Genomic DNA, 114,525 nt, shown 5'->3' on the forward strand with positions numbered 1-114,525 from the left:
CCGCCGCGGCTGCGGAGTTCCCGAATCTCGATGTCTCGCTGCGCGGCGCGGTATCGATCGCGCGCCGCCTGCAAGATCCGCTCGCCGAGCTCGTGAAGATCGAGCCGAAGTCGATCGGTGTCGGCCAGTACCAGCATGATGTCGATCAATATCGCTTGTCGAAGGCGCTCGATGCGGTGGTCGAAGACGCGGTGAATGCCGTCGGCGTCGATCTCAACACCGCCTCGGCTTCGCTGCTCGCGCGCGTGTCGGGCGTGGGGACTTCGCTGGCCGATGCGATCGTGTTCCATCGTGATCGCCAGGGCGCGTTCCGCTCGCGCAAGCAGTTGCTGGAAGTGAGCCGACTCGGGCCGAAAACTTTCGAGCAGTGCGCGGGCTTCTTGCGCATTCGCGACGGCGAGGAGCCGCTCGACGCTTCGGCCGTGCATCCGGAAGCCTATGAGGTGGCGCGGCGCATCGTCAGCGCCTGTGGACGCGACCTGCGCTCGCTGATGGGCGATAGCGGCGCGCTCAAGAAGCTCGATGCGAAGCAGTTCGCCGACGAGCGCTTCGGCCTGCCGACGGTGCGCGATATCCTGAGCGAGCTCGAAAAGCCGGGCCGCGATCCGCGACCGGAATTCCGCACCGCGAGCTTTGCGGACGGCATCAACGAGGTGAAGGATCTGAAGCCCGGCATGGTGCTCGAGGGCACGGTGACGAACGTCGCGGCCTTTGGGGCTTTCGTCGATATCGGTGTGCATCAGGATGGGCTCGTGCACGTCTCGCAGCTGGCCGACAAGTTCGTGAAGAATCCGCACGAGGTGGTGAAGGCGGGCGATATCGTCAAGGTGCGCGTCGTCGACGTGGACCTCAAGCGGCAGCGTATTGCGCTGAGCATGCGCAAGGATGATGGCAGTGCTTCGATGCCGCGTTCTGCTGCGGGTGGCGATGCGCCGTCGTCGCGTGATCGGCGTGGGCCGCCGCCTGGCAAGGGTAAGCAGCAGGAAGTGAAGCCGCCGAGTGCGCTGGGGGCTGCGTTGTTCGAGGCTTTGAAGAAGTAGCTTGGTGTAGCGGCTGCCTGCCTGTTGCGGCTGCTCGCTCTTGCTTGGTGGTGGCCTGAGAGCTTTTGTCCTTCCCGGACGGGGGTTACTTTCTTTGCTCGTGCAAAGAAAGCACGCCCCTGAAGTCCGCGCCCCTCGCGATGAAGCCGCGAGGGGTTCCCGGCCGAATCGACGTGCTCGGGGTCGGCTCGACGCGACGTCGTGTCGCGACGAGCCTCAAGCGGCCATCCTTGGCCGCTTGACCCGCTGCGCGCGCCGCTTCGGCCGGCGCTGCCAAGGGGATCGGGACTGGCTCGCTTCGCGTCGCTGCTTGCGAAAGCGGGGCTTCTTATGGAATTACGCGCCTCTGCCTGAAGTCGTCGAAGATGCCCTTGAACATCGCCTCGGTATCGACGTAGTCGTGGAAGCCATATCGCCGGGCCTTGCTGCCATCGGCGAAGAAGTCGTAGTCCCAGCCGAACACGAAGTCGCCGAATCCCCACGATGACAGCTCGCTCCAGCGATGCGCTGCCAGGCCATGACGCTCGCGCATCGCGTTCCAGAGCGGCTCCTTGTCGGCCATGACGCTGGCGAGCGACATCGTCAGCGGTGGCGCGACTTCGATCTCGAAATGTTTCGCGATGCGCGGCCAGAGCTGGTTCCAGCGGAACAGGTCGCCGTTGGTGATGTTGAAGGCCTGGTTGGCGCAACGCGGTTCGGTCGCGGCCCAGACGGTGGCGCGGGCGAGCAGGCCGGCGTCGGTGACTTCCATGAGCGTGTCGTAGGCGCCGGGTTTTCCGGGGAATCGCAACGGTAAACCCAGTTCCTTGCTGATCGCGGCGTAGATGCCGATCACCATCGCGAGGTTCATCGGATTGCCGAGTGCGAAGCCGCAGACCACGCTCGGGCGGATCGCGGACCAGCTCCAGCGCTTGCCGCGCTGCTGCGCTTCGAGAAAGCGTTGCTGATCGACGTTGAACTCGGGCGGCATGTGGCCTGGATCGTCTTCGCGCGCGGGCGTCTTGAACGGGCCCAGATGTGCGCCGTAGACCTTGTAGCCCTGCATGAGGCTCACGTGGCGCAGGTCGTCGGCGACACCGGCGATGGTTTGCACGACGTTGCGCAGCATCGTCATGTTGGGCTCGACGAGTTCGGCCCAGGTCGGACGATCCTGATACGCGGCGTAGAACACGTGCGTGACCTCGCGAAGATTCGCGAGCTTGCTGCGCGTGTCGTCGGCATCGAGCAGATCGACGGCGATGTGGCGCAGTCGCGCCGTATTTTCTCCGCCGCGACGCGAGAGGCCGATGATCTGCCAGTCGTCGAGCCTGCGCAGATGCTCGATCAGGTTGCGCCCGATCACGCCCTGGGCGCCGACGACGAGTGCGGTCTTGTTCATGGCTCAGGCCTCCAGCGCGGCACTGCGGCGGGTGCTCGGCTTGCCGCTGCGCAGCCCGATCCAGGCGGTTGCGAGCGCGGCGAGCGGCATCAGCGCGCCGACCCACGGAAGTGCGGTCAATCCGAGCCCATGATCGATCGTCATGCCGCCGAGCCAGGCGCCGAGCGCGTTGCCGAGGTTGAAGGCGCCGATGTTGAAGCTCGAGGCCAGGCTCTGGCCGGCGCCGGACGCTTTCTCGAGCACCCACATCTGCAGCGGCGGCACCGTGGCGAACGCGGCCGCGCCGAGCAGGCCGACGAAGATCACGGTGAGTACCTGGCTGTGCACGACGAAGCTCATCAGGCCCATGACGATGGCGAGCGCCAGCAGCGAGCCGAGCAAGGTCGGGCCCAGATGGCGATCGGCGAATTTGCCGCCGAGCAGGTTGCCGATCACCAGGCCGCCGCCGAACACCAGCAGGATCGGCGACACCGCGGCGTCCGCGAAGCCGCTGATCTGCGTGAGCAGCGGGGCGATGTAGGTGAACACCACGAATACGCCGCCGAAGCCGACCACGGTCGCGAGCAGGCCCAGCAGCACGGCCGGGCGCATGAGCGCGCGCAGGTCGCTGCGCCAGTCGCTCAACTCGGGCTTGCCTGCATCGCGCGGCACCAGTGCGGCAATCACCGCCATGGCGGCGATGCCGACGATGGCGACGGCCCAGAAGGTCGCACGCCAGCCCTGCATCTGGCCGAGCCAGGTGCCGAACGGAACGCCCAGCACGTTCGCCACGGTGAGCCCGGTGAACATGATCGCGATCGCCGAGGCGCGTTGCTGTGGGGCGACGAGCTGCGTCGCCACCACCGAGCCGACGCCGAAGAAGGTGCCGTGCGCGAACGAGGTCAGCACGCGCGCGGCGAGCAGCGTGGCGTAGTTCGGCGCCAGCGCGCAGGCGAGGTTGCCGAGCGTGAACACCGCCATCAGCGCGAGCAGCGTCGCCTTGCGCGGCCAGCGCGCGGTCCACACGGTCATCAGCGGGGCGCCGACCATCACGCCGAGCGCGTAGCCGCTGATCAGCACGCCAGCGGTCGGCAGCGACACGCCGAAGTCGGCGGAGACCTGCATGAGCAGGCCCATGATCACGAATTCGGTCACGCCGATGCCGAAGGCGCCGATCGTCAGCGCGTAGAGCGCGAGCGGCATCTTGCGAGGCACGTCGCGGCTTGGGGTTGAAGACATCGCCAGCTCCTGCGGATTTCGAGGCTCGCTACAGTGCCGAGGTCTTCGATTGGTGATAAGAATGCGCGGAGGAAGAACAATCGTGCATTGGATGCATGAATGAAGGGGCTCGCGCATGGACAATCGCACCGGGGAAATCGAGGCCTTTCTTCGCAGCGTCGATGCGGGCAGTTTCGCGGCCGCGGCCCAGCAGCTGCGGCAGACGCCGTCGGCCGTGAGCCGCTCGGTCGGCCGACTCGAAGCACGGCTCGGCGTGCGTCTGCTGCAACGAAGCACACGCGCCCTCACGCTGACACCCGAAGGCGAGGCCTACCAGCGGCGAGCGCAGGCGATCCTGCACGACCTCGACGAACTCGAAGCGAGCTTCACGGCCGATCGCGCCGAGCCACGAGGGCGTCTGCGGCTCAATATGTCGGCGCCGTTCGGCCTGCATCGCGTGCTGCCGGTGCTGCCGGAATTCCTCGAGCGTTACCCGAAAGTCACGGTCGATGTCTCGCTCAACGACGCGCTCGTCAATCTCGTGGACGAACGCACCGACATCGCGATCCGCCACGGGCCGCTGCGCGATTCGAGCCTGCGGGCGCGCAAGCTCGGCAGCAGTCGATGGATCGTCGCGGCCGCCCCCTGCTATCTCGAGCGTCGCGGCACGCCGAACAAGCCCGACGATCTCGATGCGCACAACTGCCTGAACTTCAACTTCCGGCGCTCGATCGAGGGCTGGAGCTTTCGCGTCGCCGGAGCGCTGCAGCAGCGCAGCGTGAGCGGCAACTTTCTCGGCAGCTCCGGCGAGGCCTTGCGCGTCATGGCCGTGAGCGGCGCGGGTATCGTGCGGCTCGCGCATTTTCTCGTCGGAGCCGACATCGCCGCAGGCCGGCTCGTGCCGATCCTCGGCTCCTGCCACGACGGCGACACCGAGGACATTCATGCGCTGTATCTCGGCCAGGGCAGGCCTTCGGCGCGCGTGCGCGCGATGCTCGATTTCCTTGTCGAGCGAGCTTCGGTCACGGAATGAGCTTTCGCGACATCTGTCTTTCTTATTGACAAAAAAGAGACAAATGACATCATGAAGCCATGAAGCTCAAGCGCATCGACACCTATACCGAGACCGATCTGCCCGCCGCGCAACGGGTCGCCGACGCCTCGGCCCAGGCTTACGGCACCGACCAGCACGGCTCCGCGGTTCCCGCGGGCGATGCCGGCGCCGACTGGATCGTGCGCCGCAATGCGGTCGGCTTGCGCCAGGCTTTTGCGATCGCCGAGGCCTGGGAGCTGCCGCAGGCGGCGCTCGGCACGCTGCTCGGCACGGTGCCGCGCAACCTGCAGCGCTGGCGCCAGCAGGTCGAAGCGGGCGAGGGGCTCAACCTGTCGGCCGATACGGTCGAGCGCCTGAGCTATCTGCTCGGCATCTGGAAGGCGCTCGGCATTCTGCTGCCGACCCCGGCCAACCGGCTGCTCTGGCTGCGCAACGCCAACACCGACGCACCGTTCAACGGCCAGGCGCCGCTGGCTCGCCTGCTCGCCGGGCAGGTGGCCGATCTCTACGTCGTGCGGCATTACCTCGACGGCGCCCGCAGCTAGCCTCGGCCGGAGCTTTCTCATGGATGAGCCCGACTACGGCGCCCTGCGCACGCGCCGTATCGACGAGCCGCTGCATCGCATCGTGCCGAGCCGCTTTCCGACCGCGCTGCTGTTCGATGCGGCCCGCAACGAAGACGAGCTGCTGATGCTCGCCGAACTCGAAGGGCTCACCAACGATCGGCTGCGGCAGGAGCTCGGCCAGATCCAGCTGGTGCCGAGCGGCGAGGGGCTCTACGGGCCGGGCGCGACGCCGGTGATGGCCGCGTTCTGCCACCCGGCGCCTTCGCGCTTCACCAATGGACTGTTCGGCGTCTACTACGCGGGGCTCAGCGAGCAGACCGCGATTCTCGAAACCGTCTACCACCGCGAGCGCTTCCTGCGCGCCGCCGGCATTGCGCGCGAAGTGCTCGAAATGCGCTGTTACGTGACGCATCTGCAGCAGAACATGACGCTGCTGCCGAGCACCCAGCGCGACTCGCTGCTCGATCCGGACGATTACACGGCGGCCCAGCGCTTCGGCGCGGCCCTGCGCAAGCGCGGCGCCTGGGGCGTTTTCTACAGCAGCGTGCGCGATACGCCCGACGGCCGCTGCGTCGCCGTGCTGCGACCCAGGGCACTCGCCCCGGCGCGCCAGTCCTCGCACTTTCGCTATTGCTGGGACGGCAGGCGCATCGACCGGGTCGAGAAGATCGAGAGCTACGCGATCCGCGAAGCCTGACGCTGCTGCGTCTCGGGTATAAGCTCACGCCCATGTCCGCTCGCTATGCCCCTGTCGCCAACCCCTGGCCGGCTCCACCGGCCGAGCGCGGCTGGGCACAGCTGATCCGCCAGTCCTGGTTGCGCTGCCGCAGCCAGTTCGAGCTCAAGCCCGAGATCCGGCGCGAGCCCAGCGTGCTGGGCGCCGAGGAGATTCGCCGTCGTCGTCGCGCACTCGGCAGCCTGTTCGAGATCGCGGCGCTCGAAATGCAGGCCTTGCAGCGCAGCCTCGGCGTGCCGGCCGGACTCACGCTGACCGATGCCGAAGGCGTGATCCTGTACTTCCACGGCACCGCTTCGTTCACGCGCGAAGCCCAGCGCGCCGGCATGCGCGAAGGTGCGATCTGGACCGAGGCCGAAGTGGGCACCAACGGCATCGGCACCTGCCTGGTCGCCCACGCGCCGGTGCTGATCCACCGCGAAGAACACTTCCTGCGCCAGAACGCGGCGATGGTCTGCTGCGCGGCTCCGATCCGCGACGGGCGCGGCGAAGTGGTGGCGGTGCTCAACCTCTCGTATGGCCAGGGCGACTCGGCCGCGGCCACGCTCGCGCTGGTGTCGCAGACTGCGCGCTCGATCGAAATGCACGCCCTGTTGCAGCAATCGCGCGATCGCTACGTGATCCGCCTGCACGCGCATCCGGCGCTCGTCACGAGCGGCTCGGGCGCGCTGATCCTGGCCGATGAGGAAGGTCTCGTCACCGGACTCAACCAGACTGCGCGCGACTGGCTCGGCGAAGACAGTGCCGCGGCGCTGATCGGCCAGCCCGTGGTGCAAAGCATCGGGCTCGATCTGCGCCAGCTCGGCGATTGGGCGCGCCGCTCTCCGTGGCAGCCGCAGCGGCTCGGTGTCGACGAGCTCTACGTGCTCGTGCAGCCTCCGCAGACGGCCGTGCTGCCCGGAGCGGACGTGCTCGACCAGGCCGAGCGCCAGGCGCTGCTCGACATGGTCGAATCCTGCGGCTGGAACATCACGCAGGCCGCGGCGCGCCTGAACATCGACCGCAAGACGCTGCATCGCAAGCTGCAACGGCACCGCCTGACCCGGCCGCGATAGCCCGATAGTGGCCGGTTGCCGCCGATTGACGGCGGCTGGGGCACAAACGCCCCAGGTTTTGAACCCGCCCCCCGTATTTTTTTAAGCTGGCGGCCACCCGGCGTCGTCGGTCCTCGTGCCTGCGCGTCATTCGTCGAAAAAGTCCATCAGGAGACCCCATGAAAACCCGCGCCGCCGTCGCTTTCGAAGCCAAGAAGCCGCTGGAGATCGTCGAGCTCGATCTGGAAGGCCCGAAGGCGGGCGAAGTGCTCGTCGAGATCATGGCCACCGGCATCTGCCACACCGATGCATACACGCTCGACGGCTTCGATTCCGAAGGCATCTTTCCGTCCGTGCTCGGACACGAAGGCGCGGGCATCGTGCGCGAAGTCGGCGCCGGCGTGACCAGCGTCAAGCCCGGCGATCACGTGATTCCGCTCTATACGCCCGAATGCCGCCAGTGCAAGAGTTGCACCTCGCACAAGACCAACCTGTGCACCGCGATCCGCGCCACGCAGGGCAAGGGCGTGATGCCCGACGGCACCACGCGCTTTTCGTACAAGGGCAAGCCGGTCTATCACTACATGGGCTGCTCGACGTTCAGCAACTTCACCGTGCTGCCCGAGATCGCGGTGGCGAAGATTCGCGAGGACGCGCCGTTCGACAAGGCCTGCTACATCGGCTGCGGCGTCACCACCGGCGTCGGCGCGGTGATCAACACCGCCAAGGTCACGCCGGGCTCCAACGTGATCGTGTTCGGCCTCGGCGGCATCGGCCTCAACGTGATCCAGGGCGCCCGGCTCGCGGGCGCGGACATGATCGTCGGTGTCGACATCAACGACGACAAGGAAGACTGGGGCCGCAAGTTCGGCATGACGCACTTCGTCAATCCCAAGAAAGTCCCGGGCGACATCGTGCCGTATCTCGTCGAGCTCACCGGCGGCGGCGCGGACTACACCTTCGATTGCACGGGCAACACCACGGTGATGCGCCAGGCGCTCGAAGCCTGCCATCGCGGCTGGGGCGAATCGATCGTCATCGGCGTGGCCGAGTCGGGCAAGGAGATCGCCACGCGTCCGTTCCAGCTCGTCACCGGGCGTGTCTGGAAGGGCACGGCTTTCGGTGGTGCGCGTGGCCGCACCGATGTACCGAAGATCGTCGACTGGTACATGAACGGCAAGATCCAGATCGACCCGATGATCACGCACGTGCTCAAGCTCGAGGACATCAACAAGGGCTTCGACCTGATGCACGAAGGCAAGTCCATCCGCAGCGTCGTGGTGTTCTGAGATGAGCATCGAAACTCCAACCTCAGTCGAAATTCGCGGCGAGCACGCCTGCTTCGGCGGGCGCCAGGGCTTCTACTCGCACCAGGCCAAGAGCACCGGCACGAAGATGAACTTCTCCGTGTACCTGCCGCCGCAGGCCACGCAAGGCAAGGTTCCCGCGGTGTATTACCTCGCGGGCCTGACGTGCACCGAAGAGACCTTCATGATCAAGGCCGGAGCGCAGCGGCTCGCGGCCGAAGCGGGCCTTGCGCTGGTGACCTGCGATACCAGCCCGCGCGGCCTGAACCTGCCGGGCGATTCGGATGCCTGGGATTTCGGTGTCGGTGCGGGTTTTTATCTCGATGCGACGCAGGCGCCGTGGGCCGGCCACTACTGCATGGGCAGCTACGTGAATCTGGAGCTGCCGACGCTGATCGAGGTGAACTTTCCGGTGCTCGACGACAGGCGCGGCATCTTCGGCCATTCGATGGGCGGACACGGCGCGCTGGTGACGGCGCTGCGTCATCCGCAGCGCTGGCAATCGGTCTCCGCGTTCGCGCCGATCAGCAATCCGGTTGCGGTGCCGTGGGGGCAGAAAGCGTTCGGCAACTATCTGGGCGCCGACCAGGAACGCTGGAAGGACTACGACGCCAGCGAACTCATTCGCACGCGTGCGTATCCGGGCCTGCTGCTCGTCGATCAGGGCAACGCCGATCAGTTCCTGGAACGCGAACTCAAGCCCGAGGCGCTCGAAGCGGCGGCGAAGGTCTCGGGCCAGCAGCTCTGGCTGCGCCGGCACGAGGGCTACGATCATTCGTACTGGTTCATCCAGAGCTTCATCGCCGATCACATCGCGCATCACGCCGGTTTGCTGAAGTAAGAAAGACGCAGCAAAAAGCGCCGGTTTTTTGCTCTGTCACGGAGCAACGAACCGGCGCTTCGGTTTTGGCCACTGGAACGTTGTGATCACTGCGCGGCGCTGAGCCACTTGCGATAGTCCGCAGCAAACGTGCGATCCGAGTGGTAGCCCACCTGCAAGGCCACTTCGGTCGTCGGCGTTCCGTCGGCGAGCCTGTCGTGCGCCGCGCGCATGCGGCAGTTCATGAGCACCTGCCTGGGCGATTCGCCGAACGCGCGCTGGAACTCCCGATTCAGCAGGGGCGTGGCGAGGCCGACGTGCCGGGCGATGCGCGTGGGCGTGATCGGATGCGTGAAATGGGCCTCGATGAACGCGCGCGCCTCGAGCATGCGCAGGCTGGTGCCCGATGCGCGACGCGATGCGGCCACCGAAGCGCCCGGATCACCATCGAGCCGATTCACGTCGGACGCGCGGCGGTGCCGCCACGTCGATGCGCAGGCGGAAACAGCTTGCCCGGAGATTCGTTGTCGGAGCTCCGGCGGTCGGAGCGGGTCAGGGCGGTCAGTAGCAGGGCGATCAGCAGGCAACCTGCCAGATCCATCAGTACGAACCAGAACAGATCGTTCATGGCGTCCTCTCTCGTGTTTGCCGTGATGCGGGTGGCTTGCAAGTCGAGGCTGGCCGGGCATTGTCAGTTTAAATGATAATTCTTATCATTCACAACAAGACGCAGTCCGACCGATCATTTGGTTTCTCCCCAAGGCGCCGCGCTTCGCGGCGCTGATTTTTCCGGGAGAACGTTGCAGCCTGGCGTGATCGCTCGCCGGCCCCGACCCAGGAGAACGACCATGCGTTCGATCATCCGGCGCCACCGCGTCCGCGCGCTCGCCTTGCTGGTTCCGATGCTCGCGAGCGCCTGCGGCAGCAGCGGTGCGAGCCTCTTCGAAGACACGCCGCGCGCAGCGCCCGAAGCCGATCGCCGCGCGATTCTCGCGATGCTCGGCGACTACGACGTGAGCTTCGATTTCAATGAAACCGTGGTGCTGCGGGCCGGCTATGAACGCCAGCCGGGGCGACGCACGGGCGGGCACGAGGCGGTGATGCTCGTCGAAGATCGTCACGAACGCATCTCGCTCCAGCACGTGCTCGTCTCCGACGAAGGCCACGTGACCAAGCACTGGCGGCAGGACTGGCAGTGGCAGGCGGCCCAGCGTTTCGAATTCACCGAAGACCAGACCTGGCGAATACGCGAGCTCACGCCGCAGCAGCGTCGCGGCAGCTGGACGCAATGCGTGTTCGAAGTCAGCGATGCGCCGCGTTACTGCGGCACCGGCCGCTGGGTGCACGATGCGCAAGGCATCGCGACCTGGACCTCCGACCCCACGTTCCGTCCGCTGCCGCGCCGCGAATTCACCAAGCGCAAAGACTACAACGCGATCCTCGCGATCAATCGCCACACGGTCACGCCGCTGGGCTGGACGCACGAGCAGGACAACACCAAGCTCATCCGCGACGGGCAGAAGATCAGCGGCGCAATCGTGCGCGAGTTCGGCTTCGACAATTACGCGCACGCCGCGGGCAGCGGCGACGACGTCGTGAACTTCAAGCCCGCGCACGATTACTGGGCCGCGACGAAGGCCTATTGGGCGCAGGTGCGTTCGATCTGGGACGGGTACCTCGTGAACGGCAGCGGCGTGCGCCTGAAGACCGGGCTCGACGGCATGGCCATCATCATTCCGACGTTCGAACAGGCCGAGCAGGCGCAGGCCGGCAAGATGCCCGCGCGCTCCGAAATCCAGGCGGTGTTCGATCAGTGGGCTACGCAGCCCGAAAACGAGAGCACAACGGCTGCCGAGAGCCCATAGGCAAGGACGAGCAGCTACCGATTCGGCGGCGATGGCTTCGCCGCAACATCCGTAGGAAGGGAGTGATGAAGAGAACCTTGTTGGGCGCTGCGCTGTTCGGCAGCTTGATGAAATCGACCTCGGCCTGGTCGCAGCAGGAAGCGCCCGCTGCACCGGCGCAGGCTTCGGAGGACGCCACCGAACTGCCGACCGTCTACGTGATCTCCGAAAAATCGGGACGCTCGATGATGAACACGGCGACCAGCGCCGTCGTGCTTGACTCGGACGAGCTCGAAAAAAGCGCCGGACTGAACTCGGCCAAGGATGTGCTCGCCACGATTCCGAACATCGTCTATGTCGGCACCGGCAATATCGCGCCCGCGATTCGCGGTATCGATAGCACGGGCTCTGCGCAGGGCGGCGATGCGTTCATCGCCGGCACGCGTGCTCGCCTGAACATGCAGCTCGATGGCCGGCCGATGAGCTACAACGAAGTCGTGTTCGGTGACAGCGTGTTGTGGGATACGCAGCAGATCGAAGTCCTGCGCGGTGCGCAGAGCACTTTGCAGGGGCGCAATGCGCTGGCCGGCACGATCGCGATCCGCACCAACGATCCGACGTTCACACCCGAAGGCGCGTTCCGCGTCGCGGGCGGCAACTACGATCGTCGGCGCGTGTCCGGCCTGCTGAGCGGGCCGCTCAGCGACGGCGTGGCGTATCGCCTGAGCGCGGACTGGTCGAGTGCGCAGAGCTGGGTCGAAGGTTGGCCTTCGTACGCCGAGGTGCAGGATCCGCGCAGGCTCGAATCGCTGAACCTGCGCGGCAAGCTGCTGTTCGAGCCGTCTTCGATCGCAGGTCTGCGCACGCTCGTGACGATCAGCCATGCGGACTATCGCGGGCCGCAGACCGAAAGTGTGGATCGTCCATTCGACGATCGGCGCTCGACTTATCCGTTCGAGCCGGTGTTCGAACCGAAGACGAACAGCGCCATCGTCGATACGCAATACCGGATTTCATCGAAGCTTCGCTTCGAAGGTCTGCTCACCGGCACCGATGTCGACGTCCGGCGCAAGACGGCGCCGCAATACGGCATCGCGCACATCGATGCGCGCGAGTACGTGTTCGAGCCGCGCCTGCGCTACACCGGCGAAGAGCGACAGACGGGTGTCGTCGGCGTCTACCTGTTCAAGGCGAAGCAGGAAGAGTTCATCGATATCTACAACAATCTCGACTTCGACGACGACATTCGCACCGCCGCGCTGTTCGGCGAGGGTACGCAGCCGCTCGGCGACAAGCTCGATCTGATCGTCGGTGCCCGCTACGAGCAGGAAAAGCACAAGCGCGATGGCGGCCGCGATGCGGTCGCCGATTTTCCGTACGAAGTGAAGATCGATCTCGACGAGACCTATCGGGCCTTCTTGCCCAAGCTCGGCCTCGCCTGGCATGCCGGTCCGGCAAGTACCGTCGGTGTGCAGGTGGCGCGTGGCTACAACGGTGGCGGTGTGGGTGTGGCGGTGGAATCGCCCGACGACGATCAGAACGCCATTACGCGCGTGACCAACTACCAATATGACCCCGAGTACGTCTGGACCTACGAACTCTGGCTGCGCCAGACCTTCGCCGACAAGCGCGGTCGCCTGACCGCGAACCTGTTCTATTCGGACTATCGCGACATGCAGCTGAGCTACGATCTCACGCCGAGCGATCCGTCCGACTACGCGTTCGTCGTCGAGAACGCGGACAAGGTGAAGACCTGGGGCGCGGAAGCGGGCCTGAGCTGGCTGCTGGCTCCGGGACTCGAAGCCTTTCTCAATGCCGGTGCGCTCAGGGCCGAGATCGCGCGCTATCCGGGCTCGGGCTATCAGGGCAACGAGTTGCCGAATTCGCCGTCGTTCACGGCTTCCGCCGGCGCGCGCTGGACGCAAGGGCGCTGGGACGCGAGCTTCAACGCGCGCTACAGCGAATCGTATTACTCCGACATCGCGAATCAGGTGCGTGGCGAGGTCGATCCGTACTGGGTCGCCAACGCCGAGGCGGGCGTGAAGATCGGACCTACGCGCCTCTACACGGAAGTCACCAATCTGTTCGACGCGGACGATGCGCTGTCGATCTTCCCGGGCGCGACGGTCGAGAGCGACAGCGCCAACCTGCTCGCACCGCGCCAGTTCTGGGTTGGCATCGAGGCGCGCTGGTAGAGCCCGGCGGGTCTCGCCCCGCCTTGCCGAGGGACGTGCGGACGCGCGCCGGCCGACCGTCCGCAAAACTCGCTTGACAAGCTTCTAAAGTTTTTTTGCCCCCTTCCGTTAACTCCCATAGCAGCGGCGTGGCAACGGTCTTTCAAGGGCAAGACGCCGAGGCGATCCCAGCAGGATGCACGCGCTGCGCGCACCGGGGCCAACCATCACTTCAGGAGTCAATCGTCATGCAAGTCATCAACACCAATGTGGCGTCGCTCACCGCACAGCGCAATGTCAACGCCTCGCAGAGCTCGCTCAACACCGCCATGCAGCGCCTGTCCTCGGGCCTGCGCATCAACAGCGCCAAGGACGATGCCGCCGGCCTGGCGATCAGCCAGCGCTTCACCTCGCAGATCAAGGGCCTGGACCAGGCCGCGCGCAATGCCAACGACGGCATCTCGCTCGCTCAGACGGCCGAAGGCGCGCTGGTCGAAGTGACCAACAACCTGCAGCGCATCCGTGAGCTGGCGGTGCAGTCGTCCAACGCCACCAACTCCTCCACCGACCGCGCCGCGCTGCAGACCGAAGTCGACAGCCTCAAGTCGGAAATCGATCGCGTCGCCAACACCACCGCCTTCAACGGCGTGAAGGTGCTCGACGGCAGCTTCAACGGCGGCGTGTTCCAGGTCGGCGCCAACGCCGGCGAAACCATCACCATGAACAGCATCGCCGACGCCAACCTCGCGGCGCTCGGTTCGGTCAGCACGGCGTCGACGCAATCGGCGCAGATCGGTGGCCTCGGCACCGGTGCCGCGGCGGCCGGATCGCTGACGATCAACGGCACCGACGTCGGTGCGCTGGCCGCGGTCGGCACCGCCGCCGAGCGCGCTTCGCAGGTCGTCGAGGCGATCAACAAGGTGTCGACCACCACGGGTGTCAACGCGGCCATCGACTCGGCCACCAACCGCATCGTGCTGAGCTCGGAATCGACGATCACGGTCGGCGGCACCGACGACGGCACGCTGACCGGCTTCGACGGCGCCACCGGCGTCACCGCCAACGCGACGACGCAGACCGGCCTGACCGGCCTGAGCGTGGCCTCCTACGCCGGTGCCCAGCTCGCGATCAAGCAGATCGACAGCGCGCTCGGCCAGGTCAACACCGCTCGCGCCAGCCTCGGTGCGGTGCAGAACCGCTTCGGCTCGGTGGTGGCTTCGGTGCAGACCACGTCGGAGAACCTCAACGCCTCGCGCAGCCGCATCCAGGACGCCGATTTCGCGCAGGAAACGGCGAACCTCTCGCGCGGCCAGGTGCTGCAGCAGGCCGGCATCTCGATGCTCTCGCAGGCCAACAGCTCCGCCCAGGGCGTGCTGAAGCTGCTGCAGGGCTAAAGGCTGAGGCTGCCGGCTGGCTCACCTTCTCCCTGCGGGAGAAGGTGCCCGCAGGGCGGATGAGGGATTCGCCGGTATGGCGAGGCTTGCTATCACCGAGAGTCCCTCACCCCAACCCTCTCCCGAAGGGAGAGGGAGCCAGGCAGCTTCACGGTAGATCGAAATGCCGATCACTTCCGCAACCTCCCACCCGGCCGCGACGCCCGTCGCGGCCGGGTTTCGCGCGTTGAGTCCATTGTCCGGCGTCGATGCGACGCAGAGCGTGCGCGCCGATGGCGATGAAGCGGCCCCGCGACAGAATCCCGACGCGTCCGAGCCCGCGCTGCACGGCAAGGCCGAGCGCGATGCGCTCGAACAAGCCGCCGAAGCGCTGACTGAGCATTTCCAGCTGCGCCAGGTGGCGCTGCATTTTTCCGTCGACGAGGACAGCGATCGACTCGTCGTCAAAGTGGTGGACACCCACGACGGCACGCTGATCCGCCAGATTCCGAGCGAGGAAGCGCTGCGGCTGGCGCAGGGCTTGCACAGCGAGACGCCGCCTCTGCTCGACCAGATCGTCTAGGGCGGCGTTCCGCTCTCGTCCACGATCAAACCGGAGCCCGATCATGGCCTCGACTTCCGCCGTCACCTCGTCCGGCCTCGGCTCGGGGCTCGATGTCGACGGCATCGTCACCAAGCTCGTCGCCGCCGACCGCAGCGCGGCCGACAAGCGCCTCGATACGCGCGCGACCAAGGCCCAGGTGCAGATCTCGGCGCTCGGTTCGATGCGCTCCTCGATGAGCTCGCTGCAGACCGTGCTCGCGAGTCTCAACGTTTCCGGGCTCGGCAAGCGCACGGCGACGGTATCGGACAGCTCCCTGTTCACGGCCACCGCGGGCACCACCGCGCAGGCCGGACAGACACAGATCGAAGTGCTCTCGCTGGCCAAGGCGCACAAGATCGGTTCGGCGGCGTTCGCCTCGTCGTCGACCGCGGTCGGCGCGGGAACCTTCACGATCGGCGTCGGCAGCCAGTCGTTTTCGGTCGACCTGAGCGCGACGACGACGGTCGCCGGCCTGCGCGATGCGATCAATACCGCGACCGACAACAAGGGCGTGACCGCAACGCTCGTACAGGAAGACACTGGCGTGCGCCTGGTGCTCACCGCATCGAGCACGGGAACCGCGAGCACGCTGTCGGTGACCAGCAGCGCGACGAGCTTCAGCGATCTGCAGCTCGCCAGCGACGCGCAGATCAAGGTCGACGGCTATACGCGCACGAGCAGCTACAACACGATCACCGGCGTCGTCGACGGCGTGAGCATCAACCTGCTCAAGGCGCAGGTCGGCACCACCGCGACGCTCACGGTGGCGGCCGATACCGACGCGGCCAAGGCCGGGCTCAAGAGCTTCGTCGATGCCTACAACTCGTTGCTGAGCACCTACAAAAGCCTGTCGGCCTACGATGCGAGCAGCAAGAGCGGCGGCGTGCTGATGGGCGATGCGAGCACGCGCGCGGCGATGACCAACCTGCGCTCGGCGATGACCGGCACGGTCGAATCGGGCACCTACAAAATGCTTTCTCAGATCGGCATCAGCGCCAAGCTCGACGGCTCGCTGAGCATCGACTCCACCAAGCTCGCCGAAGCGCTCGCCACCGATGGCAGCTCGGTGCAGAAGCTGTTCGCGTCGAGCGGCGGCTTGATCGAACAGCTCAACGCCACGCTCAAGGCCTACACCGCCGACGACGGCCAGATCGACGTGCGGCTCGATGTGCTCAACGATCAGCTCGACAAGATCGCGGACGAACGCACCGCGCTCGATACGCGCATGGACAAGCAGGAAGAACGCTACCGCAAGCAGTTCAGCTCGCTCGATGCGATCGTCAGCAAGTACAACAACGTCGCGAGCTATCTCGACCAGATGGACAACGAGCGCTACAAGCTCAAGTCGTGAAAACCTTCGCAAAGCCTTCAGTTTTCGCCGAATCCGCCGATGTTTGAAGCATCGACGCATCACTGAAGGAACCGGGCATGTCACCCTCGATGGCCACCGCAGCGCGCATGCGCTACTACCACCAGACCGCTTCGGCCGCCGTCGCCGAGGAAGCGAGTCCGCACCGTCTCATCAGCATGTTGTACGACGGCGTGCTCGAGCGGCTGGCGATCGCACGCTCCTCGATCGCGCGTCGCGACGTGACCGCCAAGTTGCGCGCCATCAACGGTGCGATGGCGATCGTCGAGCATCTGCGGCTGGTGCTCGATCACCAGGCCGGAGGCGAAATCTCCGCGCGCCTCGATTCGCTCTACGACTACATGCTGCGCCGCATGACGCAGGCCAACGCGAGCCACGATGCCGATGCGCTCGCGGAGGTATCGGGCCTGGTCATGACGATCAAATCCGGCTGGGACCAGATCGATCCTGCCTTGCAGGAAAACCGCTGAAAAACTCCATGCCATGAACGCCGACGGACCATTGAGCTATCGCGTCGAGGCGCCCATGCGGTGGGTCGCGGTCGACGGCGCCTTCGACGCCGCGGCGATCGACTACTGGTCCGAAGCGAACCTGCGCGTGCTCACGCAGATCGCGCAGTTCGAGGAGCGCGGCGTGCCGGTCGAGCAGCCGACGCCGCAGGATCTCGAAATCCAGCGCCTGCACGCCAAGCTCGATCTGCTGCTCGGCGCGGTTGCCGAACTCGCGCCACGCTTTCTCGATCGCCCGCCGCGCCAGCCGCTGCAGCTGTCCTGGCGCAGCCTGAGCTTTCCGGCCGATGCGCAGACACCGGCGATCGGCAGCTTCGGCCTCGTCGAAGTCCACCTGCACGCCCTCGTGCTGCAACCGCTGCGCTGGCCCGCGCGCATGGAGCAGGTGAGCGCGGGCATCGCGCAAGCCGAACTGCTGGCCGCGAACGATGCGGCGCAACAGGCGCTGGAGCGTCACGTGTTCCAGCAGCATCGAAGGGCGATCGCGGCTGCGCGGCGCAGCTGAAAACTCAGGCAGCAACGGCCGCGGTCATGTTGCCGGCGTTCGAAGCCGAAAAGCGATTCCACAGCTTCTCGTGAAAGTAGAAACCCACGGTGTTGCAGCAGGGCTCGACGAGCGCGATGAGCCCGCCGGTGACCCAGCTGCCCGTCATCAGATAGACCACGGTGAACGCCACCGTGAAGTGCATGCAGGCGAAGGTGAGTGTCTTGAGCATGGTCTGCTCCCGCGGAAATGGAGTGACCTGGATGATAGATATTCTCAACAAGTACGCCAGCAAAAGCTTTTCATCGAGCCGATAGGCTCAGGCTGTCGAGCTCGATGCGGCTGCGCTGGCTTCGGCGCAGCGGCGGCAAATGCAGGCGCGCGCCTTGGCTTCGACCGGCACGCGCGCGAGCAGCGATTCGCTAAAGGCCAGCTTCGTGCACCAGCAGGTTTCGCTGCAGGTGGAGCAGGCCATTTTGCAATCGTTGCGCTGCCCGCACAGTGGGCAGCGTGCCGGATCGACGGACGTGGCGATGCTCACGCGATCAGTGCGGATGCTCGGGCGACTGCGCTTTCTTCTCGGCCGGCTTGGGCTCGACGATGGTGTCGTAGACCATCAGCGAGCTGCCGTCGCGCAGCGCTTCGGCATAGCAGGAGGCGAACGGCTCGTCGGTCTGCTCGGCGGCTTCGGGCGGCAGCGTGCCGGCCTTGGTGAAGTCGATTTCGGTCCAGCCGCCGCGCAGCACGGCGATTTCGGCGGCGTCGAAGTCGTGATCGCTGCCAGCGTGCTGGCGGAGCAGCACGAGCATCGGGTGATGCTCGCCGACCGGAAAGCGACCGCCCCTGGCCACGCGGGCCACGGCCATGAACATGTGGATTTCGAATTGGCTGGCCTGAGTCATTTGCTGGGTTCGTCGAAGTAGGGCACCACCACGTCGGACAGCCCGGCGCGCATCGCCTGCTGCGAGGCCTCGGGCATGCCGTGGAAATCGGTGCGCCGGTAAGGGCGGTTGGAACAGTTTCGATCGTATTGCGTGCGCACCGCGTTGATGTCGGTGATCTGCTGGCGCAGCTGCGCGATCCTGGTGTTGAACGCGGCGAGGTCCGCGTTGTGCTGCTTTTGCCTCTCGGCCAGCGCGAGCGAGCCTTTCATGTCATCGGGTTTCAGCGCTTCGGCTTCGGCCTTGAGCTGCATCGACTTCGCGTCGTAGGCGGATTTCTGCGCGTTGGCGTCGAAGCTCTCGCTCGTGAGGCGGGCCGATTCGCTGCGCAGCGTCTGCACTTGCGTCGCGCAGCGGTTGAGCTCGTCGCGCGTGAGCGCGCCCGCATCGGCCGCGAATGCGTTGGAACCCGCCTGCACGAGCAGCGTTGCGGCGATGGCGTGGGCGAGAGATCGAATCATGGCGGGCTCCGGCGTGGCAAGTGCGGCTTCGGTCGGGTTCGCATTATGCCGTGCGCGCCGGCCGGCCCGGTCAGTCCTGCAGGATCGCCTGCGCCGCATTGCGTCCGCAGGCGCCCATCACGCCGCCGCCTGGATGCGTCGCGGCCCCGCATAGATACAACCCTGGCAACGGCGTGCGGTAGTCGCTCCAGCCGGGCACCGGGCGGAACGTGAACAGCTGATGCAGCGGCATCGCGCCTTGGAAGATGTTGCCGCCCGTGAGTCCGAAGCGCGCTTCGAGATCGGGCGGCGCGAGCACCTGCCGATGCAGGATCGAACGCTCGAAGTTCGGTGCGTAGCGCGTGATCTCGGCCACGCAGCGATCGGCGAAGCGCTCGCGCTGCTCGTCCCAAGTGGTGCCCTTGAGCGCATATGGCGCGTACTGCACGAACAGGCCGACGATGTGATGCCCGGCCGGCGCGAGCGTGGTGTCGACGCTGCTCGGAATCGTCATCTCGATCACCGGGCGCTCGGACAGCCCGCCACGCCGAGCATCTTCGTAAGCGCGCTCGATGTACTCGGGCGTCGCGCCGATGTGGATCGTGCCGCGATGCTGCGGTCCCGGCGCGGAACCTTCGTTGGGGCGCGCGATGAAATCGGGCAGTTCGGAAACCGCGAGGTTGATCTTCACGCTCGCCGAGGCGTAGTCGATGCGTTTCACCGCGGCCGCGAACGGTGCGGGTAGATCGCCGTCGGACAGCAGCTGGCCGAAGGTCACGGCGGCGGTCGCGTTCGAGACCACGCGCCGCGCTTCGATGACTTCGCCATCCGCCAGCTGCACGCCGACCGCGCGACCCTCGCGCACGAGAATGCGGGCCACCGGCGCATCGCAGCGGATCTGCGCGCCGAAGCGCTGCGCGGACGCGGCCATCGCGTTCGTCAGCGCGCCCATGCCGCCTTCGACATAACCCCAGACGCCGCGCGCGCCACCGGCCATGCCCATGACGTGATGCAGCAGCACGTAGGCGGTGCCGGGCGCCGAGGGCGGAGCGAAGGTGCCGATGATGGCGTCGGTGGCGAGCGTGCCCTTGAGTTCGTCCGACTCGAACCAGCGATCGAGGATCGGCGTCGCCGGGCCGGTCAGCACCTCGATCGCCTCGGGCAGATCTTCGCCGAGCGATTCGAAGGCCTTGAGCACCGAGCGTCCGCGCAGCAGGTTGCGCAGCTTGTGCGCCAGCCCGCGTCGCCGCCAGCTGCCCGGCATCGGCAGCAGCTCGGGCGGGGTTTTCATGAGCGTCGGTTCGAGCGTTTCGGCGATGCGCGAAAGCCAGGCTTCGTAGCGCGGATAGGCTTCGGCGTCGCGCTTCGAGAACTTCGAAATCTCGCGATGATTGAGCGCCGCATCCGGTCCCATCAGCAGCGAGCGGCCGTCCTCGAAGGGCGTGAACGAAGAAGGCGAACGCGGCAGCACTTTGTAGCCATGCTCGCGCAGGCGCAGCTCGCGTTCGACCTCGGGCAGCAGCAGGCTGATGACGTAGGACGCGGTGGAGCAGCGATAGCCGGGCGCGAGTTCTTCGGTGACCGCGGCACCGCCGACGAGGCCACGGCGTTCGAGCACCAGCACGTTCTGTCCGGCACGCGCGAGATAGGCCGCGCAGACCAGGCCATTGTGGCCGCCGCCGATGATGAGGGTGTCGAGCATGGCGCACCGTATCACGCCTGCGGGACGGATCAGCGGCCTGGCCGCGTAACCCGCCGTTCGTTCGAGGATCGATAATGCAGGGCGGGTTGCCGGCTTCGGCTCAACCCGCGGGCACTGCTGAAACGAGCGCCTGGATCAGGCCGGCGTTTCATCCGCAGTCGCCCGGGCCTTGCGTGCCGCACGCTTGCGCGGCGCTTTCTTTGCCGCGGTCCGGGCGGCCGGGGTGCCTCGCTTGTTGCGGGATCGCTTGCTCGATGCGGTCTGGGCTTTCGCCGCCCGCTCGGCGGCGGCTTCGACTTCGACAAGCACCTCGTCGTCGTCCTTGGGCACGAGCACGTCGCGCAGGCGGCGCCAGCCTGGCGTGCGCTTGATCAGGTCGAAACTGCCCTGGATGACGGCCGACGGATCGAAATTCTCGCCCGCCTGGCTGACCTTGTTGCGCAGGAAGCGTACGACGTCGTCCTGCAGGCCGGCGACGTCGGGCAGGCCGAGGATGCGGCGCAATTCCTCGGGCTTGAGGTCGATCTCGATCTTGATCTGCATGCGGGCCGTCCTGGTTTGCGATGCGGCGAGACTACGCCCAGATCAAGCCGAAATCACGAACAGCGCGATCACGCAGGCCTGCGCACCGATCCAGGCGATCGAACGCAGCGTGGCCAGGTTGGCGAGGTAGAGCACGCCATAGACGACGCGCAGTGCGAGGAAGGCCAATGCCAGCGTATCGACGCGCCCCTGATCGGCGTGCAGCAGGTGCGCGACGATGACCGCCGCCGCGAACAGCGGAAACGCCTCGAAGCTGTTGAGCTGCACGGCATTGGCGCGCTTGCGCCAGCCGTCGAGCCCGGCAAGGAAGTCGCGCGGATTGTTGTTGTCGAAGCGGCCACCGCCGAACTTGGCGGCGCCGACGAAAGGCAAATGCAGGAAACCGGCCGCCAGGATGCACCACAGGGCAATCGTCATCGTCATCTCCTCCCCCTCCATCGTCGTGTCGAGCTGGCGGCTCAGGCGGTCAGCAGGCGCTGCGCCTTGCGGTACTGATCGCCGGTGTGCCGGATGACGTCGTCAGGCAGATGCGGCCCGGGCGCCTGCTTGTTCCAGTCCAGGGTTTCGAGGTAATCGCGGACGATCTGCTTGTCGAAACTCGGCGGGCTGATGCCGGGCTGGTAGGTCTCGGCGGGCCAGAAGCGCGAGGAATCCGGCGTCAGCACCTCGTCGATCAGGTGCAGCGTGCCGGCCTCGTCGACGCCGAATTCGAACTTGGTGTCGGCGATGATGATGCCGCGCTGCAGCGCGTAGGCCGAGGCTTCGGCGTAGATGCGCAGCGTGGTGTCGCGCAGCTGGCGGGCGAGGTCGGCCCCGATGCGCTTCTCGACTTCGGCGTAATCGATGTTCTCGTCGTGGCTGCCGACCGGGGCCTTGTCGGCCGGCGTGAAGATCGGTTCGGGCAGCTTGTCGGCCATCTTCAGACCCGCCGGCAGCGGGATGCCGCAGACCGCGCCGGTGGCCTGGTAATCCTTCCAGCCCGATCCGATCAGATAGCCGCGCGCCACGCATTCGATCGGCAGCGCCCTGAGCTTCTTGACGATCACGGCACGGCCTTCGCATTGGGCGAGTTCGTGTGGCTTGAGCCAATCGACGAGGCGCATTTCGGGCGCCATCTGATTGGGCAGCAGGCTGCTGAAACGGCGCATCCAGAATTCGGTCAGCGCGGTCAGCACCGCGCCCTTGCCCGGAATCGGGTCGGGCAGGATCACGTCGAAGGCCGAGAGCCGGTCGCTCGTGACGATGAGCATGTGCGCATCGCCGACGGCGTAGATGTCGCGAACCTTGCCGCGATGCAGGCGGGGCAGGCTGTCGATGGAGGATTCGAACAGCGCGGAAGCGGGAGCGTTGGACATGCTGAAGGCGTCGGCGGGCGAAAGAAGGGGCGAATGATAGCGCGCCCCGGTCGATCGCCGGTCCAGTTTCCGTCCGCTCGCATGGCGGGTGCCGGGCCGGGCAATCCGCAATAATGAGGGATCAATCAGGGAGCCATGAAACGATGCTGACCATGCTGTTGGAGATGGGGTTGTACGGGCTCGGGGCGATCGTGCTGCTTTATCTCGTGTACACGCTGTTCTTTGCCTCGGGCTCCAACAGCGAGGGTTCCCCGGAGCAAAAGAAGCCCAAGAGCACGCGTCGTTTCGAGCGACGTGAGGGCGAGCGCGGCGATCGTCGCAAGAAGGACATCGGCCCGCCGCCCGGTACGCCCGAGCGTCGCCAGGGCAATCGCCGCTCGCGCGACTGAGCGCGCCTGAAGGCCGAGACGCCGCCGCGCCGGGCGACTCGCCTGTCCGCATTCGCTACCCTATGCGCCTTTTCCGGCGCCCTCTCCGGCGCGCCGTAGCGGGCTCACAGGCGGGGATTACGGATGACGAAGGCAGCGATGAAGGTTCTGGTGATCGGTTCGGGCGGGCGCGAGCACGCGCTGGCGTGGAAGCTCGCGCAGTCTCCGAACGTCAACGAGGTGGTGGTCGCTCCGGGCAACCCGGGCACCGCACGCGAGGCTCGCTGCCGCAACGTCAACGTCGCCGTCGAGGACATCGCCGGGCTCGTCGCGCTCGCACGCAGCGAGCAGGTGGGCCTGACCGTCGTCGGCCCCGAAGTGCCGCTCTCGCTCGGCGTGGTCGATGCATTCGAGGCCGCCGGCCTGCGCATCTTCGGGCCCAGCCGCGATGCCGCCCAGCTCGAAGCGTCGAAGGCCTTCTCGAAGGATTTCCTCGCCCGCCACAGGATTCCGACCGCGCAGTACCAGGTCTTCACCGATGTCGATGCGGCGCTCGCCTACATCGACGAGCGCGGCGCCCCGATCGTGGTCAAGGCCGACGGCCTCGCCGCGGGCAAGGGCGTGGTCGTTGCGACCACGGTCGAAGAGGCCGCTGCCGCGGTGCGCGACATGCTCGGCGGCAGCCTGCTCGGCAAGGCCGGCGCCCGCGTGGTGATCGAAGATTTTCTCGACGGTGAAGAAGCGAGCTTCATCGTCGTCGCCGGCGAATCGCAGTACGTGCCGCTCGAAACCTCGCAGGACCACAAGCGCATCTTCGATGGCGACCAGGGCCCGAACACCGGCGGCATGGGTGCGTATTCGCCGGCGCCGGTGGTGACGCAGGCCGTCTACGAGCGCGTCTGCCGCGAAGTCATCGAGCCGACGCTGGCCGGCATGCGCGCCGAAGGCCGGCCGTTCACGGGCTTTCTGTACGCGGGCCTGATGATCGACAAGCAGGAGCGCGTGAAGGTGCTCGAATTCAACACGCGCATGGGCGACCCGGAGACGCAGCCGATCATGGTTCGCCTGGAATCCGACCTGCTCGATCTGCTGCAGGCGGCACTCGATCGCAAGCTCGATCAGGTGAACGTGCGCTGGAGCGCCGAGCCGGCGATCGGCGTGGTGCTTGCAGCGGCGGGCTATCCGGGCACGGTCGAGAAGGGCGATGTCATCAACGGCCTCGGCGCCGATCTCGGCGCCGCCAAAGTCTTCCACGCCGGCACCGCCGAGCGCGATGGCCAGGTGGTGACGTCCGGCGGCCGCGTGCTGTGCGTCGTCGCCAAGGGTCGCGATATCGCGACCGCGCGTGCGACGGCGTATGCGGCGGTCGACAAGATCAGCTGGCGCGGGTTGCAGTTCCGCCGCGACATCGCGCATCGGGCGCTCGGTCGCATCTGAGTTTTCTGCGCAGTGGCGGCCATCGCCGCCACTGCGATCCATCGCCATCCGGCACCGTCCGATCACCATGACTGTGATCGATCGCAGCGTATGTGCGATCGGTGCGGATCGACATTTTTGCCATTGCGCAGCGGCGCGAGAGTCAAACCGACTTTGCACTGAACCCGCCTAGAATCCGACGCTCACGAGAAGGAGACTCGGATGAAGGGAGTTCGCTTGAAGCGTCGGTTGATGCACGCAGGCGGCGCGGGTGCCTGCGCGATCGTTCTCGGAGTGGTGCTGCTGGGCGCATCGGGGCCGGCTCGCGCACTCGATGTCAGCCTCGGCGAGATCAGCGGCACTCTCAACACCAATCTCACGGTCGGCGCGGCCTGGCGCATGGAAAGCCGTGCGGACAACCTGGTCGCCAAGAGCAACCTCGATCCGAACGTCTGCGGCATCGTCGGCGGGGTCAATTACCAGTCCTGCCAGGCCGTGTTCCGCGACCAGATCTTTCCGGCCGAGAGGCTCGTCGCCGCGCCGGGCGCCTCGGGCATGCGCGCCGACGACGGCAATCTCAACTACGACAAGGGCGACGTCACCCAGGCCGTCGCCAAGGCCACGCAAGACCTCACGCTGCATTGGGGCGATGTAGGCCTGTTCGCGCGCTGGCTGTATTTCTACGACGCCGTCAACAACAACTTCGACGAAACGCGGCCCAACATCATCACGCCCGGAAACGCCGACCGTGTGGGTTTTTCGGGAACCGGCAACGTCGCCAACCGCTACTTCGATCGCGTCTACGGCCCGGGCGGCTACGAACGCATCAAGCGCAGCGACGGCGAGACGCTGCGGCAGATCGGCACCGATTTTCAGCTCATGGACCTGAACCTGTTCGGCTCCTTCGATATCTGGGAAGGCAAGACCATCAACTGGAAAGTCGGCCGCCAGAATCTGAACTGGGGCGAGAGCACCACGCTGGTCGTCAACAGCCTCAACCAGATCAATCCGCCGAATGCCAACAACCTCTATCGCGTCGGCCAGCAGCTCGAGGAAGTGTTCCAGCCGGTCGGCATGCTGACCTTCAGCGGCGATGCCTTCGCGAACATCCAGTACGAAGTGTTCTACCAGTTCGAATGGCGTCCGCTGGAAGCGCCGGCCACCGGCAGCTACATGTCGTTCGCCGACCTCGGCACCAACAACGCCGGCGATTACGCGAACCTGAGCTTCGGCGGCTCCGCCGACGACAGCGATGCGCTCGGTCATCCGCTCAACAGCCCGCTCGCGCTGATCACGCCGACCACCACGCGCGCGCAGCGCGGCCGCGATCTGGAGCCGCGCAACGGCGGGCAGTTCGGCTTCTCGCTCAAGTACTACGCCGAGAACATCAACAGCGGCACCGAGTTCGGCTTCTACTTCATGAATTACCACTCGCGCCTGCCGTACGTGAGCTTCAATTCGGTCGACGCGAGCTGCGCGCGAGCCGGCGGCAATGCCTACGGCAAGGACGCGACCAACACGCTCGAGTTCTTCAAGTACTGCAACAACCTGCCGGCGTACAACGCGCAGTCGCTCGCGGCGGTGTTGCAGCAGGCGGGCATCATGGTGGCGAGCAACCCGGCCTCGCTCGCCGATCTCGGCACCGATCTCGGCGGCCTGCTCGCGGCGATCGTGCCCAACCCCGGCCAGCCGATGTCCGACGCGGTGCCGCTCGATACCGGCGAAGTGTTCTTCGACTATCCCGAGAACATCCAGCTCTACGGCGTGAGCTTCAACACGGCTTACGGCGACTACTCGTTCCAGGGTGAAATCGCGTACCGGCCGAACCTGCCGCTGCAGGTGGCGATCACCGATCTCGAATTCGCCGCCGCAGGCCCGTCGCTGACGCGCTGCCACGACCGCGATCTCGGCTGCGCGGGCACCACCGCGGGTCGCGGCATCGACGCCAACGGCAACCAGATCACCTATGGCAGCAGCGACTTCATTCCGGGCCCGGGCGTCGAGGGTTACAACGACACCATCAACCTGATCGTCGGCGGCGCGCCGGGTTCGGCGCGTTCGTTCCCGAGCTTCATCATTCCGTATCGCGGCGGCGCCATCGGCAACAATCCGGCCAACAGCTATATCCGCGGCTACGAGCGCTTCGACGTGCTGCAGTACAACCTCGGCCTCACGCGTGTGCTGAGCTCCACCGAAAACCCGATCGGCGCGGACCAGATCCAGATCGTCGGTGAAGTGGGCGCGACGCACGTTCCGGGCTTGCCGTCCTACGATCGCCTGCAAATCGAATCGCCCGGCGTCTACTACCACGCGAGCGCCGGTGCCGACGGCAGCGGCGCGGATGGCTCGCGCCAGGCCTGTTCGACGAACCCGACCTGCAGCATCGGTCCGGACGGCGCGCGCTTCAACCCGCATCAGGCCAATCTCGACGATCTGGTCGACAAGTTCTCGTGGGGGTATCGCCTGATCGCGATCATCAAGTACGAAAGCGTGTTGCCGGGCATCAGCATCCAGCCGTTCATTTTGTTCGGCCACGACGTCAACGGCACCGCGCCGGGACCGGCCGAGAACTTCGTCGAGGATCGCAAGCAGGCGCAGGTGGTGGTCGAAACGCGCTATCGCGACGGCCTCTCGCTCGGGCTCGGCTACGCCTGGTTCTGGGGCGGCGGCTACACCAACCTCTATCGCGATCGCGATTATTCGCAGGCGTTCCTTCGGTATCAGTTCTGATCGTTCTGCGAAACCCTCTCCCTGAGGGAGAGGAATGCAGAGCGGCTCATTCCGTCTGCGGCTCCGGCGAACTGCGCAGCACTTCGGCGATCGAGGTATTGCCGGCGATCACCTGCTGTCCGCCGGCGATGCGCAGCGGGGTCATGCCGTCGCGGAACGCAGCCGCGCGCAGGGCGCCCAGGTCGGTGTCGTTGCCGATCATCGCCTTGATGCCGGGTGACAGCGGCATGATCTCGTAGATTCCGCAGCGGCCAAGATAACCGGTTTCGCGGCATTCGAGACAGCCCGCGGGCTCGTGGATTTGCGCGGGCAACGCGAGCGGCCAGCGGCCCGTGAGCTCGCTCCACTGCGTCGCGTTCGGTGCCACCGGCTTCTTGCAATGCGGGCACAGCTGGCGCACCAGCCGCTGCGCGAGCACGCCGAGCAAGGTCGCCTTGACCAGATACGGCGCGACGCCGAGTTCGAGCAGGCGCGTGACGGCGCTCGGCGCATCGTTGGTGTGCAGCGTCGACAGCACCAGATGCCCGGTCAGCGCGGCCTGGATCGCGTTCTCGGCGGTCTCCAGATCGCGAATTTCGCCGACCATGATGATGTCCGGATCCTGTCGAAGCAGCGCGCGCACGCCGGCCGCGAAACCGAGATCGATCGCCGCGTGCACCTGCATCTGGTTGAAGCTCGGCTCGACGAGTTCGATCGGGTCTTCGATCGTGCAGACGTTGACCTCGGGCGTGGCGAGCTGGCGCAGCGTGGAATAGAGCGTCGTCGTCTTGCCCGAGCCGGTCGGGCCGGTCACCAGGATGATGCCGTGCGGCTGGCGGATCATCTGCTGCCAGCGCGGTGCATCTTCGCTGGAGAAACCGAGCTGCGAGAAATCGCGCAACAGCACTTCGGGATCGAAGATGCGCATGACGATCTTCTCGCCGAAGGCCGTCGGCAGGCTCGAGACGCGCAGCTCGATCTCCTTGCCGCCCGGCGCGCGCGTCTTGATGCGTCCGTCCTGCGGCTTGCGCTTCTCGGCCACGTCGAGCCGGCCGAGGATCTTCAGGCGGCTGGTCACCGCCGGCATCACCGACGCCGGAACCTGATAGACCTCGTGCAGCACGCCGTCGATGCGAAAGCGGATGTTGCCGCGTTCGCGCCGCGGCTCCAGGTGGATGTCGCTCGCGCGCTGTTCGAACGCGTATTGCAGCAGCCAGTCGACGATGCCGACCACGTGTTGATCGTCGGCCGTGAGCTTGCCGCTGCGCCCGAGCTCGGTGAGCTGCTCGAGGTTCTGCACGCTGCCCGGCGCGAGGCGTCCGCGCTCGTCGGCCGAAGCCTTCACCGAGCGCGCAAGCGCATAGAACTCGACGATGTAGCGATCGAGCTCGGTGGGGTTGGCGAGCACGCGCTTGATCTCGCGCTTGAGCAGCGGGGCGAGCTCGCGCTCCCATTCCTGCCAGTACGGCTCGGCAGTGGCGATGACGACCTCGGTCGCGCTGACCTTGAGCGGCAGGATGCGCGCGCGCGCCGCGTAGGCGTACGGCACCAGCTGGGTGATGCGGGCGACGTCGAGCGACAGCGGATCGATGCGCTGCCAGGGCAGGCCGCTGCGCTCGGACAGCCAGCTCATGAGCCGATCGAGCGTGAGCCGCAGCGAAGGCTCGGCAGGCAGCGTCCAGTCGCACTCGGCGATGATCTGCAGCGGATGCCGTCGCTGCGGCGGCTGCTGGCGCAGCGCCTGCGCGGCCGAAGCGTCGACGAGCCCGTCGGCGACGAGCGCGTCGAGCAGCTCGCCGAGGTCGAGGCGGTGATCGCGGGCGGAGGTGGGCGTGGCGGACTTGTTCACCGCATTACGTTAGCATCCGGCCTGAAATTTTAAGCTTCGAACGCCATGACCTCTTTCGATTCCGGATGGAAAGCCGGCCTCTGCGCGGCGCTGTCCACACTGCTGCTGACCGCCTGCGCCTCGTCGTCGCGCTGGGTGCCCGAGATGCCTGATTTTTCGAGCTGGTTTTCGGCCAAGGAAAACCAGGTCATCGTCAGCGAAGTCGACAGCGACAGCTACTGCAACGCTCCGGGTGAAGCGAGCGCTCTGACCCTGCTCGCCGATTCGGCGGCGGTGAAGGCCTGGGAGGCCACGCGCGGCGTTTCGCTGAGCGGCGATGTCGAGTTGCCGCTTGGGCCCTACGTGGTGGCCGACCTGGGTCAGCGCAACAGTGGCGGCTACGGCATCGCGGTAAGCCGCCAGGCCGGGCTCAAGGACGACATCCTGGTGCTGCGCGCGACCGTGTTCGAGCCTTCGCCGGGTGCCGCCAGCACGCAGGCGATCACGAGCCCGTGCTCGCTCGTGCGGCTGCCGCAGATGAACTTCGCTTCGCTGCGCCTGATCGACCAGAGCGGCAAGGTGCGCGCCTCGCTGCAGCAGGGCAGCCAACTTCAGTAAGGTTTCGGCGAACCCGCCGCCCGGCTGGCGCGTCGGTTCATTCACCAAGCGCCGGACCACGATCCGGTGCCGCCGCGCCAGATCGCGGCGAAAGACGTTTCGAGGGGAATCGCATGCTCCGCTTTCTGCCCGGCTTTCTACTGGGCACCATCATGTCGCTGCTGCTGGCCGTCAATACCTTGTTCTGGGCGGTGCCGGTCTACGTCGGTATTCTGTTCAAGCTGCTGACGCCCGAAGGTTCGCGCGCACGGGATCGCATCTCGCGGCTGATGGCCTGGCTCGCGCAGCAATGGGCGTTCTGCAACACCTGGTTCATCCAGCACCTGATCGGCGTCGAGCACGAGTTGCGCATCCACGCCGACGTGAAGCCCGACGGGCAGTACCTGGTCTGCTCGAATCACCAGACCTGGAACGACATCATGGTGCTCGTCAAGGCCTTCGGCCGGCGCGCGCCGTTCTTCAAGTTCTTCCTGAAGCAGGAGCTGATCTGGGTGCCGGTGCTCGGCCCGGTCTGGTGGGCGCTCGACTATCCGTTCATGAAGCGGCACACGCCTTCGCAGATCAAGAAGAACCCCGCGCTCAAGGGCTCCGATCTCGAAACCACGCGCCGCGCCTGCGCACGTTTTCGCAACCAGCCGGGCCTAGTGCTGAACTTCCTCGAAGGCACGCGCTTCACGGAAGAAAAACGCGCGCGCCAGCAATCGCCGTACCGCCATCTGCTGCGACCCAAGGCCGGCGGCTTCGCGTTCGCGCTGTCCGCGCTCGGCGAGCGCCTGAACTCGATGCTCGACGTCACCATCGTCTATCCCGATGGCGTCGAGGGCTTGTGGGGCCTGCTGTCGGGCAAGGTGCGTCGCGTCGTCGTCGAAGTGCGCCAGCTCACGGTGCCGCACGAGTTCTACACCGGCAGCTACGAGAGCGACCCGGAGTACCGCAAGCGCTTCCAGCTCTGGCTCGGGGAAATCTGGGTGCAGAAGGATCAGCTCATCGAAGCGATCAAGCAGGAATACGCGTCCAAGCGCTGAGCTTGGCGATCAGGCGCCTCGGCGCCGCGCGAGCAGCTTGCCGATCGCCACCACGAGCAGCGCTCCGGCGGCTGCCGACGCGTAATGCGCCCATTGCGGCAGCGCGCCGATTCGTGGCGCGAGGTAAGCGTCGCCGAGCCACATCTCGCCGCCGATCCAGCCGAGCAAGGCACCGCCGAGCGTGATCACGAACGGGAAGCGATCCATCAGCGCGAGCACCAGCTTGCTGCCCCAGACGATGATCGGAACGCTGATCGCGATGCCGAATGCGACCAGGCCGATGTGTCCATCGGCCGCGCCGGCGATGGCGACGACGTTGTCGATGCTCATGACCGCGTCGGCGACGATGACGGTACGAATCGCGCCGAGCAGATGCGAGCTGCCCTGGATGTCGGCGTGATCGTCGTCGCCATCGGGTGCGAGCAGCTTGATGCCGATCCAGAACAGCAGCAGCGCGCCGACGATCTTCAGAAACGGCAGCGTGAACAACTGCAGCGCGAAGAAGATCAGCAGCACGCGCAGCGCGATGGCGCCGAACATGCCCCAGAAAATGCCCTTGTTGCGCAGATCGGGCGGCAGCCTGCGGCAGGCCAGGGCGATGACCACGGCGTTGTCGCCACCGAGCAGGATGTCGATGAGGATGATCTGCGCGATGGTCAGCAGCAGTTCGGAGTCCAGGGCCAACTGAGTCAGGTGTTCCATTTTTCTTTAGTCGATGGCGCGCGCCTGACGCTGAGGCATTGAAGCATCAGTAGTCGAGCTGAACGCGAAACGTCGCGGTGGTAGTGGCGTCGAGCCGGGCCTGGGCCACGGCATCTTCGGTGCGGGCGTGGGTGATGTCCAGCGTGAAGCGGACGAAGGGATTGCGATACCAGTTGATGACGCCCGACACCGCGTCGATATCGATGTCGCGCGTGAGCGCGGCGCCGCTCGGTCCCTGCTCGCCGTGCGCATGCTGATAGCGAGCCGCGATCTCGAACGCACCGTGCGAGCCTTTCGGTCGTACGCGCACATAGCGCCCGAGCTTGTGATCGTAGGGGCGGGTGTCGTCGGTGAGGAAATAGCTCACGTAGCCGTAGTAGCCGGAGAGCTCGCCTTCTTCGATGCCGTCGTCGTAAATGCCGCGGCCGTATTCGGCCTGATACGACCAGCGGCCGCGGCTGCCGGAGGTTTCGAGCGCGAACTTGTACGCATCGACGCGACGGCCGTTGTTGATCTCGATCATCGTCACGCGGCTGTCGGTGGCGATGCGTCCGGCCGGTAGCAGGCGCAATCGTACGCCCTGCGCTTCGTGCTCGCCGGTCTCTTCGTCGAGCGCGTTGCTGTAGCCGTATCGCTCGACCGCGAAGCCGCCACCGAAGTGCAGCGACGAGCGATCGCTGTAGGCCGGGTCGAAGCCCATGCGCGTGATCGCGCCCCAGCCGTCGGTGGTCTTGCTGTCGTCGTTGTCGAGGTTGTAGACCGACGCGTGATAGAAGGTTTTGTCGGTGAATCCGGTGTACGCCATGCCCCAGCGATAGATCGGCCAGAGCATGCTCGTGAGCAGTGCGCGCTCGGTGAACGTCACCTGCAACGAGCTGTTGCGCGCATCGAGCGTCATGTACGGCAGGATGTGGCCGATGCGAAATTCGGCTTGCCCGATCTGCGTCGAAACGAAGCCGAGCATGAGCTCCGGCACGTTATCGGCGAATTCCATCTCGGTCGTGAAGTTCCAGCCGTAGGCGCTGCCGCCGACTTCGATGCGCATCTGTCGCGCCTGGATGCCGGGCACGTTTCCGGGGCCGATGTCGTCGTTGTCGTAGAGCGCGCCGTCCATCAGGATGCGGCCGCCGACATAGGCGGAAAAGATGCCGTCATCGGATTGCACCCGGATGCCGGGGTTGGTCCGCACCTCGACTGCGTGCGCGTCGAATGCAGTGACCGAGATCAAAAATGACCCGCAAAGCGCCGCGATGCTGCGAATCTTCATCTGCCTTCTCCTCCAGACGCGCGACGTCTTTCGAAAAACTGCGTCGCTGCGGGAGGTGCCTAGACTAGGTTCGGAGTCTGTCACTAAGCTGTCGTCCATCGCAGGCGCAGCGGACAGGTCCGAACGTGAGAATCTTGTTGGTGGAAGACGCAGCCGAACTCGCCGGGGCGATCGAGACCCGCCTGCGCCGCGATGGTCATGCGGTCGACTGGCAACGCGATGGCGAAGGCGCGAGCGCGGTGCTGTCGTATCAGCGCTACGACGCCATCGTGCTCGATATCGGCTTGCCCAAGCGCGACGGCTCTTCGGTGCTGACCGAGTTGCGCTCGCGTGGCGACAAGACGCCGGTGCTGATGCTGACCGCGCGCTCCGAGATCGAAGACCGGGTGCAGGCGCTCGATATCGGAGCGGACGATTACCTGCCCAAGCCTTTCGATTTTCGCGAGTTCGATGCGCGCGTGCGTGCCTTGCTGCGTCGGCGGCAGGATGTGGCGGCGGGGATCACGCGTATCGGAGCGCTGGTGTTCGATCGCGCTTCCAAGCGCGCCCTGCTCGATGGACGCAATCTGGAGTTGCCGAATCGCGAATACCGGCTGTTCGAAATCCTGATCGGCCGCATCGGCAAGGTCACGAGCAAGGAGACCATCGCCGAGCACTTGTTCGGCTTCAACGATGAGGCCGGGCCGAATGCGATCGAGCTTTACATCGCGCGTCTGCGCAAGAGGCTCGAAGGAGCGCCCTTGAGCATCGTCACCGTGCGCGGTGTGGGCTATATCGTCGAAGCTGCGGCCGATCCGGTCAACGAATAGAGCGCGCGCGTTGCATAGCCCTTCGATAAGGCGAAGCCTGCTCACGATCATCGGCGGCGTGTTCGTGATCAGCATGCTGCTCGTGTTCGCCGCAGCACGCGCTTACGGCGCGCGCGCCGCGAACCTTTCATACGATCGCCTGTTGACCGCATCGGCGCTGTCGATCGTCGAAGCGCTCACGGTGATTCAAGGCGAGCTGAGCGTCGATCTGCCGTATTCGTCACTGAGTTCCTTGTCGCAGGCGCCCGAGGATCGCGTGTTCTATCGCATCGCCGGACCGCAGGGTGATCTGGTCACCGGGCAGGGCGATCTGCCGTGGCCAAAACGCACTCCGGCCGGTGAGGCGCCGTTGTTCTTCGATGCCGAATACAGCGGCGAAACCGTACGCTTCGCCATGCTGCGCCGCTGGATCGCAGCACCGGGCCTGCGCGGCTGGGCGACCGTGCAGATCGGCCAAACCCGGCGTGCGCGCGAAGCTTTCGCGCGCGACATCGTGTTGCGCTCGGTGCTGCCGATCGCGGCGCTCACCTTGCTCGCGCTCGGCGCGGTCTGGCTCGGTGTCTATCGCGCGCTGCGGCCGTTGCGGCGCATCGAACAGGAGCTGCTATCGCGTTCACCGTCCGATCTGTCGCCGGTGTCGGCGCCGGTGCCCGTCGAAATGACGGCGATGGTGCATGCGCTCGATCGCTTCATGGGCCGGCTCTCGCTCAACATCGCCACTCTGCGCGCGTTCATCGCCGAAGCCGCGCACCAGATCCGCACGCCGCTCGCGATCCTGCGTGCGCAGGCGCAGAACGCGCTCGACGAAGACGATGTCGAGCGGCAAAGACGGGCGGTGGTCGTGGTCGAAGACCAGGCCACGCGGCTCACGCGGCTGGTCAATCAATTGCTCAGCGACGCTGCGGTGATTCACCGTGCCGATCTGCGTTGCTTCGACGAGGTGCTGCTCGCCGATGTCGTGCGCCAGGCGCTGCGCGACAGCCTTCCGCGCGCCGATGCCGATTTGCGCGTGCGCTTCGATTGCGAAGCGGAGGACGCGCAGATCCAGGGCGATGCGATGATGCTGCGCGAGGCGATCAAGAATCTCGTCGATAACGCGCTGCGCTATGGCTGCGGCGAAGCACCCGCGAACGAGCCGGACCTGGCGCTGCGGCTCTACGCGCACGGTTCGGCTTATCGCATCGAAGTGGCCGATCGAGGGCCCGGTATCGCACAAGCCGAGCGCGCAACGGTATTCGAACGCTTTTCCCGCGGCAGCACGGCGAAACCCGGCGGAGCCGGCCTGGGCCTGGCCATCGTGCGCCGCGTCGCCGAGAGCCATGGAGGAACGGTGAGCTTGCACGATCGCGAAGGCGGTGGCTTGCGCATCCGCATCGAGCTTCCACGAGGCTCGGCATGAGGCGCGCGCTGGTCATCGTCGGGCTTGCGCTGTTGCCGCAGATGGCCGCCGCAGACCCGGGCGACGTGACGCTGTTCTCGCCAGCGCAAGGCCGGCCGACGACGACGCTTTCGTTGTTCGGCGCCAACGACACGGTCGATGTCGAGCCGATCGTCGCCGATTTTCTGCAGGCCAATCCGGATCTGGCCGTGCGCTATCACGAGTTCACGACGCTGAAGCTGCGCGAGCACTACCTGCGCGGAAAGGACAGCGAAGACGGTGCCGACGTGATCATGAGTTCGGCGATGGATTTGCAGGTCCAGCTCGTCAACGACGGTTGGGCTCAAACCTATGTCTCCGAGCAGACTCGGGCCTTGCAGACATGGGCGCAGTGGCGCGACGAACTGTTCGGCTACAGCTACGAGCCTGCGGTTCTCGTCTACAACCGCAAGCTCATGGACGTGAAGAAGCTGCCACGCACGCGTTACGAATTGCTGACCCTGCTGCGCGACCCCGAGCGTCCGCTGCGTGGAAGGATCGGCACTTACGACGTGCGGCGCAGCGGTATCGGCTACCTGCTTGCGAGCCAGGATGCGCGGCTCAGCAGCATTTCAGGCGCACTGACCGCGGCGCTCGGGGACAATCAGGCGGTGCTGCTCGATCAATCACGCGCCTTGCTCGATCGAGTCGCCCGTGGCGAGATCGTGCTCGCCTACAACGTGCTCGGCGCCTATGCGCAGAAGCACATCGACGCAGGCGCGCCGATCGGCATCATGCCGCTCGCGGACTACACGCAGGTGCTCATGCGCACGGTGATGATTCCGCGCACGGCCAGGCGCGTCGGCGCCGCGCGGCGTTTCGTCGACTACCTACTGTCGCTCAAAGGCCAGCGCTTCATGGCGGGCCAATCGCCACTGCCGCCGTTGCGCATCGATACCGACAGCCGCGATACACCGGCGGGCGCCGGAGCGACCGAACGCGCGATTCCGCTCGGCCCCGGCTTGCTCGTCTATCTCGACGCGCTCAAGCGCCGGCATTTCCTGGAAACCTGGGATGCGGCCATGCAGCACGAAGGCCTGCCCGCACAACGCTGACAGGTCGATGACAGGCAGCCGTTCCTAGACTCGCTGCAGACGCCGGAAAAAGCTGGCGCAAAATCGAGAGTGGCATTGCGTGCGAATACGTAATGGTGCTCATAAAGAATGGCGCGACGACGAGGAGACAAGACATGCTGACCGCATTGGGTTTCGGCATGGTGGCGACTTTCATGTTCCTGATCATGAGCAAGCGGCTGTCGCCGCTCACGGCTCTGATCCTGATCCCGATTCTGTTCGGGCTGGCGGCGGGGTTCCAGGCCGGGCTCGGCGACATGATGCTCGACGGAATCAAGAAGCTCGCGCCCACCGGCGTGATGCTCACGTTCGCGATCCTGTACTTCGGCATCATGATCGACGCGGGCCTGTTCGATCCGATCGTCTCGCGCATCCTCGCGGTGGTGAAGGGCGACCCGCTGAAGGTCGTGATGGGTACGCTGATCCTCGCGGCGGTGGTCTCGCTCGACGGCGATGGCTCCACCACGTACATGATCACGGTGTCCGCGATGCTGCCCTTGTACAAGCGGCTCGGCATGAACGCGCTCGCGCTGACCGGTGTGACGATCCTCGCGGGCGGCATCATGAATCTGCTGCCTTGGGGCGGGCCGACCGCTCGCGTTGCGGCGACGCTGCATCTCGATGCGGGCGAATTGTTCGTGCCGATGATTCCGGCGATGGGCGTCAGCCTGGTCGCGCTCGCGGTGCTCGCGTACTTCATCGGCCTGTCAGAACGCCGCCGTATCGCACGCGTTCGCCTGCCGCAGGACAGCGCGTATGCGCAGCCTGATGCAGATGAGTCGGGTGCCGCATCGACCGCCTCCGACAAAGCGCGATTGCGCCGTCCGCAGAATCTGTGGATCAACGCCTTGCTCACGATCGCGCTGCTCGCGGCGCTGATCATCGGCCGGTTGCCGCTGCCGGTGCTGTTCATGATCGGCTTCACGCTTGCGGTGATCATCAACTATCCGCAGCTCGATCTGCAGCGCGAGCGCGTGTCGTTTCATGCACAGAATGCCTTGCCCGTGGTGGCGATGATCTTCGCGGCCGGTGTGTTCACGGGCATCCTGTCGGGCACCGGCATGGTCGAGGCGATGTCGAAGAGCTTCCTCGCCGTGCTGCCCCAGGCCTGGGGGCCTTATCTGGCGCCGATCACCGCGATCGCGAGTGTCCCGTTCACGTTCTTCATGTCCAACGACGCCTTCTACTACGGCGTGCTACCGATCGTTGCGGATGCGGCCAGAGCTTATGGCATCAGCGCCGCGGAGATCGGCCGCGCTTCGCTGGTCGGCCAGACCGTGCATCTGCTGAGTCCGCTGGTGCCATCGACATATCTGCTCGTCGGCCTGGCCGGCGTCGAGTTCGCGGACCATCAGCGTTACACGCTCAAGTGGGCGCTGGGCATCTTCGTGGTGATGCTGATCGCTTGCCTCGCGCTGGGCCTGTTTCCGTTCTTCTCGGTGGCCGCGGCGGGCTAGGGTTTGCGCTTGGGTGAAACCCACATCGTGATCACCCCGCGAAACACCGCATCGCCTGCGCGATCGACGATCTCGACATGCGCAGGCAGCTCGAAGCCCTGATCGCCGAACACCGGCTCCTTGTCGAAGCGCGCGATGCCGCGCACGTCGGTGTTGGCTTTCTTGAGGTATTCCACCGTCATGCCTTTGGGAATCCAGCGATGCGTCGTCGGTACGCTGGCCTCGGTCATGATGCCGCCGACGAGTTCGGCCAGATTGCACAGCGCGATCGCGTGCACTCCGCCGAGATGATTGGTGATGGCGCGATGTTTCTTCACGGTCGCCACGCAATGGCCGAACGCGAGTTCGACGAAGCGCGGTTTGATGCTCGCGAAGTAGGGCGCTTTCATGCAGATGGCGCGCGTGAACAGCTGCGCACCGAGCGGCAGCTTCGACAGCGTGTTCCAGCTGCGCAGGGCGATCGGGGTGTCGGTCATGGTCGTCGGTGAGAAGAGAGCTGTGCCGATTGTGACGATGCGGGCGTGAACGGTGAACGGCAATAAAGGCGCGATGCGCTGGCGCGACGGTTACCGGCCTGCGGCCTGAGTTTGAAACCTGCTCGCTGCGGCGATCAGATCGCCCAGAAGCTCCGGTAATTCGGCCGAAAGTGCAGGCAGATGCGCGCGCCATCCGGCGCTGGCGTCGCGCATCGGCTGTGCTCGCTTGAGCCGATGCGCGATGCGCCGCAGCGCCAGGTCGATGCCCGCGGGTTCCGCGTAACTTTGCAGCAGGGCTGTGAAGCCCGGCCTGTCCGGTTTGCGTGGGCCTTCGAACCAGTCGCTGGCATCGGCCACTGCGATCGCGCATCGCTCGCAGAAATGCGTGAAATCGTCTGCTGAATAGCGCGCCCACTCGATTGCGAGCGCGTGATCGCTCAGCACGTCGAGGATCACCGGCGCATAGCGCCGCGGCCCCGCGATGAAGCGTCCGACGGCCGCGAGTCGCAGCGGATGATGGTCGGTCAGCGCATCGATGCGCCGGTGCAGGCGGATCGAATCGGCGATCGGCTGCGGAAAGCGGGCGAGGTCGGAGCCGCGCACGAAATCGCCGAGTACGGCGCCGGCCAGATCGGCACCGACGCGATCGGCGATCAGCAGGTGGACGAGGTAGTTCATGTGCTCGAACGCACGGCCCAGACGTCGCGCAGCAAGCCGGGTCCGACGCCGCGATCGAGTCCGACCACGAGCGCAGCGCAGCCGAGCGCCGACGCCACCGTCGAGACGATGAACACCAGCGTGTAGCCGCCGGCATCGCCGATCGCCGCGCCGACGAATCCGGCGACGCCTTGCACGCAGACGATCGCGCAGGCGTAGAGGCTGTAATCGGTGCCGGCGTGCCGCGCATCGCTCGCGTCCATCATCAGGGCGAACAGCGCGACCGTCGCCATGCCGCCGAGCAGGTGTTCTGCGATGCAGGCAGCCCAGATCATCGGCTCGCCGCCGATGCGCTGGGCCGCGGCTGCGTAGAGCGCCAGGCTCGCGGTCTGCGCGATGCCGAACGCGAGCAGCACCGTGCGCCGCGGCAGGCGGAACGCGAGCCAGCCGCCGAGCGCCGCGCCCGCCAGGCCACAGCTCGATCCGACGCTGCCCTTGATGATCGCGATCGCCTCCTTGCTCAAACCGTAGTCGCGCATGAACGGGCCGACCAGCGAAGCGCCCATGGTGTCGCCGAACTTGTAGGCCGCGATCAGCGCGACGAAGCCGATCACGCCGGGCTCGCGCAGGCGCAACCACCAGCCCCCCGCGAGTTCGCGTGCAGACGTGCGCGCCGCCGCCGCGTCGGCCTTGCCGAGGCGCAGCCACAGCACCGGCATCGAACTCAGCAGCAACAGCATGGACATCGACAGGAACATCGTCGCGGAGCCGAGCCTGGCGTAGACGTAGAGCAGCAAGCCGCCGCCGAACACCATGCCGATGCGATACGCGCCGACCTGTATGCCGTTGCCGAGCCCGCGCTGGCGCGAATCGAGCAGGCGCACGGCGATGCTGTCGGTGACCACGTCCTGCACCGAGGCGAACAGGCTGAAGACGAACAAGGCCGCGAACAGCATTGCGAAGCCCTGCGACAGATCCACGAGCGACAAGGCGGCGGCACCCCCTGCGGTGCACAGCTGCAAGGGCAGCAGCCAGCTGCGCGGCTTGCCGACCTGGTCGACGAACGGCCCCCACAGGAATTTCAGGGCCCACGGCAGGAACAGCAGCGAGCTCAGGCTGATCGCCTTGAGCGACATCCCGGCTTCGCGCAGCAGCACCGGCAGCGCCTGGCTGAAGAAGCCGAACGGAATGCCCTGAGCGGCGTAGAGCCCGGTCAGCAGCGCGAGCGTGTAGGCGGGCTTCGGAGTCAGCGTGAGCGCACGGCGGGTCGGTGTGCTCACGCGACGAAGGTGGTGCTCAAAGCTTTGGCGGCTGACGCGTAGGATTCGGGCCCGGCGTCGGTCCGACGCTTGGTGGCAGGACGATCGCCGATGTGCCCTTGCTCTCGTCGCCGACACGCGAAAGTCCTGCGGTGATCAGAAAGCGCATCGCATCTTCGAAGCTCATGTCGACTTCGGTGAGCAGCGAACGCGGCAGCATGATCGTGTAGCCGCCGATCTGATAGCTCATCGGCAGGTAGACGGCCACTTGATCGTGATCGTCCGCCAGACCGAACTTGGTGAGGTCTTCGACGGTGATGAAGCCGAGCATGCGAAACGGCAGGTTCGGCAGATTCACCATCACCACCTTGCCGAACGCGCTGTCGTCCTTCTTCGAGAAGAAGCCGGTCAGGTCGCGCACGGCGCTGTAGACGGTCTTGATCAGCGGCACGCGCTCGAGCTGGTCTTCGATCCACTTGATGAACTCGCGGAAGAACACCGCCTGCATGAGCAGGCCGATGATGAAGATCAGTACCAGCGACATCAGCAATCCGGCGCCCGGCCAGCTGCCGGCGTTCGGCATGAGCCAGCGCACGAAGCCGCCGAAGAAGGTATCCGCCGCCCCGATGAGCCAGAGGATCACGGCGAAGGTCACCATGATCGGCAGCACCGCGAGCAGGCCCGTGAAGAAGGTGCGCGAGAACTTGCGCCAGCTCGGGATGTTGGTTCCGGGCGTGAGCAGATTGATCTTGGACCAGTCGATCTTCATGTCGTCTCGCTCAGGCAAACGTCCATTCGTGGCGGCCCAGGCCGCGGCCCTCGAGTACCGCGCGATCGCCGGGCTTCAGCGGGGCCACGCCTTCGGGCGTGCCGGTATAGATCACGTCGCCGGGCTCCAGCGACCAGGTCTGCGACAGAATGTGAATCTGCCGCGCCACCGTGTAGAGCATCTCGCGCGTGCGGCCATGCTGGCGCAGCTCGCCGTTGACGTGCAGGGTGAATTCGAGCGCCTGCAGGTCCTGTTCGAGATACGGCTTGAAATCGCCGAGCGGAGCGGCGCCGTCGAAGGCCTTGGCGAGCTCCCACGGAGCGCCCTTGTTCTTGAGCGTGTTCTGCAGGTCGCGCGCGGTCAGGTCGAGCCCGAGCGTGATGCCGGCGACGCAGCCCATCGCGTCTTCGACCGCAATGTCGCGGCCGCCACCGGTCAGCAGCACCACGAGCTCGGCTTCGTGATGGATGGTGCCGATGTGCTTGGGCAGCACCACGGGTTCGCCGGCCTCGACGACGCAGGACGCCGGCTTCATGAAGATCACGCATTCGCCATCGGCGGCGTTGCCGAGCTCGGCAACGTGCTTGGCGTAGTTGCGGCCGATACAGAAGATGCGATTGACGTTCATGAGCGCTTCCGGGAGATCGGCCGCGAGTATAGAGCGCCGCAGATGAACGCCGCGTTCCGTCGCGGCGTCCGCAAATCGCGCTCATTCGAAGCTCATGTCCACCTGCACGCCGAACACGCGCGGCGAGCCGAAGGCGATGGCGCGGCCGGCCTCGATGCCGAAGCCGCCGACGTAGCTGGCGCGGTAGGTGGCGTAGTCGTCGTCGAGCAGGTTGCGGCCGAAGGCGACGATGGAAACGCGCGAGGTTTCATAGCCCAGGCGCAGATCGAGCAGGCCGTGCGCATCGCCGCGTTCGCGCGTGGTATTGGCCGGCGTGGTGTAGCTGGTGCCGGTGTAGGTGTAGGCGATCGAGCCGAACCAGCCGCGCAGCCAGCCGTCGACGAAGCGCGCGACGCCGCCCGCGCTGCCGGTCCATTCGGGCGCCTTGGCGAAGCGGTTGCCCGAGTAATCATTGCTGCCGGTCTCGTACCGGTCGAAGCGTGCGTGTGCGTAGCCGGCGTTGAGGTAGACGCTGCTCGCCGCGCCGAGGCGCAGGGAATTCTCGAGTTCGACGCCGTAGAGCGTGGAATCGGCCGCGTTCTGCGTGAGCAGGGCGCTGCCGTCGGCGTTGGGAACCTGCACCTGCTGGTCGGTCCATTTCGTGTAGTAGACATTGCCGCGCGTCTGCAGGCGGCGATCGAACCAGGCCGTGCGCAGGCCGGTTTCGACGGTATGCGTGTATTCCGGGTCGTATTGCACGATGTCGCCGTTCTGCGTGTCGACATCGCCGCCGCCCGCGCGATAGGCCTCGACGTAGGTCAGGAACAGGTTCACCTCAGGCGTCAGCGCATAGCGCAGGCCGATCTTGGGCAGCAGGGCGTCGTAGCTCGCCTTGATCTGGCGACCGCTGCCGGTGCCGGGCGTCAGGCCGCCGGTCTGGAACGCGAACAGCGCCGGCACGGTGATCTGCGCGAGCAGGGCGTCGAGCGGGGCCGCCTGCTCAGGCGCGACCACGAAGCCGTCGGCGCGCGTGATCTGGTAGTTGCTGTAGATCTCGGCGTGCTCGCGGTCGTAGCGCAGGCCGCCGATCAAGGTCAGGCGTTCGGTGAACTGGTAATCGAATTCGGTGAACACGGCGACGTTGTCGGCGTCGTTCTTCGAATCGAGGTCGAAGTCGACGCGCGCGGCGATCAGATCGCCGACCGCGGGCACCGGCAGCACTTCGCCGAGCTGCACGTAGAGGTCGCGGCCCTGGTTCGACGAGTCGTAGCGGAAGCGCCCCGCGTAGAGTCCGACCAGGCCGGTCAGGCCGTTCCAGTCGCGCACGTTGAGGCGCAGCTCCTGGGTCAGCGTGCGGCCGTTCTGGTCGAACTGGTAGCTGCCGTTGTCGGCCGTCGAGGTGTCGTAATCGGCGAACTCGTGGTTCCTGGAGCGGATCAGTCCGGTGGTCGAGCTCAGCTCGACGTGCTCGCCGAGCAGCTGGCGCAGCCGCAACGAGATCGGAACCGAGGTCTGGCCGGCGTCGCGCGGCACGTTGTCGGCCACCGTGCGCGAGTTGCCGTCGGCATCGTCCGGAATCCGGTTGACCGGCTGGGTCAGGCCGTCGCGATCCGACTTGCCGGCGGTCAGCAGCGCATCGAAGCCCTCGGCGAAGCTCGGGCGCCAGGCCAGCTTGCCGCGCAGCAGCAGGTCTTCGGTCCGGTTCCAGTCCGGATCGTCGAGCGTAACGTTGCGCACGAAGCCGTCGTCGGCGTGATAGTCGGCCGCGAGCCGGAACGCGAGCCCGCCGCCGATCGGCCCGCCGCCGGCAGCCGCGTACTGGCGCTCGTTGAGCTCGGCCAGGCGCATGCGCGTGACGAGGTTCCAGTCCTGCGTCGGCTCACGCGTGTTGACCACGACCGCACCGGCCAGCGCATTGCGCCCCTGGCTCGTCGACTGCGCCCCGCGCAGCACTTCCACCTGCTCGACGTCGAACAGGTCGAGCAGGTTGCCGGACTGGCCGACCTGGTCGACGGCGACGCCGTCGAGATACGTGCTGATGACCGGCTGGCCCGCGCCGAAGCCCTCGGCACCGCCCGCGCTGACCCCGCGCAGGCTGAAATCGCCCTCGTTGGTGATGCTCGCGTTGGCGGTGCGCGCGATGACCTCGGAGACGCTGTCGATGCCATAGTCGGTCGCCGCCCGGTTGTTGGTGATCGCGACCGAACTGGTGGTCTTGGCGAGCGTGCGGCCGAGCTTTTCGCCGAGCACGACCACTTCTTCGAGCTCGGCAAGATCGTCGGCCCGCCGCGGCAGCGGGGCAGGGGCTTGGTCGCCGACCGCGATCGCATCGTAGCTGGCCGCTTCGTCGCCCTGGGCGAGCGCCATCGAAATCGAAGCCGGCGCCATCGCCAGAACCGCCCAGCCCGCAGCCCAGCCACGTCCACCCAGCGCCTTGCCGCGCCGTTCGAAGTCACGCATTCGAGAAATCCCCCCGATTGAGATCAAATGATAAGGAATCTCATTTGAGTTGAGGGTGACGCACGGTTCATTGGGGCAAATACACCAGGGCGCCGCCGCCCGATGCGCCTAAAGCAACGAACCCCCGCCGGAGCGGGGGTTCGGAACAGCGGATGCCGCTTGAAGCCTTAGCTGCGTTCCCCGATGCCGAAGCTCGCGAAGCCCTTCTTCTTGAAGTTGTCGCGCGATCGAGGGTTGCGCAGCTTGATCGGCCTAGATGCGCTCCTCGATGCCGAAGCTCGCGAAGCCTTTCTTCTTGAAGTTGTCGCGGAACATGTCGCGCAGCTTGGTCGCGGTGGCGTCGTACTCGTCCTTGTTCGCCCAGGTGTTGCGCGGATTCAGGATGGCGCTGTCCACGCCCGGGCAGCTCTTGGGCATCTTGAGCTTGAGGATGGGCTGCACTTCGGTTTCGACGTTGTCGAGCTCACCGTTGAGCGCCGCGTTGAGCAGGGCGCGCGTGACCTTGAGCTTCATGCGCGCGCCGCCGGTGGTGGCGCCGCCACCACTCCAGCCCGTGTTGAGCAGGATGCAACGTGCGTTGGCCGTTTCCATCTTCTTGGCGAGCAGCTCGGCATAGACGTTCGGGCGCTGGGCCATGAACGGGCCGCCGAAGCAGGCCGAGAACGTCGGCTGCGGTTCCTTGACGCCGACTTCAGTGCCGGCGACGCGCGCCGTGAAGCCCGAGACGAAGTGGTACATCACGTCCTTGGGTTCGAGGATCGACACCGGCGGCAGCACGCCGAAGGCATCGGCGGTCAGCAGCACGATGGTCTTCGGCGCCGGGCCCTGGCCGTTCGGCATGACGTTCGGGTTGGCGTCGAGCGGGTAGCTGAAGCGCGTGTTCTCGGCGATCGAGCCGTCGAACAGGTCGAGCTCGTCGGGGTGGCACTCTTGCATCTTCTTGCCGGGCAGCGGCGGCACGTTTTCGATGATCGTGCCGGGCTTGGAAAGGGCCTGGGCGATGACCGGCTCGGCCTCCTTGTCGAGGTCGATCAGCTTGGCGTAGCAGCCGTCCTCGAGATTGCAGAGACCGTTGTCGGACCAGATGATCTCGTCGTCGCCGATCAGCTTGCGCGCGGCGTCGGCCGACAGCGTGGTCTTGCCGGTGCCCGACAGGCCGAACAGGATCGCGGCGTCGTTGTTCTTGCCGACGTTGGCCGAGCAGTGCATCGACAGGCGGCCTTCCTTGGGCAGCAGGTAGTTGCCGACCGTGAAGATGGTCTTCTTGTTGACGCCGCAGTAGTCGGCGCGGCCCGCGACGAGGCAGATCTTGTTGCGCACGTCGATGATGCAGGCGGCCTCGGCGCGGCTGCCGTCGATCTCGGGCTCGCAGACGAAGCTCGGCACGTTGAGCATGGTCCAGCGGCGCGTGTCGACGTCCTTCACGCCCTGCAGGTCCTTCGGGAACATGTTGTGGCAGAACATCGCGTGGGTCGCGTATTCGCCGACGAAGCGGTAGGGCACCGCGAAATCGGGGTCGGAGCCCATGAAGAGATCCTTGACGTACAGCGTGGCCTTCTTCTCGTTGAGGTGCGCGATCACGCGCGCCAGAAGGCCTTCGTACTTCTCGGGCTCGTAGGGATTCAGGTCGGCCTTGAACCAGATCTCGTCGGCCACTTCGGGCCATTTCACCGCGTAGGTGTCGCGCGTGCGGCGGCCGGTGCAATCGGGGTCGGTGTAATAAACCAGCGGGCCTTGGTCGCCGAGGATGGTCGGGAACGCCTTCTGGTCGTTGTTGCCGCCATCGCGCTGGGTGCGACCGCGGTCGTTGGCGATGGCTTCATGGAACAGCTCGGTCTTGCCGAGGTTGTACTTGTAGCTGACGGTCTTCAGACCGAACAGTTTCTCGAGATCGGCTTGGAAGCTCGCCTGAAACGTCATTCGTGATACCCCTGGCTGGCATATGGAAAACAGATGGATTATGGCTAAATTCATCCGCGGGCGCATGAACCTCTAGTGAAAATATCCATGCAAATTGCGCATTGCGAGTACGGCATTCGCGCATGCCGGCGACCTATACTGGGCGCTCATTTTGACGACGGCGTAAGCCGATCTGGACGGGCGGCAACATGACTTTCCCGGCATCTAAGCTTGGCCTCGGCGTGCTCGGAGCCGTTTTGAGCATGCAAGCATTGGCCCAGACCTCGGCCGCGATTCCGCCAGCCGCGTACGGAAACCGTCAGGCCGGCCAGTTCGGCGATCGCACGGCCGGGGCTTTCGGCGACATCGACCAGGGTCACTACGGTGATACCGCCACGGGCAGCTTCCGGCAGGAAAACTATTCCCGCGCCCAGGAAGGCCAGGTGCGCCCGATCACCGCCAGGCCACTGCCCGCGACGGTGTCCTCGCCGTACATCACGCTCAACAAGCCGGCCGACGAGCCGGCTGCCGACAGCAAGCCCCGGGCGCAAAAGAAAAAGTAAGCCGGGAGCCAAGTGCTTTCCAAGTCTGGGTCGGCGGCCACGCCGCGCGACCCGTCACGGTCTCAGGCGCGGCGGTAGACGACCTGTCCGGCGTGCAGCGTGAGGTTCACGCGACCCTTGAACCCGTAGCCCGCGAACGGCGTGTTGCGTCCGCGGCTGACGAATTCGCGCGGCTCGAGCGTCCACTGCGCATCGGGATCGACGAGCACCAGATTCGCCACCGCCTTCGACTTGAGCGCCGCAGCCGGGCGGCCGAGCACCTGCGACGGTCCCAGGCTCAGGCGGGTCGCCACTTCGAGCGGGCTCAGGATGCCGTCGTGGACCAGACGAAGGCTCAGCGGCAGCAGGGTTTCGAGCGCCGAAATGCCCGGCTCGGTCATCGGGAACGGATCGACCTTGGCGTCGGCCTCGTGCGGCTGATGGTCCGAGCAGATCGAGCCGATCACGCCGCGCTGGAGCGCATCGCGCAATGCGTCACGATCGTGGGTCGCGCGTAACGGCGGGATGACATGTGTCATCGCGTCGAAGCCCTCGACATCCGCGTCGGTCAGGAATAGCTGGTGGGCCGCGACGTCGGCGGTGATCGGCAGGCCGCGCGATTGCGCGGACTCGACGAGCATCGCCCCGCTGGCCGTCGACAGCCGGCAGAAGTGCACGCGCGCGCCGGTGTCTTCGACGAGCGAAATCCACAGCCGCAGGGCGGCCACTTCGGCGGCGACCGGAATCGGCGGCAGGCCCAGGCGCGTGCCGACCGGACCTTCGTGCGCGCAGCCGCCATTGGACAGCGCGGCGTCCTGCGCGAACACGTGGATGACCTGGCCGAGCCCGTGCGCATATTCGAGAGCCCGGCGGACGACCAGGGCATCGCGCAGCGGGGCGAAAGCCTGGCTGTAACCGACGCAGCCGGCGCGCTTGAGCGCGCTCATGCTGGCGAGTGCTTCGCCCTTCAGGCCCTGCGTGAGCGCCCCGAGGATTTCGATGTCGAGCCCGCCGCTTCGGGCCGCGATGCCGCGGATGCGGTCGACCATGGCCGGGGTGTCGACGACCGGCGAGGTGTCCGGCGGCAGGACCACGCAGCCGATGCCGCCGGCCTGCGCGGCGCGGGTTTCGCTCGCGAGGCTGGCCTTGTGCGTCGCGCCGGGCTCGCGGAAGCGCGCGGCGAGGTCGACAGCGGACGGCATCAGCCACAGGCCATGGCCGGAAATCGTTTCGTCGTAGCGCGTGCTCGGCAGCGAAGCGTCGTGATGGTCGATGCGGCCGTCGCGAATACCGACGCTGGCGATCGCATCGGTGCCGGCGACCGGGTCGAGCACGCGGACGTCGGTGATCAGCAGGGAGGTCATGCGCCGGCTCCGGTCGCACCGGCGGTCTCGCCGAGGATTTCCGCCATCACCGCCATGCGCACCGCGATGCCGTAGGTGACCTGGTTGAGGATCAGCGAGCGCTCGTCGTAGGCGAGGTCGCCTTCGAGCTCGACGCCGCGGTTGATCGGCCCCGGATGCATGATCACGGCGTCCGGCTTGAGCCGGGCGAGGCGCTCGCGCGTCAGGCCGAAATCGGCGTGGAATTCGGACAGCGAGGGCAGGAAGGCGCCGAGCATGCGTTCCTTCTGCAGGCGCAGCAGGATCACCACGTCGACGCCTTCGAGGCCGCGTTCGAGTTCGTGGAACACGCGCACGCCCATCGCCTCGATGCCGACCGGAACCAGCGGCGGCGGGGCGATCACGCGAATGTCGGTGCAGCCGAGCGTGCGCAGGCCGTGGATGTCCGAGCGCGCGACGCGCGAATGCAGCACGTCGCCGACGATCGCCACCGACAGTCCCGAAAAGTCCGGCCTGCCGGGCGCCTTGTGCGCGCGGATCGTGAACATGTCGAGCAGGCCCTGCGTCGGATGTGCATGGCGGCCGTCGCCGGCGTTGAGGATCGCCACGCCGGGCGCCGCGTGCTCGGCGAAGAAATGCGCTGCGCCGCTGGACTCGTGGCGGACCACGAACATGTCGGCCTGCATCGATTCCATGGTCTTGAGCGTATCGAGCAGGGTCTCGCCCTTGGAGGTCGAGCTCGCCGCGATCTGCAGGTTGATGACGTCGGCCGAGAGCCGCTTGGCGGCCACTTCGAACGTGGTGCGGGTGCGCGTGGAGGCTTCGAAGAACAGGTTGACGACGGTGCGTCCGGTCAGCAGCGGCAGCTTCTTCTCGGGGCCCGAGGTGGCCTCGGCGAGTTCGGCGGCGCGGTCGAGCAGCGACAGGATCAGCTCCCGCGACAAGCCTTCCATCGTCAGCAAATGCCGGAGCCGGCCGCGGCTGTCGAGTTGCAGGTTGGGGGTCTTCATGCTGGGGCGCGAGTCTACCAGCGGCGGCGCCGTCTCGCCCTATTGCGCGTGCCGTGAAATGTGTTCGTCACGGCTTCGCTACCATAGGCGGAAATGTCCGACGCCCACCCTTCTTTCGCCTCGTCGTCCCAGACGAGCTCCGGCAACGCCGATTTCCAGCCATTGGCGATCTACCGCCGCCTGCTCGGCTATACCATCGGCCACTGGAAGATCTTCATCGTCGCGGCGATCGGCATGGCCGCGAGCGCGGGCACCGAAGTGGCGTTCATGAGCCTCATGCGCCCGCTGCTCGACAAGACCTTCGTTTCGCCGGACCCACAGACGATCAGCTGGCTGCCGTGGGCCATCGTCGGCCTGTTCGTGCTGCGCGGCGTGGCCGGCTTCACCTCGGGCTACGGCATGTCGTGGATCGCGCGCAGCGTGGTGATGCAGCTGCGCGGCGAGCTGTTCGAGCATCTGCTCAAGATGCCCGTGCGTTTCTACGACCGCATGAGTTCGGCGCAGCTCGTGGCGCGGCTGACCTATCACGTCGAGCAGGTCGCCGAAGCCGCGAGCAATGCGCTGACCTCGGTGATCAAGGACGGCCTCACCGTGATCGGCCTGATCGGCTGGATGTTCTGGCTCAACTGGCAGCTCGCCGCCTTCTGCATGATCGTCGCGCCGATCATCGCGAGCATCGTCGGCTACGTGAGCAAGCGTTTCCGCAAGGTCTCGAAGCGCATCCAGGAAAACATGGGCCAGGTCGCGCAGGCCGCGGACGAATCCGTGAGCGGCCAGCGCATCGTCAAGATCCACAACGCGCAGGCGCACGAGCGCCGGCAGTTCGACGTCGTCAACGCGCGCGCGCGTTCGCTCGCGATGAAGATGGTCGCCACGCGTGGAGGCAGCGAGGCGACGATCCAGTTCATCGCCGCCTGGGCGGTCGCGGGCATCGTCTTCTTCGCCACGCAGCCCGAGCGGCTCGCCGAAATCACGCCCGGAACCTTCGTCTCGTTCGTCGGCGCGATGCTCGCGGTGATGAATCCGATGCGCAGCCTCGGCAACGTCAACGAGAAAGTGCAGCGCGGCATCTCGGCGGCGGGCGACGTGTTCCGCATCATGTCCGAGCCGGCCGAAACCCCCGGCGGCACGCGCCCGCTCGAACGTGCCAAGGGTGCGATCGAATTCCGCGACGTGCACTTCCGCTATTCCGAAGAGATGCCCGAGGCGCTGCGCGGCGTTTCGGTGATGATCGAGCCCGGCCAGACCGTGGCCTTCGTCGGTCGCTCGGGCTCGGGCAAATCGACGCTGCTGTCGCTGATTCCGCGCTTCTACGATGTCGACAGCGGCGAAGTGCTGCTCGATGGACACGACTTGCGCGAATACTCGCTGCACGACCTGCGCTCGCAGATCGCGCTCGTCGATCAGCAGGTGCGTTTGTTCAACGCGACGATCGCCGAGAACATCGCCTACGGGCTCGAAAAGCTGCCCGACCAGGCGCAGATAATCGAGGCGGCCAAGGCCGCGAACGCCTGGGAGTTCATCGAGAAACTGCCCGAAGGGCTCAACACGATGCTTGGCCAGAACGGCGTGAATCTGTCGGGCGGACAGCGCCAGCGCCTGGCGATCGCACGCGCGCTGCTCAAGAACGCGCCGATCCTGATTCTCGACGAGGCGACGTCCGCGCTCGACACCGAATCCGAGCGGCTGATCCAGGCCGCGCTCGAGCGGCTCGTCGTCGGCCGCACCACGCTCGTGATCGCGCATCGCCTGTCGACCGTGCAGAACGCCGATCGCATCATCGTCATGCAGGAAGGCCGTGCGGTGGAGCAGGGCGCGCATCAGGAGCTGCTCGATCGCGAAGGCATTTACGCGGCCTTGCATCGCATGCAGTTCCAGGAGCCGGCCACCACGGCCGGCTGACGCGGCCCTTCCATTGAGCGAGTTCCTGCAGCGGCTTTGGTACGAGCGAGCGCAGGCGCCGCTCGGGCTGCGTCCGCTCGCCGCGCTGTATGGGTTCATCGCGAATCGCCGGCGCGAGCGTCTGGTCGCGCAGCAGAAGACGCTGCCCTTGCCCGTGATCGTCGTCGGCAACATCAGCGTCGGCGGCACTGGCAAGACCCCGTTCTCGATCTGGCTCGTCGAACGCCTGCGCGAATGGGGTTTTTCGCCCGGCGTGATTTCTCGCGGCTACGGCGGCAAGGCGCCGCACTATCCGCTGCGCGTGCGCGCGGACAGCGATCCCGCGCACTGCGGTGACGAGCCTTTGCTGATCGCGCTGCGCACGGGCGCGCCGGTGGTCGTCGCGCCCGATCGGCTGGCCGCGGCGCGCTTGCTGATCGACAGCGGCGAGGTCGACGTGCTGATCGCCGACGATGGTCTGCAGCACTACCGCTTGCCGCGGCAGCTCGAGTTTTGCGTGATCGACGGCGCGCGCGGGCTCGGCAATCGCGCCTTGATTCCGGCCGGGCCTTTGCGCGAACCGCCCGCGCGACTCGATGAAGTCGATTTCGTCGTCGTCAACGGTGCGGGTTTCGATGAGCGGCCCGATGCTCTGCGCTTTCAGCTGCAGGCCTTGCAGACACGCTCGCTCGTCGGCGCCGCGGAGCGCCCGCTGGCGAGCTGGCACGGTGAAACCGTGCATGCGGTCGCCGGCATCGGACATCCGCAGCGCTTCTTCGCGAGCCTGCGTGCGGCGGGCTTGCAACTCATCGAACATGCCTTCGCCGATCACCATCGTTTTTTCGCACAGGACTTGCGGTTCGGCGACGCGCTGCCGGTGCTCATGACCGAGAAGGATGCGGTCAAATGCCGGGCGTTCGCCGATGAACGCGCCTGGGCCCTGCCGGTATCGGCGCAATTGTCGGCTGCGGACGAGGTGCGCGTGAGAGTATCCTGCATGGCCCTGCGAAGCGCGGCCCAGGCTGCGCCTTGCCAGACAAGGTGAACAAACTAGAGATGGATCAGTAATGGATAGGCGTCTGCTCGACATACTCGTCTGCCCGGTTTCCAAGGCGCCGCTGCAGTGGCACCCGGAGCAGCAGGAACTCTGGTGCAAGGCTTCGCGCCTCGCGTATCCGGTGCGCGACGGCATTCCGGTGATGCTCGAGGAAGAAGCCCGCGCGCTCGCGGACGAGGAAATCGAAGCATGAGCGCCGCCGATCCGAAGAAAAGCGCCGTGAAGTTCAAGGTGGTGATTCCGGCGCGCCTGGGTTCGACGCGTCTGCCCGGCAAGGTACTGCGCGACGTGCACGGCAAGCCGGTCATCGCGCATGTCTGGGAGGCCGCGCGCGTGAGCGGGGCCGAGCAGATCATCATCGCCACCGACGACGAAACCGTCGCGGCCGCCGCGCGCGGTTTTGGCGCCGAAGTGCGGCTCACCTCGGCGAGCCACAATTCAGGCACCGACCGCGCCAACGAGGTTGCGCGCACCGAAGGCTGGGACGACAGCACCATCGTCGTGAACCTGCAGGGCGACGAGCCGCTGATGCCACCGGCGCTGCTGCGCCAGGCCGCGACCCTGCTCGCCGAAGACCCGGTCGCCGATCTCGCCACGCTTGCGCATCCGCTGCATTCGGTCGACGAATGGCTCAATCCGAACGTGGTCAAGGTCGTCACCGATCGACGCGGCTACGCACTGTATTTTTCGCGCGCCCCGATTCCGTGGCGTCGCGATGGCGCGACGCGCGAAAAACCCGTGCTGCCCGAAGGGCTCGCGTTCCGCCATATCGGTCTCTATGCCTATCGTGCGAACCGGCTCGCCGAATTCAGCGGGTTGCCGCCGGCTCCGCTCGAGGACTGCGAGGCGCTCGAACAGCTGCGCGCACTGGCGCACGGCATGCGCATCAAGCTCGGCATCACCAACGATCCGCCGCCGCGCGGAGTCGACACCGAGGAAGACCTGGCCTTCGTGACGGCGGCGCTGGCTCGTCGCTGATCCTTTTGCTTGAAGCTGTGACGCAAACGAAAACGGCGCCTCGAGGGCGCCGTTTTCGTAGGTGAAGCAGAAAGTCGCTTAGGACTTCTTACGACTTCCGCTCGTCTTCGGGCTGGTCGCTTTCGAACGGATTGCTGCGCGTCTCCACCTGGATGAAGCGCGGCGCGGCCGGCTTCGGCGGCTGCGGCTCGGCCGGAGCGGTGATCGGCTGCTGCGCGGCTTCTGGTTCCAGCTGCCGTTGCGGTTCCGGCTCGGATTCCGGTTCGCTCTGCGGAGCGATTTCGGGTTCGGCGATCGTCACTTCGGTTTCCGAGACCGCGGGTTCTTCCGCAACCGGCGCGGGCGCGGCTTCGGCAGGCTCGGCCATTGTTTCGGCAGGCGGCGGCTCGACCGGGTCGGCGGCGTGAACCGTCTCGACCAGCTTCACCTGCTCGGACAACGCCGGGACAGGTTCGGCCGGAACTTCGGTTTCCGCGGCTTCGATCGGTTCGACGAGGGCGTCGATCACGGCAACCGGATCGGCGACCGGCACCTGCTCCTCGACCGCCGCGGGAGCAGCCTCTTCGAGTGTCTGCGGACGGCCGCTTTCCTCGGCGACGACCGCCGTTTCGACGGCCGCCGGTTCGGGGATCGGCTCCGGGGCCGCTGCCGAAGTCGGTGCCGCTTCCGCTTCCACTTTCACGACTGCTTGCGCTTCGGGTTCGAAGGCGACCGCGGCTTCCACGGGTGCGGGCTGCTCGTCGACCGGTTCGGCCGGCTCGAAGTCGGTGACCGGGAAGCGCGACTCGACGTTTTCGTAGCGCACGGCGTTCGGGGCAAAAGACTGGGAGGTGGCGGCGCTGGGCTGCGGCTCGCCGGCCTGCTGGCCCGACGTATTTTCCGGCTCGAAGGCGGGCAGGTCGGTCCGGCTTTCGCGAATGAGTTCGCCGACCGGCGGCTCGGCCGGAACCGGCAGCGATGCTTCGACCGGCTCCACCGCGTCGGCGATCGTCACCGTGACGGTCGTCGCGGCGCTGGCCCGCGTCAGTGCCGCTGCCAGATCGGCCGGCAGCGAATCGCGCGTGACCTCGGCTGCTTCGGCTCCATCCATGCCTTCGGCGCTCTCCGAACCATCCTGCGGACGGCGATCGCCACGATTGCGGTTACGACGACCGCGGCGGCTACGGCCGCTGCGCTCCTCGTCACCGGGCTGGCGCGGCTGGCCGCCGGGCGGCAGCTGCGGACGCGGTCCCGGGCTCTGGCCAACGGCGACTTCGGCGGCCAAGGCCTCTTCGACCGGAGCCGGGCGCTGCTGCTGAGGCTGCTGCGGGCGCGGGTTGTTGTTGCGATCGTTGCCGCGGTCCTCGCGGCGCGGCTGCTGCTGTTGCGGCTTCTGCTGCTGGGCGTTGCCGCCGGCGTTGCGGTTCGGGTTGTTGTCGCGGCGCTGGTTCTGATCGCGCTGCTGGTCGCGGTTCGAATCGCGACCGCCGTCACGGTTCTGGTCGCGGCCCTGGCGCTCGTCGCGACGGCCTTCGTTGCGCTGCTGACCGCCGCGGCGATCATCGCGGCGACCGCCCTGCTGGCGTTGGCCGCGAACCGGCTCCGCCGGCTTGGGAATTTCGACCGGCGCCGCGCCGATGCCGAACAGGCGCAGCAGCTTGGTCCAGAGGCTTTCGCCTGCGGCGCTCGGCTGCAGCACCACCGGCGCGGGAGCTGCTGGTGCCGGGGCGGGCGTGGCAGCGGCCGGAGCCGGCGACGAGGGCACGATCTGCTTGACTGCCGCCTCGGCGACGCGAGCCGGAGCACGGCCGCCCGCGGTGTCCTCGAGCGGCTTGGCGTCGAAGTTCTGCGCGAGCAGGTGGCTCGACGCCGCGTTGTTCTCCTGCTGCAGATGATCGGCGCGAACGCGCTTGATCTCGAAGTGCGGCGAATGCAGCGACGCGTTCGGGATCAGCGCAATCGAAACGCGGCAGCGGGCCTCGATCTCGCGCACCACGGCGCGTTTCTCATTGAGCAGGAAGGTGCCGACATCGACCGGCACCTGCGCGATCACGCGACCGGTGCGGTCCTTCATCGCCTCTTCCTCGATCAGGCGCAGGATCGATAGCGACAGCGACTCCACGCTGCGGATCTGGCCGCGGCCTTCGCAGCGCGGGCAGGCGATCTGCGTGTGTTCGCCGAGGCTCGGACGCAGGCGCTGGCGAGACATTTCCATGAGCCCGAAGCGCGAGATGCGGCCGAGCTGGATGCGGGCGCGGTCGATCTCGCAGGCCTTCTCCAAGCGGCGCTCCACATCTTTCTGGTTCTTGGAGCTGTTCATGTCGATGAAATCGATCACGACCAGCCCCCCCAAGTCGCGCAGGCGCAGTTGGCGCGCGATTTCGTCGGCGGCTTCCAGGTTGGTATTGAGCGCGGTGTCCTCGATGCTGCCGCCGCCGGTGGCCTTGGCCGAGTTGATGTCGATGGCGGTCAGCGCTTCGCCCATGTCGATGACGATGCTGCCGCCCGAGGGCAGGCGCACGGTGCGCTCGTGAGCGAGCTCGATCTGGCTCTCGATCTGGTAGCGCGAGAACAGCGGAACGTCGTCGGAATAGAGCTTCAGTCGCGGCAGGTTCTGCGGCATCACATGTTCCATGTGCTGCCGTGCCTGCTCGAAGATCTCGGCGTTGTCGATCACGACTTCGCCGATGTCCGGGCGCAGATAGTCGCGCAATGCGCGCAGGATGATGTTGTTTTCCTGGTAGATCAGGAAAGATCCGCTGCGTTCGGTGGAAGCCTTCTCGATCGCGGTCCAAATTTCGATCAGGTAGTTGGCGTCCCACTGCAGCTCTTCGGCGGTGCGGCCGATGCCGTTGGAGCGGACGATGACGCCCATGGTGTCCGGAATCTGCAACTGCTCGAGGGCCTGCTTGGCCTCTTCGCGATCCTCGCCCTCGGCGCGCCGAGACACGCCGCCGGCCTTCGGGTTGTTCGGCATCAGCACCAGATAGCGGCCGGCGAGGCTGATGAACGTGGTCAGGGCCGCACCCTTGTTGCCGCGTTCTTCCTTCTCGACCTGGACGATGATCTCCTGACCTTCCGACAGAAGATCGCGGATGTTGCCCGACGATTGCTTGAAATAGCTCTTGGAGACTTCCTTGAGCGGCAGGAAGCCGTGGCGCTCGGCGCCGTAATCGACGAAGCAGGCTTCGAGACTGGGTTCTACCCGAGTGATTCGGCCCTTGTAGATATTGGATTTTTTCTGCTCGCGGCTGGCGAGCTCGATGTCGAGGTCAAAAAGCTTCTGTCCGTCGACGATGGCCACGCGCAATTCCTCGCGCTGCGTGGCGTTGATCAGGATTCTTTTCATTGATGCGGTCTATGAGGGTGCGCTCGACCGCGGTACGGGTAATTTTCTGGCGCATGAGATTTCGAAGCGCTTTTCTGTGCCCGTCCCTGTGCGGGAGCGATGTTGACTAAAAGGAATCTGCGTCATCGGCTGCTTCATTGCAGCCACATGCCGCAGGCATGTAATACAAGCCCGGTAGAGCTTCAGAGAGTCACGAGATCTGATCGGATGGGTCGTGGCGCTGGTAGACTTGCGACACGCCGGCGCTACGGCCCGACCCTCAGGTCTCTCCTGGCGCAGGCGCAAGGCCGCTGCCGGGGCGAGAGACTCCGGTTACTAGAATGCACGGAGTTGTCACATTTTGCCAGCTGAGAAACCCCAGGTCCGGCACGTACGCGCCAAGGCGCAGGACGCCGGCCAGCGTATCGACAATTTCCTGCTAAAGCAGTTGCCTGGCGTCCCCAAGTCCCATGTGTACCGCCTGCTGCGGTCGGGCCAGGTGCGCATCAACGGCGGTCGGGCCAAGCCCGAACGCAAGCTGGAGGAGGGCGACGAGATTCGGATTCCGCCGGTTCGCGTTGCCGAGAAAGGCGAAGCCGTGCGCCCGCCCGACGAGGTGCTCAAGCGGCTCAAGGAGTCGATCGTCCACGAGGACGCTCATTATCTGGTGATCAACAAGCCGGCCGGCTATGCCTCGCACGGCGGCACCGGCTTGCCTTACGGCGTGATCGAGGCGATTCGCGCCTGGAACAGCTACGAGTTCATCGAACTCGCCCATCGCCTGGACCGCGACACCAGTGGCGTGCTGCTGCTGGCCAAGACGCGTCCAGCCCTGCTGCGCGCCCAGAGGGCGTTCATGCACGGCACGTCCGACAAGCGCTACTTCGCCCTGCTGTGCGGGCGCTGGAAGGGTGAGGCTCGCGATGTCGATGCCGCGCTCGTAAAGAGTCGGCTCGAGAGCGGCGAGAGTTACGTGGAGTTGGACGAAGAAGACGGAAAGCCGTCCAAAAGCCGCTTCACGCCGCAGGCGCGCTATAAGGAAGCGACGCTCTGCGAGGTCGAGATTTTCTCGGGGCGCACGCACCAGATTCGCGTGCATTCGCTTGCGCTTGGTCATCCGGTGGCCGGCGACCGCAAATACGGCGAGCGCGAAGTGCACAAGCCGCTGCGTGATCGCGGGCTCAAGCGCATGTTCCTGCATTCCCACTTCCTCGAGCTGCCGGCCGATGGCGAGTTCGCCAAGCTGATCGTTGCGGCCCCGATGCCCGACGAACTGCGTGATTTCCTCAACGGACTGCCGCAGGCGGCCCGATGAGTGCCGATCGCCGCTTCGACCTCATCATCTTCGACTGGGACGGAACCCTGGCCGACTCGGCCGCCCAGATCGTCACCGCCATGCAGGGCGCCATCGACGAGCTCCAGCTGCCATCGCGCACCGATCACGAGATTCGCGACCTGATCGGGCTCGGACTCAACGACGTGCTGACCCGGCTGTATCCGGAGCTCGATGCGGACGAGATCATGCAACTGCTGATCTCCTACCGCGATCGTTATCTGGCCAACCAGCCGCCCGAGGCGCCACTGTTCGCCGGTGCGCTCGAGGCGCTCGAAAAGCTCAACGAGCATCAGTACTTGCTCGCGGTTGCGACGGGAAAATCGAGGAAGGGAATGGTTCGCTCGTTCAAGCGTCATGAGCGTGTCGGGCAGCTCATGGCCTCTTCCCGCACGGCGGACGAAACCGCTTCCAAGCCGGATCCTCTCATGCTGCGCGAGCTGTTGGCCGAACTCGATGTGCCGGCCGAGCGTGCGCTGATGGTCGGCGATACCGAATACGACACCCAGATGGCCGCCGCGCTCGGCATGGCCGTGGTCGGGGTCGAATGCGGCGTTCACCACGGTGATCGCCTGCGTGCCGCCGGGGCCGAGGCGGTGATCGAGTACGTCGCCCAGCTGCCGCTCTGGCTAGGGCACCGCTGAGCCGGCTTCGGCGAGCAGGCGCCGGAGCGTGATCAGCGGCAGGCCGACGAGGGCCGTCGGGTCGTCGTTGCGGACCGATTCGAACAGGCTGATGCCGAGCCCCTCGACCTTGAAGCCGCCGGCGCAGTCGTGCGCGGGCTCGGCGGCGACGTAGCGCTCGGCCTCGTCACGGCTGAGCTTGCGAAACTGCACGACGGTCAGGTCGACCGCGATGAGTTCGGTTGCGCCCGAAACGAGCGCGATCGCGGTCGCGAAACCGGCTTCCCGGCCGCTCAGCGCGAGCAGCTGTTCGATATTGGCCTCGGGCGATCCGGGCTTGTGCAGAATCTGCCCGCCGCAGTAGGCGACCTGGTCGGAGCCCAGCACCCATTGGCGCGGATGCCGCTCGGCGACGGCCCTGGCCTTCAGCGAGGCGAGCCGGCGGGCCCGGGCCTCGGGTGCCTCGCCGGGCAGTTCGTCTTCGTCGACCTCGGGCGCTTCCTGCACGAACGGCACGCCGAACCGGCGCAGCAGTTCGGCTCGGTATCTGGAGGTGGAAGCCAGCACCAGCGGGCTGTCGGCACCGATCGCGACGCTGGCTTTGGAGAGGGTGTAGGGTGAGGCCATAACGGTGAGAAAAGCTTTGACTTCGTGAGGTCGGAACTCTATCATCCGCCGCCCTGGTGAAGCCCCCATGCCGATTCCGCAGTACATCAAGGCCAGCGCTGGACTGACTCGGTCAGCGCAATATGCCGGCGAAATCGACCCGGCTTCGCTGGAGCGCCTGAGCTCCGAGCTCGTGCAGCCCGGTTCCACGCTTAGCGCGGAACTGGGGCTGGAGCGGGATGCCAAAGGCAGCTGGTTGAGAGGGCGAGTCGAAGGCGGTCTGTGGTTGACCTGCCAACGCTGCCTGAACGACTTCGAGTGGCCCTTGGACGTCGATGTCGAGCTTCGGCTCGTGCAGAGCGAAGCCGAAGAGGCGCGGGTGCTGGAAGAAGCGGATCCGTTTCTGGTCGAGGACGATAAGCTGCCGCTGGTGGAGATCGTCGAGAATGAGGTGCTGCTGGCGCTGCCGATGATGCCGCGTTGCAGTGAATGTGAGGCAGCGGCCGCCGATGAGGCGGAAGCGCCTGCGAAGGACGCGGAAGCTGCATTGGAAACGGTGCAGAAAAAGCCGAATCCCTTCGCTCAATTGTTGAAGAAATAACGGACTCGAGAGTCCGCCTGAAGGAAGTCAGTCATGGCCGTCGCAAAATCAAAAAAGTCGCGTTCCTATCGTGGTCACCGTCGTTCGCACGACGCCCTGACCAAGCCCGCCCTGTCGGTCGATCCGACCTCGGGTGAGACGCACCTGCGTCACCACGTCACCGCCGACGGCTACTACCGTGGCCGCAAGGTGATCGAGAAGGCGGCACCGGAAACCACCGAGGAATAATCCTCGGCGCCGCCCGATGGCACAGCCCATCGTTCTGGCGGTCGATGCGATGAGCGGCGATCACGGTCTTTCGGTGACCGTGCCCGCCGCTTTGTCGTGTCTGGAGCGCCACAAAAAACTGCATATCGTGCTCGTGGGCGACCAGGTTCGCCTGCGCGCTTGCCTGCTCGATACGGCCTGGCAGGTCGGCAAGCGGCTCAGCATCCAGCATGCGAGCCAGGTCGTGGCGATGGACGAGCCGCCGTCCCGCGCGCTGCGACACAAGAAAGATTCGTCGATGCGCGTGGCGGTGGATCTGGTCAAGAGCGGCCAAGTCAATGCGGCGGTCTCGGCCGGCAATACCGGCGCGCTGATGGCCACCGCGCGCTTCGTGCTCAAGACGTTGCCGGGCATCGACAGGCCCGCCATCGTCTCCGCGCTGCCGGCGGTGCTGCATCCGGTGCACATGCTCGATCTCGGCGCCAATGCCGAATGCAACGCCGAACAGCTCGTGCAGTTCGCGGTCATGGGCTCGGCGCTGGTGACGGCGGTGAGAGGCATCGACAAGCCGCGCGTCGCGCTGCTCAACATCGGCGCCGAGGAGATCAAGGGCAACGACACCATCAAGGCCGCGGCGACGCGGCTGCAGGCTTCGGCGCTCAACTACGTCGGTTTCGTTGAAGGAGACGGCGTATTCCTGTCCGACGTCGATGTCGTGGTCTGCGACGGTTTCGTCGGCAACGTCGCGCTCAAGACCGGCGAGGGCATCGCCAAGCTCATCCGCCAGTTCATGCGCGAGGAGTTCGAGCGCAACGTCATCACGCGTGCGGGTGCGATGGCTTCGATGCCGGCGCTCAAGGCGCTGTCCAGGCGCATCGATCCACGCCGCTACAACGGTGCGAGCTTCGTCGGCCTGCAGGGCATCGTCATCAAGTCACACGGCGGAGCCGATGCGCTCGCCTTCGACAATGCGATCGAAATGGCGCTGCGCGAGGTCGAGAAGAACGTGCCGGCGCGCATCGCCAGGCTACTCGTCAGCGCGGGGCTCGATCAGCCGCTTTCGCCGGCCCGCTGAGGCAATTCGAACGCTCGCCCAGACGCGGCGAACGCTCTTGCGAGCTCACTTCACGAGCTGGTTCAAGTCGAAGATCGGCAGCAGAATCGCGAGCACGATCACGAGCACGATGGCGCCCATCGCGAGAATCAGCACCGGCTCGAAGATACCCATCACCGCGGCGACCAGGGTTTCGACTTCGCGCTCCTGGTTCTCCGCTGCGCGATCGAGCATTTCGTCGAGGCGGCCGGATGATTCGCCGCTCGCGATCAGGTGCACGGTGATCGGCGGGAACAGCTTGCTCTCCGACAGTGAGCGATACAGGCTCGCGCCTTCGCGCACCTTGCGGGCGGCGACTTCGATGGCGTCGCGCATCGGCAGATTGGTGACCACCTGCGTGCCGATGCGCATCGCCTCGAGTATTGGCACGCCGCTGCCGAACAGAATCCCGAGCGTGCGCGTGAAGCGGCCGGTGTTGGTCCCGCGCGTGAGCCGTCCGATCAGCGGCAGGCCGAGCTGGCGGCGATGCATCTTGCGCTTGAAGTTGTCGTTCTTCATGAGGCGGTTGAACACCAGGCCGCCGACGACGATCAGGGCGAGCAGGAACACGCCGTAGTTGCGCAAAAAATTGCTGACCGCGATAAGGCCTGTCGTCAGCGCCGGCAGGTCCGCCTTGATGTCCGCATAGACGCCGACCACCTGCGGAACGACGTAAGTCAGCAGCAGTACCACCACGCCGATCGCAACGAGCGTGAGGATCGCCGGATACACGGCCGCGAGCATGACCTTGTTGCGCATGACCTGGCGGCGCTCGACGTATTCGGCGAGCCGCTCGAGGATGTGATCGAGCTTGCCCGATTGCTCGCCGGCCTCGACGGTGGCGCGAAACAGCGGCGGAAACGCTTTCGGAAACTGATTGAGCGACAAGGCAAGCGTGCTGCCTTCGAGCACGCCGCTGCGCACACCGAGCGCGATGCGCTTCACGCGCTTGGATTCGCTCTGCTGCGACACCGCGGCGAGCGCTTCGTCGAGCGGCAGGCCCGAGCGCACGAGCGTCGCGAGCTGGCGCGTGAACAGCGACAGCTCGGTGCTGCTGATGCTGCCGCGCCGCGCCTGAAACGGCGAGGACTGCGCGATGCTGTTTTCGGCGACCTGCGCAACCGACATCGGCGTCAGCCCGCGATCGCGCAGCATCTGCCGCGCCTGGCGCGGACTGTCGCCCTCGATGAGTCCCTTTTCCTCGCGGCCTTTGGCGTTGAGTGCGCTGTATTCGTAGGCGGGCACTTGACCTACCGGGAGACGGGAGACGGGAGACGGGAGGCGGGACAAGCCGAGGCGGCGAAGTCGGAGAAACGGCGGCAGAGTACGAACACGCCGCGGTTACGTCTTCCGTCTCCCGTTCCCCGTCTCACGGCTACTCTTCCACCGTCACACGCAGCACTTCGCGCAGCGTGGTGTAACCCGCGATGACCTTGTTCCGGCCCGATTGCAGAATGCCCATGCTCATGGTGCGGGCGTAATCTTCGAGCTGCTGCTCGCTGGCGCCGTCGTGAATCATCGATTCGAGCTTGCGATCGACTTCGATGATCTCGTGAATGCCGCTGCGGCCCAAAAAGCCCATGTGCCGGCACTGCGGGCAGCCGACCGGCTTGTACAGCACCAGCGGCTGGGCGGGATCGAGGCCGAGCTGTTCCTTCTCACTCGTGCTCGCCTCGTAAGGCTGCTTGCAGTGCTTGCAGAGCGTGCGCACGAGGCGCTGGGCCATCAGGCCGACGAGCGAAGAACTGAGCTGGTACGGCTCCACCCCCATGTCGCGCAGACGCGTGACTGCGCCGACGGCGGTGTTGGTGTGCAGCGTCGACAGCACCAGGTGACCGGTCTGCGAAGCCTGCACCGCGATCTCGGCGGTTTCGAGGTCGCGGATTTCACCGATCATGACCACGTCCGGATCCTGACGCAGGATCGCGCGCAGGCCGCGCGCAAACGTCATTTCGACCTTGCTGTTGACCTGGGTCTGGCCGACGCCGTCGATGTAGTACTCGATCGGATCTTCGACGGTCATGATGTTGCGGCTGCGGTCGTTGAGCACCGACAGCGCGGAATACAGCGTCGTCGTCTTGCCCGAACCGGTCGGGCCGGTCACGAGCAGGATGCCGTAGGGGCGGAAGATGATGCGCCGGAGCATTTCGATCTGCTCGCCGGCGATGCCGATCTGCTCGAGGTCGAGCCGGTCGGCCTGCTTGTCGAGAATACGCATCACCACGCGCTCGGAATTCACGCCGGTGGGAATCGTCGACACACGCACGTCGACCTTGCGGCCGCCGAAGGCGCGGCTGATGCGGCCGTCCTGCGGCAGGCGCTTTTCGGCGATGTCGAGCTTGGCCATGACCTTGATGCGCGAGACCAGGCGCGGCGCCAGCGCACGCGGAGGCGACATGATCTCGCGCAGCACGCCGTCGACGCGGAAGCGCACGGTCAGGCGATTCTCGAAGGTCTCGACGTGGATGTCCGAGGCGTTCTCCTTGATCGCTTCGACGAGCAGGCCGTTGATGAACTTGATGACCGGCGCGTCGTCGCTCGATTCGAGCAGATCCTGGTTTTCCTGCAATGCGTGGGCGATGGCGTCGAGGTCGGCGTCTTCCTCGTCGTTGAGCCCCTGCATGAGGCTCGCGGTGGCCGCGGTCTGACCTTCGTAGGTGCGCGAGAGCAGGGCGTCGAACTCGGGCCCGGTGACGTTCTGCAGGCGCACCGGCCGGCCGACGAAGCGCCGCGTTTCCTGCAGCGCATCGAGCGTGGCGCCCGGGCGCGCGGCCACCAGCACGTGATCGACGCGGTCTTCGGTGACGATCAGGCCGTGGCGCTTGGCGAAAGCGAACGGCGGACGCCGCAACGGGGTTTCCATACGACGGACCGGCGCTTAAGGCTGCGTCGCCGGGATCGGATCGGCGGGCAGCGGCACCGGCAGCGCCGGCGCTGCGCCGGTCGGCGGGGTGGGGGCCGGCGGCGTTTCCTGGGCCGTCGGCGGCACGTAGGCGCCGTTGTTGGCGGACTGCGGGGCCGGGCCGGATGCCGGCTCGGGCGGACGCGGCTGATTGACCGTATCGAACGGCGACATGATCGGACGCTGGCCACCGATTAGCGGAATCGAGCCGGCGGAACCCATCAGCTGGGCCTCGCGCGAAATGTCGTACTTGCGGCGCGTGTAGTAATCGCCGTCGGCCTGCTTGTGCAGGATCGCCGGGCGGATGAAGACCATCAGGTTGCGCTTGGTGCGCGTGACCGAGCGGTACTTGAACAGCGAGCCGATCAGCGGAATGTCGCTGATGAACGGAACCCCCGAGCGCGAATCGTTGAGCGAATCGTCGATGAGGCCGCCGAGCACCAGGATCTGGCCGTCCTCGACCGTCACCGTGTTGTTGAGCGTGCGCTTGTTGGTCACGAGGTCGACGGCGGACGTCGCGGTGGAGGCGAGGCTCGAGATTTCGAGCTTGAGCTTGAGCTTGACCGCGCCACCGTCGTTGATCTGCGGGGTGATGCCGAGCTTCAGGCCGACGTCCTTGCGCTCCACGGTCTGGAACGGGTTGACCAGGCCGCTGCTGCTGGTGGTGCCGGTATTGCTGTACGAGCCGGTCAGGAACGGCACTTCCTGCCCCACCGAGAACTCGGCCTCCTCATTGTCGAGCGTCAGCAGCGAAGGCTGCGACAGCACGTTGGTGTTGCCGTCGCCCTTGAGCGCCCTGAGCAGCAGGGCGAAGCTGGTTCCGCCGCCGGTGGCGATCCTGCCGCCGCCGAGCGTCACGCCCTGGCCGACGACGCTGGCGATCGCTTCGGCCGTGCTGCTGGCCTGGGCCGCGCCGGCGATGGCGCTGAGCGAATTGGGATTCAGGATGCCCGCGGCCGCGATCTTGTCGCCGTTGTAGACGGCCCAGTCGACGCCGAGCTGGCTGGACTTGTCGGCCGAGACTTCGGCCACGATGCCATCGACGAGCACCTGGCGACGGCGGATGTCGAGCTGGGCGACGACATCGCGCACCATCCGCATCGCCTTGGGCGGGGCGGTGATGATCAATGCGTTGGTGTCCTTGTCGGCCAGCACCTTGACGCCGCTCGCATTGGCGCCCGCGCTGGCCGCGGTCGGAGCCGCCGCGCCGCCCTGGGCGCCATTGCGATCGCCCTGCGTCGCCTGCTGGGCATAGCCTTCGAGAATCGGCGCGAGATTTTCGGCGCTGGCGTAGCGCAGGTAGACGACCTGCGTCGCCCCGTCTTCGCCGATCTGGATGTCGAGCCGGCGGATGATGTCGAGCATCTTCTGGCGATCGGCCTTGTCGCCGCCGACGAGCACGCTGTTGGAGCGCTCGTCCGCGAGCACCACGGCCGGCTGGACGCTCGCGTCGGCCGCATTCTTGCTGCCCTGGGTCAGCGCGGTCAGCGTGCGGACCACTTCGGCCGCGCCCGCATACTTGAGCTGCACCATCTCGATCTCGCGATCGCTCGAGGTGTCGATCTGGCGGATCAGCTTCTCGAGGCGCACGACGTTGGCCGCGCGATCCGAGATGATCAGCATGTTCGACGGTGCATAGGCGGCCAGGTGGCCCCACTGCGGGACCAGCGGGCGCAGGATCGGCACGAGCTGGGCGGCCGAGACGTTCTGGATGTTGTAGACGTGGGTGACGACCTCGTCGATCGGCAGGCCGACGCCGCCCGAGTTCAGCCCGCCGCCGTCCCAGCGTGCGTTGGTTTCAGGGACGATCTTGATCGCCTCGCCGGCCGGAATCGCGGCGAAGCCCTGCACCTGCAGCACAGCCAGAAAGGTTTCATAAACACCTGCCGAGTCCATCGGGCTCGACGACACCACCGTGACCTTGCCCTTCACGCGCGGGTCGACGATGAAGTTCTTGCCCGTCACCTCGCTGACCGTCGCGATCAGCGTGCTGATGTCGGCGTCCTTGAGATTGAGGGTGACTTGCGCCCAGGCGGGCAGGGAAACGGCCAAGGCAAGCAAACCAAGGGCGGCGCGCCGGGCGAATGAGGAAGGCGTCATGTGATCGTCGGCGAAACCCGAGAACGGAGCTAAATAGATGATGAATGAGACAAGCTGAAGACTTGTACCGCTTTTTTGCCGCCTAGTGAAAGTTGACCACCACGTTCTGCTGCACGCCGCCGCGCTCGATGGTCAAGCTCAGGGTCGGCGAGTGGCTCACGTCGGCCAGCATCTGTAGTGCCTGTGCGGGATCGCTGAGCGGCGTACCGTTGAGCGAGGTTACGATATCGCCCGGGCGCAATCCGGCGTTGTTGAACAGGCTGCGGTCACGGCCCGGATAGATGCGATAACCGCGCTGTTCACCGTTGACGTTGGCCGGTTGTACGCGGATGTAGTCGGCAGCCTTGCTCGGATCCTGGAGCAGCTGCTCGCGGACCTTGGCAAGCATTTCGGTGGTCTCGTCGCTGACCGTCGAGGGGGGCGACGACGCCGGTGCCGCGTTCGCCTGAAGCGAGCTCGGAGCTTTTTCCTTGTCCAGCCGCAGGGTTTCGAGCTGGCCGTCGCGGGAGAGGATGACGCGGTCCGGGAAGATGGCTTGCAGCTTGACTCCCCCGGGCACCTTGTCGCCGACCGAGTACGGTTTTTCGTCTCCGCCGCCGTCGGCGATCAGGGCGCGGGAGCCTTTGTCCTGATCGGCCGCCAGAATGCCGAGCAGCGTCAGGTTCAGGCGGGTGTCCGGGGCCTTGTCCATGCGATCCAGGCTGGCATCTGCCGGGGCTTGGTAGTCGCCGAACAGATGGGCGCTGGCGATCAGCTGGGCATCCGGTCCTTTGGGGGCCGATGCCGCGGTTCCGCTCGCCGCCACCGGCGCGGGTTTCCATTGCGCCGATTCCGGGACCGGCACCCAGAGCCAGACGAATTGCGCCGCCAGCTTCGCGATTGTCGCGGTCAGTACGAGCAGGCCAGCCGTACGCAGCCAGTGGCCGTGCTTCTCGTAGGCACGGACAGCCGAGCCCTGAACGGATTCTGAAATGACGAGCATGGACCATCATAACCCGCTGATTGCTACAGATCACACCATGTTTCGAGAGGGTGGCCAGTGTCTGTAAACAACCGATACAAATGAGCGACGCCCCACCTTGCGTGCCGAATCGGGGGCACTCCGAGCGATTGCCCGCAGGTTGTTCCTCGGTGATCGGAACGGTGAACGGATCGCCAGTTTCTGCTGTCACAAACAGCTTAGGAAAAAGCGAAAAGGACTGGGTTCAGCACGATCGAGGGGTACTTGAATGCACCGCCGACGTATCCATTAATCGATCAGATGACCACGACCGCACGCCGCTGTAGAGCCCCCAGACTGTCCGCCCTGACGGCCCTCGTTTTTTGCAGGGGCAGCGCTACACTAGGATCATGAGCAGCAACACCAAGCGAGACGAAATTCGCGACCTCGTCGTCGAGGAATCCAAGCCGCGTCTGCAGCAGCCGCCCATGTACAAAGTGATCGTCGTCAATGATGACTTCACGCCGATGGAATTCGTGGTCCAGGTTTTGCAGCAGTTTTTTCATCATTCCCGGGAGACGGCGGTGCAGATCATGCTCCACGTTCATACCAAAGGTCGCGGTGTCGCCGGCGTATTTCCGGTCGAGATCGCGGAAACCAAAACGGCGCAGGTCAACGCCTACGCACGCAAGCATCAACACCCGCTGCTCACCGTCATGGAGAAGGCTTAATGCTCAGCGATGAACTCCAAAAAGCGTTGGATGCCGCCTTTCTCGCAGCGCGTGGCGAAGGCCACGAGTTGCTGACGGTCGAACATCTGCTGCTGGCCTTGCTGTCGGACACCAATGTTTCCGAAGTGCTGACCGGCGGTGGCGCGGACCTCGAAAAGCTCGAACAGGCGCTGCGCGACTACATTCGCCAGAACATCCACTCGAACCGCGATTCGATCGAACAGGTCGAGGTTCAGCCCACGCTGTCGTTCCAGCGCGTCCTGCAGCGTGCCATCTATCACGTACAGGCGGCGGGCAAGAAGCAGGTCACCACGCTCAACGTGCTGGTCGCGCTGTTCGCCGAAAAGGACACCCACGCGGTCTATCTGCTCAACGAGCAGGGCGTCACGCGCCTGGACGTCGTCAACTTCATCTCGCATGGCATCAGCAAGAACGGCAGCAGTCCCGCGCAGCCGCCGTCCGCGCCGGAATCGTCGCAGGATGGCGAGGACAAGGAAGACGGCAAGGCCAACGGAAAGACTGCGCTCGAGCAGTTCGCGGTCAACCTCAACGAGCGCGCCGCGCGTGGCCAGATCGATCCCTTGATCGGCCGCGAGCATGAGATCGAGCGCGTCATGCAGACGCTCTGCCGTCGGCGCAAGAACAACCCGCTGCTCGTCGGCGAAGCCGGCGTCGGCAAGACCGCGATCGCCGAGGGGCTGGCTTGGCTCGTGGTCGAAGACCGCGTGCCCGATCTGCTCAAGGGCAGCATCGTCTACAGCCTCGATCTCGGTAGCCTGATCGCCGGCACGAAGTACCGCGGCGACTTCGAAAAGCGTTTCAAGAGCGTGATGCAGGAGCTCACCACGCAGCCCGGTGCGATCGTGTTCATCGACGAGATCCACATGATCATCGGGGCCGGTGCGGCGAGTGGCGGCGTGATGGATGCTTCGAACCTGCTCAAGCCGCTGCTGTCGTCGGGCGAGCTGCGCTGCATCGGTTCGACCACGTACCAGGAATATCGCGGCATCTTCGAGAAGGATCGTGCGCTCGCGCGCCGCTTCCAGAAGATCGACGTGTCCGAGCCCACGGTCGACGACACCGTGAAGATTCTCGAAGGGCTCAAGCTGCGTTTCGAGGAGCATCACCAGGTGCAGTTCACACGCGGAGCGCTGCGCTCGGCCGTCGAACTGTCGGCGCGTCACATCACCGACCGTCATCTGCCTGACAAGGCCATCGACGTCATCGACGAGGCCGCCGCGCGCCTGCGCCTGCTGCCAGAGTCGAAGCGCCGCAAGACCGTGCAGGTCCGCGACATCGAAGAAACCATCGCCAAGATCGCGCGCATTCCTCCGAAGAGCGTGTCGTCGAACGATCGCGACAAGCTCGCCTCGCTCGAGCGCGATCTCAAGCTCACGATCTACGGCCAGGATGTGGCGATCGAGCAGCTGTCTTCGAGCATCAAGCTGTCGCGCTCAGGCCTGGGCAATCCGGACAAGCCCATCGGCAACTTCCTGCTCGCGGGTCCGACCGGCGTCGGCAAGACCGAAGTTACCAAGCAGCTCGCCTCGCTGCTCGGCATCGAGCTGATTCGCTTTGACATGTCCGAATACATGGAACGCCACACGGTCAGCCGCCTGATCGGTGCTCCCCCTGGCTATGTCGGTTTCGACCAGGGCGGCCTGCTGACCGAGGCCGTGATCAAGCATCCGCACGCGGTCGTGCTGCTCGACGAAATCGAGAAGGCGCATCCGGACGTGTTCAACCTGCTGTTGCAGGTCATGGACCACGGCAAGCTGACCGACAACAACGGTCGCCAGGCGGATTTCCGCAACGTGATTCTGATTCTCACGACCAATGCGGGCGCGGAAGAGTCCTCACGCCGTTCGATCGGCCTCGTGGAGCACAACCACACGATCGACGCCATGGAAGTGATCCGCAAGATGTTCACGCCGGAGTTCCGCAACCGTCTCGACGCGATCATTCCGTTCGCCCCCTTGGGGCCGGCCGAGATCTCGCGCGTGGTCGACAAGTTCCTCGTGCAGCTCGAAGAACAGCTCGCGAGTAAAGGCGTGCAGCTCGATGTCGACGACGACGCGCGTGCCTGGCTTGCCACGCGCGGCTACGATCCAAAGATGGGCGCTCGCCCGATGGCGCGTACGATCCAGGACAGCCTCAAGCGTCCGCTCGCCGAAGAGCTGCTGTTCGGCAAGCTCGCGCAGGGTGGCCGGGTGCATGTCGGCGTCAAGAACGACAAGATCGACTTCGAGATCGAGGCGCGCGAGAAGGCACCACAGCTCGAGCCGGTCTGAGCTATGTGACCAAGGCGAAAGCAACAAAAAAGCCCGCTAGGCGGGCTTTTTTGTTGTCCTGAGATTCACTGGCTTTTTAATCGTTTGATCTTGAGTCGATGCGCCCGAACCATCGGTGAACGGCCGGCCGATCCCTCGATCGTTATTTGTCGCGGAAGGTGATGCGTCCCTTCGTGAGGTCGTACGGCGTCAGCTGTACCGTGACCTTGTCGCCGGTCAGGATGCGGATGTAATTCTTCCGCATGCGACCTGAAATGTGAGCCGTCACCACATGACCGTTGTCGAGTTTGACGCGGAAAGTGGTATTGGGCAGGGTCTCGGCGACCGTGCCGGGCATCTCGATATGATCTTCTTTCGCCATTACCTGTTGAGCTGGGAGCTACAAATGTAGCCCGGCATTATCCGCGTTTACAGCCATTACAGCAACCGGATGTCAAGGGCTCCACGCGCGGCTCAGGTTTCGAGCGCCTGCCAGCCGCGACTGGACAGGATTTCGAGCGGTTTGAAGTTGCGCTTGTACTCCATCTTGCGGCTGCCCGGTACCCAGTAACCGAGATAGACATGATCCATTTGGGTCTGCTTGGCGTGCAAGACCTGGCGCAGCACGGCATAGGTGCCGAGGCTGCGATCGACCATGTCCGGATCGAAGAAGGTGTAAACCGCCGATAGCGCGAGTGGCGTGCGATCGACGACGGCGCAGCAGACTAGCCGGCCGTCCTGGCGGAACTCCCAGAACTCGGCCGTGCCCCAACCGCAGTCGAGAAAATTGTGAAAGCCCGGCTTGTCCTCGGGGTTCATGCCGCCACCGGCATGACGGCCGCGCAAATAGCGCTGATAGAGCTCGAATTGCTCGTCGGTCAGCTCCTGGCGAATGTTCAACTGCAGGTCCGCGTTGTTCTGAAAGCAACGACGCTGCGACCGATTCGGCATGAAGATGGCCGCTGGAATGCGTGCCGGAATGCAGGCTGCGCAGCCATTGCAGCGCGGACGGTAGACATGATCGCCGCCGCGGCGGAAGCCCTGCTGCAGCAACATTTCGTAACGTTGCGGGTTCAAGGCGAAGTCGGGATCGACGAACAGGCTGCGCGCGGTTCGCTGTGGCAGATAGCCGCAGGGGTGCTCCGTGCTCAGATACAACCGAATTCGTTCCATGGTGCCGCGTACTGTCTCGTGATGCTCGGTTTCCAACTGGAGTTTAGATTGCCAGATGCTCGCGCCCGGCGGGCGCTGGCAGGTCGAACCGCCAACGGCCGGTACGGCCGGGCAGATTCACGGCGGGGCGCAGCAGGTTCAGGAAACGCTCTCGGGAAACATCGACGGCGCCGAGTGTCTTGAGATGCTCGGAGGCAACCTGGCAATCCACGAGCCGGAAGTCCCAGGCCCGCAATTGCTCGCAGAGCCAGAACAGCGCGATCTTCGACGTATCGTTGGCTCGCGAAAACATCGATTCACCGAAGAATGCGCGCCCGAGAGCCACCCCGTAAAGACCGCCGACGAGCTCACCGCCACGCCAGACCTCCACGCTGTGTGCATAGCCGCGCCTATGCAGTTCCTCATAGGCCAAGCGCATATCGGGTCCGAGCCAGGTTCCGCGGCTGTGACGGCGCGTTCCGGCGCAGGCCGCCAGTACGCTCGTATAAGCCGTGTCGAGCGTGACGGCGTAGTCGTCGCGCCGAATGCTTTTGCGCAGCGAGCGGGAGACGTTCATCGCATCGGGCAGCAGCACCGCGCGAGGGTCCGGGCTCCACCACAGAATCGGCTCGTCGGGGTTGTACCAGGGGAAAATCCCCTGCGAGTAGGCGCGGATCAGCCGTGTCATCGACAGATCGCCACCGATGGCGAGCAGTCCGTTGGGATCGCGCATCGCCAGATGCGGCGACGGAAATGGCTGATGCGGGTCGCGCGGGTCCAACCAGTGCAAGCGGATCGGATTGTCCATGAAACTCCCCGGCGCGGAGCTCAAAGTGGGGTGAGCTGACGGTAAGGGCTATGTTGCATCAGTTCCCGCCGCCGGGCTTCCACGAGCTGACGTTCGCGCATCAGAAAGTCCTCAACGGCACTATGAAGGCGCGGATTGCGGAGCAGGTGGAAGGATCGCGTGACCACTGGTGTGAATCCGCGCGCGAGCTTGTGTTCGCCCTGCGTGCCGGCGTCGTAGCGCTGCAGGCCCTGGCGCAAGCAGAGCTCGATTCCCTGGTAGTAGCAGCACTCGAAATGCAGGCTGTGATAGTGATCGGCCGCACCCCAGTGACGTCCGTAAAGGGTATCGCCGGACTGCAGGGTCAGGGCGGCGGCGACGAGGCGGGGGCCTTCGTAGGCCAGGATTACGCGCATCGGCGTGCCCGCCGTGCCGCCGTAATCGAGCAGGAATTCAGGGGTCAGGTAGGGCGCCTGGCCGCGTTCTTCGTAGGTGTTCGCATAGAGCGCGTAAACGCTCATCCACTCGGACTCGCTGAGCGCATCGCCGGGACGGCATTCGAAGTGAATGCCGGCTTCGGCCACCCGGCGGCGTTCGCGCAGAATCTTCTTGCGCTTGTCGCCGGCGAGTCTCGAAACGAAGCCGGCGAAGTCGGTATCGCCCTGATTAAACCACTGAAACTGCAAATCGGTGCGTTGCAGCCAGCCTGAATCGGCGAAGGCGCTCGCGTCGGTATCGGCAGCGAACAAACCGTGGACCGAGGACACCCCAAGCTCATTGAGTTGTTGCTTGAGCGTATCGACGAGCACCGTCCTGACCGCAGCTGAAACGGCGCCGATGCGTGGGCCGACCGAGGGCGTGAACGGAATCGCATTGAGCAGCTTGGGGTAGTAAGGCTCACCAAGCCGGCGACTGGCGTCGGCCCAGCCGAAGTCGAAGACGAACTCGCCGTAGGAGTGCGCTTTGAGATAGAGCGGAACCGCTCCGACGAGCTGCCCCGTGTCATCCGTCGCGATCAGATGAAAGGGGCGCCAACCGGTCTCCGAGCCCACACAGCCGTAACGCTCAAGCGCGGCGAGGTAAGCGTATCGGACGAACGGAGAATAGCCTTCGAACAACGTGTCCCAGTCGTCGGCGGCGAGTGAAGACAGGGAATCGATGAAAGAAAGCCGCAGGCCGGCAACGGACGTACTCGCATCTTTCAGCAAGTCTCCGCCATCGTCTCGCGGCCTTGCTCCGGCGGGGGCAGTGGTCAGTGGAAAGTCGGGCCGACTTGCGGCCGATCACGTAGCACCCATTGCACGACAGCGTCGTGTTCGAAGCCGCTGATCTGCTCCTCGGGCTTCGCAGGGCCGGCTTCCAGCAGCCGGCCTTCGGCGTCGAAGCGAATGCTCGCCCCCGCGCTCTGGATGCGGATCTCGGTCTCGGTTTCCGCTTCGTCATCAAGCGTGAGCTGCAGATAGCGCACACAGGCGTCGGCGAATTCCGGCATCGGGCTCGCACCGCCTGCGACACGAGCGGCCAGCTCGGCAGAGAATTCACGAATCCGGCCATCGCCGGTCAGAACGAAGTGCCGCACATGGCTCGTCATGTCCGCCCTCCTGTTGAGAAATTCGATCCAGTAATGATCGCGTATGGATGGTCGCGCTGGCGACCTGTCTCCTATCTGAAGGTTGTGCAGTCCTTTTCAAGCCCGTTATCCGGTGCCTCCAGCCCTTCTGCGGCCCGCCATTGCAACCCGGTGCAGCCCGGATGAGCGGCGGAACTCGCTTGCTATACTCAACCCGTGCTCCACTCTTCTCTTACCGCGATCCGCCAGCCCGTTTTCGCGGAACGACGGATCGATGCTTCAAGTGCTCAAAAGCAAATCCCAGGCCACTGACCAGTACGCTGAAGCCGGCTGGCTGGAACGCCTGCCGCGCGAGGCCGCTCTGCTGGTCTGCGTCGGACTGACGCTGTTTCTGCTCGCCGCGCTGATCAGCTATCACGCCGATGATGCGGGCTGGTCATCGTCGGGCACCGGGGAGCCGGCGCGCAATCTGATCGGCGGCGTCGGCGCCTGGATCGCCGATGTCTTGCTGAGCCTGGTCGGTTACGTGGCGTTCTTCCTGCCGTGGGCGGTATTCGTGCTCGGCATTCGCATTTATCGCGGTGAGACCGATGCTCCGGCGATGCCCTGGCCGGTACGCGCCTTCGCCTGGCTCGCGCTGCTGCCGAGCTTCGCCGCCATCTGCTCCATGCACATCGGCGTGTTCGGGTCGTTTCCGCCGCAAGGAGCTGGCGGCATTGTCGGCCACGCGCTGAGCGGCTGGCTGGTCGGCTTGCTGAACACGGTCGGCGCGAGCCTGTTGCTGCTGACCGCCACGCTCGCGACCTTGCCGCTTGCACTGATGTTTTCGTGGGTTCGCGTGCTCGATGCCGTCGGCGCGATGGCGATGCGCCTGTGGACCTCGTCGCGCGGTCGCTTCGAACAGGGCGGCGGTGGCATCGAGGACACAGACGAAGCGGAGGACGAGCAGCCGACCATCGAGGCGCTGACGCCGCAAGCCGAAACCTCCTGGCTGCGCCGTCGCAAGATTCCCTTGCTCGATCGCTCGTCCGACATCATCGCCGAAGACAACCAGCTCGATCTTCCGGGCGTGGAAGGCGATGTCGAGCCGGCGCCGGTCGCTCCGCGTCGCCGCGAACCGCGGGTCAGCGCCAGTCCGCTGCTCAGCGAATACGGAGTCGAGCCGGCTGTCGAGCCGGGCCTCGGCTTGTCCGTCCCGCCGCCGGCGATGCTCGCCGAACTCGATTCGCCGGCCGAAGCGCCAAGGCCGCCGAAACCGACGCGCAAGCCTGCGAAAATGGAAGCGCCGGTGGTTCCGCCGTTCGACGGCGACCCGATTCCGCCGCTGACGCTGCTCGATCCGCCCAAGCCTTCGGGCAAGCGCTACACGCCCGAAGAACTTGACCGTCTGTCGCGTGACGTCGAGAAGCATCTGGCCGATTTCGGCATCAAGGTGCAGGCCGTCAACGCGATGCAGGGGCCGGTGATCACGCGCTTCGAGCTACAGCCGGCGCCGGGCGTGAAGGGTGCGCAAATCACCAATCTGTCGAACGATCTCGCGCGCTCGCTTTCGGTGTCGCGCGTGCGCGTGATCGAGGTCATCGAAGGCAAGCCCTTCGTCGGCCTCGAGATTCCGAACCAGAAGCGCGAGATGGTGTATCTGCGCGAAATTCTCGATTCGAGCAGCTACAACAATTCGACCTCGCCGCTGACGATGGCGCTCGGCAAGGACATCGCGGGCAACCCGATGTCGGTCGACATGGCGAAGATGCCGCACTTGCTCGTCGCCGGCACCACGGGCGCGGGCAAATCGGTCGCGATCAACGTGATGATCCTGTCGATGCTCTACAAGGCCACGCCCGAGCAGGTGCGCTTCATCTTCGTCGATCCGAAGATGCTCGAGCTCTCGGTCTACGCCGACATTCCGCACCTGCTGACGCCGGTGGTTACCGACATGAAGGACGCGGCCAACGCGCTGCGCTGGTCGGTGGCCGAAATGGAGCGTCGCTACCGGCTCATGACCGCGATGGGCGTGCGCAACCTCGCGGGTCTCAATCGCAAGGTCGAAGAGGCCGAAGCGGCCGGCGAGCCGATTCCAGACCCCACCAAGGCCACGCCCGAGCTGTTCGACGAAGTCGGTGGCGAGCCGGTGTACCTCAAGACGCTGCCGCACATCGTCATCGTCATCGACGAGCTCGCCGACATGATGATGGTGGTCGGCAAGAAGGTCGAAGAGCTGATCGCGCGCATCGCGCAGAAGGCGCGTGCGGCCGGCATTCACTTGATCGTGGCGACGCAGCGGCCGAGCGTCGACGTCATCACCGGCCTGATCAAGGCCAACATTCCGTCGCGCGTCGCGTTTCAGGTGGCTTCGCGCATCGACAGCCGCACGATTCTCGACACGCAGGGCGCCGAAACCCTGCTCGGTCACGGCGACATGCTGTACCGGCCGATCGGCGCTTCGAACGTGGCGCGCGTGCACGGCGCCTTCGTCGACGATCACGAAGTGCACAAGGTCGTCGCCTATCTCAAGCAGACCGGCGAGCCGAACTACATCGAAGACATTCTCGCCGACGAAGTCGTCGAGAAGCCGGTCAGCGACGGCGGCGACGATGTCGAGACCGACCCGCTCTACGACCAGGCCGTCGCGCTGGTGATCGAGACGCGCAAGGCCAGCGTCTCGTGGGTGCAGCGCCGGCTCAAGATCGGCTACAACCGGGCGGCACGCATGGTCGAGCAGATGGAGGCGTCCGGGCTCGTCGGGCCGAGTGGCCCAGGCGGCAATCGCGAAATTCTCGCGCCCGGTGGGCGGGATTAAATGCTGGCGCGGCGGTCTGAAGCTACGGTTTCCCAACTTTTGCGATCTTCCATGCTCAAACGACTCCAGCTTTGTTCAGCCATCATCTTCGGATTGCTCGCGAGCCAGCCGGCTTGGCCGGCCGGCGGCGCCGACGAGCTCAAGCGCTTCGTCAACGACACCCGTACGGTCAGCGCGAAATTCACGCAGATCCAGACCAACGAGCGCGGCGAAAAGCTGGCGAGCAGTTCGGGCGAGATGATTCTTTCGCGCCCCGGGCGTTTCCGCTGGAGCTATACGCAGCCGTACGATCAGCTGATGGTCTGCGACGGGGCGAAGATCTGGCTCTACGATCCGGACCTGTCGCAGGTCACCGTGCGCCCGGCCGCCGAAGCGCTCAGCGGAACGCCGGCTGCGCTGCTCGCGCAGAAGTCCACGCTGACGGATCAGTTTTCGATCGAGGAACTCGGCCAGCGGCAGGGCAGCGAAGGCGTTCGCCTGCGCCCGCTGAACGCCGACGGTGACTTCGAGGCGATCGAGCTCTGGCTGAGCCGAGGAGCGCCCGATCGCATGGTCTTCCTCGACCGCATCGGCAACCGCACCGAAGTGGCCTTCAGCCAGATTCAGGTCAACGGCAAGATCGACGAGACCCAGCTGCGCTTCAAGCCGCCCAAGGGCGTCGAAGTGGTCGAGTCGGGCGGCGGACCGCAGCGGACCACGGAATGACGGCTCGCGGCTCCGGCGGCTCAGCAGCTGGCGGGCGACGCGATCGCGAGGCGCCGAGTTCGGTGCCGCTGGCCGAGCGCATGCGGCCGCGCAATCTCGACGAGGTGGCCGGGCAGGGGCATCTGCTCGGTGCCGGAGCCCCGCTGCGAACGCTGCTCGAAGCCGGTCGCCCGCCGTCGATGGTGTTCTGGGGGCCGCCCGGCGTCGGCAAGACGACCATCGCCCGGCTCGTCGCCCAGCACGTCGAAGCGCGCTTTTTGACGCTTTCGGCCGTGCTCGCGGGCGTGAAGGAAATCCGCGAGGCGACGCAGGAAGCCAAGCAGGCGCTCGAGGGCCTGCACCCGCAGCGCACGGTGTTGTTCGTCGATGAAATCCATCGGTTCAACAAGGGCCAGCAGGACGCGCTGTTGCCGTTCGTCGAGGACGGAACCGTGGTGCTGATCGGCGCAACCACCGAGAACCCTTCGTTCGAGCTCAATTCGGCACTGCTGTCGCGGCTGCGCGTGTTCGTGCTGCGCGCCCTCGACGAAGAGGCGATTCTGCTGCTGCTGCGCCGGGCGCTCGTCGATCCCGAACGCGGGCTCGGCGAGCCGGCCGACGCATTGCCCGAAAGCTGGCTGCAGCGCATGGCCGAGGCCGCCGACGGCGACGCGCGCCGCTCGCTGATCCTGCTCGAAACCGCGGTCGAACTCTGGCGCGCCGAGAACCGCGCCGGCACGCCCAAAAAAGCAGACGACGCTTTGCTCGAACGTCTGCTCGGGCGCGGCTTTCGCCGCTTCGACAAGCAGGGCGAGAACTTCTACGACCAGATCTCGGCCCTGCACAAATCGGTGCGCGGCAGCGATCCGGATGCGGCGCTGTACTGGTTCGCACGCATGCTCGACGGCGGCGTCGATCCGGGCTACGTGGCCCGGCGGCTCGTGCGCATGGCGGTCGAGGACATCGGCCTGGCCGATCCGCGCGCCCAGCAGCTCTGCCTCGACGGCTGGGACACTTTCGAGCGCCTCGGCAGCCCCGAAGGCGAGCTCGCGCTGGCCCAGGCCGTGGTCTACTTGGCCGTCGCGCCCAAGAGCAACGCGGTCTACACGGCCTACAACACGGTGCGCGCGCTGGTCGAGCGCACCGGCACGCTCGAAGTGCCGATGCACATCCGCAACGCCCCGACCAAGCTCATGAAGGATCTCGGCTACAACCAGGGCTATCGCTACGATCACGACGAGGACGGCGCGGTCGCGGTCGGCCAGCAGTTCCTGCCGGACGCGCTCGTCGGCAGCGAGTTCTACGCGCCGACCTCGCGCGGGCTCGAGGCCAAGATCGGCGACAAGCTCGCCCAGTTGCGCGCGGCCAAGCGTGGGGCCGGCAAGTGAATTCGGGTGCTTTCGGCGTGTGGTTCGCCGTAATGTTCGCCGGGGCGCTCGGAACTGGCGCGCGCTTTGGCGTGAACCAGCTGCTGCGCGGCAGCCTGGGCCTGTTTCCGGCCGCGACGCTGGCGGTCAACGTCGTCGGTGGCCTGGCGATGGGCGCGATCGCCGGCTGGGTGCAGACGCGCCAGGAATTCTCTGAAACCCTGCGCCTGGCGCTCGCCACCGGCTTTCTCGGCGGCTTCACGACCTTCTCGGCCTTCTCGCTCGAAACCCTGACGCTCTGGCGCGACGGGCAGGGGATGCTCGCGCTGCTCAACATCGGCGCCAACGTGCTGCTGAGCATCGGCGCCTGCGCGCTCGGCTACTGGTTCGGGCGGGCGCTATAGGCTTTTGGCGCGGTTGGACGAGCCCCAGCGCTTATACTGCGCGCCCGTTTTTCGACTGGACCGTTCCCATGCTGGACCCCAAGCGCCTACGCGCCAATCCGGAAGCGATCGCTCAGCAGCTCGCTCGCCGCGGCTATGTCTTCGACCTGACGCGCTTCAACGAACTCGAGTCTTCGCGCAAGCAGCTGCAGAGTGAAACCGAGAAGCTGCAGGCGGAGCGCAACGCGGGGTCCAAGCGCATCGGCCAAGCCAAGGCCAAGGGCGAGGATGCGGCCCCGATCCTGGCCGACATGGAACTGATCAAGGACAAGCTCGCGGGCAACGAGCAGAAGCTTGCCGCGCTGCAGGCCGAATTCGAAGATTTTCTGCTGCGCGTGCCGAACATTCCGCAGGAATCGGTGCCCGAAGGCCGCGACGAGAACGACAACGTCGAAGTGCGTCGCTGGGGCACGCTGCGCCCCGCCGAAGGCGCCAAGGACCACGCCGATCTCGGCGAGGCACTTGGCCTGATGGATTTCGCCGCCGCCGCGAAATTGACCGGCGCGCGCTTCACCGTGCTCAAGGGTCAGCTTGCCCGCCTGCATCGTGCACTCACGCAGTTCATGCTCGACGTGCACACGCAGGAGCATGGCTACGAGGAGCTCTACGTTCCGTACATCGTCAATTCGGCGAGCCTGCGCGGAACCGGGCAGCTGCCGAAGTTCGGCGACGACTTGTTCACGCTGAGCGCGGGTGACGAAGGCAGCCTCGGCTGGTCGCTGATCCCGACCGCCGAAGTGCCGGTCACCAATCTGCTGCGCGATGAGATCCAGAGCGCCGAATCACTGCCACGCAAATGGGTCGCGCATACGCCGTGCTTCCGCGCCGAAGCCGGTGCGGCCGGCCGAGATACCAAGGGCATGATCCGTCAGCATCAGTTCGAGAAGGTCGAACTCGTGCACGCGGTGACGCCGGAGCGTTCGAACGAGGCGCTCGAAGAGCTGACCGGTCACGCGGAGAAGATTCTGCAGAAGCTTGGCCTGCCCTATCGCGTCGTCGTGCTCTGCACGGGCGACATGGGCGCCAACGCGGCCAAGACCTATGACATCGAAGTCTGGCTACCGTCGCAGAATCGCTATCGCGAGATCAGCTCCTGCTCGAACTTCGAGGACTTCCAGGCCCGCCGCATGCTCGCGCGCTATCGCACAGCCGCAGGCAAGAACGAACTCTTGCACACGCTCAACGGCTCAGGGCTGGCGGTCGGCCGAACCCTGGTCGCGATTCTCGAAAACTATCAGCAGGCCGACGGCAGCATTTCGGTTCCAGAGGCGTTGAAACCGTACATGGGATCGATTACCGCAATCCGCTAGGTTATCAATCGCCGACAAAGAAACGGCCCCAAAAAGGGGCCGTTTCTTTATGTAAGCGGAGAGTTTCAGCTCCCGCGTTCGCGCTCGGAGCTTTCGGAGTTGGCGCCGGAGAAGACTTCCACGACCAGCCCAACGGGCCCCGTCAGCGTGCTGCCATTGATAAACGCAACACCAGGGTTGTTGCTCGGGCTGGCACCAGCAAGAGCGCCGCCGGCACCCGTGTCAATGGTGGCGCCGGCACTGCCGGAAGCACCGCTACCACCGCTCTGAGCCGCGGCGACCGAAATTCCTGACAGCATCAGCGACATGACAGCCGCAACTTTAAGCGTGCCTGACTTCATCATTGCAATGCTCCGTGCAGATCAATCTGCGCTTACTTGAAGGAATAACCGATGCCGACGCTGCCACCGAACTCGACATCCTGACCATACTTCTCGGTCAGATTGATGGCGCCGAGGGTGATGGTCAACGGCAGATACTTGGGCAGCGGAGCGATCGACACGGCAGCGTTCGCGAAGCGTCCGCTGTACTCGCCGATGACCGACAGCCACTGGGTGAAGTAGAACGAGCCCGAACCGAAGACGCCGATGCCATTCTTGTCGGGAGAGTTGAAGACGTTGTCGCCGGCGCCGAGATTCAGGATCGCCACGTGGTTCCCGAGGCGGAAGGCCTTGGTCACCGCGGTGTAGACGCTCGAGCTGTTCGCATTCTTGAAGCCCGAGCTGCCCCATTCCTGAGCGCCCACGACGCCGATGGCGAAAGCGGCATTGCCCGGGAGGTTGGTATGCAGCTTGGCCGCGAACGAGCCGGAGTCACCGAAGGAGTCGTCGCTGTTGTCGCCGGTCAGCGAGGAAAACACCGCGCCGAGTTCCAGGCCGGCGTACTCGCTCGCATCGCCGAGACCGATCACGACGCCCGCGGCACCATCCGAATCGCCGCCGCCCGGAAGGTTGTCCAGCGTCTGCGCGTAAACGCCGGCGCCAACAGCGCCCCAGCTGGCGCCGAAACCGACCGGCGCCTGGAACGAAGCAGCTGCGAGTCCCAACGTCGGGCGGGCAGCAACAGTGGCTGGCGCGGCCGTCTGCTGGGCCGAGGCCTGGGTGGCTGCGAAGAGGCAGGCCATTCCAAGCGTGGCCAAAATCGTTTTCTGCATGCTGACTCCCTATTGCTATTAACTTTTATGAAAATCGACTACGCCCTATTGCAGCGATTATGCCGATCGGTTCTCGGGATTCGCAAGCGGACGCGAGCGAATTCGTGCACTGCAACAATATAGCCTGATAATACTTGCGGAAATTTCCCAGGCAAAGTGCCCGCCTCGGGCGAATTTGGACAGCTTGTTCCCCAGGTTACCGCGCCGCGGCCGTGCGCCGGCGAGCTCCGAGGACGCCCGGAAGATGGTCGGCCGCCGGCTGATAAGCCTGGCTGAAATCATGCAGGGCGGCGATGCATTCGGCGGCGTCCTGGTCTGCGCGAAGCTCGAAGGAATTGAAGCCGCAGCGTTGCAGGCTCTGCATCTGGTCGCGCACCACGGCGTTGCCGACCGCACGCAGCTCGCCCTTGAACCCCAGGCGATCGCGCAGCAGGCGAGCCTGGCTATAGGCCCGGCCATCGGCGAACGCGGGGAAGCTCAGCGCGATCATGGCGAGATGTTGCAACTGGGGCCATTGATGGATCACGTCCAGCGTATTGGGCAACTGCACGCCGAAGCGGGCCGCCTCGGAGGCTGGCGCGGACAGTTCCGCGCTCCAGCGATCCCAGCCGACCAGCACCTTGCCCGACAAGGGTATGGCGGCGTCATCGGCCAGGCGAACGAAGTCGTCTTCGGTGATTGCCCCTTCTCGAACGAGCGTCATGCGGATTCCGCCTCGCTGGCGTAGATGCGCGTCTTGAACGGGGCCATGCCGACGCGGCGATAGCAGGCGAGAAAGCTCTCGTCCTCGCTGTTGCGCAGCTCGAGGTAGATTTCGATGATCTTCTGGATCGCGTCGGCGATTTCGTCGCGTGCGAACGACGGGCCGGTGCGGTCGCCGAGGCTGGCGTCATTCTCGGCCGAGCCGCCGAGCGTGACCTGATACCACTCTTCGCCTTTCTTATCGACGCCCAGGATGCCGATATGGCCGACGCTGTGATGGCCGCAGCCGTTCATGCAACCCGACATCTTGACCTTGATCGGACCGACGTCGTGCTGGTCGTCGAGGTTCTCGAAGCGATCGAAGATTTCCTGAGCGACGCCGATCGAACCGGCATTCGCGAGTGAGCAGAAATCGAGGCCCGGGCAGCAGATGAGGTCGGTCAGCAGGCCGATGTTCGGCGTCGCCAGGCCGAGTTCCTTCAGGCGTTGCCAGACGACATAGAGATCGGCCTGCTTGACGTCGGCGAGCACCAGGTTCTGGTCGTGCGTCGCGCGGATTTCGCCGAACGAGTGGCGATCGGCCAGCTCGGCGACGGCGTCCATCTGCGTCGAGGTGATGTCGCCCGGCGCGACGCCCGAAGCCTTCAGCGAGACGAAGACAATGTGATAGCCCGGCACGCGATGCTCGACCAGATTGCGCTTGGCCCAGGCGGCGAAGGCGCTGTCCTTGGCGAGCTGCTCGGCGTAGGTCTTGTCGTCGGCCGCGCTGGCTTCGTATTCGAACTCGTCGAAGCGCGACTTCATGAACTCGATGTCGCCCGGCGCGAGCTTGAGATCGCCGTCCTTGATCTGTTCCCACTCCGCTTCGACCATCTGGCGGAACTTGTCGGCGCCGGTTTCCTTGACCAGGATCTTGATGCGCGCCTTGTACATGTTGTCGCGGCGACCGAGGCGGTTGTAGACGCGCAGCACCGCTTCGAAATACGACAGCAGATCGAGCTCCGGCAGGAACTCGCGCATCTTCACGCCGATGATCGGGGTGCGGCCCAGGCCGCCGCCGACGTAGACCGTATAGCCGAGTTCGCCGGCTTCGTTGCGGACGATCTGCACGCCGATGTCGTGCACGCGAATGGCGGCGCGGTCGCTCGTGGTCGCCGCGAAGGCGATCTTGAACTTGCGCGGGAGCCAGTTGAATTCGGGGTGGAAGGTCGCCCACTGGCGGGTGATTTCGCAGTACGGGCGAGGGTCGACGAGCTCGTCCTTGGCGACGCCGGCGAGGTGATCGCTGGTGATGTTGCGGATGCAGTTGCCGGAGGTCTGGATGGCGTGCATCTGCACCGAGGCCAGGTCGGCGAGGATGTCGGGAACGCGGGCCAGTTCGGGCCAGTTGAACTGCAGGTTCTGCCGCGTGGTGAAGTGGCCGTAGTCCTTGTCGTAGGTGCGCGCGATGTGCGCGAGCATGCGCAGCTGGGCGCTCGACAGCAGGCCGTAGGGCACGGCGATGCGCAGCATCGGGGCGAAGCGCTGTACATAAAGGCCGTTGCGCAGGCGAAGGGCGCGGAACTCTTCGTCCGGCAGTTCGCCGCTCAGGAAACGGCGCGTCTGATCCCGAAACTGGACGACGCGCTCGTCCACCAGGGATTGATCGTATTGGTCGTAGCGGTACATCGGGTTTCCAAGCTGCTGGTCGCGACAAGGGATGCAAGGCCAGCAGCGAGCCTGCGTCCCCTACAGGGGAGGCGGATTATAGGCCAAGACCTGGATCGACTCGGTTGGCTCGTCCGTTCATGTCAATCCGTCAAAGCGTATGCATTTCGTCGATCAGAGCGCGCGTCTTGGCCGCGCGCTCTTCGTGATCCGGAATTGAGGCCACCGAATCCACCAGCTCGCGCGTCAGATGCGGGGCGAAGGTCTGCATGAATTCGTACATGAATCCGCGCAGGAACAGGCCGCGGCGGAAGCCGATATGGGTGGTGCTCTGCTCGAACAGATGGTCGGCCTTCAGGCAAACCAGGTCGGCGTCGGTTTTTTCGTCGTAAGCCATGTCCGCGATGATGCCGACGCCGAGGCCCAGGCGGACATAGGTTTTGATGACGTCCGCATCGACCGCGGTCAGTACCACGTCCGGGCGCAGGCCGCTCGCGGCAAAGGCCTGGTCGAGCTTCGATCGACCCGTGAAGCCGAACGTATAAGTAATGATCGGGAACTCGGCCAGCTCCTTGAGCGTGAGCCGCGAGACCTGGGCGAGCGGATGATCGGGCTTGATCAGCACGCAGCGGTTCCAGTGGTAGCAGGGCAACATGACCAGCTGCTCGAAGTGTTCGAGCGCCTCGGTGGCAATGGCGAAATCGGCTTGGCCCTCGGCCGCCATCTTGGCGATCTGCGGCGGCGAGCCCTGGTGCAGGTGAAGCGAAACGCGCGGAAAACGGCCCTTGAAGCGCTGGATGACGGGCGGCAGCGCGTAGCGCGCCTGCGTGTGTGTGGTCGCGATCGACAGATCGCCGCGGTCGGTGTCGCGGAACTCCTCGGCGATATTGCGAATGTTCTCGACCTCGTTGAGCAGGCGGTCGGTGTATTCGAGGATGCGCTTGCCGGCCGGCGTGACTTCGGACAGGTGCTTGCCGTTGCGAACGAAGATGTCGACGCCGAGCTCTTCCTCGAGCATGCGGATCTGCTTGCTGACGCCGGGCTGCGAGGTATAGAGCGCATCGGCGGCGGCGGTGACATTGAGGCCGCGGCGGGAGACCTCGTGGATGTAGCTCAGTTGTCGGAGTTTCACGGCATCGTCCACATATTTGAGTCTGTAGAACTCGTTGCATATTCCACAACAAGGCGGTCAACACTGTGCCATATTCTTTTTTTCTTTAAAAGAACACTTGGTTATTCCGTTATGCCGGTTTGTTATTCAAATTTGGAATAAGCATAGATGTTAGTGGTTTTCTTCAAGATAAAAGGCTGTCCAGTTGTTAATGTGCGCGGCTCTTTCTCCTACGTCACACGACATGGATTTCGCATTTGCCTGGGCTGGCCTGGCGGTCGGCATCGCGGTGGGCGCCACGGGCGTTGGCGGAGGATCGCTGATGACCCCGATCCTCATCTTGTTCTATGGCATCTCGCCCACCGTGGCGGTGGGCACCGACCTGCTCTACGCCTCGATCAGCAAGGCTTTCGGCGTCGGCCTGCACGTTCGCAACCGCTCGCTCGACTGGAAGCTCGTCGGCTGGCTGTCGATCGGCAGTGTGCCCGCGGCACTGCTGACTCTGGGGTTCCTGCATTTGCAGCCGCAGGGCAAGGAGCTGGACCAGATGATCAAGCTGGTGCTGGCCGTCGCCATCCTGGTTACCGCGTTATTCACCCTGCTGCAGGAGCCTCTGCTCAGGCTGATCGAGCGCAGCGGGCGTCGACCCATGGCCCTGCCGGATCGGTGGCAGCGACCACTGACGGTGATTTGCGGCGTCGCCATCGGGGCGCTGGTGACCATCTCGTCGGTCGGGGCAGGGGTCATCGGCATGATGATGCTGCTCCTCATCTATCCGAAGCATCCGCCCATTCGCCTCGTCGGCAGCGATCTGGCTCACGCCGTCATCATCACGGCGATCGCCGGCCTGGGGCATGCCGGACTCGGGGCGATCAATTGGCCGATGCTGGCGGCCCTGCTGGTGGGGGCGATTCCGGGAATCTGGATCGGCACCCGCATCGGTTTTCGCCTTAACGAGGCTGTCTTAAAGAAGCTGATTGCCGCCCTGCTGATCCTCGTCGGCAGTATGATGCTTTATAAGCTTCTGTTTTGATTTGATTTTTATTGCCGCTTCAGGCTGAAATATTTCTGTCATCAAAGATTCATACGCTGTGCACGAGCCAATCCCACCATGGCGACGCTCCATAGCCACCTTTGAGGCAGTACATGAACATTAAATCGTTTGCAGTGAGCTTCGGCGCCGTCGCCGGCCTGATGACGGGCGCGGCATTCGCCAAGCTCGATCCCAGCCTTCCCGACTACAAGCCGGCTGCGGGCGTGTCGGGCAACTTCAGCAGCGTGGGCTCCGACACGCTCAACAACGTGATGACCCTGTGGGCGGAAGAGTTCAAGAAGCTCTACCCGAGCGTCAACATCCAGATTCAGGGCGCCGGTTCGGCCACGGCGCCGCCGGCGCTGACCGAGGGCACGGCCAACTTCGGTCCGATGTCGCGCCTCATGAAGGAGCAGGAAATCCAGGCATTCGAGCAGAAGTACGGTTACAAGCCGACCGCGGTCGGCGTTGCCATCGATGCGCTCGCCGTGTTCGTCAACAAGGACAATCCGATCAAGGGCCTGAGCCTGTCGCAGGTCGACGCGGTGTTTTCGGCCACGCGCAAATGCGGTGCCGAGAAGGATGTAACGCGCTGGGGTGATCTGGGCCTGACCGGTGCCTGGGCGACCAGGCCGATCCAGCTCTACGGCCGCAACTCGGTCTCGGGCACCTACGGCTACTTCAAGGAACACGCGCTCTGCAAGGGCGATTTCAAGACCAACGTCAATGAGCAGCCGGGCAGCGCCTCGGTGGTGCAGTCGGTCTCGACCGGTCTGAATGCCATCGGTTATTCGGGCATCGGCTACAAGACCTCGGGTGTCAAGGCGGTTCCGATTGCTTCCAAGGATGGTGGCGAGCTCGAAGAAGCCACCGAAAAGAACGCCATCAGCGGCAAGTATCCGCTGGCTCGCGTGCTCTATGTCTACGTCAACAAGGCGCCGAACAAGCCGCTGTCTCCGCTGGAGCTCGAGTTCTTCAGGATGGTGCTGTCCAAGTCGGGCCAGGCCACGGTCGAGAAGGACGGCTATATCGCGCTCCCGGCCAAGCTTGCGGAGAAGGAACTGGCCAAGCTCAAATAAGCTCGGTCGGCGCGCGCGCAAGAGCGTTCGTCGAGTCGACGGCAAGGCTTCCGCAGTCGTTTCGCAGCCCCCGCTTTTCGCGGGATGCCCATTGAAGACCGTGGCGATCAGGCCGCCGGTCCACGCCGTTTCGGGGCGGCGCCGGCAGGCTCCGGCGTCGCCTCGGCCTTGCACCCGTTCCCTCAAGCAGTTGCGGGAGAGTATCGTGAAGACACCCAGTGTGAAGAAGCTCGTCCCCGTTCCGGTCCTGGCGCTGTTGTGGGGTGCAGGCGTCGGTGCCGCGCAAGCGGCCACTCTCGATACCAAAGGCGGGTTCAAGGTCAAAAGCGATGACGGCGAGTTCGAGGCCAGCCTCGGCGGGCGCATCCAGTTCGATCTCTACGAGCTCAACGAGGACGAAAACGCCATCGCCACCGCCCCGGATGGTCGCTCCGCGGCCTTCGGCAGCGGCACCGGCGCCAACGACGAGCGCAGTTCCACTTATTTCCGCCGTCTCTACTTGACGCTCAAGGGCAAGGCCTACGGCTGGAGCTACAAGTTCGAGCCCGATTTCGCTGGCAACAGCACCAACAACGGCGTCGCCACCGGCAGCAGCAACAGCAGCCGCGACATCGCGTTCCAGGACATCTACATCAGCCACGCGCTCGGATCGGGTGACGTCTTCATTGGCCAGATGAAGCCCTTCCGCGGCATGGAAGAGCTGACCAGCTCCAACGACATCACCCTGATGGAGCGCCCGTTCGCCTCGGCCGCGGGCACTTACGGCGGCGGTTCGAGCCGTGAGTTCCAGGAGGGCATCTTCTACAAGGCGGATATCCGCGATTTCCTCGTCGGCGCGAGCTTCTTCGATCTGCGGCGCGACAATACGCGCCCGACCGAAGGCATCGGCTACAACGGCCGCGTCGTCTATGCCCCGCTGCATGCCGACGGCAAGGTGCTGCACTTGGGGCTGTCGTACAGCGACGAAAATCCTCAGACCAACGGCAACGACGGTTCGGATGACAACATCGGCAGCGCCGCGGCGTACGCAGGCCGTCGCGGTCCGACGGTCGTCCTCGGCACCACCAAAGATGGCGATCACGCACGCACCCTCGGCGTCGAGGTCGCAAGCGAGTTCGGGGCGGCAGAAGTGCAGGCCGAATACATGCTGCAGACCGTCGGCCAGGGAGATGGCGCGCGCGATCAGGACATCCCGGCCTGGTATGTGCAGGCCAGCTACTTCCTGACCGGCGAAAGTCGTCCATACAAGAAGGGCGAGGGTGTATTCGGCCAGCCCAAGCCGGCCAGCAGTTCGCACGGAGCGGTCGAACTTGCGCTGCGCTACGACCACGCCGAAAACAAAGACTCGAACGCGGGCTGCGACGTCGCCATCCCCGCGAGCACGGGCGCCAATCCTCTGCCCGCCACTACGGTCGCGGCCACGCACTGCGAGGCGAGTCTGATCACAGCCGGGGTCAACTGGTACGTCAACCCGGCGGTGCGCTTCATGTTCGACTATCTCAAGGGCGAGAACGACCGCGGTTTTGCCAAGGACAAGCCGCAGGCCTTCACCGCGCGGGCGCAGTTCGCGTTCTGATCGATGCCGCACGACTTTTTCCCGCAGTATTTTTCGCGTAGAAAGCGCAGCCTTACGCTGCGCTTTGTTTCTGCGCCCGCCCGTCATTCGTTGATCGATCCATGAGCGAAGCTCCCACGTCCGACCCCGTCGACCGCGTTCCCCGTTCCATCGTGGCCGGTCGCAGCGGCTATCAGCCGCGTTACCTGAAGGACTTGGCGGCCAAGCTCGTCGTGCTGGTCGGCGGCATCGGCGTGATCGTGGCGCTGCTGCTGATCTTCGTTTACCTGGTCTCGGAAGTGGCGCCGCTGTTCGCGGGCGCGCACTTCAAGGCGCGCCAGTCGTTTCCGGTGCCCGGCGATGCGAGCCCGACGCTGTTCGTCGCCGCCGAAGAGCAGGGCGAGGTCGGCCTGCGCGTGTCGGCCTCGGGCGAGCTGAGCTTTTTCGATCTCCACAACGGCCAGCCGCGCGACACCCAGCACCTGCCGATCGGCGATCGCCAAGTGGGTGAGGTGATCGAGGTCGCCCCCGAAAAAGCTTCGCTCGCGGCGGGGTTGTCGGACGGCTCGGTGCTGTTGTTCACGCCCGAATACAAGGTCAGCTATCCCGACGACCAGCGCCTGATCACGCCGGGCGTGGTCTATCCGAAAGGAGAGGCACCGGTTGCCTTCATGGATCGCGCGCCCATGCACCTCGCCGTGCGTGAGAGCGACGATGCGATGATGATCGCCGGCTCCGATCCGGACGGCAGCATTTCGCTGAAGTCGTTCGAGGTCACCACGGACCTGATGGGCGACAGCAGCGTCACCGAATCGCCGCTGCAGCGCTTCGTTCCGCCGCTCAAGCCCGACATCCTGCTGCTCGATCCGGGCATGCGCTGGCTTTACGCGATCGACAAGGACAGCGGCAGGATCGCGTTCTATCGCGTCGGCGGCGACAAGCCGGCCGAGCTCGTCGAAGTGGTCGACTCGAAGGGCCCGGTCGTCGGGGCGCACTACCTGGCGGGTGGCATTTCGATCGTCGTCGCGCATGCCGACGGCCGCATTTCGCAGTGGTTCCCGGCGCGTCGCACCGAGGGCGCGAACGCCGGCAAGACCTATCTGGCGCACGTGCGCGATTTTTCGCTAGCGGACGGCGCCAAGGCCACGTCGATCGGTGCCGAGCCGCGTCGTCGCGGCTTCGCGGTCGGCGACGACCAGGGCCATGTCTCGGTGTTCTACGCGACCTCGGGCCGGCTGATCCACGAGCAGAAGATGCTCGATTCGGCGGTGCGCTCGCTCGCGTTCAACCCGCGTGCGCAATTGCTCATGGCGCTCGGCGACGACGGCAAGATCGTCGCCTACGACGTCGACAACGAGCATCCCGAAGTCTCGGTCAGCGCGCTCTGGAACAAGGTCTGGTACGAGAGCTACGATGCGCCGCTGTGGCTCTGGCAGTCGTCGTCGGCGAGCGCCGACTTCGAGGCCAAGTTCAGCATGACGCCGCTCGCGCTCGGCACGCTCAAGGGCGCGTTCTACGCGATGATCTTCGCGATGCCGCTGGCGATCCTCGGCGCCATCTTCACGGCCAATTTCATGTCGCCCGAACTGCGCCAGGTGGTCAAGCCGGCGGTCGAAGTGCTCGCCGCGCTGCCGTCGGTGATTCTCGGTTTCCTGGCCGGCCTGTGGCTCGCGCCGTTCGTCGAAGACAACCTGCCCGGCATGTTCCTGGCGTTGCTGTTGCTGCCCACGTCGATTCCGATCTTCGGCTATCTGTGGCTGCGCATGCCGCGCTCGCTGCGCCTGCGCGTTCCGCAGGGCTGGGAAGCCGCGCTGCTGATTCCGGTGATCGTGCTGATCGTCTGGCTCTGCTTCGTGCTCGCCAAGCCGGTCGAAGCGCTCGCCTTCGGCGGCAACATGCAGGCTTTCATGGATCACACGCTCGGCATCGGCTACGACCAGCGCAACGCGCTCGTCGTCGGCATCGCGATGGGCGTGGCGGTGGTTCCGGTGATCTTCTCGATCGCCGAAGACGCGATCTTCTCGGTGCCCAAGCATTTGTCGCTCGGTTCGCTCGCGCTCGGCGCGACGCCCTGGCAGACGCTGGTCGGCGTGGTGCTGCCGACCGCAAGCCCGGGCATTTTCTCCGCCGTGATGATCGGCATGGGCCGCGCGGTCGGCGAAACCATGATCGTGCTGATGGCCACCGGCAACACCGCGGTGACCAACTTCAGCCTGTTCTCGGGCATGCGCACGCTCGCCGCGAACGTGGCGGTCGAGATGCCCGAATCCGAAGTCGGCAGCACGCACTTCCGCCTGCTGTTCCTGTCGGGCCTGGTGCTGTTCGTCTTCACCTTCCTGTTCAATACCGTAGCGGAGCTGGTGCGCGCGCGCCTGCGTCGCAAATACAGCAGCCTGTAGTTCGCACATGGCCAATATCGCAGACGAAATCGCAGCCGCGATGCCCAAGACCCTGGTCGCGCAGGACACGCGCGGCGTGGGCGCCTACGTGCGCTCGGGTGCGCCCTACGTGTGGGTGACGGCGGCCGCCATCGCCTTCGCGTTCATCATCACTTTGTCGCTGCTGATCCTGACGGCGACGCGCGGCCTGCCGCATTTCTGGCCGGCCGATCTCGTGCAGGGCCGTTATCAGGCGACCGGCGAAGAAGCGGTTCCGCTGCTCGTCGAAATCCGCAGCACCGAGGAAGTGACGAGCGAGCGCCTGAAAGGCGCGGGCATGCAGATCACCGACGACAAGCCCCTGCACGAGCGCCTGCTCGTCAAAGTGGCGAATCGCGATGTCTACGGCGCCGACTTCCGCTATCTGCTGTCGGACTGGTTCGTCGAACGCAGCACGCCCGAGAGCGCCGGCGTGTTCGAGCGCGTGGAGTGGGGCAATTTCCACGGGTTTCTCGAAGGCGTCGAAGAAAACGGTACGCGTGTCGCCGATGCCTCGAAGGCCTGGGACGCCTTCGATGAGCGCCTGGATCGCGCCGACGATTTGCGCGGGCAGATTCGCGACATCGAAAAAGGCGAGATCAGCAGCATCAACTACGCGCTCGAGCAGCTGCGCCTCGACGAGCGACGGCTGCAGCTCAAGGGCCGCACGCGCGAAAACGCCGCCGCCGATTACGCCGAGATCGATGACCAGCGCAAGCACGAGCAGGCGAGCTACGAAAAGCTGCGCGTCGAGCTCGACAAGCTCAAGCAGGAGCTCGCGCGCGATACGCTGGTCATCAAGACCGTCGACGGCAACGAGGTCAAACTGCCGCTCGCCAAGGTGCTCGATGGCTATCGCCCGAACGACATGGGCGTGTTCGCCAAGACGATCTTCTTCTTCCGCAAGCTCGGCGAGTTCGTCAGCGAAGACCCGCGTGAGGCGAACACTGAAGGCGGCATTTTTCCGGCGATTTTCGGCACCGTGATGATGGTCATCATCATGTCGATCGTGGTGATGCCGTTCGGCGTGCTCGCCGCGCTGTATCTGCGCGAATACGCCAAGCAGGGCTTCGTCACGCAGGCGATCCGCATCGCGGTCAACAATCTCGCGGGCGTGCCGTCGATCGTCTATGGCATGTTCGGCCTGGGCTTCTTCGTCTACTTCGTCGGAGCTGCCATCGACCGCGCGTTCTACGCCGAATCGCTGCCGGCGCCGACCTTCGGCACGCCGGGCATTCTGTGGTCCTCGCTGACGCTTGCGTTGCTGACGCTGCCCGTCGTCATCGTCGCCACCGAAGAAGGCCTCGCGCGCATTCCGCGCTCGGTGCGCGAAGCCTCTCTCGCTCTCGGTGCGACCAAGGCCGAAACGCTCTGGCGCGTGGTGTTGCCGATGGCGTCGCCGGCGATGATGACCGGCCTGATTCTCGCGATCGCGCGCGCGGCCGGCGAAGTGGCCCCGCTGATGCTCGTCGGCGTGGTCAAGCTCGCGCCTTCGCTGCCGCTCGACGGCGATACGCCCTTCGTGCATCTGGAACGCAAGTTCATGCACCTGGGCTTCCATATCTACGACGTCGGCTTCCAGTCGCCGAACGTCGAGGCGGCGCGGCCGCTGGTGTACGCCACGGCATTCCTGCTCGTGCTGGTGATCCTGGCGCTCAACCTTTCCGCCATCAGCATCCGCAACAGGCTACGTGAGCGGTACAAGGCGCTCGAAGCCTAGACTTCGACAAGCCGCCCTGTGACCGTTTAAAAAGGATTCACTTTGGACAACAAACCCATGACCGGCGTGCAAGACAAGACGCGTTTGACTCACGGCATCGACATGTCGTCGCTGGACCGCATTCCCATGGCCAGCCGCATCGAGAACGAGTCGATCGCGCTCGAGGTGGACAATCTCGATCTCTACTACGGTGCCAAGCACGCGCTGCACGGCATCAACATGAAGATCGCGCGCAACAAGGTCACGGCCTTCATCGGCCCGTCCGGTTGCGGCAAGTCGACGCTGCTGCGCTGCTTCAACCGCATGAACGATCTCGTCGATGGCTGCCGCGTCGAAGGCTCGCTGACGCTCGACGGCAAGAACATCTACGATCGCGATGTCGATATCGCCATGCTGCGCCGTCGCGTCGGCATGGTGTTCCAGAAGCCGAATCCGTTCCCGAAATCGATCTACGAGAACGTGGCCTACGGCCTGCGTCTCGCCGGCATCAACAAGAAGCGCGTGATCGACGAGACCGTCGAATGGGCGCTCAAGGGCGCCGCGCTCTGGGACGAAGTCAAGGATCGCCTCGACGATTCCGCGCTCGGGCTGTCGGGCGGCCAGCAGCAGCGACTCGTGATCGCGCGCGCGATCGCGATTCACCCGGACGTGATCCTGCTCGACGAGCCCTGCTCGGCGCTCGATCCGATCTCGACGCTGAAGGTCGAGGAGCTCATCAACGAGCTCAAGCACAAGTACACGATCGTCATCGTCACCCACAACATGCAGCAGGCCGCGCGCGTTTCCGACTACACGGCTTTCATGTACGTGGGCGATCTGATCGAATTCGGCAACACCGACCAGCTGTTCACCAAGCCGAGCAAGAAGCAGACCGAGGATTACATCACCGGCCGGTATGGGTGAGCCGGCAATAGACGGATTGCCATTGGGCCCTCCCGGCGAACGCCCGGCCAGGGATGGCCGGGCAGGGTTATCCGATAGGCACCGAAGTTGCGCCATGGATGGCGAGAGCTAATCGATCAAACAGGACTCACCATGACCACCCCCGGCTACAAGTCCCACATTTCCAGCCAGTTCAACGCCGAGCTCGAAGACGTGCGCCAGCGCGTGCTGGCGATGGGCGGGCTCGTCGAGCAGCAGATCATCGACGCCACGAGGGCGCTGTTCGACCTCGACGCGGAGCTCGCCGAATCGGTGTTCCGGGCCGACGACAAGGTCGACCAGCTCGAGGTCTACATCGACGACGAGTGCTCGCGCATCCTCGCGCGCCGCCAGCCCACGGCCAGCGACCTGCGCCTGGTGCACGCGGTCATCAAGACGATCACCGACCTGGAGCGCATCGGCGACGAGTCGCACAAGATCGCCAAGATGGCGCATGAGCTCTCCACGCAGGAGCGCATGTACGAAAACATGGTCGAGACGCAGCATCTGGCGCGCCAGGTTTCGAGCATGGTGCGCAACGCGCTCGACGCTTTCGCCCGGATGGACGCCGATGCGGCGCTCTCGGTGGTGCGCGAGGACGCGGTCATCGATCGCGAATACGAGGCCCTGCTGCGCCAGTGCATCACCTACATGATGGAGGAGCCGCGCACGATCGGCCGGGTGATCGACCTGATCTGGGCGGTCCGCGCGCTCGAGCGCATCGGCGACCACGCCAAGAACATCGCCGAGTACGTGATCTACTTCGTCAAGGGCAAGGACGTCCGACACGTTTCGATCGAACAGATGGAGAAGGAAGTCCGCGGTAACTAAAAAATCAGCCAACCGCCCAATTTCAGCGGCGTTCAGCTGCCGTCCGGTTATTTTGCCGGGCCAAGCCGGTATGATGGGGTCGCTCCATGGCGCCTCCCACTAGAAAAAAATCGCCCCTCGTTCCGCGGCAGGTCTGGCTCGGCCTGCTGGCGATGCTGCTTATCGCGGGCAGTGTCGGGCTGGTGGTGTTTTCATTCACCATCGTCAAGCTCGACAAGGACATCCGTACGCGTTTCGCCGGTGTGCGCTGGGCCCTGCCGGCCCAGGTCTACGCGGCTCCACTGGAGCTCTACGCGGGGCAACGCATCACCGGTGGGGCGTTGCGGCACGAGCTCGAGCGCCTTGGCTACCGCTCGACCGAGAACCTCGACGGGCCCGGCACCTTCTCGCTGAGCAAGACCGCGGCCGACATCTATATCCGGGCCTTTCACTTCTGGGACGGCCCGCGCCCCGAGAGCCGCATCAGCGTGAAACTGTCCGAGGAAGGCGTCTCCGACGTGCTCGACCTCGACACCAAGGCGCCGCGCGACATCGTGCGCATGGACCCGATGCTGATCGGCAGCATCTATCCGCAGCAGGGCGAGGACCGCGTGCTCGTCAAGCTCGACGAGGTGCCCAAGCTGCTGCGCTCGGGCCTGCTGGCGGTCGAGGACAAGAGCTTCTACGACCATTTCGGCATCAGCATCAAGGGCGTGTTGCGCGCCATGTTCGTCAACCTGCGCGCCGGCCACACGGTGCAGGGCGCGAGCACGATCACCCAGCAGCTCGTGCGCAACTTCTTCCTGACGCTCGAACGCAGCTGGACGCGCAAGATCAACGAAGTGCTGATGTCCGTTCTGCTGGAACGGCATTATCCGAAGGACGAGATCCTCGAGGCCTACATCAACGAGATCTATCTCGGCCAGGACGGCAACCGGGCGATCCACGGCTTCGGCCTCGCCAGCTACTTCTATTTCAACAAGCCGCTCGGCGAGCTGCGCGACCATGAGATCGCCTTGCTCGTCGGCGTGGTCAAGGGCGCTTCGTACTACAACCCGCGGCGCAACGCCAAGCGCGCCAAGGAGCGCCGCGATCTGGTGCTGCACGTGTTTCGCGACGAAGGGCTCATTAGCGATGCCGAGATGGAATCGGCGATCGCGCGGCCGCTGAGTCTGGCCGGCAGCGGCAAGGGCGGGGTCGAGCGCTATCCGGCTTTCGTCGACCTGGTCAAGCGCCAGCTGCGTGGCCAGTACGCCGAATCCGACCTGACCGACGAAGGCCTGCGCATCTTCACGACGCTGGAGCCGCGCGCGCAGGAAGAGCTCGAACGCAGCATCGGCCAGGGTCTGGCGACGCTCGAAAAGTCCAAGAAGCTGCCCGCCGGAACACTCGAATCGGCCGGCGTGGTGACGAGCGTCGACGGCGGCGACGTGCTCGCGGTCGTCGGCGGTCGCGATACACGCTACGCCGGTTTCAACCGCGCGCTCGATTCGCGGCGCTCGATCGGCTCGCTCGTGAAGCCCTTCGTGTATCTGACGGCCCTCGAGCAGGGCGACCGCTTCAACCTGCATACCTATCTCGAGGACGAGCCGATCTCGCTGCGCCTGCCGACCAAGCAGATCTGGGCCCCGAACAACTACGATCGCAAGCTGCATGGCCCGCAGCCGCTCTACATCGCGCTGGCCCAGTCCTACAACCTGCCGACCGTGCGCCTGGGCCTCGAAGTCGGCGAGAAGAACGTGCTGCAGACGCTCAAGCAGGCCGGCTACACGGGCAATACCGGGCTGGTGCCGTCGATGTTCCTCGGTGCGGTGGACATCGCCCCGATCGAGGTCGCGCAGATGTACGGCACGCTCGCGGCCAACGGCTTCCAGAGCCCGCTGTCCTCGATCCGGGAGGTCACGACCAAAGAGGGCGAGCCGCTCAACCGCTATCCGATCCGGGTCAAGCAGACGCTGTCCGAAGGCCCGGTTTATCTCATCAACTGGGCGATGACCCAGGTCATGCGAATCGGCACCGGCCGCTCGGCCTACAGCAAGATTCCGGGCGACATCGTGCTGGCCGGCAAGACCGGCACCACCGACGATCTGCGCGATTCGTGGTTCGCCGGCTTCGCGGGCGACCGCGTCGGCGTGATCTGGATCGGCCGCGACGACTACAAGCCCATGGGGCTTTCGGGCGCCACCGGTGCGCTGCCGATCTGGACCGACCTCTTCAGCAATCTGAACGTGCGCTCGCTGGACCTGATCCCGCCGCCGGACGTCGAGGAGCAATGGGTCGACACGGTCACCGGCCTCAAGGCCGACGAGGGTTGCCAGAGCCGCCTGATGCTGCCCTACTTGCGGGGTTACGCTCCGGCCAGCTGGGCGCCCTGCGCACGGTCCGCCGAATCCCAGCCCCTGCAATGGTTGCGCGAGATTTTCGAATGAGGATGCAAGGCTTCTACTGTTTTACCGGCCACAAGCTCGCCTCGCTGGGCCTGCTCATATTGGCAGGCTGCGCGAGCAGCACCGGCCAACGCACCGGCTACCCGGCAGGCGGCAGCCAACCCCAGCCGCCGGTCGGCACGGTCTATCCGGCGCCGCAGCAGCCGGCCCCGGCCGCCCCGCAGCAGCCCCGGCAGCCGGTCCCGATCTTGCCGGGTGACCAGACGGCGACGATTCCGCCGCAGAAGACCCCGCCGAACTATCCCAAGAGCGCGGCCGACATCAGCGGCGGCGCCGTGGTGTCGCTCATGAAGCAGGCCAGTCAGGCGCGCGCCGCCGGCCAGTACGATCAGGCCAGCGGGGCGCTCGAACGCGCCGTACGCATCGAGCCGCGCAACTACTTCGTCTGGTCGGCCCTGGCCCGCAACTACCTCGACAAAAAGCTCTACGACAACGCCGAGAGCATCGCGCTGAAGTCCAACAGCCTCGCGCGCGGCAACGTCTACGTTGAACTCGAGAACTGGAAGATCATCACCGAGGCGCGCCAGGCCCAGGGCGATGCCATCGGCGCCCTGCAGGCGCAAGGCCGACTCGACGAGATTCAGCGCAACCTGATCGGCAGCTAGTGGACGAGGTCGATGACTGGTTCGGCGACGAAGGCGTACTCGCGCGCGGCCTGCCGGGTTTCGTTTCGCGCGGCCCGCAGCGCGAAATGGCGCGAGCGGTCGCCGGCGTCATCGACAACGCCGAAACCCTGATCGTCGAAGCCGGCACCGGCACCGGCAAAACCTACGCCTACCTGGTTCCGGCGCTCGTCGCCGGACGTCGCGTGGTGGTGTCCACCGGCACCAAGAACCTGCAGGACCAGCTCTACCGTCGCGATCTTCCGCGCTTGCTCTCCGCGCTCAAGATTCCGGCGCGCACCGCGTTGCTCAAGGGGCGCTCGAACTACTTCTGCATCCAGCGCACGACGCGCGCGATGCAGACGCCCGGCTGGCGCTACGACGACCGCCTGAATCGCCTGCGCGCCTGGGCCAAGACCACCGATTCGGGCGAGCTGTCCGAATTCGGCGACTTGCCCGAGGACGATCCGCTGCATGCGCGCGTGAGCTCGACGGCCGACAACTGCCTGGGCGCCAAATGCCCGGATTTCGCCGAGTGCTTCGTCGTCAAGGCGCGTCGCGCGGCACTGGCGGCCGACCTCGTCGTCGTCAATCACCACTTGCTGTTCGCCGATTTTCTGCTCAAGGACGAGGGCTTCGGCGAGATTTTGCCGGGCTCGGACGCCGTGGTCGTCGACGAGGCGCATCAGCTGCCCGAACTCGCGACCCAATTCTTCGGCGTACGCGTGTCGACGCGCCAACTGCGCGACCTCGCCACCGATGCCCAGAACGAGGCGGACGAGTGGGGCGACCTGCCGGATCTGGTCTCCGCGAGCGAAGCGCTGGCCGACGCCGTGCAGTCGCTCGAAGCGGCTTTCGCCATGATCAACGGCCGGCTCAAGCTCGAGGATTTCGTCGCCAGGCCGATGGTGCCCAAGCTCATCGAAACCACCGAGGAGCGGCTGTTCGAGTTTCGCCAGACCGTGCGCGCCTACGAGGAGCGCTCGCCGGCGCTGTCGGGCGTGTTCGAGCGCGCCGCGGCCGCCTACGAGCGCTGGTCCCTGCTGACCGCGCCCGAGGTGCTCGAAGGCCGCGTGCGCTGGATCGAGGCGCGCGGTCGCGGCGGCAGCTTCCACCAGACCCCGATCGAGGTCGCCGAAAGCTTCGAGAAGCTGCGTCTGACCCATGCCGGCGCGTGGATCTTCACGTCGGCGACCTTGTCGGCGGCCGGCGATTTCGGCCACTTCCAGCGCCAGCTCGGCCTGGAGCGCGCGCAGACGCTCGCGCTCGACAGCCCGTTCGACTACGCCGAGCAGGCGCGGCTGCACCTGCCCAGCGACCTGCCCGAGCCGAACGCGCCCGATTACACCGCGCGCTTCATCGAGGCCGTGGTGCCGATCATCGAGGCCGCGCGCGGCGGCGCCTTCGTGCTCTGCACCAGCCACCGGGCGCTCAAGCAGGTCGCGCAGACGCTGCGGGCCAAGCTCACGCAGAACCTCTACGTGCAGGGCGAGGACGATCGCGCCCGCCTGCTCGAACGCTTCACGAAAGACGGCGACGGCGTGCTGGTCGGCACCGCGAGCTTCTGGGAAGGCGTCGACGTCAAGGGCAGGGCGCTGCGGCTCGTGCTGATCGACCGGCTGCCGTTCGCGGCCCCGGGCGACCCGGTGTTCGAGGCGCGCCTGGCCGCGATCCGCAAGGCCGGCGGCAATCCGTTCTTCGATTACCAGCTGCCCGATGCCGTGATGATGCTGCGCCAGGGTGCCGGCCGGCTGATCCGCGATTCCGGCGATCGCGGCCTGCTCGTGATCGGCGACCCGCGCCTGCGCGGCAAGCCCTACGGCCGCAAGGTGCTCGAAGCGCTGCCGCCGATGCCGCGCGTGAACCGTGACGAGGCCCTGGATTGGGCGGCGACGCTTTAAGCTGCTCCCCGATTTGCTGTTTTCCCGATTTCTCCGACTCCATGCGCCTGCTCGCCGTCGACACCGCCACCGAAGCCTGCTCCGTCGCCCTCTGGCTGGACGGCGAAGCGGTTGAGCGCTACGAAGTCGCCGGGCGCACGCATACCGAACGCCTGCTTCCGCTCGTGCAGCAGCTGCTCGCCGAAACCGGGGTCAGGCCGGCCCAGCTCGACGGCCTTGTCGCCGGCATCGGCCCGGGCAGCTTCGCGGGCGTGCGCATCGCGGTCGGCTTCGTCAAAGGTCTGGCGCTCGCGCTCGACCGGCCGGTCGTCGGCGTCAGTTCGCTCGCCATGCTCGCCCAGGGCGCAATCGAGGCCGGAGCCGAGCGCGTGATGGCCTGCATCGATGCCCGCATGAGCGAGGTTTACTGGGGCGCCTATGAGCGCGGGCCGGGCGGACTGGCACGAGCGCTGTTGCCGGATCGGGTCATGCCGCCAGGCGCCATCGAGGCCGATCTGGTGGCCGGGGTGGTCTGGGTCGCGGCCGGAACCGGCTGGGGCACTTACGAAGCTTTGTTGAAGCAGAGACTGAAGATCGAGCCGAGCTTCATCGACGGCCAGGCGCTGCCGCACGCAGCCGCAGCGCTCCGGCTCGCGCTGCCCGCCTTCGCGAGCGGCCAGGCTCTCAGCGGCGACGAACTCGCTCCAGCCTACCTGCGCGATCGCGTCGCCCTGACGCTGGTCGAGCAGCAGGCCGCGCGCGCGGCCAAGGCTGACGGTGCCGGTTCTGAGCCAGCGAATCCGGCGAATATCTGACCATTTCAGGCCAATCGCATTTTTCGGCACCTGAGCTGCGGAATTCGGCGATAATGGTCACTGGTCCGCGCCGGCCCTCCGCGACGGCAAGCCGTGAACCCCGCCAGGCCCGGAAGGGAGCAACGGTAGCGGTGCACCGGGCGCCGGAGTCAGCTGGCGCGGACCTTCTTCTCACCTTCCGGATCGGCTCCCGGTCCGGTTCATGCAGTCGGGGCACGCAAGGTGCACGGTTGTCGTGGTGTTTGATTTTGCTTGGTTGTGGAATTTAGTTTGATTAATCGTCACATTGAGCGGTTCAGCAGGCTGTACTTGGAAGCGCCGGCTTCGGCCACATTTTCAGTCTCGCCCCGTCGTCATAAGGCAGTGCCATGATGGAAGTCTTCGAGCAGCGGCTGCTGTTGAGCTGGCTCAGCAATTTCTCGGTCCGCGTCGACCGCTATCGCTGGGCCCAGGACGGCTACACGCGCTTCGTGCTCGACGAGGCCGAGCATCTCGAAGTCGATCTCGGCGACGAAAACCGCACGATCACCAACGACATCATCGTCGAGGCCCTGCGCTCGGCCGTGGCCGTGCGCGAATCGGCCGAACCGTCGGTGCTGGAGCTGAACCTGCGCGCGGTCGGCGAGCTGCTGCAGCTCTCCGAGCAGGAGCACGTGCTCATGGGCGCCCTGGTGCGCGCCAAGGTCTCGCCGCTGTTCGAGGACTTGTTCGAGACTCTGGAGCTCGACGAGATCCGCGCCGGCGATTCGACCGTCATGGGCGTGCTCGCGACCCTGCTCGGGCTCACGCGCGGCGAACTGCTCGACGCCATGTCGCCGCGCGGCCGGCTGCTCGGGTCGGGCCTGTTCACCATCGATTACCGCTCCGACTGCCAGCCGCTGCCGGCGCTGACGCGCTTTTTGCAGGCCCAGGCCGAGCCGCTGTCCGACGTGCGCGCCGCGCTGCTCGGCGATCCGCTGCTGCACAGCCTCGAGTGGGAGGACTACGAGCACCTGCGCGAAGACCGCGACCTGGCCGGCAACATCCTGTCGCGTGCGGCCAGCCTGCAGGAGCACGGTATCCATATCCTGCTGTACGGCGCGCCGGGAACCGGCAAGACCGAGTTCTGCAAGACGCTCGCGGCCAAGCTGGGCCTGAAGCTCTACGGCGTCGGCATGGCCGACGAGCGCGGGCAGGAGCCTTCGCGCGACGAGCGCGTGGGCTCGTTCCGGCTGTCGCAGAAGCTGCTCGAAAACCAGACCGATGCCCTGCTGCTGTTCGACGAGGCCGAAGACCTGCTGCGCGCCGAAGGCCACGACGAGTTCCTCGCCGAGCGCCCGGGCGGCTACGGCTCGCGCGTGTTCATGCACAAGCTGTTCGAGGAATCGCGTGTGCCGACGCTGTGGACGGTCAACGATCCGTCCGCGCTCGGACCGAGCGTGCTGCGCCGCATGACCTTCGCGATCGAAATGAAGGTGCCGCCGGCGCGCGTGCGCGAGCGCGTCTGGGCGCGCCTGCTCGAGCGCGAGCATGTCGACATTCCGCGCGACGAAATTCGCCGCCTGGCCGAGGACTTCGACACCGCGCCCGCGATCGCCGCCGGCGCGGTTCGTTCGGCGCGCCTGACCGGCGGCGGCTCGCGCGAGATTCGTCGCGCGGTGACCTCGATCGCCAAGGTCATGCGCGGCGCCGAGGCGCCGCCGCGGCCGAACAACGCGGTCGCCTACGAGCCGCAGCTGATCAACGCCGATCTCGATCTGGCGAATCTCGCGACGCGCCTGTCCGGGCTCGATACGCGTGCGTTCTCGCTGTGCCTCTACGGCCCGCCGGGTACCGGCAAGAGCGCCTACGTGCGCTGGCTCGCGCGCGAGATGGGCCTGGAGGTGATCCAGAAGCGCGCCTCCGACCTGCTCAGCAAATGGGTCGGCGAGAACGAGCGCAATATCGCCGCCGCGTTCGCCGAGGCGCGCGATGCTGGCGCGTTCCTGGTGTTCGACGAGGCCGATTCGCTGCTCGGTGACCGCCGCCATGCGAGCCAGGGCTGGGAGATCAGCCAGGTCAACGAAATGCTGACCTGGATGGAAAGCCACGAGCTGCCGTTCGCCTGCATCACCAATCTCATGAGCCATCTCGACGAGGCCGCGCTGCGCCGCTTCTCGTTCAAGGTGAAGTTCGATTTCCTCAAGCCCGCCCAGCGCGAGCTCGCGTTCCGTCATTACTTCGATATCGAGGCGCCGGCCGGCGTGCGCGAGATCGATTCGCTGACGCCCGGCGACTACGCGGTGGTGCGCAATCGTGCGAAGCTGCTCGGGGAACTCGGCAACGGCGCCGAACTCAAGAAAATGCTTGAGGCGGAAGTGGCCGTGAAGCCGCATGCGCGCAAGCAGATCGGCTTCCATTCACCACTGTATCCACCACTGAGTTCGTAGACATGCGTCTTGCCGCGTCTTTGCCGGGCCTGTTGTTCGCTTGCGTCAGCTTCGTTTCGACCGCTGCGGTCGTGCCCCAGGAGGCGATCGGAAAATGGGTCGAGAAGGGCGATGCCGGCTCCATCGGCTGGGAGTTCGCTGCCGAGCAAATCATCATTTCCCCGGCGGATGCGGCCGGCGCTCCACAAGGCGAGGCGAGCAAGCTCGACGTGCTCTACCAGGCGCACAACGGCGGCTGGATCATCGTGCTGCGCTCGCCCGAAAGCGGGGCCCCGATCGGTGAAGGTGCGATGCAGCTTGTCAAGGACGGGTCGCTGCTCGTGATGCTGCCCGGCATCGGAGAACACCAGCTGCAGCGCGCCGGCGCGGCCGCCAAGCCCAAGGCCAAGCAGTAGCCTTCGCCCCGCGCGAGCAGGCTGGCCTCGTCCGGCGGCATCGCCGACAATCGCGCTCCGGTCGGCGCCGCCGGCTTCACGTTTCGACGAATTCACATGAGCTATCTCGCACTCGCCCGTAAATGGCGCCCGCGCGTCTTCGCCGACGTGATGGGGCAGGGGCATGTGGTCAAGGCGCTGTCGCACGCGCTCGATGGCGACAAGCTGCATCCGGCCATTCTGCTCACCGGTACGCGTGGGGTCGGCAAGACCACGCTCGCGCGGATCATCGCCAAGGGCCTCAATTGCGAGACCGGCGTGTCCTCGCAGCCTTGCGGCACTTGCAGCGCCTGCAAGGAAGTCGATGGCGGCCGCTTCGTCGACCTGCTCGAAATCGACGCCGCGAGCAACACCGGCGTCGACAACGTGCGCGAGCTGATCGACAACAGCCAGTATTCGCCGGCGCGCGGACGCTACAAGGTCTACCTGATCGACGAAGTCCACATGCTGTCGAAGAGCGCGTTCAACGCGCTGCTGAAGACACTCGAAGAGCCGCCGTCGCACGTCAAATTCATCCTCGCGACCACCGATCCGCAAAAGCTGCCGATCACGGTGCTGTCGCGCTGCCTGCAGTTCAACCTGAAGCGCCTGCCGGTGGTGGTGATCCGCGACCAGCTCGCCAAGGTGCTCGACAACGAAGGCGTCGGCTACGAGCTCGCGGCCGCGACCGAGATCGCGCGCTCGGCCGATGGCTCGATGCGCGATGGCCTGTCGCTACTCGATCAGGCGATCGCGTTCGCGGGCGGCGAAGCGCTCAAGCGCGAGCCGGTGGCCGAGATGCTCGGCACGGGTTCGCGGCAGATGCTCGTCGAGCTGCTGCAGGCGCTCGCCAAGAGCGACGGCGCGCTGATGCTCGCCGCGCTCAGGAAGCTCGAATCGCAATCGCCCGATTACGCCTCGCTGCTCAACGACGTCGCCGCGAGCCTGCAGCGCATCGCCGTGCTGCAGTTGCTGCCCGATGCGCGCGATGACGACGACGATGCGGACATCGTCGCGCTCGCCGCTGAAATGACCGTCGAGGACGTGCAGCTCTGGTATCAGATCGCGGTCAACGGTCGTCGCGATCTGCCGTGGGCACCCGATCCGCGCCTGGGTTTCGAAATGAGCCTGCTGCGCATGCTCGCGTTCAAGCCCGACGAGGCCGGCGGCACGGCACCGAAGGCGCCTCCGGCGGGTGGGGCGAGGCCGACGCCGTCCGTGGCCGGCGGGTCGCGCCCGCAGACGGCGAGCGCCGGTGCATCGGGCGCCATGGCCGAAGCCGCTCCGACCTCGGCCGCCGAGCCGCCCACCGGTTCCGCCTCGACGCCTGCTGCATCGGCGACATCGGATCTGTCCGCCTTGCCCTGGGCCGAACTGCACGAGCAGCTCGGACTCGAGGGCGCCGCGCGCCAGCTCGCGCGCCAGTGCGCCTGGGTGTCACGCGAAGACAATCGCGTGCTGCTGTACCTGTCGCCCGACGCGGCGTTTCTGCTCGTCGAGGCGCGTCGCGCCGCGCTCGAGGCGGCGCTGTCGCGTGCCTACGGCGAGCGCATCGAACTGCGCATCCAGCTGCGCATGGCCGACGAGCCGGCGCCCGAGTCGTCGGCGGGCATCAGCCCGGCCGAGCTCGATGCGCGGCGCGCGGTCGAGAAGGTCAAGGCTGCGCAGGTTTCGATCGAAACCGATCCGGTGGTGCGCGCGTTTCGCGAACAGTTCGGGGCCAGCGTGCGCCCGGGCTCGATCCAGCCGCTCGATTCCTGAGAGCCATCCGGCTTTCGTCACCCAATCTTTTGAATCTTTGAGGAGTTACCCATGAAAGGTCCGCTAGGCCAGCTCATGCGCCAGGCGCAGCAGGTGCAGGACAACATCAAGCGCGCTCAGGACGAAGTCGCCAAGCTCGAAGCCACCGGCGAATCCGGCGCCGGCATGGTCCGCGTCACGCTCGACGGCAAGCACCAGGCGCGCAAGGTCGAAATCGCCCCGGCCGCGCTGCAGGAAGACAAGGAATTCCTCGAAGACCTGATCGCCGCGGCGATCAACGACGCCTCGCAGAAGATCGATGCGATCAGCAAGGACAAGATGGCGGCCGCCACGGGCGGCATGCAGCTGCCGCCGGGGCTGAATCTGGGGCTGTAGGATTTTGTTCCCCTCTCCCGCGTGCGGCGGGGTGTAGCTTAGCCTGGTAGAGCGCTACGTTCGGGACGTAGAGGCCGGAGGTTCGAATCCTCTCACCCCGACCAGGGTGGTCCGAAGGACCGGGAGAGGGGAAGCTCGCAAAGTGCGCGCGCTTTCCAGACGAACCCTCTCTCCCCGCCTTCGGCGGGACTCTCTCCCGCGAGCGGGAGAGAGGAACGGCGTAGCGCTCAACGAATGCCGGAACCTCGCAGCCCGAATCCACCATGACCTCTGACGGCAAATGGTCGTTCTTCCCGCTTTTCTTCCGCGTCGCCGACCGGCGCGTGCTCGTGGTGGGCGGAGGCGAGGTCGCGGCGCGCAAGGTCCGGCTGCTGGCGCGCTCGCGGGCGCGCATCGAGATCGTCGCGCGTGAGCTCAACGAGGAACTGCTCGCACTGAGCGAGGCGCAGGCGGTTCGTCATCTGGGCACCGAATTCGAAGCGTCCCGTCTCGACAGCTGCGCGCTGGTGATCGCGGCGACCGACGACCCCGAGCTCAACCGCCGCATCGCCGCCGAGGCCGATGCGCGCGGTATCCCGGTCAACGCCGTCGACGATCCTCAGGCCAGCAGCTTCGTCACGCCGTCGATCGTCGATCGTTGGCCGGTGGTCATCGCCATCGGCACCGAAGGCCTGGCGCCGGTACTCGGCCGCCGCCTGCGCGAGAAACTCGAAACCCTGCTGCCGGCCGCCTACGGCCGGCTCGCGCAGTTCATGGGCGAGCGGCGCGAGCGTGTGCAGCAGGCGCTCGCGCAGCCGCAAAGGCGCGGACTCTGGGAGCGCTTCCTCGATTCGCCGGGCGCCGAAGCGGTGCTGTCCGGTGCCGCCGAAGCGGCTGCCGACGCCGAACTGCAGAAGCTCCTCGACGGCGAACCGGTGCGCGGAGAGGTCTACCTGGTCGGCGCCGGCCCGGGCGATCCGGATCTGCTGACGTTTCGTGCGCTGCGACTCATGCAGCAGTGCGACGTGGTGCTCTACGACGCCCTGCTGCCCAGTTCCATCCTCGATCTCGTGCGCCGCGACGCCGAGCGCATCTATGTCGGCAAGCGGCGCGCGCGCCACACGCTGCCGCAGGAGCAGATCAACAGCGAGCTCGTGCGGCTGGCGCTCGAGGGCAAACGGGTACTGCGGCTCAAGGGCGGCGATCCGTTCGTATTCGGACGCGGCGGCGAGGAGATTCAGGAGCTCGCGGCGGCCGGCATTCCGTTCCAGGTGGTACCGGGCATCACCGCGGCCAACGGCTGCGCGGCCTACGCGGGCATTCCGCTCACCCACCGCGATCACGCGCAGGCCTGCATTTTCGTGACCGGCCACCAGCGCGCCGACGGCAAGCTGGCCTTGCACTGGGACGCGCTCGCGCGTCCAGGGCAAACCGTCGTCATCTACATGGGGCTCAATTCGCTGCCCGAGCTTTGCCAGGCGCTCATCGAACATGGCCTGCCGACCGACTGGCCGGCGGCCGTGGTCGAGCAGGGTACCTCGGTGAACCAGCGCGTCATCGCGGCCACGCTCGGCACGCTCGCCGCCGAGGTGCAGGCGGCACAGGTGCGGGGGCCGGCGCTGACCATCGTCGGCAGCGTGGTCAGCCTGCGCGATCAGCTGCGCTGGTTCGATAAAGCCTAGGCCCGCGGCCGCGCTCGCCCGCGCGGCGGCGGGCGCGTAGTGGCCCGCGACAGGTGTCACGCAAAGCGACGCCTGTAACAGAACTGTCATCGATATTTCATCAATTCGAAATCAGGTCTGAGTAACTTGCGGCCCGAATTCCCGTCTTCGCTCGCGCGAAAGAGGGAAATCGCGCCGCCAGAGCTGCAAAGAGCCCATCGAGGCTCGGTTCGGCGCCTTAACAGAGCTGTCATATCCGACCGAGTTTTGTGACCGAATGAAGAAAACGCCTCTCGCCGCCGCCCTTCTGCTGAGCAGCCTGTCGCCGATCGAGGTGAACGCAGAAAATCTCGATCTCTACGTCGACAAGAACACGCGGCAGATCTACTCCGAGCCGGGGCCGGATCGCGTCAAACTCGGTACCTTCAAGCAGGTCGAGGACAAGGTGCAGCTGCCTCCGCCTCCGCCCGCTCCGGCGCCGGCCACGGTGGCCTCACCGCAGCCGAAGACGCCGAGCGACAAGAAGTGGTTCGAAAAGCTCTCGCTGCGCGGCTACACGCAGATTCGTCTCGACGAGCCGCTGTCAGGCGATTCGCAGGAGCTGCGCGCTCCGGGCGACCGCTTCATCGGCGACAACCAGAGCCTCGGCATCCGCCGCGCGCGCGTGGTGCTCAGCGGCGATGTTTCCGACCATGTGTCGATCTACCTCCAGCCCGATTTCGCGAGCACGCCGAGCGGATCGAGCACCGGCAACTTCGCGCAGCTGCGCGACATCTACGCCGACCTGTACTTCGACAAGGATCGCGAATATCGCGTGCGCGTCGGCCAGTCGAAAGTGCCGTACGGCTGGGAAAACATGCAGTCGAGCCAGAACCGCCTGACGCTCGATCGCGCCGATGCGCTGAACTCCGCGGTGCGCGACGAGCGCGACCTCGGCGCGTTCTTCTATTACACGCCCAAGGCGGTCGGCGAGCGTTATCGCCACCTGATCCGCGATGGTCTCAAGGGCTCGGGCGACTACGGCATGTTCGGCCTGGGCGTCTACAACGGCCAGGGCGCCAACCGCGCCGAAGGCAACGACAGCTTCCACACCGTGGCGCATGCCACCTATCCGTTCGAGTTCGCCAACGGCCAGATCGTGGAACTGGGTGTCGACGCCTACACGGGCTATTTCAAGATCGGCACCGGCTCGATCACGGTCGACGGCAGCAGCTTCACGCCGGCCACCGATGCGCGCCAGCACGGTTTCAAGGACCAGCGCGTGGCCGCGCACTTCATCGTCTATCCGCAGCCTTTCGGCTTGCAGGGCGAGTGGACGGTCGGCCGCGGACCGGAACTCGACATCGACGCGCAGGAAGTTCGCGTGCGCTCGCTGAGCGGCGGCTACCTGCAGGCGATGTACAAGCTCGACACCAAGGAGCACGGCGTCTTCTTCCCGTACATCAAGGGCCAGACCTACGACGGCGCCTCCAAGTTCGACACCAACGCGCCGAAGATGAAGGTGGACGAAGTGGAAGCCGGCATCGAATGGCAGATTCGTCCGGAGCTCGAGCTCGTCGCCGCCTACGCGCACATGGAGCGCACCAATGTCGGCAGCGCGCCGTACAACGTCGTCGATGGCGATCTGCTGCGGTTCCAGCTGCAGATCAATTACTGATCAGGCCGATGTAAGCCCTCTCCCTCCGGGAGAGCGGTAGGGGTGAGGGATTCGCAGTCACAGCCCGGCCTGATTTGCGCCGGAGACTCCCTCACCCGGCGCTACGCGCCACCCTCTCCCAGGGAGAAGGCAAACTCAGGCTTGCCGAACCTTGCTTTCATCCAGATCGCGAGCGCGCAGGCGCTTCTGGATCGCGCGCAGGATGCCGGCGTCGTCGAGCCCGCACTGGGCCAGCAATTCCTCGCGCGTGCCGTGCTCGATGAAATGATCGGGCAGGCCGAGGTTGAGCACCTGCACCTTGTGGTGCTGGGCGACGAGCACCTCGTTGACCGCGCTGCCGGCGCCGCCCATGCGGGCGTTGTCCTCGATCGTCACGAGCAGGTCGCTCTCGTTGGCGAGTTCGAGCACGAGTTCGGCGTCGATCGGTTTGACGAAGCGCATGTCGGCGACCGTCGCATCGAGAATGTCGGCGACGCGCAGCGCGTTCTCGACCATGCAGCCGAAGGCGAGCAGGGCGACGCGCGGAAGCCGGCGGCCCTTGGCCTCGCGCACGAGGCAGCCCTTGCCGATCGCGAGCGGCTTGGGCTCGGCCTCTTTCGGCAAGCCCTTGCCGTTGCCGCGCGGATAGCGCACCGCGCTCGGCCCGGTGTGGGCGATGCCGGTCGCGAGCATGCGGCGGCACTCGTTCTCGTCGCTCGGCGCCATGATCACGAGGTTCGGAATGCAGCGCAGGTACGACAGATCGAAGGCGCCGTGATGCGTCGCGCCGTCGGCGCCGACCAGACCACCGCGATCGATCGCGAACACCACCGGCAGGTTCTGGATCGCGACGTCGTGGACCAGCTGGTCGTAGCCGCGCTGCAGGAAGGTCGAATAGATCGCGCAGACCGGCTTCAGGCCTTCGCAGGCCAGGCCCGCCGAAAAGGTCACCGCATGCTGCTCGGCGATGCCGACGTCGAAATAACGATCCGGAAAGCGCTTGGCGAAGTCGACCAGGCCCGAGCCTTCACGCATCGCCGGCGTGATCGCGACGATGCGCTCGTCGCGCGCCGCGGTTTCGCACAGCCAGTCGCCGAACACCTGCGTGTAGCTCGGCGCACCGGCCGGCTTCTTGGCCGGGAACGCGCCGGTGACCGGATCGAATTGAGTGACGCCGTGATACTTGATCGGATCGGCCTCGGCGGGCGTAAAGCCCTTGCCCTTGACCGTGATGACGTGCAGCAGCTGCGGGCCGCGCGCGTCCTTGAGCTTTTCGAGCGCTGAGGTCAGCGCATCGAGGTCGTGGCCGTCGATCGGCCCGGTGTAGTGGAAGCCGAAGGTGCGGAACAGCGCACCCGGATTGTCGAGATGGGTTTCGACGCGGTCCTCGCCGTCCTGCGGCAGGCGCACGAGATGCGGAGCGACCAGGCCGAGCTTCTGCACGAGGCGCGCGGAATGATCGCGCAGGCCGCCGACGTTCTCGGAGATCGACATGTCGTTGTCGTTGTAGATCACGAGCATGTCGAGACCGGCGTGGCCGGCGTGGTTGAGTGCCTCGAAGGCCATGCCGCCGGTCATGCCGCCGTCGCCGATCACCGCCACCGCGCGGCGCTTCTCGCCGCGCACGCGCGCGCCGGCGGCCATGCCGGCGGCGGCCGAGATCGCGGTGCTGCTGTGGCCGACGCCGAAGGCGTCGTAATCGCTCTCGGCGCGGTGGTTGAACGGCGCCAGGCCGCCGAGCTTGCGGATGGTTTCGAGCCGGGCGCGACGGCCGGTGACGATCTTGTGCGGATACGACTGATGGCCCACGTCCCAGACGACACGGTCGTGCGGGGTATCGAGCACGCGGTGCAGCGCCAGCGTGAGCTCGACGGTGCCGAGGTTGGCGGCGAAGTGGCCGCCGATGCGGCCGAGGGTTTCGATCAGGAAGCGGCGCAGTTCCACGGCCAGATGCGGCAGCTCGGCGGCGGGCAGCCTGCGCAGGTCGGCAGGGGTGTTGACCCCGCCCAAGAGCGAATATCCCGGGATGTCAGTCATGCTGGAAAGTGGAATAAGGTGTTGAAAGCATTATGGTGGAAGATCAACGGCTACTCATGTCGCCAGGGCCTGGGCTCGCTGGCCGACGCGTCATTGCCCCTTGCTTGCATGAGGTCCGCCGCATTTCAGTGCTTGCGGCCCTGGATGTGGTCCGCGAGCCAGACCAGAGGCTCCGCCCGATCGCCAAACACCGCCAGGGCGGTCCGCGCTTCGTCGAACAGCTGGGCTGCGCGGCGCTTGGCTGGATCGAGCCCCATCAGTGAAGGATAGGTTGATTTGTGCGCCGCAACATCCTTGCCGGCGGTCTTGCCGAGATCGGCCGAACTGCCCTCGATGTCGAGCACGTCGTCCTGGATCTGGTAGGCCAGGCCGATCAGCCGGCCATAGCGTTCGAGCGCATTGAACCAGCCGGCGTCCGCGAACGCCGAGGCCTGCGTGACGAGCATCAGGCTCGCCAGGATCAGCGCCCCGGTCTTGTGCATGTGCAGGCATTCGAGCTCGGCGAGCGTCAGCGAGCGCTGCTCGGATTCGAGGTCGACGGCCTGGCCGCCGACCATGCCGCACGATCCGGAGGCGCGCGCGAGTGTCGAGATCATCTGCAGGCGCTGGGCCGCGACGAGGTGCTGGCCTTCGCGCGCGAGCACCGCGAACGCGAGCGCCTGCAGGCCGTCGCCGACGAGGATCGCGGTGGCCTCGTCGTATTGCTTGTGCGTGGTCGGGCGGCCGCGGCGCAGATCGTCGTCGTCCATCGACGGCAGGTCGTCGTGCACGAGCGAATAGGCGTGGATCAGTTCGAGCGCGCAGGCCGGGGCGTCGAGCGCCTCGGGGTCGAGCGCGAGCACTTCGCCGGCCGCGTAGACGAGCAGGGCGCGCAGGCGTTTGCCGCCCTGCGTCGAATAGCGCATGGCCTCGTGCAGCCGCGCCGGATAGGTGCCGGGCGCCGGGATGCAACGGTCGAGCGCCGCTTCCACGCGCTGCCGATAGGCCTCCACGCGGGAGCCGAAAGAAGTGATGTTCAAGGCGTTTCTGAACTCAGCCGGCGCTGTCGTCGGAGGCGAGCAGGTTGCGCACCTTGAGCTCGGCGGTTTCGAGCGACTGGCGGCACTGGCGGGTCAGTGCGACACCGCGCTCGAACAGGCGCAGCGATTCTTCGAGCTTCAGATCGCCGCGCTCCATCTGGCCGACGATGGTTTCGAGTTCGCCAAGCGCGTCTTCGAAGCGCGAGACCTCGTCGGTCGCCGCAGCCGCGGCCACGGCCGGTTCCGGCTGAGCGCTGGGTTCTTCGTTGAAGAGCCCTGATTTATCGGTATTTTTCGGCATCGCGAGCGAGGTGCTGGCGTCGGGAAGCGCCCAGTCTAGCGTGGTTGCGGAGGCTGGGTTCATCGGCTACCGTCGCGGCCAACGAGCCGGCGGCCTCTGCCGCCCGGCCCTCTCGCATTCGACCTCCCAAGCATCAATGGCCGCTCCTTCCAATACGTCCAATTCGACCTACGGCGCCGCACAGATCGAGGTGCTGTCCGGCCTGGACCCGGTGCGCAAGCGCCCCGGCATGTACACCGACACCCAGCGCCCGAATCATCTCGCGCAGGAAGTCATCGACAACTCGGTCGACGAGGCGCTGGCCGGCCACGCCAGCCGCATCGATGTCGTGCTCTATGAGGACGGCTCGCTGTCGGTGTCCGACGACGGTCGCGGCATGCCCGTGGACATGCATCCTGAGCACAAGGTCTCGGGTGTCGAGCTGATTCTGACCAAGCTGCATTCGGGCGCCAAGTTCAGCAACAAGATGTACCAGTTCTCGGGCGGTCTGCACGGCGTCGGCGTCTCGGTGGTCAATGCGCTGTCGACCAAGCTCGAAGTACGCGTCAAGCGCGGCGGCACCGAGTACCAGATCGACTTCGCCAACGGCGACAAGTCCGCCGAGCTGCGACCGATCGGCAGCGTGCCGAAGTCGCATTCGGGCACCACGGTCCGTTTCTGGCCCGATGCCAAGTATTTCGACGTCGCCAAGTTCGCCATTCCGCGCCTGCGGCAGGTGCTGCGCGCCAAGGCCGTGCTGTGCCCGAACCTGCGCGTCTCGCTCGACGACCAGATCAACAAGGAGCAGCAGGTCTGGCAGTACGAGAACGGCCTGACCGATTACCTCAAGGATTCGCTCGCCGAAGCCGAGACGCTGCCGTCCGAGCCGTTCGTGGGCCACTTCAAGGGCGAGCGCGAAGAGGCCGACTGGGCCGTGCTCTGGCTGACCAGCGGTGGCGAGCCGGTGTCCGAGGCCTACGTCAACCTGATTCCGACCGCCCAGGGTGGCACCCACGTCAACGGTCTGCGCACCGGGCTGACCGAGGCGATCCGCGAGTTCTGCGAGTTCCGCAACCTGCTGCCGCGCGGGCTCAAGCTCACGCCAGACGATGCCTGGGCCGGTTGCAGCTACGTGCTGTCCGTGAAGATGCAAGACCCGCAGTTCGCCGGCCAGACCAAGGAGCGCCTGTCCTCGCGCGAGACCGCGGCCTTCGTGTCCGGCGTGGTGCACGACAGTTTCAGCCTGTGGCTCAACCAGCATCCGAACGAGGGCGAGCAGATTGCCCAGCTCGTCATCGCCAACGCGACGGCGCGGATGAAGCAGTCCAAGCAGGTGGTCCGCAAGAAGATCACCAGCGGCCCGGCGCTGCCCGGCAAGCTCGCCGATTGCGTGTCGACCGACCTGCGCCAGACCGAGCTGTTCCTCGTCGAAGGCGATTCGGCCGGCGGCTCGGCCAAGCAGGCGCGCGACCGCGATACGCAGGCGATCATGCCGCTGCGCGGCAAGATCCTGAACACCTGGGAAGTCGATCACGGCGAGGCGCTCGGCAGCCAGGAAATTCACGACATCAGCGTCGCCATCGGCGTCGATCCGGGCTCGCCCGATATCAGCGGGCTGCGCTACGGCAAGGTCTGCGTGCTGGCCGACGCCGACTCCGACGGCCTGCACATCGCCACGCTGCTGTGCGCGCTGTTCCTGAAGCATTACCGGCCGCTGGTCGAAGCCGGGCACATCTACATCGCGATGCCGCCGCTGTTCCGCATCGATGCGGGCAAGCAGGTGTTCTACGCGCTCGACGAGCCCGAGAAGAACGGCATCCTCGATCGCCTGAAGGCCGAGAACAATCGCGCCAAGGTCTCGGTGACGCGCTTCAAAGGCCTGGGCGAAATGAACCCGCTGCAGCTGCGGGAAACCACCATGGCCAAGGACACGCGTCGGCTCGTGCAACTCTCGCTCGATGAAACGCCGGCCGAAACCGTGGTCGACATGCTGCTGGCCAAGAAGCGCGCGGGCGACCGCAAGGACTGGCTCGAGCGCGAGGGCAACCGGGCCGAGGTCTGATTGGCCTGGGCAAGCATGCTCGCTATCATGCGCATGACTATGCGCATTGGTGATCCACATGGGACGTAACGACCGCCTCGCTGCCAGCCGGAAAGCGACCAACGTCAGCCTGGATTCCGAGCTGCTGCGTGACGCCCGCGAGCTGGACGTCAATGTTTCCCGCGCCTGCGAGCAGGGCCTGGCCGAGGAAGTGCGCAAGCGCAAATGGGCCAAGTGGCAGGAAGACAACAAGGAATCGATCGAGGCCTACAACCAGTTCGTCGAAAAGCACGGGCTCATGAGCGAATACTTCCACGATTTCGGCAACGGCCTGCGCAAGTGGGAGGACGATGGCGCAGTTTGATCTCTACGCCAATCCGGTTCCTGCTGCGAGGCGTCTTCGTCCTTACCTGTTGGAAATCCAGTCGGACCTGCTGACCGGCATGCAGACCACCGTGGTGGTGCCGCTGCTGGTGCTCGGAGCGGAGCGGTCGCGGTTCGAGCGGCTGACGCCGGAGCTCCAGATCGGAAACGAGCGCCTGCGCTTGTGGCTACCTGACATTCTGAGCGTTCATCGGCGCGCACTCGGGCGCCCTATCGTCAATCTTTCGAGCGAGCGCGACCGCATCATCGCGGCGCTCGACCATCTCATTTCCGGATTCTGATGAACCCCATCGACCCCAACGAAACCGAACGCCTGCCGCTGCGGCTTTTCGCCGAGAAGGCCTATCTCGACTACTCGATGTACGTGGTGCTCGACCGCGCGCTGCCGCACGTGGCCGACGGCCTCAAGCCGGTGCAGCGCCGCATCATCTACTCGATGTCCGAACTCGGCATCAACGCCACCGCCAAGCACCGCAAGTCGGCGCTGACCGTCGGCGATGTAATCGGCAAATACCATCCGCACGGCGACTCGGCCTGCTACGAAGCCATGGTCACCATGGCGCAGCCGTTCAACTATCGCTATCCGCTCGTCGACGGACAGGGCAACTGGGGCAGCGCGGACGATCCCAAGAGCTTCGCCGCGTATCGCTACACCGAATCGCGCCTCACGCCGTACGCCAACGCGCTGCTGTCGGAACTCGACATGGGCACGGTGGACTGGACGCCGAACTTCGACGGCATGCGCGACGAGCCGCGCCTGCTGCCCGCGCGGCTGCCGAACATTCTCGTCAACGGCACCATGGGCATCGCGGTGGGCATGGCGACGGACATTCCGCCGCACAACATCCGCGAACTCGCACGCGCCTGCATCCACCTGCTCAAGCATCCGAACGCGCAGATCGAATCGCTCATGGAGCACGTGCCGGGGCCGGATTATCCGACCGGCTGCGAAATCGTTTCCGAGCCGCACGATCTGCTGAAGATCTACAGCACCGGTGTGGGCCAGGTGCGGGCACGTGCGCGCTGGGAGAAGGAAGACGAAGGCGTGATCGTCATCACGCACCTGCCGCATCAGGTGTCGGGTTCGAAGATCCAGGAGCAGATCGCCGAGCAGATGCGCGCCAAGAAGCTGCCGATCGTCGAAGACGTGCGCGACGAATCCGATCACGAGAATCCCACGCGCATCGTCATCGTGCCGCGCAGCAATCGCGTCGATGCCGAAGCGCTGATGGCGCATCTGTTCGCCACCACCGATCTCGAACGCAGCCATCGCGTCAATCTCAACATGATCGGCCTCGATGGCCGTCCGCGCGTGAAGAACCTGCGCGACATCCTGGGCGAGTGGCTGAGCTTCCGCTTCAACACGGTGACGCGGCGTTTGAATCACCGCCTGCAGAAGGTCAACGATCGCCTGCACCTGTTGGAAGGCCTGCTGATCGCCTTCCTGAATCTCGACGAAGTGATTCGCATCATCCGCTTCGAGGACGAGCCGCGCGCCAAGCTCATGCGCACGTTCGCGCTGTCCGAAGTGCAGACCGATTACATCCTCGACACGCGCCTGCGCCAGTTGCAGCGCCTCGAGGAGATGAAGATCAAGGGCGAGCAGGCCGAACTCGAAGCCGAGAAGAAGGGCCTCGAAGAACTGCTCGGCGACGACGACAAGCTCAAGCAGCTCATCGCCAAGGAGATCAAGGAAGACGCCAAGACCTACGGCGACGA

At 65.7% G+C, this 114,525-nt stretch carries 104 protein-coding genes, 1 tRNA gene and 1 other RNA gene (2 of these 106 running past the window's edge); 63 read left to right on the plus strand and 43 right to left on the minus strand.

Annotated elements, in window-relative coordinates:
- A protein-coding gene (locus WQQ_RS14900) for a Tex family protein (RefSeq protein WP_007186044.1) crosses the window boundary here: on the plus strand, positions 1-1,040 show its final stretch. 1,291 nt of this gene lie to the left of the window's left edge; the window shows 1,040 of its 2,331 coding nt (coding positions 1,292-2,331); its start codon lies off the left edge, out of view; it ends in the stop codon at positions 1,038-1,040.
- Positions 1,041-1,368: 328 nt separating this feature from the next.
- Here the strand turns inward: WQQ_RS14900 and WQQ_RS24390 are convergent, their stop codons facing one another.
- The gene (locus WQQ_RS24390) at positions 1,369-2,418 is read right to left on the minus strand and encodes an SDR family oxidoreductase (RefSeq protein WP_007186045.1); all 1,050 of its coding nucleotides are present in this window, start codon (positions 2,416-2,418) and stop codon (positions 1,369-1,371) included.
- Positions 2,419-2,421: 3 nt separating this feature from the next.
- Positions 2,422-3,600 (minus strand): MFS transporter, encoded by a 1,179-nt coding sequence (locus WQQ_RS24395; RefSeq protein ID WP_040454199.1) that lies wholly within the window; start codon positions 3,598-3,600, stop codon positions 2,422-2,424.
- A 151-nt stretch (positions 3,601-3,751) separates the two neighbouring features.
- On the opposite strand from WQQ_RS24395, the gene WQQ_RS14915 reads away from it, so the two are divergent.
- From WQQ_RS14915 to fghA, 6 genes are all read left to right on the plus strand, one after another.
- Positions 3,752-4,648: a LysR family transcriptional regulator gene (locus tag WQQ_RS14915; protein WP_007186047.1), complete on the plus strand. Its 897-nt coding sequence runs from the start codon at positions 3,752-3,754 to the stop codon at positions 4,646-4,648.
- A gap of 59 nt (positions 4,649-4,707) precedes the next feature.
- Positions 4,708-5,214, plus strand: coding sequence for an antitoxin Xre-like helix-turn-helix domain-containing protein (locus WQQ_RS14920; protein ID WP_007186048.1), 507 nt, complete (start codon positions 4,708-4,710; stop codon positions 5,212-5,214).
- A gap of 19 nt (positions 5,215-5,233) precedes the next feature.
- Entirely contained in the window at positions 5,234-5,932 is a 699-nt protein-coding gene (locus WQQ_RS14925; protein ID WP_007186049.1) for an RES family NAD+ phosphorylase, read from the plus strand.
- Positions 5,933-5,964: 32 nt separating this feature from the next.
- A complete protein-coding gene (locus tag WQQ_RS14930; protein ID WP_007186050.1) occupies positions 5,965-7,026 on the plus strand; it encodes a helix-turn-helix domain-containing protein in 1,062 nt (353 codons plus the stop codon).
- A gap of 158 nt (positions 7,027-7,184) precedes the next feature.
- On the plus strand, positions 7,185-8,294 hold the full coding sequence (locus WQQ_RS14935) for an S-(hydroxymethyl)glutathione dehydrogenase/class III alcohol dehydrogenase (RefSeq protein WP_007186051.1): 1,110 nt from the start codon (positions 7,185-7,187) through the stop codon (positions 8,292-8,294).
- Between the two features lie 7 nt (positions 8,295-8,301).
- Positions 8,302-9,153: an S-formylglutathione hydrolase gene (gene fghA, locus WQQ_RS14940; protein WP_040454591.1), complete on the plus strand. Its 852-nt coding sequence runs from the start codon at positions 8,302-8,304 to the stop codon at positions 9,151-9,153.
- Positions 9,154-9,239: 86 nt separating this feature from the next.
- Here fghA and WQQ_RS24400 read toward each other — a convergent pair whose 3' ends face one another.
- Positions 9,240-9,593, minus strand: a complete 354-nt coding sequence (locus tag WQQ_RS24400) for a helix-turn-helix transcriptional regulator (RefSeq protein ID WP_007186053.1) — start codon at positions 9,591-9,593, stop codon at positions 9,240-9,242.
- Positions 9,590-9,760, minus strand: a complete 171-nt coding sequence (locus WQQ_RS24405) for a hypothetical protein (protein ID WP_007186054.1) — start codon at positions 9,758-9,760, stop codon at positions 9,590-9,592. Before WQQ_RS24405 ends, WQQ_RS24400 begins: the two co-directional genes overlap by 4 nt.
- Before the next feature lie 220 nt (positions 9,761-9,980).
- Here WQQ_RS24405 and WQQ_RS14950 point away from each other — a divergent pair, with 220 nt between their 5' ends.
- The 7 genes from WQQ_RS14950 to WQQ_RS14980 all read left to right on the plus strand — a co-directional run bounded on the left by WQQ_RS14950 (position 9,981) and on the right by WQQ_RS14980 (position 17,510).
- Positions 9,981-10,997 carry a DUF6607 family protein gene (locus tag WQQ_RS14950; protein ID WP_007186055.1) on the plus strand — a complete coding sequence of 339 codons (1,017 nt, stop codon included), beginning with the start codon at positions 9,981-9,983 and terminating at the stop codon, positions 10,995-10,997.
- Between the two features lie 65 nt (positions 10,998-11,062).
- On the plus strand, positions 11,063-13,171 hold the full coding sequence (locus WQQ_RS14955) for a TonB-dependent receptor (protein WP_007186057.1): 2,109 nt from the start codon (positions 11,063-11,065) through the stop codon (positions 13,169-13,171).
- A 227-nt stretch (positions 13,172-13,398) separates the two neighbouring features.
- Positions 13,399-14,544 carry a flagellin gene (locus WQQ_RS14960; RefSeq protein ID WP_007186058.1) on the plus strand — a complete coding sequence of 382 codons (1,146 nt, stop codon included), beginning with the start codon at positions 13,399-13,401 and terminating at the stop codon, positions 14,542-14,544.
- Positions 14,545-14,707: 163 nt separating this feature from the next.
- Positions 14,708-15,106, plus strand: a complete 399-nt coding sequence (locus WQQ_RS14965; protein ID WP_083844582.1) for a flagellar protein FlaG — start codon at positions 14,708-14,710, stop codon at positions 15,104-15,106.
- Between the two features lie 43 nt (positions 15,107-15,149).
- The gene (gene fliD, locus WQQ_RS14970; RefSeq protein WP_007186060.1) at positions 15,150-16,478 is read left to right on the plus strand and encodes a flagellar filament capping protein FliD; all 1,329 of its coding nucleotides are present in this window, start codon (positions 15,150-15,152) and stop codon (positions 16,476-16,478) included.
- A 77-nt stretch (positions 16,479-16,555) separates the two neighbouring features.
- Positions 16,556-16,966, plus strand: coding sequence for a flagellar export chaperone FliS (fliS, locus tag WQQ_RS14975; protein WP_007186061.1), 411 nt, complete (start codon positions 16,556-16,558; stop codon positions 16,964-16,966).
- Positions 16,967-16,979: 13 nt separating this feature from the next.
- Positions 16,980-17,510 (plus strand): PilZ domain-containing protein, encoded by a 531-nt coding sequence (locus WQQ_RS14980; RefSeq protein ID WP_007186062.1) that lies wholly within the window; start codon positions 16,980-16,982, stop codon positions 17,508-17,510.
- Positions 17,511-17,514: 4 nt separating this feature from the next.
- Here the strand turns inward: WQQ_RS14980 and WQQ_RS14985 are convergent, their stop codons facing one another.
- From WQQ_RS14985 to WQQ_RS15020, 8 genes are all read right to left on the minus strand, one after another.
- Positions 17,515-17,721: a DUF2061 domain-containing protein gene (locus tag WQQ_RS14985; protein WP_007186063.1), complete on the minus strand. Its 207-nt coding sequence runs from the start codon at positions 17,719-17,721 to the stop codon at positions 17,515-17,517.
- A gap of 87 nt (positions 17,722-17,808) precedes the next feature.
- A complete protein-coding gene (locus WQQ_RS14990) occupies positions 17,809-18,030 on the minus strand; it encodes a cysteine-rich CWC family protein (RefSeq protein ID WP_272942420.1) in 222 nt (73 codons plus the stop codon).
- 4 nt (positions 18,031-18,034) lie between these two features.
- Positions 18,035-18,391: a hypothetical protein gene (locus WQQ_RS14995; RefSeq protein WP_007186064.1), complete on the minus strand. Its 357-nt coding sequence runs from the start codon at positions 18,389-18,391 to the stop codon at positions 18,035-18,037.
- Positions 18,388-18,891, minus strand: coding sequence for a hypothetical protein (locus tag WQQ_RS15000; protein WP_007186065.1), 504 nt, complete (start codon positions 18,889-18,891; stop codon positions 18,388-18,390). Before WQQ_RS15000 ends, WQQ_RS14995 begins: the two co-directional genes overlap by 4 nt.
- A 70-nt stretch (positions 18,892-18,961) precedes the next feature.
- Complete coding sequence (locus WQQ_RS15005) at positions 18,962-20,572, minus strand: phytoene desaturase family protein (protein WP_007186066.1); 1,611 nt, start codon at positions 20,570-20,572, stop codon at positions 18,962-18,964.
- A 135-nt stretch (positions 20,573-20,707) separates the two neighbouring features.
- A complete protein-coding gene (locus WQQ_RS15010; protein ID WP_007186067.1) occupies positions 20,708-21,115 on the minus strand; it encodes a hypothetical protein in 408 nt (135 codons plus the stop codon).
- A 42-nt stretch (positions 21,116-21,157) separates the two neighbouring features.
- The gene (locus WQQ_RS15015; RefSeq protein ID WP_007186068.1) at positions 21,158-21,532 is read right to left on the minus strand and encodes an MAPEG family protein; all 375 of its coding nucleotides are present in this window, start codon (positions 21,530-21,532) and stop codon (positions 21,158-21,160) included.
- A 41-nt stretch (positions 21,533-21,573) separates the two neighbouring features.
- Positions 21,574-22,470 (minus strand): phosphoribosylaminoimidazolesuccinocarboxamide synthase, encoded by an 897-nt coding sequence (locus tag WQQ_RS15020; protein ID WP_007186069.1) that lies wholly within the window; start codon positions 22,468-22,470, stop codon positions 21,574-21,576.
- A 143-nt stretch (positions 22,471-22,613) separates the two neighbouring features.
- Here WQQ_RS15020 and WQQ_RS15025 point away from each other — a divergent pair, with 143 nt between their 5' ends.
- The 3 genes from WQQ_RS15025 (at position 22,614) to WQQ_RS15035 (ending at position 26,984) form a co-directional block, all read left to right on the plus strand.
- Positions 22,614-22,859: a hypothetical protein gene (locus tag WQQ_RS15025; RefSeq protein WP_007186070.1), complete on the plus strand. Its 246-nt coding sequence runs from the start codon at positions 22,614-22,616 to the stop codon at positions 22,857-22,859.
- 138 nt (positions 22,860-22,997) lie between these two features.
- The gene (purD, locus tag WQQ_RS15030; RefSeq protein WP_040454598.1) at positions 22,998-24,275 is read left to right on the plus strand and encodes a phosphoribosylamine--glycine ligase; all 1,278 of its coding nucleotides are present in this window, start codon (positions 22,998-23,000) and stop codon (positions 24,273-24,275) included.
- Between the two features lie 216 nt (positions 24,276-24,491).
- A complete protein-coding gene (locus WQQ_RS15035; RefSeq protein WP_237715066.1) occupies positions 24,492-26,984 on the plus strand; it encodes a DUF1302 domain-containing protein in 2,493 nt (830 codons plus the stop codon).
- A 46-nt stretch (positions 26,985-27,030) separates the two neighbouring features.
- Here WQQ_RS15035 and tfpB read toward each other — a convergent pair whose 3' ends face one another.
- Positions 27,031-28,812, minus strand: a complete 1,782-nt coding sequence (gene tfpB / locus WQQ_RS15040; protein WP_007186074.1) for a type IV pilus assembly ATPase TfpB — start codon at positions 28,810-28,812, stop codon at positions 27,031-27,033.
- Between the two features lie 45 nt (positions 28,813-28,857).
- On the opposite strand from tfpB, the gene WQQ_RS15045 reads away from it, so the two are divergent.
- Positions 28,858-29,409 carry a protease complex subunit PrcB family protein gene (locus WQQ_RS15045; protein ID WP_007186075.1) on the plus strand — a complete coding sequence of 184 codons (552 nt, stop codon included), beginning with the start codon at positions 28,858-28,860 and terminating at the stop codon, positions 29,407-29,409.
- 113 nt (positions 29,410-29,522) lie between these two features.
- The gene (gene yihG / locus WQQ_RS15050; protein ID WP_007186076.1) at positions 29,523-30,434 is read left to right on the plus strand and encodes a 1-acylglycerol-3-phosphate O-acyltransferase, YihG family; all 912 of its coding nucleotides are present in this window, start codon (positions 29,523-29,525) and stop codon (positions 30,432-30,434) included.
- A gap of 9 nt (positions 30,435-30,443) precedes the next feature.
- Here yihG and WQQ_RS15055 read toward each other — a convergent pair whose 3' ends face one another.
- Positions 30,444-31,136 (minus strand): TerC family protein, encoded by a 693-nt coding sequence (locus WQQ_RS15055; RefSeq protein ID WP_040454599.1) that lies wholly within the window; start codon positions 31,134-31,136, stop codon positions 30,444-30,446.
- Positions 31,137-31,182: 46 nt separating this feature from the next.
- Positions 31,183-32,403: an OprO/OprP family phosphate-selective porin gene (locus WQQ_RS15060; protein ID WP_007186078.1), complete on the minus strand. Its 1,221-nt coding sequence runs from the start codon at positions 32,401-32,403 to the stop codon at positions 31,183-31,185.
- 125 nt (positions 32,404-32,528) lie between these two features.
- Between WQQ_RS15060 and WQQ_RS15065 the strand changes: the two genes are divergently transcribed.
- From WQQ_RS15065 to WQQ_RS15080, 4 genes are all read left to right on the plus strand, one after another.
- Entirely contained in the window at positions 32,529-33,212 is a 684-nt protein-coding gene (locus WQQ_RS15065) for a response regulator (RefSeq protein ID WP_040454202.1), read from the plus strand.
- A gap of 73 nt (positions 33,213-33,285) precedes the next feature.
- The gene (locus tag WQQ_RS15070) at positions 33,286-34,611 is read left to right on the plus strand and encodes a sensor histidine kinase N-terminal domain-containing protein (RefSeq protein ID WP_083844611.1); all 1,326 of its coding nucleotides are present in this window, start codon (positions 33,286-33,288) and stop codon (positions 34,609-34,611) included.
- Entirely contained in the window at positions 34,608-35,684 is a 1,077-nt protein-coding gene (locus WQQ_RS15075) for an ABC transporter substrate-binding protein (RefSeq protein WP_007186081.1), read from the plus strand. The genes WQQ_RS15070 and WQQ_RS15075 overlap by 4 nt, the downstream gene beginning before the upstream one ends.
- Before the next feature lie 134 nt (positions 35,685-35,818).
- Complete coding sequence (locus WQQ_RS15080; RefSeq protein ID WP_007186082.1) at positions 35,819-37,159, plus strand: CitMHS family transporter; 1,341 nt, start codon at positions 35,819-35,821, stop codon at positions 37,157-37,159.
- Here WQQ_RS15080 and WQQ_RS15085 read toward each other — a convergent pair.
- From WQQ_RS15085 to WQQ_RS15115, 7 genes are all read right to left on the minus strand, one after another.
- Positions 37,156-37,635, minus strand: coding sequence for a hotdog fold domain-containing protein (locus tag WQQ_RS15085; RefSeq protein WP_007186083.1), 480 nt, complete (start codon positions 37,633-37,635; stop codon positions 37,156-37,158). The two genes, WQQ_RS15080 and WQQ_RS15085, sit on opposite strands and share 4 nt — an antisense overlap.
- 90 nt (positions 37,636-37,725) lie before the next feature.
- On the minus strand, positions 37,726-38,313 hold the full coding sequence (locus WQQ_RS23145; RefSeq protein ID WP_007186084.1) for an acyl carrier protein phosphodiesterase: 588 nt from the start codon (positions 38,311-38,313) through the stop codon (positions 37,726-37,728).
- The gene (locus WQQ_RS15095; protein ID WP_007186085.1) at positions 38,310-39,572 is read right to left on the minus strand and encodes an MFS transporter; all 1,263 of its coding nucleotides are present in this window, start codon (positions 39,570-39,572) and stop codon (positions 38,310-38,312) included. Before WQQ_RS15095 ends, WQQ_RS23145 begins: the two co-directional genes overlap by 4 nt.
- Before the next feature lie 16 nt (positions 39,573-39,588).
- Positions 39,589-40,320, minus strand: coding sequence for a DUF502 domain-containing protein (locus WQQ_RS15100; protein ID WP_007186086.1), 732 nt, complete (start codon positions 40,318-40,320; stop codon positions 39,589-39,591).
- Between the two features lie 10 nt (positions 40,321-40,330).
- Positions 40,331-40,948 carry a fumarylacetoacetate hydrolase family protein gene (locus WQQ_RS15105; protein ID WP_007186087.1) on the minus strand — a complete coding sequence of 206 codons (618 nt, stop codon included), beginning with the start codon at positions 40,946-40,948 and terminating at the stop codon, positions 40,331-40,333.
- Positions 40,949-41,029: 81 nt separating this feature from the next.
- Positions 41,030-43,387, minus strand: a complete 2,358-nt coding sequence (locus WQQ_RS15110; protein ID WP_007186088.1) for a TonB-dependent receptor — start codon at positions 43,385-43,387, stop codon at positions 41,030-41,032.
- 252 nt (positions 43,388-43,639) lie between these two features.
- Positions 43,640-45,307 carry a phosphoenolpyruvate carboxykinase (ATP) gene (locus WQQ_RS15115; RefSeq protein WP_007186089.1) on the minus strand — a complete coding sequence of 556 codons (1,668 nt, stop codon included), beginning with the start codon at positions 45,305-45,307 and terminating at the stop codon, positions 43,640-43,642.
- A 242-nt stretch (positions 45,308-45,549) separates the two neighbouring features.
- On the opposite strand from WQQ_RS15115, the gene WQQ_RS15120 reads away from it, so the two are divergent.
- Positions 45,550-45,849: a hypothetical protein gene (locus tag WQQ_RS15120; protein ID WP_157534704.1), complete on the plus strand. Its 300-nt coding sequence runs from the start codon at positions 45,550-45,552 to the stop codon at positions 45,847-45,849.
- Between the two features lie 62 nt (positions 45,850-45,911).
- On the opposite strand, the gene WQQ_RS15125 is transcribed toward WQQ_RS15120, so the two are convergent.
- Together WQQ_RS15125 and WQQ_RS15130 are read right to left on the minus strand one after the other, a co-directional pair.
- Complete coding sequence (locus tag WQQ_RS15125; RefSeq protein WP_007186091.1) at positions 45,912-47,192, minus strand: dihydroorotase; 1,281 nt, start codon at positions 47,190-47,192, stop codon at positions 45,912-45,914.
- Positions 47,189-48,181 carry an aspartate carbamoyltransferase catalytic subunit gene (locus tag WQQ_RS15130; RefSeq protein WP_007186092.1) on the minus strand — a complete coding sequence of 331 codons (993 nt, stop codon included), beginning with the start codon at positions 48,179-48,181 and terminating at the stop codon, positions 47,189-47,191. The genes WQQ_RS15125 and WQQ_RS15130 overlap by 4 nt, the downstream gene beginning before the upstream one ends.
- Before the next feature lie 93 nt (positions 48,182-48,274).
- Between WQQ_RS15130 and msbA the strand changes: the two genes are divergently transcribed.
- From msbA to kdsB, 4 genes are read left to right on the plus strand one after another with little or no spacing between them, the layout of a single operon-like run.
- Positions 48,275-50,083 carry a lipid A export permease/ATP-binding protein MsbA gene (gene msbA / locus WQQ_RS15135; RefSeq protein ID WP_157534705.1) on the plus strand — a complete coding sequence of 603 codons (1,809 nt, stop codon included), beginning with the start codon at positions 48,275-48,277 and terminating at the stop codon, positions 50,081-50,083.
- A 13-nt stretch (positions 50,084-50,096) separates the two neighbouring features.
- Positions 50,097-51,107: a tetraacyldisaccharide 4'-kinase gene (gene lpxK / locus WQQ_RS15140; RefSeq protein ID WP_007186095.1), complete on the plus strand. Its 1,011-nt coding sequence runs from the start codon at positions 50,097-50,099 to the stop codon at positions 51,105-51,107.
- 22 nt (positions 51,108-51,129) lie between these two features.
- Positions 51,130-51,312 carry a Trm112 family protein gene (locus WQQ_RS15145; protein ID WP_007186096.1) on the plus strand — a complete coding sequence of 61 codons (183 nt, stop codon included), beginning with the start codon at positions 51,130-51,132 and terminating at the stop codon, positions 51,310-51,312.
- Entirely contained in the window at positions 51,309-52,097 is a 789-nt protein-coding gene (kdsB, locus tag WQQ_RS15150) for a 3-deoxy-manno-octulosonate cytidylyltransferase (protein WP_007186097.1), read from the plus strand. The genes WQQ_RS15145 and kdsB overlap by 4 nt, the downstream gene beginning before the upstream one ends.
- A gap of 88 nt (positions 52,098-52,185) precedes the next feature.
- Here kdsB and WQQ_RS15155 read toward each other — a convergent pair whose 3' ends face one another.
- Positions 52,186-55,425, minus strand: coding sequence for an Rne/Rng family ribonuclease (locus tag WQQ_RS15155; protein ID WP_007186098.1), 3,240 nt, complete (start codon positions 55,423-55,425; stop codon positions 52,186-52,188).
- Positions 55,426-55,765: 340 nt separating this feature from the next.
- On the opposite strand from WQQ_RS15155, the gene WQQ_RS15160 reads away from it, so the two are divergent.
- Complete coding sequence (locus WQQ_RS15160; protein ID WP_007186099.1) at positions 55,766-56,719, plus strand: RluA family pseudouridine synthase; 954 nt, start codon at positions 55,766-55,768, stop codon at positions 56,717-56,719.
- Entirely contained in the window at positions 56,716-57,381 is a 666-nt protein-coding gene (locus WQQ_RS15165) for an HAD family hydrolase (protein WP_007186100.1), read from the plus strand. Before WQQ_RS15160 ends, WQQ_RS15165 begins: the two co-directional genes overlap by 4 nt.
- On the opposite strand, the gene WQQ_RS15170 is transcribed toward WQQ_RS15165, so the two are convergent.
- Entirely contained in the window at positions 57,367-57,987 is a 621-nt protein-coding gene (locus WQQ_RS15170) for a Maf family protein (protein WP_007186101.1), read from the minus strand. The two genes, WQQ_RS15165 and WQQ_RS15170, sit on opposite strands and share 15 nt — an antisense overlap.
- Positions 57,988-58,054: 67 nt before the next feature.
- Here WQQ_RS15170 and WQQ_RS15175 point away from each other — a divergent pair, with 67 nt between their 5' ends.
- The 3 genes from WQQ_RS15175 to plsX are packed head-to-tail and all read left to right on the plus strand — an operon-like array spanning position 58,055 to position 59,849.
- On the plus strand, positions 58,055-58,567 hold the full coding sequence (locus WQQ_RS15175; protein WP_007186102.1) for a YceD family protein: 513 nt from the start codon (positions 58,055-58,057) through the stop codon (positions 58,565-58,567).
- 33 nt (positions 58,568-58,600) lie between these two features.
- A complete protein-coding gene (rpmF, locus tag WQQ_RS15180) occupies positions 58,601-58,795 on the plus strand; it encodes a 50S ribosomal protein L32 (protein WP_007186103.1) in 195 nt (64 codons plus the stop codon).
- Positions 58,796-58,811: 16 nt separating this feature from the next.
- The gene (gene plsX / locus WQQ_RS15185) at positions 58,812-59,849 is read left to right on the plus strand and encodes a phosphate acyltransferase PlsX (RefSeq protein WP_007186104.1); all 1,038 of its coding nucleotides are present in this window, start codon (positions 58,812-58,814) and stop codon (positions 59,847-59,849) included.
- 45 nt (positions 59,850-59,894) lie between these two features.
- Here plsX and gspF read toward each other — a convergent pair whose 3' ends face one another.
- The 4 genes from gspF to gspC form a co-directional block, all read right to left on the minus strand.
- On the minus strand, positions 59,895-61,112 hold the full coding sequence (gene gspF, locus WQQ_RS15190; protein WP_007186105.1) for a type II secretion system inner membrane protein GspF: 1,218 nt from the start codon (positions 61,110-61,112) through the stop codon (positions 59,895-59,897).
- A 130-nt stretch (positions 61,113-61,242) separates the two neighbouring features.
- Positions 61,243-62,730, minus strand: a complete 1,488-nt coding sequence (gene gspE / locus WQQ_RS15195) for a type II secretion system ATPase GspE (RefSeq protein ID WP_007186106.1) — start codon at positions 62,728-62,730, stop codon at positions 61,243-61,245.
- Positions 62,731-62,745: 15 nt separating this feature from the next.
- Entirely contained in the window at positions 62,746-64,869 is a 2,124-nt protein-coding gene (gene gspD / locus WQQ_RS15200) for a type II secretion system secretin GspD (RefSeq protein WP_007186107.1), read from the minus strand.
- 82 nt (positions 64,870-64,951) lie between these two features.
- Complete coding sequence (gene gspC / locus WQQ_RS15205) at positions 64,952-65,851, minus strand: type II secretion system protein GspC (protein ID WP_007186108.1); 900 nt, start codon at positions 65,849-65,851, stop codon at positions 64,952-64,954.
- A 368-nt stretch (positions 65,852-66,219) separates the two neighbouring features.
- Here gspC and clpS point away from each other — a divergent pair, with 368 nt between their 5' ends.
- Both clpS and clpA read left to right on the plus strand, forming a co-directional pair.
- On the plus strand, positions 66,220-66,540 hold the full coding sequence (gene clpS / locus WQQ_RS15210; RefSeq protein WP_007186109.1) for an ATP-dependent Clp protease adapter ClpS: 321 nt from the start codon (positions 66,220-66,222) through the stop codon (positions 66,538-66,540).
- Complete coding sequence (clpA, locus tag WQQ_RS15215; RefSeq protein WP_007186110.1) at positions 66,540-68,831, plus strand: ATP-dependent Clp protease ATP-binding subunit ClpA; 2,292 nt, start codon at positions 66,540-66,542, stop codon at positions 68,829-68,831. The genes clpS and clpA overlap by 1 nt, the downstream gene beginning before the upstream one ends.
- A 142-nt stretch (positions 68,832-68,973) precedes the next feature.
- On the opposite strand, the gene infA is transcribed toward clpA, so the two are convergent.
- The 5 genes from infA to WQQ_RS15240 form a co-directional block, all read right to left on the minus strand.
- Positions 68,974-69,192, minus strand: a complete 219-nt coding sequence (infA, locus tag WQQ_RS15220) for a translation initiation factor IF-1 (protein WP_007186111.1) — start codon at positions 69,190-69,192, stop codon at positions 68,974-68,976.
- A gap of 92 nt (positions 69,193-69,284) precedes the next feature.
- On the minus strand, positions 69,285-69,983 hold the full coding sequence (locus WQQ_RS15225; RefSeq protein WP_040454207.1) for an arginyltransferase: 699 nt from the start codon (positions 69,981-69,983) through the stop codon (positions 69,285-69,287).
- A gap of 43 nt (positions 69,984-70,026) precedes the next feature.
- The gene (gene aat / locus WQQ_RS15230) at positions 70,027-70,770 is read right to left on the minus strand and encodes a leucyl/phenylalanyl-tRNA--protein transferase (RefSeq protein ID WP_007186113.1); all 744 of its coding nucleotides are present in this window, start codon (positions 70,768-70,770) and stop codon (positions 70,027-70,029) included.
- A 20-nt stretch (positions 70,771-70,790) separates the two neighbouring features.
- Complete coding sequence (locus WQQ_RS15235) at positions 70,791-71,957, minus strand: GNAT family N-acetyltransferase (RefSeq protein WP_007186114.1); 1,167 nt, start codon at positions 71,955-71,957, stop codon at positions 70,791-70,793.
- A 44-nt stretch (positions 71,958-72,001) separates the two neighbouring features.
- On the minus strand, positions 72,002-72,340 hold the full coding sequence (locus WQQ_RS15240; protein WP_007186115.1) for a hypothetical protein: 339 nt from the start codon (positions 72,338-72,340) through the stop codon (positions 72,002-72,004).
- A gap of 253 nt (positions 72,341-72,593) precedes the next feature.
- Between WQQ_RS15240 and WQQ_RS25115 the strand changes: the two genes are divergently transcribed.
- The 5 genes from WQQ_RS25115 to serS all read left to right on the plus strand — a co-directional run bounded on the left by WQQ_RS25115 (position 72,594) and on the right by serS (position 78,920).
- Complete coding sequence (locus WQQ_RS25115) at positions 72,594-75,116, plus strand: DNA translocase FtsK (RefSeq protein ID WP_007186116.1); 2,523 nt, start codon at positions 72,594-72,596, stop codon at positions 75,114-75,116.
- Between the two features lie 51 nt (positions 75,117-75,167).
- Positions 75,168-75,821 carry an outer membrane lipoprotein periplasmic chaperone LolA gene (lolA, locus tag WQQ_RS15250; protein ID WP_007186117.1) on the plus strand — a complete coding sequence of 218 codons (654 nt, stop codon included), beginning with the start codon at positions 75,168-75,170 and terminating at the stop codon, positions 75,819-75,821.
- The gene (locus WQQ_RS15255) at positions 75,818-77,188 is read left to right on the plus strand and encodes a replication-associated recombination protein A (protein WP_007186118.1); all 1,371 of its coding nucleotides are present in this window, start codon (positions 75,818-75,820) and stop codon (positions 77,186-77,188) included. The genes lolA and WQQ_RS15255 overlap by 4 nt, the downstream gene beginning before the upstream one ends.
- Before the next feature lie 17 nt (positions 77,189-77,205).
- A complete protein-coding gene (crcB, locus tag WQQ_RS15260; protein ID WP_202800671.1) occupies positions 77,206-77,571 on the plus strand; it encodes a fluoride efflux transporter CrcB in 366 nt (121 codons plus the stop codon).
- A 68-nt stretch (positions 77,572-77,639) separates the two neighbouring features.
- Positions 77,640-78,920 carry a serine--tRNA ligase gene (gene serS / locus WQQ_RS15265; protein ID WP_007186120.1) on the plus strand — a complete coding sequence of 427 codons (1,281 nt, stop codon included), beginning with the start codon at positions 77,640-77,642 and terminating at the stop codon, positions 78,918-78,920.
- Between the two features lie 65 nt (positions 78,921-78,985).
- Here the strand turns inward: serS and WQQ_RS15270 are convergent, their stop codons facing one another.
- The 5 genes from WQQ_RS15270 to cysB all read right to left on the minus strand — a co-directional run bounded on the left by WQQ_RS15270 (position 78,986) and on the right by cysB (position 83,554).
- Positions 78,986-79,264: a hypothetical protein gene (locus WQQ_RS15270; RefSeq protein ID WP_007186121.1), complete on the minus strand. Its 279-nt coding sequence runs from the start codon at positions 79,262-79,264 to the stop codon at positions 78,986-78,988.
- Positions 79,265-79,293: 29 nt separating this feature from the next.
- Positions 79,294-80,073 carry a hypothetical protein gene (locus WQQ_RS15275; protein ID WP_007186122.1) on the minus strand — a complete coding sequence of 260 codons (780 nt, stop codon included), beginning with the start codon at positions 80,071-80,073 and terminating at the stop codon, positions 79,294-79,296.
- Positions 80,074-80,269: 196 nt separating this feature from the next.
- Positions 80,270-80,776, minus strand: a complete 507-nt coding sequence (locus tag WQQ_RS15280) for a DUF934 domain-containing protein (RefSeq protein ID WP_007186123.1) — start codon at positions 80,774-80,776, stop codon at positions 80,270-80,272.
- Positions 80,773-82,443, minus strand: a complete 1,671-nt coding sequence (locus WQQ_RS15285) for a nitrite/sulfite reductase (protein WP_007186124.1) — start codon at positions 82,441-82,443, stop codon at positions 80,773-80,775. The genes WQQ_RS15280 and WQQ_RS15285 overlap by 4 nt, the downstream gene beginning before the upstream one ends.
- A 130-nt stretch (positions 82,444-82,573) precedes the next feature.
- Entirely contained in the window at positions 82,574-83,554 is a 981-nt protein-coding gene (gene cysB, locus WQQ_RS15290) for an HTH-type transcriptional regulator CysB (RefSeq protein WP_040454614.1), read from the minus strand.
- 223 nt (positions 83,555-83,777) lie between these two features.
- Between cysB and WQQ_RS15295 the strand changes: the two genes are divergently transcribed.
- From WQQ_RS15295 to WQQ_RS15380, 19 genes are all read left to right on the plus strand, one after another.
- Positions 83,778-84,566: a sulfite exporter TauE/SafE family protein gene (locus WQQ_RS15295; RefSeq protein WP_007186126.1), complete on the plus strand. Its 789-nt coding sequence runs from the start codon at positions 83,778-83,780 to the stop codon at positions 84,564-84,566.
- Between the two features lie 113 nt (positions 84,567-84,679).
- Positions 84,680-85,645, plus strand: coding sequence for a PstS family phosphate ABC transporter substrate-binding protein (locus tag WQQ_RS15300; RefSeq protein ID WP_007186127.1), 966 nt, complete (start codon positions 84,680-84,682; stop codon positions 85,643-85,645).
- A gap of 205 nt (positions 85,646-85,850) precedes the next feature.
- Positions 85,851-87,221 (plus strand): OprO/OprP family phosphate-selective porin, encoded by a 1,371-nt coding sequence (locus WQQ_RS15305; RefSeq protein ID WP_157534706.1) that lies wholly within the window; start codon positions 85,851-85,853, stop codon positions 87,219-87,221.
- 101 nt (positions 87,222-87,322) lie between these two features.
- On the plus strand, positions 87,323-89,599 hold the full coding sequence (locus WQQ_RS15310; protein WP_040454211.1) for an ABC transporter permease subunit: 2,277 nt from the start codon (positions 87,323-87,325) through the stop codon (positions 89,597-89,599).
- A 40-nt stretch (positions 89,600-89,639) separates the two neighbouring features.
- Complete coding sequence (gene pstA, locus WQQ_RS15315; RefSeq protein WP_040454616.1) at positions 89,640-91,337, plus strand: phosphate ABC transporter permease PstA; 1,698 nt, start codon at positions 89,640-89,642, stop codon at positions 91,335-91,337.
- Between the two features lie 57 nt (positions 91,338-91,394).
- Positions 91,395-92,240, plus strand: coding sequence for a phosphate ABC transporter ATP-binding protein PstB (gene pstB, locus WQQ_RS15320; protein WP_374679824.1), 846 nt, complete (start codon positions 91,395-91,397; stop codon positions 92,238-92,240).
- Between the two features lie 132 nt (positions 92,241-92,372).
- On the plus strand, positions 92,373-93,089 hold the full coding sequence (gene phoU, locus WQQ_RS15325; protein ID WP_007186133.1) for a phosphate signaling complex protein PhoU: 717 nt from the start codon (positions 92,373-92,375) through the stop codon (positions 93,087-93,089).
- A gap of 86 nt (positions 93,090-93,175) precedes the next feature.
- Positions 93,176-95,497: a penicillin-binding protein 1B gene (gene mrcB, locus WQQ_RS15330; protein WP_007186134.1), complete on the plus strand. Its 2,322-nt coding sequence runs from the start codon at positions 93,176-93,178 to the stop codon at positions 95,495-95,497.
- On the plus strand, positions 95,494-96,120 hold the full coding sequence (locus WQQ_RS23150) for a tetratricopeptide repeat protein (protein ID WP_157534707.1): 627 nt from the start codon (positions 95,494-95,496) through the stop codon (positions 96,118-96,120). Before mrcB ends, WQQ_RS23150 begins: the two co-directional genes overlap by 4 nt.
- Positions 96,120-98,018, plus strand: a complete 1,899-nt coding sequence (gene yoaA / locus WQQ_RS15340) for a DNA repair helicase YoaA (protein WP_007186136.1) — start codon at positions 96,120-96,122, stop codon at positions 98,016-98,018. Before WQQ_RS23150 ends, yoaA begins: the two co-directional genes overlap by 1 nt.
- A 41-nt stretch (positions 98,019-98,059) precedes the next feature.
- Complete coding sequence (gene tsaB, locus WQQ_RS15345) at positions 98,060-98,812, plus strand: tRNA (adenosine(37)-N6)-threonylcarbamoyltransferase complex dimerization subunit type 1 TsaB (protein ID WP_007186137.1); 753 nt, start codon at positions 98,060-98,062, stop codon at positions 98,810-98,812.
- A gap of 67 nt (positions 98,813-98,879) precedes the next feature.
- Positions 98,880-98,975: signal recognition particle sRNA small type (gene ffs / locus WQQ_RS23815), an RNA gene on the plus strand.
- Between the two features lie 205 nt (positions 98,976-99,180).
- Positions 99,181-101,220, plus strand: coding sequence for an AAA family ATPase (locus WQQ_RS15350; RefSeq protein WP_007186138.1), 2,040 nt, complete (start codon positions 99,181-99,183; stop codon positions 101,218-101,220).
- Positions 101,221-101,222: 2 nt separating this feature from the next.
- Positions 101,223-101,615, plus strand: a complete 393-nt coding sequence (locus WQQ_RS15355) for a hypothetical protein (protein WP_007186139.1) — start codon at positions 101,223-101,225, stop codon at positions 101,613-101,615.
- A gap of 96 nt (positions 101,616-101,711) precedes the next feature.
- Positions 101,712-103,394 (plus strand): DNA polymerase III subunit gamma/tau, encoded by a 1,683-nt coding sequence (gene dnaX, locus WQQ_RS15360; protein WP_007186140.1) that lies wholly within the window; start codon positions 101,712-101,714, stop codon positions 103,392-103,394.
- 51 nt (positions 103,395-103,445) lie between these two features.
- A complete protein-coding gene (locus tag WQQ_RS15365) occupies positions 103,446-103,769 on the plus strand; it encodes a YbaB/EbfC family nucleoid-associated protein (RefSeq protein WP_007186141.1) in 324 nt (107 codons plus the stop codon).
- Positions 103,770-103,796: 27 nt separating this feature from the next.
- Positions 103,797-103,873: transfer RNA gene (locus WQQ_RS15370), tRNA-Pro, on the plus strand.
- Between the two features lie 159 nt (positions 103,874-104,032).
- On the plus strand, positions 104,033-105,430 hold the full coding sequence (cysG, locus tag WQQ_RS15375; RefSeq protein ID WP_007186142.1) for a siroheme synthase CysG: 1,398 nt from the start codon (positions 104,033-104,035) through the stop codon (positions 105,428-105,430).
- Between the two features lie 256 nt (positions 105,431-105,686).
- Positions 105,687-107,066, plus strand: a complete 1,380-nt coding sequence (locus WQQ_RS15380; protein ID WP_007186143.1) for a porin — start codon at positions 105,687-105,689, stop codon at positions 107,064-107,066.
- Between the two features lie 135 nt (positions 107,067-107,201).
- On the opposite strand, the gene dxs is transcribed toward WQQ_RS15380, so the two are convergent.
- The 3 genes from dxs to WQQ_RS25265 form a co-directional block, all read right to left on the minus strand.
- Entirely contained in the window at positions 107,202-109,082 is a 1,881-nt protein-coding gene (gene dxs / locus WQQ_RS15385; RefSeq protein ID WP_040454217.1) for a 1-deoxy-D-xylulose-5-phosphate synthase, read from the minus strand.
- Positions 109,083-109,207: 125 nt separating this feature from the next.
- A complete protein-coding gene (locus WQQ_RS15390; protein WP_007186145.1) occupies positions 109,208-110,101 on the minus strand; it encodes a polyprenyl synthetase family protein in 894 nt (297 codons plus the stop codon).
- A 13-nt stretch (positions 110,102-110,114) separates the two neighbouring features.
- Positions 110,115-110,465, minus strand: a complete 351-nt coding sequence (locus WQQ_RS25265; protein ID WP_007186146.1) for an exodeoxyribonuclease VII small subunit — start codon at positions 110,463-110,465, stop codon at positions 110,115-110,117.
- A 73-nt stretch (positions 110,466-110,538) separates the two neighbouring features.
- On the opposite strand from WQQ_RS25265, the gene parE reads away from it, so the two are divergent.
- The 4 genes in view from parE to parC are tightly spaced (at most 58 nt apart) and all read left to right on the plus strand, a layout consistent with a single transcriptional unit that may run on beyond the window.
- Positions 110,539-112,443, plus strand: a complete 1,905-nt coding sequence (gene parE, locus WQQ_RS15400; protein WP_007186147.1) for a DNA topoisomerase IV subunit B — start codon at positions 110,539-110,541, stop codon at positions 112,441-112,443.
- A 58-nt stretch (positions 112,444-112,501) separates the two neighbouring features.
- Positions 112,502-112,786 (plus strand): type II toxin-antitoxin system CcdA family antitoxin, encoded by a 285-nt coding sequence (locus WQQ_RS15405; RefSeq protein ID WP_050997701.1) that lies wholly within the window; start codon positions 112,502-112,504, stop codon positions 112,784-112,786.
- A complete protein-coding gene (locus WQQ_RS15410) occupies positions 112,773-113,087 on the plus strand; it encodes a CcdB family protein (RefSeq protein WP_007186149.1) in 315 nt (104 codons plus the stop codon). The genes WQQ_RS15405 and WQQ_RS15410 overlap by 14 nt, the downstream gene beginning before the upstream one ends.
- Positions 113,087-114,525: the 5' portion of a DNA topoisomerase IV subunit A gene (parC, locus tag WQQ_RS15415; protein ID WP_007186150.1), read on the plus strand. 787 nt of this gene lie beyond the right edge of the window; the window shows 1,439 of its 2,226 coding nt (coding positions 1-1,439); its start codon is at positions 113,087-113,089; the stop codon falls past the right edge of the window. Before WQQ_RS15410 ends, parC begins: the two co-directional genes overlap by 1 nt.

The organism is Hydrocarboniphaga effusa AP103 (assembly GCF_000271305.1).
Classification (GTDB): domain Bacteria; phylum Pseudomonadota; class Gammaproteobacteria; order Nevskiales; family Nevskiaceae; genus Hydrocarboniphaga; species Hydrocarboniphaga effusa.

Coding starts and splice junctions, on each gene's coding strand:
- WQQ_RS15100 (WP_007186086.1), bottom strand. CDS start 40,320: ATGAAGATCGACTGGTCCAAGATCAATCTGCTCACGCCCGGAACCAAC.
- WQQ_RS15025 (WP_007186070.1), top strand. CDS start 22,614: ATGCTGACCATGCTGTTGGAGATGGGGTTGTACGGGCTCGGGGCGATC.
- fliD (WP_007186060.1), top strand. CDS start 15,150: ATGGCCTCGACTTCCGCCGTCACCTCGTCCGGCCTCGGCTCGGGGCTC.
- WQQ_RS15085 (WP_007186083.1), bottom strand. CDS start 37,635: ATGACCGACACCCCGATCGCCCTGCGCAGCTGGAACACGCTGTCGAAG.
- WQQ_RS15015 (WP_007186068.1), bottom strand. CDS start 21,532: ATGACGATTGCCCTGTGGTGCATCCTGGCGGCCGGTTTCCTGCATTTG.
- WQQ_RS15170 (WP_007186101.1), bottom strand. CDS start 57,987: ATGGCCTCACCCTACACCCTCTCCAAAGCCAGCGTCGCGATCGGTGCC.
- purD (WP_040454598.1), top strand. CDS start 22,998: ATGAAGGTTCTGGTGATCGGTTCGGGCGGGCGCGAGCACGCGCTGGCG.
- mrcB (WP_007186134.1), top strand. CDS start 93,176: ATGGCGCCTCCCACTAGAAAAAAATCGCCCCTCGTTCCGCGGCAGGTC.
- WQQ_RS14995 (WP_007186064.1), bottom strand. CDS start 18,391: ATGACTCAGGCCAGCCAATTCGAAATCCACATGTTCATGGCCGTGGCC.
- serS (WP_007186120.1), top strand. CDS start 77,640: ATGCTGGACCCCAAGCGCCTACGCGCCAATCCGGAAGCGATCGCTCAG.
- parE (WP_007186147.1), top strand. CDS start 110,539: ATGGCCGCTCCTTCCAATACGTCCAATTCGACCTACGGCGCCGCACAG.
- phoU (WP_007186133.1), top strand. CDS start 92,373: ATGACCACCCCCGGCTACAAGTCCCACATTTCCAGCCAGTTCAACGCC.
- WQQ_RS15165 (WP_007186100.1), top strand. CDS start 56,716: ATGAGTGCCGATCGCCGCTTCGACCTCATCATCTTCGACTGGGACGGA.
- msbA (WP_157534705.1), top strand. CDS start 48,275: ATGTCCGACGCCCACCCTTCTTTCGCCTCGTCGTCCCAGACGAGCTCC.
- dnaX (WP_007186140.1), top strand. CDS start 101,712: ATGAGCTATCTCGCACTCGCCCGTAAATGGCGCCCGCGCGTCTTCGCC.
- WQQ_RS15010 (WP_007186067.1), bottom strand. CDS start 21,115: ATGCAGATCAAGATCGAGATCGACCTCAAGCCCGAGGAATTGCGCCGC.
- tsaB (WP_007186137.1), top strand. CDS start 98,060: ATGCGCCTGCTCGCCGTCGACACCGCCACCGAAGCCTGCTCCGTCGCC.
- fliS (WP_007186061.1), top strand. CDS start 16,556: ATGTCACCCTCGATGGCCACCGCAGCGCGCATGCGCTACTACCACCAG.
- WQQ_RS14925 (WP_007186049.1), top strand. CDS start 5,234: ATGGATGAGCCCGACTACGGCGCCCTGCGCACGCGCCGTATCGACGAG.
- WQQ_RS15000 (WP_007186065.1), bottom strand. CDS start 18,891: ATGATTCGATCTCTCGCCCACGCCATCGCCGCAACGCTGCTCGTGCAG.
- WQQ_RS15355 (WP_007186139.1), top strand. CDS start 101,223: ATGCGTCTTGCCGCGTCTTTGCCGGGCCTGTTGTTCGCTTGCGTCAGC.
- WQQ_RS15075 (WP_007186081.1), top strand. CDS start 34,608: ATGAGGCGCGCGCTGGTCATCGTCGGGCTTGCGCTGTTGCCGCAGATG.
- aat (WP_007186113.1), bottom strand. CDS start 70,770: ATGGACAATCCGATCCGCTTGCACTGGTTGGACCCGCGCGACCCGCAT.
- WQQ_RS14985 (WP_007186063.1), bottom strand. CDS start 17,721: ATGCTCAAGACACTCACCTTCGCCTGCATGCACTTCACGGTGGCGTTC.
- WQQ_RS15055 (WP_040454599.1), bottom strand. CDS start 31,136: ATGGAACACCTGACTCAGTTGGCCCTGGACTCCGAACTGCTGCTGACC.
- WQQ_RS15365 (WP_007186141.1), top strand. CDS start 103,446: ATGAAAGGTCCGCTAGGCCAGCTCATGCGCCAGGCGCAGCAGGTGCAG.
- WQQ_RS24390 (WP_007186045.1), bottom strand. CDS start 2,418: ATGAACAAGACCGCACTCGTCGTCGGCGCCCAGGGCGTGATCGGGCGC.
- WQQ_RS15285 (WP_007186124.1), bottom strand. CDS start 82,443: ATGTACCGCTACGACCAATACGATCAATCCCTGGTGGACGAGCGCGTC.
- WQQ_RS15350 (WP_007186138.1), top strand. CDS start 99,181: ATGATGGAAGTCTTCGAGCAGCGGCTGCTGTTGAGCTGGCTCAGCAAT.
- WQQ_RS15020 (WP_007186069.1), bottom strand. CDS start 22,470: ATGTCCAACGCTCCCGCTTCCGCGCTGTTCGAATCCTCCATCGACAGC.
- WQQ_RS15070 (WP_083844611.1), top strand. CDS start 33,286: ATGCTGCTCGTGTTCGCCGCAGCACGCGCTTACGGCGCGCGCGCCGCG.
- WQQ_RS15405 (WP_050997701.1), top strand. CDS start 112,502: ATGGGACGTAACGACCGCCTCGCTGCCAGCCGGAAAGCGACCAACGTC.
- plsX (WP_007186104.1), top strand. CDS start 58,812: ATGGCACAGCCCATCGTTCTGGCGGTCGATGCGATGAGCGGCGATCAC.
- WQQ_RS15060 (WP_007186078.1), bottom strand. CDS start 32,403: ATGAAGATTCGCAGCATCGCGGCGCTTTGCGGGTCATTTTTGATCTCG.
- WQQ_RS15045 (WP_007186075.1), top strand. CDS start 28,858: ATGACCTCTTTCGATTCCGGATGGAAAGCCGGCCTCTGCGCGGCGCTG.
- WQQ_RS14960 (WP_007186058.1), top strand. CDS start 13,399: ATGCAAGTCATCAACACCAATGTGGCGTCGCTCACCGCACAGCGCAAT.
- WQQ_RS14980 (WP_007186062.1), top strand. CDS start 16,980: ATGAACGCCGACGGACCATTGAGCTATCGCGTCGAGGCGCCCATGCGG.
- WQQ_RS15295 (WP_007186126.1), top strand. CDS start 83,778: ATGGATTTCGCATTTGCCTGGGCTGGCCTGGCGGTCGGCATCGCGGTG.
- WQQ_RS15310 (WP_040454211.1), top strand. CDS start 87,323: ATGAGCGAAGCTCCCACGTCCGACCCCGTCGACCGCGTTCCCCGTTCC.
- pstB (WP_374679824.1), top strand. CDS start 91,395: ATGACCGGCGTGCAAGACAAGACGCGTTTGACTCACGGCATCGACATG.
- WQQ_RS24405 (WP_007186054.1), bottom strand. CDS start 9,760: ATGAACGATCTGTTCTGGTTCGTACTGATGGATCTGGCAGGTTGCCTG.
- WQQ_RS15300 (WP_007186127.1), top strand. CDS start 84,680: ATGAACATTAAATCGTTTGCAGTGAGCTTCGGCGCCGTCGCCGGCCTG.
- lolA (WP_007186117.1), top strand. CDS start 75,168: ATGCTCAAACGACTCCAGCTTTGTTCAGCCATCATCTTCGGATTGCTC.
- WQQ_RS14935 (WP_007186051.1), top strand. CDS start 7,185: ATGAAAACCCGCGCCGCCGTCGCTTTCGAAGCCAAGAAGCCGCTGGAG.
- infA (WP_007186111.1), bottom strand. CDS start 69,192: ATGGCGAAAGAAGATCATATCGAGATGCCCGGCACGGTCGCCGAGACC.
- WQQ_RS23145 (WP_007186084.1), bottom strand. CDS start 38,313: ATGAACTACCTCGTCCACCTGCTGATCGCCGATCGCGTCGGTGCCGAT.
- cysG (WP_007186142.1), top strand. CDS start 104,033: ATGACCTCTGACGGCAAATGGTCGTTCTTCCCGCTTTTCTTCCGCGTC.
- clpS (WP_007186109.1), top strand. CDS start 66,220: ATGAGCAGCAACACCAAGCGAGACGAAATTCGCGACCTCGTCGTCGAG.
- WQQ_RS15105 (WP_007186087.1), bottom strand. CDS start 40,948: ATGAACGTCAATCGCATCTTCTGTATCGGCCGCAACTACGCCAAGCAC.
- yihG (WP_007186076.1), top strand. CDS start 29,523: ATGCTCCGCTTTCTGCCCGGCTTTCTACTGGGCACCATCATGTCGCTG.
- WQQ_RS25115 (WP_007186116.1), top strand. CDS start 72,594: ATGCTTCAAGTGCTCAAAAGCAAATCCCAGGCCACTGACCAGTACGCT.
- WQQ_RS14920 (WP_007186048.1), top strand. CDS start 4,708: ATGAAGCTCAAGCGCATCGACACCTATACCGAGACCGATCTGCCCGCC.
- WQQ_RS15155 (WP_007186098.1), bottom strand. CDS start 55,425: ATGAAAAGAATCCTGATCAACGCCACGCAGCGCGAGGAATTGCGCGTG.
- WQQ_RS15410 (WP_007186149.1), top strand. CDS start 112,773: ATGGCGCAGTTTGATCTCTACGCCAATCCGGTTCCTGCTGCGAGGCGT.
- WQQ_RS15225 (WP_040454207.1), bottom strand. CDS start 69,983: ATGGAACGAATTCGGTTGTATCTGAGCACGGAGCACCCCTGCGGCTAT.
- WQQ_RS23150 (WP_157534707.1), top strand. CDS start 95,494: ATGAGGATGCAAGGCTTCTACTGTTTTACCGGCCACAAGCTCGCCTCG.
- gspE (WP_007186106.1), bottom strand. CDS start 62,730: ATGGAAACCCCGTTGCGGCGTCCGCCGTTCGCTTTCGCCAAGCGCCAC.
- gspD (WP_007186107.1), bottom strand. CDS start 64,869: ATGACGCCTTCCTCATTCGCCCGGCGCGCCGCCCTTGGTTTGCTTGCC.
- WQQ_RS15280 (WP_007186123.1), bottom strand. CDS start 80,776: ATGACGCTCGTTCGAGAAGGGGCAATCACCGAAGACGACTTCGTTCGC.
- WQQ_RS15125 (WP_007186091.1), bottom strand. CDS start 47,192: ATGACCTCCCTGCTGATCACCGACGTCCGCGTGCTCGACCCGGTCGCC.
- WQQ_RS25265 (WP_007186146.1), bottom strand. CDS start 110,465: ATGAACCCAGCCTCCGCAACCACGCTAGACTGGGCGCTTCCCGACGCC.
- WQQ_RS15130 (WP_007186092.1), bottom strand. CDS start 48,181: ATGAAGACCCCCAACCTGCAACTCGACAGCCGCGGCCGGCTCCGGCAT.
- WQQ_RS14915 (WP_007186047.1), top strand. CDS start 3,752: ATGGACAATCGCACCGGGGAAATCGAGGCCTTTCTTCGCAGCGTCGAT.
- WQQ_RS14950 (WP_007186055.1), top strand. CDS start 9,981: ATGCGTTCGATCATCCGGCGCCACCGCGTCCGCGCGCTCGCCTTGCTG.
- WQQ_RS15145 (WP_007186096.1), top strand. CDS start 51,130: ATGGATAGGCGTCTGCTCGACATACTCGTCTGCCCGGTTTCCAAGGCG.
- pstA (WP_040454616.1), top strand. CDS start 89,640: ATGCCCAAGACCCTGGTCGCGCAGGACACGCGCGGCGTGGGCGCCTAC.
- WQQ_RS15270 (WP_007186121.1), bottom strand. CDS start 79,264: ATGATGAAGTCAGGCACGCTTAAAGTTGCGGCTGTCATGTCGCTGATG.
- WQQ_RS15275 (WP_007186122.1), bottom strand. CDS start 80,073: ATGCAGAAAACGATTTTGGCCACGCTTGGAATGGCCTGCCTCTTCGCA.
- WQQ_RS15240 (WP_007186115.1), bottom strand. CDS start 72,340: ATGACGAGCCATGTGCGGCACTTCGTTCTGACCGGCGATGGCCGGATT.
- WQQ_RS15080 (WP_007186082.1), top strand. CDS start 35,819: ATGCTGACCGCATTGGGTTTCGGCATGGTGGCGACTTTCATGTTCCTG.
- rpmF (WP_007186103.1), top strand. CDS start 58,601: ATGGCCGTCGCAAAATCAAAAAAGTCGCGTTCCTATCGTGGTCACCGT.
- WQQ_RS15005 (WP_007186066.1), bottom strand. CDS start 20,572: ATGCTCGACACCCTCATCATCGGCGGCGGCCACAATGGCCTGGTCTGC.
- WQQ_RS15120 (WP_157534704.1), top strand. CDS start 45,550: ATGCAAGCATTGGCCCAGACCTCGGCCGCGATTCCGCCAGCCGCGTAC.
- WQQ_RS15110 (WP_007186088.1), bottom strand. CDS start 43,387: ATGCGTGACTTCGAACGGCGCGGCAAGGCGCTGGGTGGACGTGGCTGG.
- gspC (WP_007186108.1), bottom strand. CDS start 65,851: ATGCTCGTCATTTCAGAATCCGTTCAGGGCTCGGCTGTCCGTGCCTAC.
- clpA (WP_007186110.1), top strand. CDS start 66,540: ATGCTCAGCGATGAACTCCAAAAAGCGTTGGATGCCGCCTTTCTCGCA.
- WQQ_RS14930 (WP_007186050.1), top strand. CDS start 5,965: ATGTCCGCTCGCTATGCCCCTGTCGCCAACCCCTGGCCGGCTCCACCG.
- WQQ_RS15380 (WP_007186143.1), top strand. CDS start 105,687: ATGAAGAAAACGCCTCTCGCCGCCGCCCTTCTGCTGAGCAGCCTGTCG.
- WQQ_RS14955 (WP_007186057.1), top strand. CDS start 11,063: ATGAAGAGAACCTTGTTGGGCGCTGCGCTGTTCGGCAGCTTGATGAAA.
- kdsB (WP_007186097.1), top strand. CDS start 51,309: ATGAGCGCCGCCGATCCGAAGAAAAGCGCCGTGAAGTTCAAGGTGGTG.
- WQQ_RS15255 (WP_007186118.1), top strand. CDS start 75,818: ATGACGGCTCGCGGCTCCGGCGGCTCAGCAGCTGGCGGGCGACGCGAT.
- WQQ_RS15175 (WP_007186102.1), top strand. CDS start 58,055: ATGCCGATTCCGCAGTACATCAAGGCCAGCGCTGGACTGACTCGGTCA.
- dxs (WP_040454217.1), bottom strand. CDS start 109,082: ATGACTGACATCCCGGGATATTCGCTCTTGGGCGGGGTCAACACCCCT.
- WQQ_RS15115 (WP_007186089.1), bottom strand. CDS start 45,307: ATGACGTTTCAGGCGAGCTTCCAAGCCGATCTCGAGAAACTGTTCGGT.
- WQQ_RS24395 (WP_040454199.1), bottom strand. CDS start 3,600: ATGCCGCTCGCGCTCTACGCGCTGACGATCGGCGCCTTCGGCATCGGC.
- WQQ_RS14965 (WP_083844582.1), top strand. CDS start 14,708: ATGCCGATCACTTCCGCAACCTCCCACCCGGCCGCGACGCCCGTCGCG.